The 89907-nt window shown below is 66.6% G+C and carries 82 protein-coding genes and 2 tRNA genes (1 of these 84 running past the window's edge); 39 read left to right on the top strand and 45 right to left on the bottom strand.

The features are described from left to right. Together AC07O3_RS12315 and galU are read left to right on the top strand one after the other, a co-directional pair. On the top strand, nt 1-816 hold the 3' portion of the coding sequence (locus tag AC07O3_RS12315) for a valine--tRNA ligase (protein ID WP_495339438.1). 2064 nt of this gene lie to the left of the window's left edge; 816 of the gene's 2880 nt are visible here — the last part of the coding sequence; the start codon falls outside the window, past its left edge; the stop codon is at nt 814-816. Between the two features lie 96 nt (nt 817-912). Next, entirely contained in the window at nt 913-1803 is an 891-nt protein-coding gene (galU, locus tag AC07O3_RS12320) for a UTP--glucose-1-phosphate uridylyltransferase GalU (RefSeq protein ID WP_093049016.1), read from the top strand. An 89-nt stretch (nt 1804-1892) separates the two neighbouring features. Here the strand turns inward: galU and AC07O3_RS12325 are convergent, their stop codons facing one another. The 3 genes from AC07O3_RS12325 to cysM all read right to left on the bottom strand — a co-directional run bounded on the left by AC07O3_RS12325 (nt 1893) and on the right by cysM (nt 3652). Further along, nucleotides 1893-2120, bottom strand: a complete 228-nt coding sequence (locus AC07O3_RS12325) for a sulfurtransferase TusA family protein (protein ID WP_093049013.1) — start codon at nt 2118-2120, stop codon at nt 1893-1895. Next, nucleotides 2110-2685, bottom strand: a complete 576-nt coding sequence (locus tag AC07O3_RS12330) for an NUDIX domain-containing protein (protein WP_093075741.1) — start codon at nt 2683-2685, stop codon at nt 2110-2112. The genes AC07O3_RS12325 and AC07O3_RS12330 overlap by 11 nt, the downstream gene beginning before the upstream one ends. 64 nt (nt 2686-2749) lie before the next feature. Then, nucleotides 2750-3652 (bottom strand): cysteine synthase CysM, encoded by a 903-nt coding sequence (gene cysM / locus AC07O3_RS12335; RefSeq protein WP_093049007.1) that lies wholly within the window; start codon nt 3650-3652, stop codon nt 2750-2752. A 42-nt stretch (nt 3653-3694) separates the two neighbouring features. Between cysM and AC07O3_RS12340 the strand changes: the two genes are divergently transcribed. Next, nucleotides 3695-3779: transfer RNA gene (locus tag AC07O3_RS12340), tRNA-Leu, on the top strand. A 124-nt stretch (nt 3780-3903) separates the two neighbouring features. Here the strand turns inward: AC07O3_RS12340 and AC07O3_RS12345 are convergent. Then, the gene (locus AC07O3_RS12345; protein ID WP_495339439.1) at nt 3904-4845 is read right to left on the bottom strand and encodes an NAD-dependent epimerase/dehydratase family protein; all 942 of its coding nucleotides are present in this window, start codon (nt 4843-4845) and stop codon (nt 3904-3906) included. Between the two features lie 79 nt (nt 4846-4924). Here AC07O3_RS12345 and AC07O3_RS12350 point away from each other — a divergent pair, with 79 nt between their 5' ends. Both AC07O3_RS12350 and AC07O3_RS12355 read left to right on the top strand, forming a co-directional pair. Continuing rightward, entirely contained in the window at nt 4925-5989 is a 1065-nt protein-coding gene (locus tag AC07O3_RS12350) for a CDP-6-deoxy-delta-3,4-glucoseen reductase (RefSeq protein WP_093049000.1), read from the top strand. 31 nt (nt 5990-6020) lie between these two features. Next, nucleotides 6021-6998: a Bug family tripartite tricarboxylate transporter substrate binding protein gene (locus AC07O3_RS12355; RefSeq protein WP_093048997.1), complete on the top strand. Its 978-nt coding sequence runs from the start codon at nt 6021-6023 to the stop codon at nt 6996-6998. A gap of 105 nt (nt 6999-7103) precedes the next feature. Here AC07O3_RS12355 and AC07O3_RS12360 read toward each other — a convergent pair whose 3' ends face one another. The 8 genes from AC07O3_RS12360 to AC07O3_RS12395 form a co-directional block, all read right to left on the bottom strand. Beyond that, nucleotides 7104-7871 carry an ABC transporter ATP-binding protein gene (locus AC07O3_RS12360; RefSeq protein WP_093050343.1) on the bottom strand — a complete coding sequence of 256 codons (768 nt, stop codon included), beginning with the start codon at nt 7869-7871 and terminating at the stop codon, nt 7104-7106. 16 nt (nt 7872-7887) lie between these two features. Continuing rightward, nucleotides 7888-8661 (bottom strand): ABC transporter ATP-binding protein, encoded by a 774-nt coding sequence (locus tag AC07O3_RS12365; RefSeq protein WP_093048994.1) that lies wholly within the window; start codon nt 8659-8661, stop codon nt 7888-7890. A 20-nt stretch (nt 8662-8681) separates the two neighbouring features. Continuing rightward, nucleotides 8682-9890, bottom strand: coding sequence for a branched-chain amino acid ABC transporter permease (locus AC07O3_RS12370; protein ID WP_093048991.1), 1209 nt, complete (start codon nt 9888-9890; stop codon nt 8682-8684). 10 nt (nt 9891-9900) lie between these two features. Next, on the bottom strand, nt 9901-10830 hold the full coding sequence (locus tag AC07O3_RS12375) for a branched-chain amino acid ABC transporter permease (protein WP_093048988.1): 930 nt from the start codon (nt 10828-10830) through the stop codon (nt 9901-9903). A gap of 265 nt (nt 10831-11095) precedes the next feature. Then, on the bottom strand, nt 11096-12388 hold the full coding sequence (locus AC07O3_RS12380) for a replication-associated recombination protein A (protein ID WP_093075747.1): 1293 nt from the start codon (nt 12386-12388) through the stop codon (nt 11096-11098). Nucleotides 12389-12397: 9 nt separating this feature from the next. Further along, the gene (lolA, locus tag AC07O3_RS12385; protein WP_495339440.1) at nt 12398-13030 is read right to left on the bottom strand and encodes an outer membrane lipoprotein periplasmic chaperone LolA; all 633 of its coding nucleotides are present in this window, start codon (nt 13028-13030) and stop codon (nt 12398-12400) included. A 156-nt stretch (nt 13031-13186) separates the two neighbouring features. After that, entirely contained in the window at nt 13187-15622 is a 2436-nt protein-coding gene (locus AC07O3_RS12390; protein WP_495339441.1) for a DNA translocase FtsK, read from the bottom strand. Between the two features lie 100 nt (nt 15623-15722). Beyond that, nucleotides 15723-16397, bottom strand: coding sequence for a Crp/Fnr family transcriptional regulator (locus tag AC07O3_RS12395; protein WP_093048975.1), 675 nt, complete (start codon nt 16395-16397; stop codon nt 15723-15725). A gap of 180 nt (nt 16398-16577) precedes the next feature. Here AC07O3_RS12395 and trxB point away from each other — a divergent pair, with 180 nt between their 5' ends. The 3 genes from trxB (at nt 16578) to rpmG (ending at nt 18128) form a co-directional block, all read left to right on the top strand. Continuing rightward, nucleotides 16578-17537, top strand: a complete 960-nt coding sequence (gene trxB / locus AC07O3_RS12400; protein WP_093075748.1) for a thioredoxin-disulfide reductase — start codon at nt 16578-16580, stop codon at nt 17535-17537. A gap of 172 nt (nt 17538-17709) precedes the next feature. Then, entirely contained in the window at nt 17710-17943 is a 234-nt protein-coding gene (gene rpmB / locus AC07O3_RS12405; protein ID WP_007830293.1) for a 50S ribosomal protein L28, read from the top strand. Between the two features lie 11 nt (nt 17944-17954). Next, nucleotides 17955-18128: a 50S ribosomal protein L33 gene (gene rpmG, locus AC07O3_RS12410; protein ID WP_007830291.1), complete on the top strand. Its 174-nt coding sequence runs from the start codon at nt 17955-17957 to the stop codon at nt 18126-18128. A gap of 135 nt (nt 18129-18263) precedes the next feature. On the opposite strand, the gene AC07O3_RS12415 is transcribed toward rpmG, so the two are convergent. The 3 genes from AC07O3_RS12415 to AC07O3_RS12425 all read right to left on the bottom strand — a co-directional run bounded on the left by AC07O3_RS12415 (nt 18264) and on the right by AC07O3_RS12425 (nt 22777). Continuing rightward, nucleotides 18264-19478, bottom strand: coding sequence for a DesA family fatty acid desaturase (locus tag AC07O3_RS12415; RefSeq protein ID WP_093048969.1), 1215 nt, complete (start codon nt 19476-19478; stop codon nt 18264-18266). Nucleotides 19479-19610: 132 nt separating this feature from the next. Beyond that, nucleotides 19611-20882 (bottom strand): RsmB/NOP family class I SAM-dependent RNA methyltransferase, encoded by a 1272-nt coding sequence (locus tag AC07O3_RS12420; RefSeq protein WP_307613705.1) that lies wholly within the window; start codon nt 20880-20882, stop codon nt 19611-19613. 41 nt (nt 20883-20923) lie between these two features. Further along, the gene (locus AC07O3_RS12425; RefSeq protein ID WP_495339442.1) at nt 20924-22777 is read right to left on the bottom strand and encodes a M48 family metallopeptidase; all 1854 of its coding nucleotides are present in this window, start codon (nt 22775-22777) and stop codon (nt 20924-20926) included. 50 nt (nt 22778-22827) lie between these two features. Here AC07O3_RS12425 and AC07O3_RS12430 point away from each other — a divergent pair, with 50 nt between their 5' ends. Further along, on the top strand, nt 22828-23061 hold the full coding sequence (locus tag AC07O3_RS12430; RefSeq protein WP_093048960.1) for a DUF1653 domain-containing protein: 234 nt from the start codon (nt 22828-22830) through the stop codon (nt 23059-23061). 69 nt (nt 23062-23130) lie between these two features. Here AC07O3_RS12430 and AC07O3_RS12435 read toward each other — a convergent pair whose 3' ends face one another. Together AC07O3_RS12435 and purN are read right to left on the bottom strand one after the other, a co-directional pair. Next, nucleotides 23131-23445 (bottom strand): I78 family peptidase inhibitor, encoded by a 315-nt coding sequence (locus AC07O3_RS12435; protein ID WP_093048957.1) that lies wholly within the window; start codon nt 23443-23445, stop codon nt 23131-23133. Nucleotides 23446-23482: 37 nt separating this feature from the next. After that, nucleotides 23483-24079: a phosphoribosylglycinamide formyltransferase gene (gene purN, locus AC07O3_RS12440; RefSeq protein WP_093048954.1), complete on the bottom strand. Its 597-nt coding sequence runs from the start codon at nt 24077-24079 to the stop codon at nt 23483-23485. 132 nt (nt 24080-24211) lie between these two features. Here purN and AC07O3_RS12445 point away from each other — a divergent pair, with 132 nt between their 5' ends. The 4 genes from AC07O3_RS12445 (at nt 24212) to AC07O3_RS12460 (ending at nt 28783) form a co-directional block, all read left to right on the top strand. Then, complete coding sequence (locus AC07O3_RS12445) at nt 24212-25393, top strand: acyl-CoA dehydrogenase family protein (RefSeq protein WP_495339443.1); 1182 nt, start codon at nt 24212-24214, stop codon at nt 25391-25393. 12 nt (nt 25394-25405) lie between these two features. Beyond that, nucleotides 25406-26521: an acyl-CoA dehydrogenase family protein gene (locus AC07O3_RS12450; protein WP_093048948.1), complete on the top strand. Its 1116-nt coding sequence runs from the start codon at nt 25406-25408 to the stop codon at nt 26519-26521. A 95-nt stretch (nt 26522-26616) separates the two neighbouring features. Then, nucleotides 26617-27981 carry an alpha/beta fold hydrolase gene (locus AC07O3_RS12455; protein ID WP_093075754.1) on the top strand — a complete coding sequence of 455 codons (1365 nt, stop codon included), beginning with the start codon at nt 26617-26619 and terminating at the stop codon, nt 27979-27981. Between the two features lie 13 nt (nt 27982-27994). Then, the gene (locus AC07O3_RS12460) at nt 27995-28783 is read left to right on the top strand and encodes an enoyl-CoA hydratase (RefSeq protein WP_489014145.1); all 789 of its coding nucleotides are present in this window, start codon (nt 27995-27997) and stop codon (nt 28781-28783) included. A 4-nt stretch (nt 28784-28787) separates the two neighbouring features. Here the strand turns inward: AC07O3_RS12460 and AC07O3_RS12465 are convergent, their stop codons facing one another. After that, nucleotides 28788-29348 (bottom strand): HNH endonuclease, encoded by a 561-nt coding sequence (locus tag AC07O3_RS12465; RefSeq protein WP_093048940.1) that lies wholly within the window; start codon nt 29346-29348, stop codon nt 28788-28790. Nucleotides 29349-29514: 166 nt separating this feature from the next. On the opposite strand from AC07O3_RS12465, the gene AC07O3_RS12470 reads away from it, so the two are divergent. The 10 genes from AC07O3_RS12470 (at nt 29515) to AC07O3_RS12515 (ending at nt 41570) form a co-directional block, all read left to right on the top strand. Then, nucleotides 29515-30552 (top strand): bifunctional riboflavin kinase/FAD synthetase, encoded by a 1038-nt coding sequence (locus tag AC07O3_RS12470; RefSeq protein ID WP_093048937.1) that lies wholly within the window; start codon nt 29515-29517, stop codon nt 30550-30552. A 122-nt stretch (nt 30553-30674) separates the two neighbouring features. Further along, nucleotides 30675-33524: an isoleucine--tRNA ligase gene (ileS, locus tag AC07O3_RS12475; RefSeq protein WP_093076069.1), complete on the top strand. Its 2850-nt coding sequence runs from the start codon at nt 30675-30677 to the stop codon at nt 33522-33524. After that, nucleotides 33524-34039 (top strand): signal peptidase II, encoded by a 516-nt coding sequence (lspA, locus tag AC07O3_RS12480; RefSeq protein ID WP_093048934.1) that lies wholly within the window; start codon nt 33524-33526, stop codon nt 34037-34039. Before ileS ends, lspA begins: the two co-directional genes overlap by 1 nt. Before the next feature lie 146 nt (nt 34040-34185). After that, a complete protein-coding gene (locus AC07O3_RS12485) occupies nt 34186-35208 on the top strand; it encodes a LacI family DNA-binding transcriptional regulator (protein WP_495339444.1) in 1023 nt (340 codons plus the stop codon). A 52-nt stretch (nt 35209-35260) separates the two neighbouring features. Next, on the top strand, nt 35261-36271 hold the full coding sequence (locus AC07O3_RS12490; RefSeq protein WP_495339445.1) for an ABC transporter substrate-binding protein: 1011 nt from the start codon (nt 35261-35263) through the stop codon (nt 36269-36271). Between the two features lie 16 nt (nt 36272-36287). Next, the gene (locus AC07O3_RS12495) at nt 36288-37127 is read left to right on the top strand and encodes an ABC transporter permease (RefSeq protein WP_093048924.1); all 840 of its coding nucleotides are present in this window, start codon (nt 36288-36290) and stop codon (nt 37125-37127) included. An 11-nt stretch (nt 37128-37138) separates the two neighbouring features. Then, complete coding sequence (locus AC07O3_RS12500; protein WP_093172355.1) at nt 37139-37939, top strand: ABC transporter permease; 801 nt, start codon at nt 37139-37141, stop codon at nt 37937-37939. Then, nucleotides 37929-38990, top strand: coding sequence for an ABC transporter ATP-binding protein (locus AC07O3_RS12505; RefSeq protein ID WP_495339446.1), 1062 nt, complete (start codon nt 37929-37931; stop codon nt 38988-38990). The genes AC07O3_RS12500 and AC07O3_RS12505 overlap by 11 nt, the downstream gene beginning before the upstream one ends. Continuing rightward, nucleotides 38987-39844: a phosphodiesterase gene (locus AC07O3_RS12510; protein ID WP_307613711.1), complete on the top strand. Its 858-nt coding sequence runs from the start codon at nt 38987-38989 to the stop codon at nt 39842-39844. The genes AC07O3_RS12505 and AC07O3_RS12510 overlap by 4 nt, the downstream gene beginning before the upstream one ends. Nucleotides 39845-39908: 64 nt before the next feature. Then, nucleotides 39909-41570 (top strand): Na/Pi cotransporter family protein, encoded by a 1662-nt coding sequence (locus AC07O3_RS12515; RefSeq protein ID WP_093172362.1) that lies wholly within the window; start codon nt 39909-39911, stop codon nt 41568-41570. Between the two features lie 4 nt (nt 41571-41574). Here the strand turns inward: AC07O3_RS12515 and AC07O3_RS12520 are convergent, their stop codons facing one another. From AC07O3_RS12520 to AC07O3_RS12530, 3 genes are all read right to left on the bottom strand, one after another. Continuing rightward, entirely contained in the window at nt 41575-42579 is a 1005-nt protein-coding gene (locus AC07O3_RS12520) for a bile acid:sodium symporter family protein (RefSeq protein ID WP_354337378.1), read from the bottom strand. A gap of 182 nt (nt 42580-42761) precedes the next feature. After that, on the bottom strand, nt 42762-43163 hold the full coding sequence (locus tag AC07O3_RS12525) for a response regulator (protein WP_093048906.1): 402 nt from the start codon (nt 43161-43163) through the stop codon (nt 42762-42764). 101 nt (nt 43164-43264) lie between these two features. Then, on the bottom strand, nt 43265-44248 hold the full coding sequence (locus tag AC07O3_RS12530) for a quinone oxidoreductase family protein (RefSeq protein WP_495339447.1): 984 nt from the start codon (nt 44246-44248) through the stop codon (nt 43265-43267). Between the two features lie 107 nt (nt 44249-44355). Here AC07O3_RS12530 and AC07O3_RS12535 point away from each other — a divergent pair, with 107 nt between their 5' ends. Beyond that, nucleotides 44356-45264 carry a DMT family transporter gene (locus tag AC07O3_RS12535; protein WP_495339448.1) on the top strand — a complete coding sequence of 303 codons (909 nt, stop codon included), beginning with the start codon at nt 44356-44358 and terminating at the stop codon, nt 45262-45264. Nucleotides 45265-45297: 33 nt separating this feature from the next. Here AC07O3_RS12535 and AC07O3_RS12540 read toward each other — a convergent pair whose 3' ends face one another. Genes AC07O3_RS12540 through AC07O3_RS12555 form a run of 4 tightly spaced genes read right to left on the bottom strand, consistent with a single transcriptional unit; the run spans nt 45298 to nt 49720 of the window. Further along, the gene (locus AC07O3_RS12540) at nt 45298-46089 is read right to left on the bottom strand and encodes an SDR family oxidoreductase (RefSeq protein WP_258350866.1); all 792 of its coding nucleotides are present in this window, start codon (nt 46087-46089) and stop codon (nt 45298-45300) included. Between the two features lie 39 nt (nt 46090-46128). Continuing rightward, the gene (locus AC07O3_RS12545; RefSeq protein WP_093075770.1) at nt 46129-47076 is read right to left on the bottom strand and encodes a DMT family transporter; all 948 of its coding nucleotides are present in this window, start codon (nt 47074-47076) and stop codon (nt 46129-46131) included. Between the two features lie 33 nt (nt 47077-47109). Then, nucleotides 47110-48723 (bottom strand): gamma-glutamyltransferase family protein, encoded by a 1614-nt coding sequence (locus AC07O3_RS12550; protein ID WP_495339449.1) that lies wholly within the window; start codon nt 48721-48723, stop codon nt 47110-47112. 25 nt (nt 48724-48748) lie between these two features. Continuing rightward, nucleotides 48749-49720, bottom strand: a complete 972-nt coding sequence (locus tag AC07O3_RS12555; protein WP_495339450.1) for a Bug family tripartite tricarboxylate transporter substrate binding protein — start codon at nt 49718-49720, stop codon at nt 48749-48751. Nucleotides 49721-49815: 95 nt separating this feature from the next. Between AC07O3_RS12555 and AC07O3_RS12560 the strand changes: the two genes are divergently transcribed. Together AC07O3_RS12560 and AC07O3_RS12565 are read left to right on the top strand one after the other, a co-directional pair. Next, the gene (locus AC07O3_RS12560) at nt 49816-50742 is read left to right on the top strand and encodes a LysR family transcriptional regulator (protein ID WP_093172375.1); all 927 of its coding nucleotides are present in this window, start codon (nt 49816-49818) and stop codon (nt 50740-50742) included. A 299-nt stretch (nt 50743-51041) separates the two neighbouring features. After that, complete coding sequence (locus AC07O3_RS12565; protein ID WP_495339451.1) at nt 51042-52274, top strand: lactonase family protein; 1233 nt, start codon at nt 51042-51044, stop codon at nt 52272-52274. On the opposite strand, the gene AC07O3_RS12570 is transcribed toward AC07O3_RS12565, so the two are convergent. Genes AC07O3_RS12570 through AC07O3_RS12610 form a run of 9 tightly spaced genes read right to left on the bottom strand, consistent with a single transcriptional unit; the run spans nt 52275 to nt 62639 of the window. Continuing rightward, nucleotides 52275-53750: an N-acyl-D-amino-acid deacylase family protein gene (locus AC07O3_RS12570; RefSeq protein WP_495339452.1), complete on the bottom strand. Its 1476-nt coding sequence runs from the start codon at nt 53748-53750 to the stop codon at nt 52275-52277. After that, nucleotides 53747-54661, bottom strand: coding sequence for a MurR/RpiR family transcriptional regulator (locus AC07O3_RS12575; RefSeq protein ID WP_093048748.1), 915 nt, complete (start codon nt 54659-54661; stop codon nt 53747-53749). Before AC07O3_RS12575 ends, AC07O3_RS12570 begins: the two co-directional genes overlap by 4 nt. Nucleotides 54662-54671: 10 nt before the next feature. Then, nucleotides 54672-55979: an amino acid deaminase gene (locus AC07O3_RS12580; protein ID WP_495339453.1), complete on the bottom strand. Its 1308-nt coding sequence runs from the start codon at nt 55977-55979 to the stop codon at nt 54672-54674. A 2-nt stretch (nt 55980-55981) separates the two neighbouring features. After that, nucleotides 55982-56965, bottom strand: coding sequence for an ABC transporter ATP-binding protein (locus tag AC07O3_RS12585; protein WP_495339454.1), 984 nt, complete (start codon nt 56963-56965; stop codon nt 55982-55984). Then, nucleotides 56962-57993, bottom strand: a complete 1032-nt coding sequence (locus AC07O3_RS12590) for an ABC transporter ATP-binding protein (protein ID WP_495339455.1) — start codon at nt 57991-57993, stop codon at nt 56962-56964. Before AC07O3_RS12590 ends, AC07O3_RS12585 begins: the two co-directional genes overlap by 4 nt. Then, nucleotides 57993-58832 carry an ABC transporter permease gene (locus AC07O3_RS12595; protein WP_495339456.1) on the bottom strand — a complete coding sequence of 280 codons (840 nt, stop codon included), beginning with the start codon at nt 58830-58832 and terminating at the stop codon, nt 57993-57995. Before AC07O3_RS12595 ends, AC07O3_RS12590 begins: the two co-directional genes overlap by 1 nt. A 3-nt stretch (nt 58833-58835) precedes the next feature. After that, nucleotides 58836-59777: an ABC transporter permease gene (locus tag AC07O3_RS12600; RefSeq protein WP_093050319.1), complete on the bottom strand. Its 942-nt coding sequence runs from the start codon at nt 59775-59777 to the stop codon at nt 58836-58838. Between the two features lie 11 nt (nt 59778-59788). Further along, on the bottom strand, nt 59789-61048 hold the full coding sequence (locus tag AC07O3_RS12605) for a lactonase family protein (RefSeq protein WP_495339457.1): 1260 nt from the start codon (nt 61046-61048) through the stop codon (nt 59789-59791). A 16-nt stretch (nt 61049-61064) separates the two neighbouring features. Beyond that, nucleotides 61065-62639, bottom strand: coding sequence for an ABC transporter substrate-binding protein (locus AC07O3_RS12610; protein ID WP_093050316.1), 1575 nt, complete (start codon nt 62637-62639; stop codon nt 61065-61067). 191 nt (nt 62640-62830) lie between these two features. Here AC07O3_RS12610 and AC07O3_RS12615 point away from each other — a divergent pair, with 191 nt between their 5' ends. Continuing rightward, nucleotides 62831-63220, top strand: a complete 390-nt coding sequence (locus AC07O3_RS12615; RefSeq protein WP_093048728.1) for a RidA family protein — start codon at nt 62831-62833, stop codon at nt 63218-63220. Here AC07O3_RS12615 and AC07O3_RS12620 read toward each other — a convergent pair whose 3' ends face one another. Further along, the gene (locus AC07O3_RS12620) at nt 63221-63835 is read right to left on the bottom strand and encodes an ATP-dependent Clp protease proteolytic subunit (RefSeq protein WP_371127339.1); all 615 of its coding nucleotides are present in this window, start codon (nt 63833-63835) and stop codon (nt 63221-63223) included. Nucleotides 63836-63916: 81 nt separating this feature from the next. Between AC07O3_RS12620 and AC07O3_RS12625 the strand changes: the two genes are divergently transcribed. Beyond that, the gene (locus AC07O3_RS12625) at nt 63917-64690 is read left to right on the top strand and encodes a sigma-70 family RNA polymerase sigma factor (protein WP_495339458.1); all 774 of its coding nucleotides are present in this window, start codon (nt 63917-63919) and stop codon (nt 64688-64690) included. Nucleotides 64691-64726: 36 nt separating this feature from the next. Then, nucleotides 64727-65248 carry a hypothetical protein gene (locus tag AC07O3_RS12630; RefSeq protein ID WP_495339459.1) on the top strand — a complete coding sequence of 174 codons (522 nt, stop codon included), beginning with the start codon at nt 64727-64729 and terminating at the stop codon, nt 65246-65248. Between the two features lie 4 nt (nt 65249-65252). Here the strand turns inward: AC07O3_RS12630 and lolD are convergent, their stop codons facing one another. Then, a complete protein-coding gene (gene lolD, locus AC07O3_RS12635) occupies nt 65253-65930 on the bottom strand; it encodes a lipoprotein-releasing ABC transporter ATP-binding protein LolD (protein WP_093048718.1) in 678 nt (225 codons plus the stop codon). Next, the gene (locus AC07O3_RS12640) at nt 65923-67179 is read right to left on the bottom strand and encodes a lipoprotein-releasing ABC transporter permease subunit (protein WP_093048715.1); all 1257 of its coding nucleotides are present in this window, start codon (nt 67177-67179) and stop codon (nt 65923-65925) included. The genes lolD and AC07O3_RS12640 overlap by 8 nt, the downstream gene beginning before the upstream one ends. 55 nt (nt 67180-67234) lie before the next feature. On the opposite strand from AC07O3_RS12640, the gene AC07O3_RS12645 reads away from it, so the two are divergent. The 9 genes from AC07O3_RS12645 (at nt 67235) to AC07O3_RS12685 (ending at nt 82641) form a co-directional block, all read left to right on the top strand. Further along, complete coding sequence (locus AC07O3_RS12645) at nt 67235-68197, top strand: hypothetical protein (protein ID WP_097199941.1); 963 nt, start codon at nt 67235-67237, stop codon at nt 68195-68197. Then, nucleotides 68194-69915: a single-stranded-DNA-specific exonuclease RecJ gene (recJ, locus tag AC07O3_RS12650; RefSeq protein ID WP_093075836.1), complete on the top strand. Its 1722-nt coding sequence runs from the start codon at nt 68194-68196 to the stop codon at nt 69913-69915. Before AC07O3_RS12645 ends, recJ begins: the two co-directional genes overlap by 4 nt. A gap of 9 nt (nt 69916-69924) precedes the next feature. After that, entirely contained in the window at nt 69925-71082 is a 1158-nt protein-coding gene (locus tag AC07O3_RS12655; protein ID WP_495339460.1) for a GGDEF domain-containing protein, read from the top strand. A 111-nt stretch (nt 71083-71193) separates the two neighbouring features. Continuing rightward, nucleotides 71194-75342, top strand: coding sequence for a WGR and DUF4132 domain-containing protein (locus AC07O3_RS12660; protein WP_495339461.1), 4149 nt, complete (start codon nt 71194-71196; stop codon nt 75340-75342). Further along, the gene (locus AC07O3_RS12665) at nt 75339-75758 is read left to right on the top strand and encodes a hypothetical protein (RefSeq protein WP_440533583.1); all 420 of its coding nucleotides are present in this window, start codon (nt 75339-75341) and stop codon (nt 75756-75758) included. The genes AC07O3_RS12660 and AC07O3_RS12665 overlap by 4 nt, the downstream gene beginning before the upstream one ends. Before the next feature lie 17 nt (nt 75759-75775). Further along, entirely contained in the window at nt 75776-76912 is a 1137-nt protein-coding gene (locus AC07O3_RS12670) for an ATP-binding protein (protein ID WP_495339462.1), read from the top strand. 10 nt (nt 76913-76922) lie between these two features. After that, entirely contained in the window at nt 76923-79367 is a 2445-nt protein-coding gene (locus AC07O3_RS12675) for a DUF5682 family protein (protein WP_495339463.1), read from the top strand. Further along, nucleotides 79364-80488, top strand: a complete 1125-nt coding sequence (locus AC07O3_RS12680; protein WP_093172457.1) for a VWA domain-containing protein — start codon at nt 79364-79366, stop codon at nt 80486-80488. Before AC07O3_RS12675 ends, AC07O3_RS12680 begins: the two co-directional genes overlap by 4 nt. Continuing rightward, entirely contained in the window at nt 80485-82641 is a 2157-nt protein-coding gene (locus tag AC07O3_RS12685) for a YehQ family protein (protein ID WP_495339464.1), read from the top strand. The genes AC07O3_RS12680 and AC07O3_RS12685 overlap by 4 nt, the downstream gene beginning before the upstream one ends. A 41-nt stretch (nt 82642-82682) precedes the next feature. Here AC07O3_RS12685 and AC07O3_RS12690 read toward each other — a convergent pair. From AC07O3_RS12690 to AC07O3_RS12725, 8 genes are all read right to left on the bottom strand, one after another. Further along, a tRNA-Thr gene (locus AC07O3_RS12690) sits at nt 82683-82758 on the bottom strand. A gap of 64 nt (nt 82759-82822) precedes the next feature. After that, nucleotides 82823-83398 (bottom strand): ClpXP protease specificity-enhancing factor, encoded by a 576-nt coding sequence (locus tag AC07O3_RS12695; protein WP_093172461.1) that lies wholly within the window; start codon nt 83396-83398, stop codon nt 82823-82825. 41 nt (nt 83399-83439) lie between these two features. Continuing rightward, nucleotides 83440-84051, bottom strand: coding sequence for a glutathione S-transferase N-terminal domain-containing protein (locus tag AC07O3_RS12700; protein ID WP_007835362.1), 612 nt, complete (start codon nt 84049-84051; stop codon nt 83440-83442). 96 nt (nt 84052-84147) lie between these two features. Then, the gene (locus AC07O3_RS12705) at nt 84148-84921 is read right to left on the bottom strand and encodes a cytochrome c1 (RefSeq protein ID WP_093048682.1); all 774 of its coding nucleotides are present in this window, start codon (nt 84919-84921) and stop codon (nt 84148-84150) included. Between the two features lie 34 nt (nt 84922-84955). Next, complete coding sequence (locus AC07O3_RS12710; RefSeq protein WP_093048679.1) at nt 84956-86392, bottom strand: cytochrome b; 1437 nt, start codon at nt 86390-86392, stop codon at nt 84956-84958. Between the two features lie 14 nt (nt 86393-86406). Continuing rightward, a complete protein-coding gene (gene petA, locus AC07O3_RS12715) occupies nt 86407-87024 on the bottom strand; it encodes a ubiquinol-cytochrome c reductase iron-sulfur subunit (RefSeq protein ID WP_093048676.1) in 618 nt (205 codons plus the stop codon). 168 nt (nt 87025-87192) lie between these two features. Then, the gene (locus AC07O3_RS12720; protein WP_495339465.1) at nt 87193-87981 is read right to left on the bottom strand and encodes a response regulator transcription factor; all 789 of its coding nucleotides are present in this window, start codon (nt 87979-87981) and stop codon (nt 87193-87195) included. Nucleotides 87982-88691: 710 nt separating this feature from the next. Further along, nucleotides 88692-89021 carry a hypothetical protein gene (locus AC07O3_RS12725; RefSeq protein WP_495339466.1) on the bottom strand — a complete coding sequence of 110 codons (330 nt, stop codon included), beginning with the start codon at nt 89019-89021 and terminating at the stop codon, nt 88692-88694. A gap of 1 nt (nt 89022) precedes the next feature. Here AC07O3_RS12725 and AC07O3_RS12730 point away from each other — a divergent pair. Further along, on the top strand, nt 89023-89907 hold an 885-nt coding region (locus AC07O3_RS12730), incomplete at its 3' end, for a beta strand repeat-containing protein (protein ID WP_495339467.1).

The following is an 89907-nucleotide window of genomic DNA, read 5'->3' on the forward strand; positions in this document are numbered from 1 at the left end:
CTGCAGCGCGTGGAGGCCGAAGTGGCCAAGGGCTTCGAGGAATACCGCCTCGACAACGTGGCCAATGCGATCTACCAGTTCGCCTGGGACGAGTTCTGCGACTGGTACCTGGAAATTGCCAAGGTGCAGATCCAGACCGGCGACGATTCGCAGAAGCGCGCCACGCGCCGCACGCTGATCCGCACGCTCGAAACGCTGCTGCGCCTGGCACACCCGGTGATTCCGTTCATCACGGAAGAGCTGTGGCAGAAGGTGTCGAAGGTTGCAGGACGTGAGGGCGAGTCGATCATGATCGCGGCCTATCCGAAGAGCCAGCCGGAGAAGATCGATGAAGCGGCCGAGGCGCATGTGGCGCGGCTGAAGGCGCTGGTCGATGCATGCCGCACGTTGCGCGGCGAGATGAATGTTTCGCCAGCCACGCGCCTGCCGCTCTACGCAGTGGCCGACGACGTCGAGGGCGCGGCCTTCCTGCGCGAATCGGCGCCGGTGCTGCAGGCGCTTGCCAAGCTGAAGGAAGTGAAGGTCTTCGACGACGAGGCCTCGTGGTCGGCCGCGGCCGAAGCGGCGCCGGTGGCGGTGGTGGGTGCAGCGCGCCTGTGCCTGCACATGGAGATCGACAAGGCTGCGGAGAAAGTTCGCATCGGCAAGGAAATCGCGCGCATCGAAGGCGAGATCGCCAAGGTGCACGGCAAGCTCGGCAACGAAGCCTTCGTCGCAAAGGCTCCACCGGCCGTGATCGAGCAAGAACGTAAACGTCTGACTGACTTCACGGCCACTCTGGAGCGTTTGCGCGACCAGCTTGTGCGCCTCGGCTGACAGACGCAGGGCTTTGAGGGCGTTTAGGATTCCAAGAGCGGCTGCGCGCCGCTGCGCCTCCTAACTCCCCTCTTCAAGAAAGACGCTGAGCTGCCCATGTCCACTTCCTCGACCCGCATCCGCAAGGCCGTATTCCCTGTTGCAGGCTTTGGTACTCGCTTCTTGCCAGCCACCAAGGCGCAGCCGAAGGAAATGCTGCCGGTGGTCGACAAGCCGCTGATCCAGTACGCCGTCGAAGAGGCGTACGCCGCGGGCATCCGCGACATGATCTTCGTGACCGGCCGCAACAAGCGCGCCATCGAGGATCACTACGACACCGCCTACGAGCTCGAAAGCCAGCTCGAGGCCAGCGGCAAGACCGCCCTGCTCAACATCGCGCGCTCGGTCATGCCCGACGACATGACCTGCTCCTACGTGCGCCAACCGCGCATGCTGGGCCTGGGCCATGCGGTGCTGTGCGCCGAACACCTGGTGGGCAACGAACCCTTCGCCGTGCTGCTGGCGGACGACCTGATGGTCGGCCCCGATGGCGGCGAGCCCGTGCTGGCGCAAATGACCGCAGCTTTCGCCCGCCTCGGCGGCTCGCTGCTGGCAGTGCAGGAAGTGCCGCTCGCGCACGTCAAGCGCTACGGCATCGTGGCCGGCGATGCGGTCGAAGACGGCCTGATAAAGGTCAACCGCATGGTCGAGAAGCCTAAGCCCGAAGACGCGCCCTCGCGCCTGGGCGTGGCGGGCCGCTACATCCTCACGCCGGGCGTGTTCGACGAAATTCGCAACCAGCCCAAGGGCGCTGGCGGCGAGATCCAGCTGACCGACGGCATCGCGGCGCTGATGAAGAAGGAATCGGTCTACGCCTATTCGTACAAGGGCATCCGCTACGACTGCGGCAGCAAGGAAGGCTTTCTGCAGGCATCGGTGGAACTGGCGCTGGCGCACCCCGAAGTGGGCGCGGAATTCCGCGAATACCTCAAGAGCCTGAAGCTGTAATTGCCTCGTCTCTGCTTCGAGGTGCCATCATGAACAAAGGGCCGCAGTAGCGGCCCTTTTCTTTTGTTTCTTTTGTTTCTTTTGCTTCGTCAGCGGCGCTTGAGCACGTGGATGAAGTCGCTGCCGACGGTTTCCTGCTCCATCAGTTCGTTGCCCGTCTGGCGCGCAAAGGCCTGAAAGTCGCGGATCGATCCCGGATCGGTCGACACCACCTTCAGCAATTGCCCGCTCAGCATCTCGTTAAGCGATTTCTTCGCCTTGAGAATGGGCAATGGGCAGTTCAGCCCGCGCGTGTCGAGCTCGCGGTCAACTTGCATTGCCCGGCTCCGGCGGCAGGTTCAGGCCACGGCGGCGCTCTTCGTTTTCCGCGGCGGTGAAGAACACGGGCTCGTGCCCGCGCGTGCGCAGCCAGTCGGCCAGCGCATAGCCGGTGCCGGCGGGCCAGCACCGGAGATCGGGCAGGTCGTAGAGGCGGTAGTCGACCAGTTCGGGCGAGAGCTTCACGTCGCCATCGGCCACCACGTGGTACGCGATGATGATCTGGTTCATTCGCTGGAAGTCGTACGCACCGACGAGCTTGGTGGCGCTGACGTCGAGGTTGGTTTCTTCTTTCACCTCGCGCGCAACGCCCTCTTCGGGCGTCTCCCCGGCTTCCATGAAGCCGGTGATCAGCGCGAACATCTTGCCCGGCCATGCCGCATTGCGCGCCAGCAGCACCTGGCCGCGGTACTCGACGATGGCCGCGAGCACGGGGGTCGGGTTGTTCCAGTGGGTGTGGCCACAGTTGGGGCAACGCAGGCGCTCCTTGGGGCCGCCGTCTTCCATCAACGCAATCCACTCGAGCGGCGTAGCGCAGACCTGGCAAAACTTGGGATGGGGCATGGGGTCTCTTTTCTTTTTTGTGGCTGCCTGAGCGCCTTGAGCGGGCGCTGCTGCCGGTCGTTGCTTATGCGGGAAAGACGCCCGTCGAAAGGTAGCGGTCGCCCCGGTCGCAGACAACGAACACGATGGTGGCGTTCTCCACCGTCTTCGCCACTTCGAGCGCGGCCCACAACGCACCTGCAGCCGAGATGCCGCCGAAGATGCCCTCTTCGCGCGCGAGGCGCCGGCACATTTCTTCTGCGTCGTCCTGGCTCACGCTGATTTCTTCGTCGACCCGGCTCGGGTCGAAGATCTTCGGCATGTACTCCGCAGGCCATTTGCGGATGCCCGGAATGCGCGAGCCTTCGGCCGGCTGCGCGCCGATGATGCGCACTGCCGGGTTCTTCTCTTTCAGGAAGCGCGAGACGCCGGTGATGGTGCCGGTGGTGCCCATGGCGCTCACGAAGTGCGTGACCTTGCCCTTGGTGTCGGCCCAGATCTCGGGGCCGGTGGTCTCGTAATGGATGCGCGGATTGTCGGGGTTGGCGAACTGGTCAAGCACCCGGCCCTTGCCCTGCGCAACCATCTGCTCGGCGAGGTCGCGCGCGTATTCCATGCCGCCGCTCTTGGGCGTGAGCACCAGCTCGGCGCCGAAGGCCTTCATGGTCTGCGCGCGCTCCACCGACAGGTCCTCCGGCATGATGAGCACCATGCGATAGCCCTTGATGGCCGCGGCCATGGCCAGGGCGATGCCGGTGTTGCCGGAGGTGGCTTCGATGAGGGTGTCGCCAGGCTTGATCTCGCCGCGCTCCTCGGCGCGCCGGATCATCGAGAGGGCCGGCCGGTCTTTGACCGAACCAGCCGGATTGTTGCCTTCGAGCTTGCCGAGAATCACGTTGCCGCGCTTGGCGTTTTCTGCGGCGTTGATGCGTTGCAGGGCGACCAGGGGGGTCTTGCCAATGGCGTCTTCGATCGTCGGATAATTCATGGCAGCCACTGTGCCATAATTTTGGGCTTCGTTCAGAACCCTGCCCGGGTGGTGAAATTGGTAGACGCAGGGGACTCAAAATCCCCCACCGAAAGGTGTGCCGGTTCGATTCCGGCCCCGGGCACCACACTTTGGCTCGCCCCCAGGCTACGCGCACTTCGTGTCGCTTCGCCTTCCCCCTACCGGGGGCGACACCGGTGGCCCGGCGAAGCCGGTTCCACGGTGTCCCTGGAATGGGCCCCTTCCCCCCTTTATCTTGGCTCGTTCTGTTCGCGCAGGCCTGTATGCACCGTCGGGTGCGAAAGCCGCACCCGCAGTTCGCGCTTGAGCCGCGTGTTGTCCAGCCGGCGCGATTCCCCCATGAAACTCAGCAGTTGCAGCGACAGTTGCCGCTCAGCCTCGCCACGGGCCACTCGCGGCGGGCGGGGCATGCCGTACATATCGGCGGCCAGGTCTACGTAGTCGCCCATGCGCAGTTCGGTGTCGTCCGAGGCATGCACGATGCGCTGTGGCTTGCCTCGAAACAACGCGGCGATACAGGCGCGCGCAAGGTCGTCTGCGTGGATGTGGCTGGTGTAGACGTCGTCTTCGTGCCTCAGCACGGGCGTGCCGCGCTGCAGGCGGCCGCGCGGGGTGCCGTTTTCGCGGTCGGGAGCGTAGATGCCCGGAATGCGCAGGATGCTGGCGCGCACGCCCGCGCTGCGGCCCAGCCAGCGCACGGCTCGTTCGGCGTCCACGCGGCGGTGGGAGCGTGGGGTGTCGGGGCGCACGATGCGGGTTTCGTTCACGCGGGCGCCGCCGCAGTCGCCGTATACGCCGCTGGTCGAGCCGTAGACGAAGGCGGAAGGCACCGACCGCAGCCGCAGTGCTCGCGCCAGTACGGTGGTGCGCTGGTCGCGCCACCAGGCGGCGCCACCGTCACGGGCGGGCGGTGCCAGGTGCAGCACCCGCGTTGCGATGCCCGCCAGGCGGCGCAGGGTGGCTGCGTCGTCCAGATTGCCCACCAGCGGGCGGATGCCGGCCGTGCGCAGGGCGCCCACGCGGTCGGCCGACGAAGTGAGCGCCACCAGTTGCATGCGGCCGCGCAGGTCGCGCGCCACGCGCTGGCCGACGTCGCCGCACCCGACGATCAGCAGGCGTTCGCGCCGGAAACGCGCTGGCAGAGCGCCGGAGGGGCTATTGATTGAAGGCAAAATCCTGTTCCTGTCCCAATTCAGTTGCTCACCGGGTCTTACGCACGGCCCGGGCAGAGTTCACCCTCGAAGAATACCGATGACTGCTACAGCGCCGCATGAAGCGGGCTTTTCCATCCACGTCGAACCCAGCGGACGCCATTTCGTGGTCCACGGCGACGAAACCATCCTGGCGGCCGGCATTCGCCAGGGCATCGGCCTTCCCTATGGCTGCAAGGACGGCGCCTGTGGCTCGTGCAAGTGCAAGAAGCTCTCGGGCGAGGTCACCCTCGGCCCGCACCAGAGCAAGGCCCTGAGCGCCGAGGAACAGCTCGCCGGCTACGTGCTGACCTGCTGCGCGCATGCCAGGAGCGACGTGGTGCTCGAATCGCGCCAGGTCACGGAGGCCGGAGCGCTGCCGATCCGCAAGATGCCGGTGCGGGTGCTGGCCCTCACGCGCCAGTCGCACGACGTGATGATGGTGCGCCTGCAGCTGCCGGCCGGCGAGCCGCTGCAGTTCTACGCTGGCCAGTATGTGGAATTCATCCTGCGCGACGGCGCGCGCCGCAGCTACTCGATGGCCAATGCGCCGCACACGCTGGGCGAGCCCGGCACGGGCATCGAACTGCATCTGCGGCACCTGCCCGGCGGCAAGTTCACCGACCATGTGTTCGGCACGATGAAGGAAAAGGAAATCCTGCGCATCGAAGGCCCCTTCGGCAGCTTCTTCCTGCGCGAGGACTCCGCCAAGCCGATGATCCTGCTGGCCTCGGGCACGGGCTTCGCGCCGATCAAGGCGCTGCTGGAGCACATGCAGTTCAAGGCCATCGACCGGCCCGCCACGCTCTACTGGGGCGGCCGCCGGCCGGAAGACCTGTACATGGACGCCTGGGTACGCGAGCAGATGACGCAGATGCCGAACCTGCGCTACGTGCCCGTCATCTCCAACGCCACGCCCGAAGACAACTGGACCGGCCGCACCGGCTTCGTTCACCAGGCCGTGCTCGAAGACTTCGCCGACCTGTCGGGCCACCAGGTCTATGCCTGCGGCGCACCCATCGTGGTCGACTCGGCCAAGCGCGACTACGTGGCGCTGGCGGGCCTGCCCGAGGAAGAATTTTTTGCCGACGCGTTCACCACAGAGGCTGATAAAGCCCTTCCCTGAGACAAAACCAAAAAGAGAATCCCAAGAAAAAATGAAAACGAGACACTTCCTCCTCACCCTGATCGCAAGCACCACCGCCCTGCTGGGTGCCGGCCACGCTATGGCGCAGCAACAGCGCCCCATCCGCCTCGTCGTTCCCTACGCCGCAGGCGGCCCGATCGACAACACGGCTCGCATCCTGGCCGAACGCGTCAAGGACACGCTGGGCCCGGTCATCATCGACAACAAGCCCGGTGCGGGCGGCAACATCGGCGCCGACATCGTGGCGAAGGCGCCCGCCGACGGCCTGACGATCGGCATCGCGGCCACCGCCACCAACGCGGTGAATCCGTGGCTCTACAACAAGATTCCGTTCAACGCCGCAACCGACTTCGCACCAATCACGCAGATGGTCCGCGTGCCCAACGTGCTGGTGATGAACGCCGACACGGCCAAGCGCCTGAACATCAACAGCGTGGCCGACCTGATCCGCTATGCCAAGGCCAACCCGGCCAAGCTCAACTACGGCAGCGGCGGCAACGGCAGCGCGGGGCACCTGGCGGGCGAGCTGTTCAAGAAGGAAGCAGGCATCTTCGCGCTGCACATTCCGTACAACGGCGGCAGCCCGGCGCAACTGGCGCTGATTTCGGGGCAGGTCGATTTCAACTTCGACAACCTCGCCACCGCCGCGCCGAACATCCGCTCGGGCAAGCTGAAGGCGATTGCGGTGACGACGCTGCAGCGCAGCGCCTCGCTGCCCGACGTGCCGCCCATCGCCGACACGCTCAAGGGCTTCTCGATCGACACCTGGTGGGGCCTGGTCGCGCCGGCGGGTACGCCGCACGACGTGGTCGTGAAGCTCAATCAGGCCTTCGTGGCGGCCCTGAACGCACCGGAAACGAAGACGCGCTTCGCCGGACTGCTGGCGGAGCCGGTGGCCGGCTCGCCGGAGCAGTTCGGCGCTTTCATGAAGAGCGAACTCTCCAAGTACGAAGCGGTGGTCAAGGCCACCGGCGCGAAAGTGGACTAACCCCGGGCTGCGCGCACTTCGTGTCGCTTCGCCCTCCCCCTTGCAGGGGGCAATACCGGCGGCCCGGCAAAGCCGGTTCCGCGGTATTTCTTGAAGAGACCGGGACTACTCGCCCAAGTAAGCAGCCCGCACGCGCGGGTCGCTCAGCAGTTCCTTGGCATCGCCGTTCATCGTGATGAGGCCGGACTCCATCACGTAGCCACGGTCGGCCAGCTGCAGCGCGCGGTTGGCGTTCTGCTCCACCAGCAGGATCGTGACGCCCTGCGAGGCCACGGTCTGCACCACCTCGAAGATCTTGTCGCACATGATCGGCGACAGGCCCATGGTGGGTTCGTCCAGCAGCAGCACCTTGGGGCGCGCCATCAGCGCGCGGCCCATGGCCAGCATCTGCTGTTCGCCGCCCGACATGGTGCCGGCCAGCTGGTCCTTGCGCTCGCGCAGGCGCGGGAAGGTGACGAACACGCGCTCCATGTCGCTCGCGATGGCGGCCTTGTCCTTGCGGATGTAGGCGCCGATCTGCAGGTTCTCGGTGATGGTCATGCGCGTGAACACGCCACGGCCTTCGGGCACCATCACGAGGCCCTCTTCCACCAGGTCCCAGGCGCCGCGGCCCTTGATGCTGCGGCCCAGGAACTCGATGTTGCCGGCTCCGGCCGGCAGCGTGCCGGTGATGGCCTTCATGGTGGTGGTCTTGCCGGCGCCGTTGGAGCCGATCAGCGACACCAGTTCGCCTTCGCGCACCTCGAAGTCCACGCCCTTGACGGCCTGGATGCCGCCGTAGCCGACCTTCAGGCCGGAGACCTTCAGCAGCGTCTTGCCGGTGGCCTTGGCTTGTGCGGCATTGGCCCGGGTTGCTTCTTCAGCGCTTGTCATGGTTGCGGTGCTCATTTCAGTGGCCTCCCGTGCCGAGGTAGGCCTCAATCACTTTTTCATTCTTCTGCACGTCGGCGGGCGTACCTTCGGCAATCTGCTTGCCGTAGTCCAGCACGGTGACGCGGTCGCACAGGCCCATGATGAGCTTGACGTCGTGTTCGATGATCAGGATGGTGCGGTCGTCCTTGCGGATGCGGTCGATCAGTTCGCGCAGCAGCACCTTCTCGGTGGAGTTCATGCCGGCGGCAGGCTCGTCGAGCGCGATGAGCTGCGGGTCGGTGGCCAGTGCGCGTGCAATTTCGAGACGGCGCTGGTCGCCGTACGACAGCGTGCGCGCCTTGTAGTCGGCGAACTTGCCGATGCCCACGTAGTCGAGCAGTTCCTGTGCGCGCTTCGCAATGGCCTTCTCTTCAGCCTTGAAACTGCCCGTGCGCAGCATGGCGCCGAAGATGCCCGACTGCGTGCGGATGTGGCGTCCGACCATCACGTTCTCGAGCGCCGTCATTTCGGCGAAGAGGCGGATGTTCTGGAAGGTGCGTGCAATGCCGGCCTTGGCCACTTCATGCACGGCAGTCGGCTGGTAGGGCTTGCCTGCGAGTTCGAAGGTGCCGCTGTCGGGCGTGTACAGCCCGGTGATCACGTTGAAGAAGGTGGTCTTGCCTGCGCCGTTGGGGCCGATCAGGCCGTAGACCTGGCCGCGCTTGATGGTGATGCCCACGTCGGACAGGGCTTGCAGCCCACCGAAGCGCTTGGAAATTCCACGAACGTCGAGGATGGTGTCTGTCGTCATGTTGATTTTTCCTTCGGCGTTCAGGGATTGATCGACATGGGACGCGAAGCCGCACCCGGCACTTCGTCGGCAGGCGTATCGATGCCCGGCGCGTGCGTTTGCAGCGATCCGGGGGCCACGGCCGCATGGGCCGGGTCGACGGGCACGCCGCCCTTCTTCGTCAGCGTCTTGCCGTGCTCCGGAGAGGGCCAGAGGCCGCGCGGACGCACCAGCATGATGATGATCATGGCGAGCGCAATGAAGAGCTGGCGCAGGATGGACGCATCGAGGCGGCCACCGGTCAGCGACTGCAGCGGGCCGGCAACGTAGCGCAGAACTTCGGGCAGCGCTGCGAGCAGCACGGCACCGAGAATGACGCCGGGCAGATGGCCGATGCCGCCGAGCACGACCATGGCCACGATCATCACCGACTCCATCAGGCTGAAGGACTCGGGCGACACGAAGCCCTGGAAGGCCGCGAACATCGCGCCCGACACGCCGCCGAAGCTCGCGCCCATGCCGAATGCCAGCAGCTTCATGTTGCGGGTGTTGATGCCCATCGCCTTGGCGGCGATTTCGTCTTCGCGGATGGCCATCCAGGCGCGGCCGATGCGCGAGACCTGCAGGCGGTGCGAAATGATCACAGTGGCGATCACCAGCGCAAGGAACAGGTAGTAGTACAGCGACACCGACGAGATCGAGAAGCCGTCGAACTTCCATGCCTTGCCGAGGTCCAGGCCCCAGAACTTGATGGAGTCGATGGCCGTGATGCCCTTCGGACCGTTGGTGATGTTGACCGGTTGGTCGAGGTTGTTCAGGAACACGCGGATGATTTCGCCGAAGCCCAGCGTGACGATGGCGAGGTAGTCGCCGCGCAGCTTGAGCGTGGGCGCGCCGAGCAGCACGCCGAGCACGGCGGCCACCACCAGCGCCAGCGGTATCACGATCAGCAGCGAGGTGTGCATGCCGTTCGGGAACATCTGGGCGAACCACGGGAAGGTCTCGGTCAGGTGCGACGAGCCCATGAGCGCGAAGAGGTAGGCCCCCACCGCGAAGAAGGCGACGTAGCCCAGGTCGAGCAGGCCGGCGTAGCCGACCACGATGTTCAGGCCCAGTGCCAGCAGCACGTAGAGCAGTGCGATGTCGGCGATGCGCACCCAGGCGTTGCCCTGCATCTGCAGCAGCAGAGGCAGCGCGAGCACCGCGATGATGCCGATGACGTAGAGGGCGAGGTTCTTGCTGTTCTTCATGTCTCGCTCCTTACGCACGGTCCGCCACGCGTTCGCCGAGCAGGCCGGACGGACGCAGCGTGAGCATGACGATCAGCACGATGAACGCGAAGATGTCGCTGTAGTTGCTGCCCAGCACGCCGCCCGTGATGGTGCCGATGTAGCCCGAGCCGATGGCCTCGATGAGACCGAGCAGGATGCCGCCGACCACCGCGCCGGCCAGGTTGCCGATGCCGCCGAACACGGCAGCCGTGAAGGCTTTCAGGCCGGGCAGGAAGCCCATCGCGTGCTGCGCGATGCCGTAGTTGGACGCGTACATCACGCCGGCGATGGCCGCGAGCACGGCGCCGATGATGAAGGTGGCCGAGATGACCATGTCGGGGCGGATGCCCATGAGCGCGGCGACGCGCGGGTTCTCCGCGGTGGCGCGCATTGCGCGGCCAAGCTTGGTGTAGTTGACCAGCCACATGAGCACCACGAGCGAGAACGCCGTGACGCTGAGGATCATCACCTGCGTGGGCGAGATCACCGCACCGCCCACGTGGATGGGGTCGGTCGACAGCAGGTTGGGATACGCCTTGTTGGTCGGCTTCCAGATGATCATTGCCAGCGTCTGCAGCAGGATCGACATGCCGATGGCGGTGATCAGCGGCGCGAGCTTGGGGCTGTTGCGCAGCGGCCGGTAGGCCACTTTCTCGATCACGAAGTTGAGGGTTGCCGCGACAACGCAGGCAATGATCAACGCGATGAGGAGGATCAGCCAGCCCGGTGTGTTGGGCATGCCGTCCTTCATGAGCCCGATGATGGTCCAGCTCGTGAGAGCCCCGACCATCAGCACTTCTCCGTGCGCAAAGTTGATCAGATTGATGATGCCGTACACCATGGTGTAGCCCAAGGCTATCAAGGCATACATGCTGCCGAGAACCAGACCGTTGATGATCTGCTGCAGCAAAATGTCCATATCGCGATTCCCTATGTGTTGCACCGTTGCGGGGTGCCATTCACCCACCAGGGCACCGGTTTGGCGCCCCTGAGCTGACAAGCAAAAAACCAGCCAACATGTGTCGCTGGCGGATTTGTGGGCGGGATTGTAAGCACGCACCAGCGCTGATTTGGTGCGCTTGGACCGGGGTTTACCCGCTCACGTCATGCTGTATGCGCGTGGGGTCATGCACGCTTTGCGCGCATGCTGCAAGACGGTATCGATGCGGGTATCGACGATCTTGTCAGCCGTTGCCTTCGGCGTTCCGGCGGCGCAGTTCGCGCAGCTTTTCCGCGATGCGGATCTCGAGTCCACGCTCTACAGGTTCGTAGAAAACCTGACCTTCCAGCCCGTCGGGAAGGTAGCGCTCGCCGGCGGCGAAACCGCCCTCCTCGTCGTGCGCATAGCGATAACCCTTGCCGTAGTCGAGCTCCTTCATGAGCTTGGTGGGTGCATTGCGCAGGTGCATGGGCACCGGGCGTGTGCTGTCCGTCTTCACGAGGGCACGCACCGCGTTGTAGGCCTTGTAGACGGCATTCGACTTGGGCGCGATCGCCAGGTAGACCACGCATTCGGCCAGCGCCAGTTCGCCCTCGGGGGTACCCAGGCGTTCGTACACCTCGGCCGCATCGAGCGCCAGGCGCAGCGCGCGCGGATCGGCCAGGCCGATGTCTTCGCTGGCCATGCGAACCAATCGGCGCGCCATGTAGCGCGGATCGGCACCGCCGTCGAGCATGCGCACGAACCAGTAGAGCGCGGCATCGGGGTCACTGCCGCGCACGGATTTGTGCAGCGCGCTGATGGTGTCGTAGAACTGTTCGCCGCCCTTGTCGTAACGCCGCATGCGTTCGCCGAGCACGCGCAGCAGCCACTCGTCGGTGATGTGGTCGAGCTTTTCGGCACGGGCCGCGACGGCGAGCGTTTCGAGCGTGTTGAGGAGCCGGCGCGCATCGCCGTCGGCATAGGCCACGAGGCGGTCGACCGCCGCGGCGTCGATGGCGGGCACGGCCTGGATGGCCTGCGCGCGCGCCACGATCTGCTTGAGGTCGTCTTCGCCCAGCGACTGCAGCACGTAGACGGCTGCACGCGAGAGCAAGGCCGAATTGACTTCGAACGAAGGGTTCTCGGTGGTCGCGCCGATGAAGGTGAAGAGGCCCGACTCCACGTGCGGCAGGAAGGCGTCCTGCTGGCTCTTGTTGAAGCGGTGCACCTCGTCCACGAAGATGATGGTGCGCCGCTGCTCCAGCCCGTCGCGCGCGGAGGTGGCACGGTCGACGGCTTCGCGGATGTCCTTCACGCCACCCAGCACCGCGCTGATGCTCAGGAACTGTGCGTCGAAGGCATCGGCCATGAGCCGCGCAATGGTGGTCTTGCCGGTGCCTGGCGGCCCCCAGAGGATGCAGGAATGCGGCTGGCCCGACTCAAAGGCGATGCGCAGCGGCATGCCCGGGCCGAGCAGGTGCTGCTGGCCGATCACCTCGCCCAGCGTCTTGGGACGCAGGCGCTCGGCAAGGGGTTGATGAGCAGTGTTGGCCAAGCCTGTGGCTTACTGCTTGACGACGTCCGCGCCGGCCGGCGGCTTGAAGTCGAACACGCCGGCCGGCAGCGAGGGGTTCACCTCGACCTTGCTGAACTTGAGCACCGAGCGCTGGCCGAAGCTGTCGAGGATTTCAAGCGCCGCCAGCGCATCGCCCTGGAAGCCGACCTGCACGCTCTGCAGTTGGCCGTCCTTGTTCTTCGGCGTTGCCTTGACCCACTGCAGGCCGTCGCGCTCCGGCGCGGCTTCGAGCGTGAAATCGGCCTGCAAGGCTCGCAGATCGGGCGCGGCGGCAATCAGCGCCGCGGGCGTGGAGCCCAGCGCCTGCGCCTGCGCGCGCTGCGTGACCTGGTTCAGGTCGGCGTCGTAGAGCCACAGCGTCTTACCGTCGGCCACGATGTTCTGCGCAAAGGGCTTCTGGTAGTCGAACTTGAATTTGCCGGGGCGCTGGAATTCGAAGGTGCCGGTCGATGTCTTGGTGCGGCCCGGTTGCCCTTCGCGTGCCGGGGCGGTCACGGTCTGGGTGAAATCGGCGCGGCCGGATTTGACCGTCTTCACGAAGGTTTCAAGGCTTTCGAGCCCGCCGGCCCAAGCGTTGGCGGAACTCAGGAGGGCGATCAATAGCCAATGACGCAATTTCAATTTGGATTCCTCTGAATAGCTGTGGCACTGGGCTTCGACCCTACCCGCCGCGAATTGCGGCAGGTGTAGGCCTTGATGAAGATTTGCAATGCTGAAAGGCGTTTTTGCAAATTGCCTTTCAGCACGTAACCTGAATTACGAAAGCCCTGCGGCGAATTACTCCGCTGCGCGTGCCGGCACCAGGATTTCTCGCTGGCCGCTGCCGCTCATGGCGCTGACGAGGCCGGCCTTCTCCATGTCTTCGACAAGGCGCGCGGCGCGGTTGTAGCCGATCTTCAGGTGGCGCTGCACCAGCGAGATGCTGGCCTTGCGGTTCTTGAGCACGACCTCGACCGCCTGGTCGTACATCGGGTCTTTCTCGCCATCGCTGCCACCCAGCAGGTCGCCTTCACCATCGCCATCGACCGTCCCGCCTTCGAGCACGCCCTCGATGTAGTCGGGCTCGCCCTGGCTCTTGAGGTAGGCCACCACGCGGTGCACTTCCTCGTCGCTCACGAAGGCGCCGTGCACGCGGATCGGCAGGCCCGTGCCGCTGGGCATGTAGAGCATGTCGCCCATGCCGAGCAGCGCTTCGGCGCCCATCTGGTCGAGGATGGTGCGGCTGTCGATCTTGCTCGACACCTGGAAGGCGATGCGGGTAGGGATGTTGGCCTTGATGAGGCCGGTGATCACGTCGACGCTCGGGCGCTGCGTGGCAAGAATGAGGTGAATGCCGGCGGCTCGCGCCTTCTGCGCGAGGCGGGCGATCAGCTCTTCGATCTTCTTGCCGACCACCATCATCAGGTCGGCCAGTTCGTCGATCACGACGACGATGTGCGGCTCGCGCTTGAGCGGCTCCGGATCGTCGGGCGTGAGGCTGAAGGGGTTGTAGATGAACTCCTCGCGCGCCTTGGCTTCGTCGATCTTGGTGTTGTAGCCGGCCAGGTTGCGCACGCCGAGCTTGCTCATGAGCTTGTAGCGGCGCTCCATCTCGGCCACGCACCAGTTCAGGCCATGGGCTGCCTGTCGCATGTCGGTGACCACGGGCGCCAGCAGGTGCGGGATGCCTTCGTAGACCGACATTTCGAGCATCTTCGGGTCGATCATGAGCAGGCGAACGTCGCGTGCCTCGGCCTTGTAGAGCAGCGAAAGAATCATCGCGTTGATACCGACCGACTTGCCCGACCCGGTGGTACCGGCCACCAGCACGTGCGGCATCTTCGCGAGGTCGGCCACCACAGGGTTGCCGATGATGTCCTTGCCGAGGCCCATGGTGAGCATCGACTTGCCTTCGTTGTAGATCTGCGAGCCCAGGATTTCGCTGAGCTTGATCGACTGGCGCTTGGCGTTCGGCAGTTCGAGCGCCATGTAGTTCTTGCCCGGAATGGTTTCGACCACGCGGATCGACACCAGCGAAAGCGAACGCGCCAGGTCCTTGGCCAGGCCAAGAATCTGCGAACCCTTGACGCCGGTGGCGGGCTCAATTTCGTAGCGAGTGATCACCGGGCCGGGCGAGGCCAGTACCACGCGCACCTCGACGCCGAAGTCCTTGAGCTTCTTCTCGATCATGCGCGAGGTCATCTCGAGCGTGTCGGCTGACACCGTTTCCTGGCGCGTCTGCGCGGCATCGAGCAGGTCGACCTGTGGCAGCTTGCTGTCGGGCAGTTCCTTGAAGAGCGGCTTCTGGCGCTCCTTGACGACGCGATCGCTCCTGGGCACCTCGGTCATCGCGGGCTCGATCTGCACAGGCGGCGAAGGGGGACGGCGCTTGGGGCGCGGCTCGATGCGGATTTCTTCTTCGTCGTCGTCGAAGCCGCCGGACGACGGTGCCAGCGAGGGCTCAGAGCGACCCTGATCGCCACCGCGCGTGAACGCCGGTTCGTCAGCCTCGGCACGCTCACGGGCGGCCTGCTTGCCCATGGCGATGTCGGCAGCCAGCTCACGCTTTTCGCGACGCGACTCGAACAGCGAGTAGGCGCGCGCGCCGATGCGCTCGGCGATCAGGCTCCACGAGAAGCGGAACACCAGCGCCGAGCCGATCACGCCGCCAGCGATGGCCACCAGTGCCGAACCGGTGAAGCCCATCCAGCGCACGCTGGCCGGACCCACGAGGTAGCCCAGTGCGCCGCCACCAGAGCCCGGCAGGTGGGCTTCAAGCCGGTACAGGCGCGACCATTCGAGCACGGTGCTCGCACACAGCAGCAGGATGAGGCCGAACCAGAAGGCGAGACGGCTGCGGTTGAAGCGACCGCGCGGCGCCGGTTGTTCGCCGGACGACGGCTCGCCGCCGCGCAGCCAGTTTGCCAGCGACGACAGCCAGGCGCGCAGCCCGGCGAATAGGCACCACCAGACGGAATAGCCTGCAACGTAGTAGCTGCCATCGGCCAGCCAGGCGCCAATGCGGCCGCCCCAGTTCTTGATTTCGCCCCCGGTGCCCGAAGTCGACCAGGCGGCATCGGAAGGCGTGAAGCTCAGCATTGCGAGCAGCCAGAACAACAGCGCTGCGAATCCTGCGATCAGCGTGATTTCGTGAGCGAAGCGCATCGCGCGCATGCGCACGGGTTGCCCCTCGGCAGCAGAAGAAGATTGAAGCGTATTGAGCGAATAGGTCATGAAAAACACGGCACCCGGCCCGGGAAATCAGGGGCCGGAGGCACGAACACTACAACAAAAGGCCGGGACCGCCGGTAACGGCGGGCCCGGCCCCGGAGGCTCAAGCCAGTGACAGGAGCCGTTCCTTGACGATCATCGATCCGTCATCCATGGTCTGCACGAAACCGCGCTCTTCGAGATCCTTCATCACGCGGCTCACCATTTCGCGTGAGGCACCGACCATCTTGGCCAAGTCCTGGCGGGAGATCTTGTCGCGCACCTTGAGATTGCCGGCACCGTCGTCGATTGCGAATTCGAGCAGCGAGCGGGCCACGCGTCCGTAGACATCCATCAACGCCAGCGACTCGATCTTGCGGTCGGCATGGCGCAGGCGCTGCACCAGGCCGCGCATGATGTTGTAGGCCATCGAGGAGTTCTCGGGCAGGCAACGCGCGAAGGCGTCGCGGCCCAGCATGAGCACATCGCACTGGATTTCGGTGCGCACGGTGGCCGAGTGCGGCTCGTCGTCGATCAGGCTCATTTCGCCCAGGTAGTCGCCGGGATGCAGCGTGGCAAGGATGACCTCGCGCCCACGGCTGTCGGCGCTGGTGACGCGTGCGCGCCCGGTCAGGATGATGTACAGCGCATCGGACTTCTTGCCCTGCTCCACGACGACTTCTGCGCGCTTGAAGCGCTTCTTGATGATCGCGTCCGCGATGCTGGCGGACTGCGTGGCCGTCAGCGACGCGAACAAAGGAACGCGCCGAAGCAATTCGAGGTTGGACAGCATCGACATTTATCAATCCCTGAGACAGCGCACGGAGCGACCCAGAGGGCAAGCCAATGGATTACTACAATCGCGCGCATTGAAAACACCGTTCACCCGGTGTTGAACCGGGCAGTGATACTCCATATATATCGCTACCACCCTGAAAATGTACACGCTGACGCAGCGCATATCCTAGGTTTTCTACCCATGTCCGCTTCCCAACACGCCAAGGTTTTGATTCTCGGCTCCGGTCCGGCCGGCTATACCGCCGCCGTCTACGCAGCCCGCGCAAACCTTCAGCCCCTGCTCATCACTGGCATCGCCCAGGGCGGGCAATTGATGACCACGACCGAGGTCGATAACTGGCCGGCCGACGTTCATGGCGTGCAGGGCCCTGACCTGATGCAGCGCTTCCTGGAGCACGCCGAACGCTTCAAGACGCAGATCGTGTTCGACCACATCAACAAGGTCGACCTGAGCAAGCGCCCCTTCACACTTACCGGCGACAGCGGCACCTACACCTGCGACTCGCTGATCATCGCCACGGGTGCTTCCGCGAAGTATCTGGGCCTCGATTCCGAACAGAAGTTCATGGGCCGCGGCGTCTCCGCATGCGCGACCTGCGACGGCTTCTTCTACCGCGAGCAGGAGGTCTGCGTGATCGGCGGCGGCAACACGGCCGTCGAAGAGGCACTCTATCTCGCCAACATCGCGAACAAGGTGACGCTGGTCCATCGCCGGGACAAGTTCCGCGCCGAACCCATCCTGATCGACAAGGTCAAGGAGAAAGTCGCCGAAGGCAAGATCGTGCTGAAGCTGCACAACGAACTCGACCAGGTGCTGGGCGACGACTCGGGCGTGACGGGCATCCGGATCAAGAACACGCAAACCGGCGCTACCGAGCAGATCGACCTCAAGGGCTGCTTCATCGCCATCGGGCACCACCCCAACACCGACATCTTCCAGGGCCAACTGGAGATGAAGGACAACTACATCCTGACCCGCTCGGGCCTGCAGGGTTTTGCCACGATGACCAGCATTCCGGGCGTCTTTGCCGCCGGCGACGTGCAGGACAACGTGTACCGCCAGGCCATCACGAGCGCTGGTACCGGCTGCATGGCGGCACTCGACGCCCAGCGCTTCCTGGAGCAGGACGGCACCCTGTAGCCAATGCGGCCCCCAAAAGGGCTATAATCCGAGGCTTTGCCGAAACAAGGCTCTCTCACGAGCCGCGGCAAAGTCGGGGTACCGCCACCCGTTTCTGGCGAGGTCAAGCTGCAAAACACCCTGCAATCGCCCTGATTGCGCCGGTGCCAGCTGTTCAAGAAAGAGTGTCCTCATGGCACGCGTATGCGACGTAACGGGCAAAGGCCCGATGGTCGGAAACAACGTTTCCCACGCCAACAACAAAACCAAGCGCCGGTTCCTGCCGAACCTGCAATACCGCCGTTTCTGGGTCGAGACTGAAAACCGCTGGGTTCGCCTGCGTGTTTCGAGCGCTGCACTGCGCCTGATCGACAAGAACGGCATCGACGCCGTGCTCGCAGACCTGCGCGCACGCGGCCAAGCTTAAGGAGCTGAAACATGGCAACGAGCAAAGGCGGACGCGAAAAGATCAAGCTGGAATCCACCGCGGGTACCGGCCACTTCTACACGACCAGCAAGAACAAGAAGACGATGCCTGAAAAGATGTCGATCATGAAGTTCGACCCGAAGGCGCGCAAGCACGTCGAATACAAGGAAATCAAGCTGAAGTAATTCGGCTCCGGTTTTCCCAATAAAAACCCGCTGCTAACCCAGCGGGTTTTTTGTTGCCCGTCGATTTGCAATGCAAGGACGGCGGACACAAAAAAGCCGACCCTGGGGTCGGCTTTTTCATTGAGCGCGGAACCGTCAGGCGCGGGCAGCGCGCAGGCGGGTCGAGAAGTCGCGCAGACCGGCAATGCCGCTGGCTTCCGCCCGATGGCACCAAGCCGCCAGATCGGCCGCCAGCTGCTCGCGCGATTGCGAGGTGTTCAGCCACAGCTGACGCAGCTCTTCACGCATCGTGACCATCTTGTCGAGCACCGGATGGGCAGCACGGGCCTGCACGACATGTGAGCGAGCCGAAGCAGGCACCTTGTCGTCGTCGCGGTGCAGCCAGCGCTTGGCGGCCTTGAGCACCGACAGGTCGGCACCCTTGGTCTTCAACGCATCCAGTTCCTGGCTGGTGGCGCGGCGCATTTCGCGCGCATAGCCGGCCATGACCTCATAGCGGTTGGCGATGACAGCCTCGAGCGTTTTCTCGTTGGCCACGGGCTGGATGTCGCCCATCAACATCTTCGGCGGCACCTTCTTGACCTTGGCCCAGCCGAGCTTCTGGAGCGCCTGGATGTAGATCCAGCCGATGTCGAACTCGTACTTCTTGACCGAGAACTTGGCCGAAGTCGGGTAGGTGTGGTGGTTGTTGTGCAGCTCTTCGCCGCCGATGATCAGGCCCCAGGGCATGATGTTGCGGCTGGCGTCGGGCGCCTCGAAGTTGCGATAGCCCCAGTAGTGACCAATGCCGTTGATAACGCCGGCAGCGGTGATGGGAATCCAGAGCATCTGCACAGCCCACACGGCCATGCCGAGCGTGCCGAACAGCGCCAGGTTGATCACCAGCATCAGGCCCACGCCTTGCCAGCTGTAGCGCGAATACAGGTTGCGCTCGATCCAGTCATCGGGCGTGCCGTGACCGTAGCGCTCCATCGTTTCCTTGTTCTTCGACTCGGCGCGATACAGCTCGGCGCCGCGCCAGAGCACTTCGTCGATGCCCTTGACCTGCGGGCTGTGCGGGTCGTCCTGGGTTTCGCACTTGGCGTGGTGCTTGCGGTGAATGGCGACCCATTCCTTCGTCACCATGCCGGTGCCAAGCCACAGCCAGAAGCGGAAGAAATGCGACGGGATCGGGCCCAGATCCATGGCCCGGTGCGTTTGCGTGCGGTGCAGGAAGATCGTGACCGCGGCAATCGTGATGTGCGTGGTGACGAGCGTGTACAGCACGACTTGCCACCATGCGATGTCCCACAGGCCGTGTCCGAGCCATTGGATGGCCGCGTTCAAAACGGCGGAGTCAGGAAGCAACATTGAGTCAGGTACTCCATGGCCACACGAAGGTGCAGCCTTCAGATAACCCGCGATTTTAAAGCGGCAGGCCTAAAACAAAGCCTTTAAACCTTCAAGAAAAGCGCAGATTAACCCTAGTTTGGAGTCCCGCCCCTATTTGCGGTTCCACACCGCGGCAAAGAAACCGTCGGTCGAATGGCGGTGCGGCCACAGGCGCAGGTAGCGCTTTGCGCCCTCCCCACCGGCGCAAAGCGCCTCGAAACCTTCGATTTTCAGGCCCTGCAGCAATTCCGCCACATCCACGGGCACGAAATCGGGATTGGCGGCGCTGAAAGCCTCCGCAATCGCCTCGTTTTCCTCCGGCAGCACGCTGCAAGTGGCGTAAACCAGACGACCACCCGATTTCACGAGCCGCGCCGCGCTTTGCAGGATGGCGGTCTGCTTGACCGTCAATTCCTCGACCGACTTGACCGATTGGCGCCATTTCAGGTCAGGATTGCGCCGCAGCGTGCCCAACCCCGAGCAGGGCGCATCGACCAGCACGCGGTCGATCTTGCCCGCCAGGCGCTTGATGCGGTCGTCGCGCTCATGGGCAATGGCGGCCGGATGAACGTTCGACAGCTTGCTGCGCGCCAGCCGCGGCTTGAGCGCGTCGAGCCGGTGCGCCGACGTGTCGAAGGCATACAGCCGGCCGGTATTGCGCATCGTCGCGCCAATGGCCAGCGTCTTGCCGCCCGCGCCAGCGCAAAAATCGACCACCATCTCGCCGCGCTTGGCATCCAGCAGCAGCGCCAGCAACTGCGAGCCCTCGTCCTGCACCTCGATGGCGCCACGGACAAAGGCATCCAGCTTGGTCAGCGCCGGCTTGCCGTCGATGCGCAAGCCCCAGGGCGAGAACGGTGTCGCTTCCGATTTGATAGCAGCTTTCGCAAGCTCAGCCTTCACATCCGCGCGCTTGTCGGTCAGCGCGTTGACGCGCAGATCGAGCGGCGCAGGCTGTTGCAGGGCTTCGACCAGCGGCCAGAAACCATCGCCCAATTGAGCCTTCAGCGGGGCCACCAGCCACTCGGGCAGGTTGTGGCGATGACGCTCCAGCAGATCGTCCGGCTTGACGGCGTCGCAGTTGTCGAGCCAGCGCTTTTCGGTGTCGTTGAGTGCGCTCTTCAAAAAGTCGCGCGGGCCGTGAAAGCCCAGGATCGCCATGCGGCGCTCCTTCGAGCCACTGCCCGAGGGCGAGAGGTGGTCGAACAGCAGCTTCTTGCGAAGCACGGTGTAGACGGTTTCGGCAAGCGTCGCGCGCTCGCGCGGACCGAACTCGCGGTGGTCGCGGAAGAACCGCGAAACGACCTGGTCGGCCGGGTGATCGAATTTCAGGACAAGGCCGACCAAATCGGCGGTGGCCTCCAACAGGGCTTTGGGGTGCATCCCCCGATTGTCTCAGCCGCCGCCCTGTCCGCCCCGAAGGGCTATGCGCCGCGCGTCCAGACCGCCCCGAAGGCTTCCCGTTCGATGTCTTCCAGCTTGGGCGAATGACCAGCCCACAGCACCAGCGCAGCGCCTGGCAGCGTGAGGGTCTGCTCCAGCTGACGGCACAGGTTCCAGCGGTCTTCGTCGTCGAGCCCCGGCAGTTCGACGAACACGATGTAGGCACGGCGCCACGGGAATTCGCGCAAGTTCTTGCGCACCAGCCAGGCCCGCGAGGCGGGCAGGCAACGCACGAGGTCAGCCCGCAGTTCGCCCAGTTCGTAGTCGTTGAGGTCGTGCCGCGAGATCTGGCTGAAAAACGGCGTGCCGGTGATCTCTTCCCAGGCGCGCTCCTCGGCCTCTTCTGCTTCCTTGAGGCGGCCGCGCCACAACTTCAGCGCCTCTTCATCGTGCGGGCCCGCGTCTGGATCTTCGAGCGAGGCCACGGCGCTCCTGGCCGCCCACCATCGGCTGGCCGCGCCGGAGCCATGCAAGCGCTCGAGCACGGCAAGGCGCGCCTCGCGATCGCTCGCGGGCAGCATCTGGGCCAGTCCCCGCAGCGCGCCGGGATGCTCCGGCGCGATCTGCAGGGCGCTCTCGTAGCGCAAGCGCACAGGAGCTGCCGGGTCAAGCCGCCGCTCGGAATCGGCCCATTCGACCATCTCGTCCGGCGTGTTGCGCTCGCCTCGCGCGGCCAGCACCGCGATGCGCTCGCGGATGCGCGCCCGGTGCGCGTGGTGCTGCTTCCAGTCGGCGGCATGGGCGCGGCGCCACTGGCTGTCGAAATACTCGATCCACTTCTTGCAGTCGGCCAGCAATTCGAGCGCCGGACGCATCGACCACTCGGGCATGGCCGCCTTCTGGCCGAGCGCCTCCAGACGGTCCCGCAAGACCGGGTGGGTGTCCTCCAGGTCGCTGACGCGGCGCATCGCCTCGCGCAATGCCTGGCGCGCGAAGTCGTCGCCGGGCGGCGTGCGCACGCGCTTGCGCAGGGCCGCGAACGGGCCCGGCGGCTGCGGCTCGTGCTCGGCGCGGGCCCAGTGCCACGGCCAGAATTCGTTGGCGTACCAATTGCCCTTGATCGCGATCTCGGTCAACGCGGCCGCCGCCACGGAACTGCCCAGCAGCCGGCCCGAGATGCGGTCGGCCTCGTACTCGTCCTGGCGGGCCAGCGCGAAAGTCTTGGCCGCGAAGCGCGGAAAGTACCAGCGGAAGAAGGCCTGCGAGAACAGCGCCATCACGCCTTCGTTGCGCTGCAGGTTGGCGTCGAGCTTGAGCCACGACAGCCGGGTGCGGTAGATCCAGGCACTCAGCTTGCCGTGATTGCCGCGGAGATGGCCGTACTCGTGCGCCAGCACCGACAGAAGCCGCCGCCGGTCGAGCATCATCAAGAGCGGCAGGCCGATGCTCAGCGAGTTGACCGCGCCGCCGAACAGCCCGAAGCGCGGCACCTGCCGGATGCTGGCGTTGAATTCGTCGTCGAGATAGACATGGTGGACCGGCGGCCCCTTGATCTTGCTGCGAATGCGGTCCAGCGCCTCGAAGAGTGCCGGCGCGTCTTCCCGATGGAGCTCGATGCCCTCAGGATCGTCGAAGCGCACCCAGAGCGCACGCAACGTGGCCCACAGCAGGCCCGCGGCGAACAGCAGCAGCCAGCCCCGTGTGAAGTTGAATCGCACCTCCCCGATCGAGGAGAGCACCCAGGCAATGAGGCCCACCGAGAGCCCGAGGCAGCCCAGCACCCACAGGTAGCCGAGCGCGGCAAAGGCCGCGACGCTGCGTCGATAGCGCGCACTGTCGTCCGCACTGGCATGCTCGCTCAGTCGAACCAGGTGAACAAAATCAGCGCGATCCATCCGACTCCCGTCAAATCAAGCCCCGACAGTTTTTGAAGAAAGAAGCCCCGTTGAACGACGAAGACCTCCCTCCCCTGATCGAAACGCCCCTCGGCCGCTACCGCCATTACAAGGGCGGCGAATACGAAGTGCTCGGCACCGTGCGCCACAGCGAGACGCTGGAGCCGATGACGCTGTACCGCGCCCTGTATGGCGCCCACGGCCTCTGGGTCCGGCCAGCCGCCATGTTCGGCGAAACCGTCGAGATTGACGGCGTGCCCCGGCGAAGATTTATTCCGATCTAGCCAGTCAAGCTGCGCACGCCCGCCCTGACTCAAAAGATTGCTACCTTTTCAGTAGCAATCCACATTCCTTCAACCGCAGCGGACGTCCGTTACGCGGCCGCGAGCGTCGACATCGAGATTGAGCCGTCCGCCATTGAGTTCCATCGTGGCCGCATCGCCAGGCTTCAGCACTCGCACGATTCCGGCGCCCGAGCGCACGCGGGCGGCGGCTTCAAGCTGGGGCGTCAGCGGCTGGCCTACGGCAAAGCGGGCGCCATCTGCGTTGCATTGGTAGACCGGTTCAGGCGGCGGCGCAGGTGCCGGGGCGGGCGCGGGCGCCGGAGCGGCGCAGCCCGCCATCAGGGCAGCGCCGGCAACGGCCAACAGCAACGATTTGGTTTTCACTTTCTGGACTCCCGAAAACCCGCGAATATAAACAACTTTAAGGTTTGTGACTCAATGTATCTGACAACCATCCGGCGATGGCACGCGGATACAACAGATGCTCCTGCGCCAGGACTCGCCCGGCCAGGGTGGCCGCGGTGTCATCGGGCAGCACCGGCACGACGGCCTGCGCCAGGATCGGCCCGTGGTCGAGTTCGGTGGTCACCTGGTGGACCGTCACGCCCGCCACCTTGCAGCCCGCCTCTATGGCGCGCTGGTGCGTGTGGAGCCCCGGGAACGCCGGCAGCAGCGAGGGATGGATGTTCACCAGCCGACCTGCATAGCGGCCGACGAAGCCCGGCGTCAGGATGCGCATGAAACCCGCCAGCACCACCAGCGCCGGTGCATAGCCGTCGATCACCTTCGCCAGCGCCTCGTCGAAGGCCTCGCGGGAGGCGAAATCCTTGTGCGGGACCACCGCGGTGTCGATGCCGTGGGCCTTGGCGATCGCCAGCCCGCCGGCCTCGGCCTTGTTGCTCACTACTGCGGCAATGCGAGCGCCGAACCGCTCGGCCCAGCGGTCGCGCTCGGCGGCGCGCACGATGGCCGCCATGTTGGAGCCGCCGCCGGAGATCAGGATCACGATGTTCTTCATGGGAGGCGGGATTATCCGTGGCGCGTGTCTTGTCGCCGCGCGGACACCGATTCACAGCACGACCGTGCTAAAACTCGCAGTTCCGGAGACACACCGCGTCTGCGGTGAACCGATCAACACAGCGAGGCACGCATGGATTTGAGCTTCACACCCGAAGAACAGAAGTTCCGCGAAGAGGTTCGCGCCTGGGTCAAAGAAAACCTCCCCAAGGAGATTTCGCACAAGGTGCACAACGCGCTCGAATTGACGCGCGACGATCTGCAAGGCTGGGCCAAGGTCCTCGGCAAGAAGGGCTGGCTGGGCTACGGCTGGCCCACCGAGTTCGGCGGCCCGGGCTGGACCGCCGTCCAGCGCCATCTGTTCGAGGAAGAAACCGCCCTCGCCGGCGCACCGCGCATCGTCCCGTTCGGCCCCGTGATGGTCGCACCGGTGATCATGGCCTTCGGCAATGCCGAGCAGCAGAAGCGCTTCCTCCCCGGCATCGCCAGCGGCGAAGTCTGGTGGAGCCAGGGCTACAGCGAACCCGGTTCGGGCTCCGACCTGGCGTCTGTCAAGACAAAGGCCGAGCGCAAAGGCGACAAATACATCGTCAACGGCCAGAAGACCTGGACCACGCTCGGGCAGTACGGCGACTGGATGTTCAACCTCGTGCGCACCAGCAACGAAGGCAAGCCCCAGACCGGCATCAGCTTCCTGCTGCTCGACATGAAGTCGCCCGGCGTCACCGTGCGCCCGATCAAGCTGCTCGACGGCGGCCATGAAGTGAACGAAGTGTTCTTCGACAACGTCGAAGTGCCCGCCGAGAACCTGATCGGCGAAGAGAACAAGGGCTGGACCTACGCCAAGCACCTGCTCTCGCACGAACGCACCAACATCGCCGACGTGAACCGCGCCAAGCGCGAGCTTGAGCGCTTGAAGCGCATCGCCAGGAGCGAAGGCGTCTACGAAGACCATCGCTTCCGCGACGAGATCGCCAAGCTAGAAGTCGACATCGTCGCACTCGAGATGATGGTGCTGCGCGTGCTCTCCGCCGCCACCTCGGGCAAGAACTCGCTCGACGTGGCTGGCCTGCTCAAGATCCGCGGCAGCGAGATCCAGCAGCGCTACAGCGAACTGATGATGCTGGCCGGCGGCCCCTATTCGCTGCCGCTGATCCGCGAAGCGATGGAAGCCGGCTGGCAAGGCAACTTCCCGGGCGGCAACCCGGCGCTCGCGCCGCTGACGTCGACCTTCTTCAACATGCGCAAGACCACCATCTACGGTGGCTCGAACGAAGTGCAACGCAACATCGTCGCGCAGACGGTTCTGGGCTGAGGAGACACGAACATGGATTTCAATTTTTCCGACGACCAGGAACAACTGCGCGACGCCGTTCGCAAGTGGGTCGACAAGGGCTATGACTTCGAGCGCCGCCGCGGCATCGAGGCCAAGGGCGGCTTCTCTCGCGAGGCCTGGGACGAACTGGCCGAGCTCGGCCTGGGCGGCCTCTACATCAGCGAGGACGACGGCGGCCTGGGCATGGGCCCGGTGGCCGGCATGGTCGTCATGGAAGAGCTGGGCCGCGGCATCGTGCTGGAGCCCTTCGCGCAGACGCTGATCGCCGGTGCCGTGCTCAGCGGCTATGCCGCTGCCGACACCAAGGACAGCTGGCTGCCGCGCATCGCGGGCGGCCAGGCCATCGTGGTGCTGGCGTACCAGGAACGCAAGGCACGCTACCGCCTCGACGTGTGCGACGCCCACGCAGCAAAGACCGGCACCGGCTGGTCGCTGAACGGCGCCAAGAGCGTGGTGCCCGTGGGCGACGAAGCCGACGCTTATCTCGTGCCCGCCAAGGTCGACGGCAAGATCGCCCTCTTCCTGGTCGAGCGCAGCGCCAGCGGTGTCGAAGCCCGCGGCTACGGCACGCAGGACGGCGCCCGTGCCGCCGAAGTGGTGTTCGACAAGGCCGACGCCACGCTGGTCACGCTCGACGGCCTGGCCGCGCTCGAGTACGCCGTGGACGTCGGCATTGCCGCCACCTGCGCCGAGGCGGTCGGCGTGATGGACAAGACCGTGGCCGTCACCATCGACTACATGAACCAGCGCAAGCAGTTCGGCGTGACCATCTCCACCTTCCAGGCGCTGCGCCACCGCGTCGCCGACATGAAGATGCAGCTCGAACTCGCGCGCTCGATGAGCTACTACGCGACGCTCAAGCTCAACGCCCCGGCCGACGAGCGCCGCCAGGCGCTGGCCCGCGCCAAGTACCAGCTCGGCGTGTCGATGCGCTATGTGGCCGCCAACTCGGTGCAGCTGCACGGCGGTATCGGTGTGACCGACGAATACATCGGCAGCCACTACTTCCGCAAGCTCACGCAGATGGAAATGACCTTCGGCGACACGCTGCACCATCTGGGTGAAGTGTCGGCCCGCATGCAGGACACGGCTGGCGTCTTCGCCTGACGGACTTTTTCCCCTAGCATCCAACGCCCGCCCGCCTTCGCGCCGGCGGGCGTTTTCACTTGGAACCCAGAACTCCAGGAACCCAGGAACGAAACATGCAATCCCGCCGCACCCTTCTTCTTGCCATGGCCGTCACAGGGACAGCCGCCACAGCCATGCTGACCGCCTGCGCCACCTCCCCTACGCCTTCGTACACCGAGCGCCCACCCATCGTGTTCATGCACGGCAACGGCGACTCGGCCGCGCTCTGGCAGACGACGATATGGCGCTTCGAGTCGAACGGCTGGCCGCGCGACCGGCTCTTCACGGTCGACCAACCCAATCCGGTCGCGCGCGACGACGACGCCGTGGCCCAGCCCGGGCGTAGTTCGACCGGCGAGTCGGCGGTGTTCCTCAAGGCTGAAGTCGACAAGGTGCTGAAGGTGACGGGCGCCAGCAAGGTCGTGCTGATCGGCAACTCGCGCGGCGGCAACACCATCCGGAACTACGTGCAGAACGGCGGCGGCGCGGCAGTCGTGAGCCACGTTGTGCTGGGCGGCAATCCGGCGCACGGCATCTGGGCGGTGAAGGGCTTCCGCGAGAACAACGAGTTCTCGGGGCTCTCAGGTTTCATGCAGCAGCTCAATGCGCCGAAAGGAGCGAACGGCGAAGAAGTCACGCCGGGCGTTAAATGGATGACCCTGCGTTCGGACAACAACGACAAATACGCGCAGCCCGACGGCGTGTGGATCGGCACGCCCGGCAAGCCGACGAACATCGGCTTCGACGGGCCGGCGCTCAAGGGTGCGACCAACATCGTGCTGCCGCGCGTCGACCACCGCGAGACTTCGTTCTCGCCCGCCGCATTCGCTGCGACGTGGCAATTCCTGACCGGGCAGGCGCCGCGCAGCACGGACGTCGCGGCGGAGACGGATGTGGTGCTCAACGGCCGTGCGATCGGCGCGGAAAACCTTTCGCTGAACGGCGCGAAGGTGACCGTCTATGCCGTCGACCCTGCCACCGGCGCGCGGCTCGGCGAAGCCGTCTTCACCAAGTCCGTCGGCGCCGACGGCCGCTGGGGGCCCTTCAAGGCGCGCGGCGACGCGGCCTACGAGTTCGTCCTGGCAACTCCCAGCTACGGCACCACGCATATCTACCGCAGCCCGTTCCCGCGCAGCAGCAGCGTCGTGAACCTGCGGCCGGAGCGCGTCATACCCGCCGACAACGGGGCCAGTGCCGTCGTCGTGTTCACGCGCCCACGCGGCTACTTCGACGCACAGCGCGACACCATGCGCTTCGATGGCAAGAGCCCGCCGGCCGGCGTGCCGCCGAAGGGGTCGGGCGTGTCGACATCGCGGCTGCGCATCGAGGGCGGCGGCGCCCCGCGCGCCGTGAGCGGCGAATTCAACGGCGAGCGCATCACGGGCCTCACCTGGCCGGCCGCGAGCGAACACACGACCGTGCTCGAGCTGACCTACTGAGGCACAGGCGGCCATGACCGACACGGACACCCCCTTCGTCCTGCAGGCGCGCGACGAGCGCGGCGTGGTCACACTGACGCTGAACCGGCCGGCCTCGTTCAACGCGCTCTCGGAAGGCATGCTGGGCGCGCTCGAACAGGCGCTCGGCGAGATCGCGGCCGACGAGACCGTGCGCGCCGTCGTCATCGCTGCGGCGGGCAAGGCTTTCTGCGCCGGCCATGACCTGAAGGAAATGCGCGCCGAGCCCTCGCTCGACTACTACCAGCAGCTGTTCGAACGCTGCGGCGCGATGATGCTGTCGATCCAGAAGCTGCCAGTGCCGGTGATCGCGCGCGTGCACGGCATCGCGACGGCGGCAGGCTGCCAGCTGGTCGCGGTCTGCGACCTGGCTGTGGCCTCGAGCGAGGCGCGCTTTGCGGTCAGCGGCGTGAACGTGGGGCTGTTCTGCGCCACGCCGAGCGTCACGCTCTCGCGCAATCTCGGCCGCAAGGAAGCCTTCGAGATGCTGGTGACGGGTGAATTCATCAGCGCACAGGAAGCGCGCGAGAAGGGGCTGGTCAACCGGGTGGCGCCGCCCGAAGAACTCGACGCGGCCGTCGAGACGCTGGTAGCCAGCATCGTTGCCAAGCCCCGCCAGGCGCTCGCTTTGGGCAAAGCCCTGTTCTACCGCCAACTGGAAACCGGCATCGAGGCCGCGCTGGCCGACGCCAGCCAGACCATGGCCTGCAACATGATGGACGAGAGCGCGCTGGAAGGCGTTCAGGCCTTCATCGAGAAGCGCCCGCCTGACTGGAGGCGCTGAGAAGCTAGGTGTCGTGCAGCCGCGAGCTTTGCGGCAGATGCGCCATCAGGAATTCCATCTGGTCGGCCAGGATGCGCCTGTTTCGCAGAATGAAATCTTCCCAGAGGCTGGGCACGTAGGGCGCGTACAGCAGCGGCATGTTCGCCTGTTCGGGCGTGCGGCTGCTCTTGCGGTGGTTGCACGGCTTGCAGGCCGTGACCACGTTCATCCAGGTGTCGATGCCCTTCTGGGCGAACGGAATGATGTGCTCGCGCGTGAGCTCGTCTTCGTGGAAATGCCCGCCGCAGTACGCGCAGATGTTGCGGTCGCGCGAAAACAACTTGCTGTTGGTGAGCCCGGGCCGCTGCGCGAAGGGGTTGATGCGTGGCACGCCCTTGGTGCCGATGATGCTGTTGATCGCAATCTGCGACTGCTCGCCCGTGATCGCGTTGTGGCCGCCACGGAACACCGCCACCTGCGCGCCCACTTCCCAGCGAACTTCGTCCGCCGCATAGTGGATCACCGCCTGTTCCAGCGAAATCCATGACTGGGGCAGCCCTTGGGCCGACAGCTTCAAGACCTTCACACACGCCTCCTCGAAAAGTGAGAGAACACGGAAAGACCAGGGACACGGAGCGCATTGAAGACCGACGCCAATCAACGCACTACGTCACAATATACCGGCTTTGTGACAAATCGGCCTGATTCGCCCATTTGACGGGCGAAAGGCGCTATCAAAAAGATACTCACCAATGCAGGTTTTTCGCGGCTTCCGGCACCCGGGCGTAGCTCCTGCCTGCGCCCTCACCATTGGCAATTTCGACGGCGTGCACCGTGGCCACCAGGCCATGCTCGCGCTCTTGCAGACCGAGGCCCGCCAGCGCGGGCTGCCGAGTTGCGTGCTCACCTTCGAGCCCCACCCGCGCGACTATTTCGCCGCCATCACCAAGAAACCCGACCTGGCGCCGGCGCGCATCGGCACGCTGCGAGACAAGCTCAGCGAACTGGCTGCCTGCGGCGTGGCGCAGACCATCGTGCTGCCGTTCGACGGCAGGCTGGCCTCCCGGTCGCCCGAGGAATTCATCCAGGAGGTGCTGATCGACGGCCTGGGCGCGCGCTACGTGCTGGTGGGCGACGACTTCCGCTTCGGCGCCAAGCGGGCCGGCGACTACGCCATGCTCGACGCAGCCGGCGATGCACGCGGCTTCGACGTGGCGCGCATGAACAGCTACGAAGTGCACGGCCTGCGGGTTTCGAGTTCCGCCGTGCGCGAAGCGCTGGCCGAAGGCCGCATGGCCGACGCCCAGACACTGCTCGGGCGGCCGTACACCATCTCCGGCCACGTGGTCCATGGCCGCAAGCTCGGCCGGGCGCTGGGCGCCTCGGCACCGGGCAAGGACGACGGTTTTCGCACCCTCAACCTGCGCTTCAAGCACTGGAAGCCGGCCGCCAGCGGCATCTTCGCGGTGCTGGTGCACGGCCTGGCTGACCAGCCGCTGCCGGGCGTAGCGAACCTCGGCGTGCGCCCCTCGCTGGACGCCAACGACGTCAACGCCGGGCGTGTTTTGCTGGAGACGCATTGCCTGGAGTGGCCCTCCCATCTGGGCGCCGAAGGGGCCTACGGTAAAATCGTCCGCGTGGAACTTCTGCACAAACTGCACGACGAATTGCGCTACACCAGCCTCGAGGCCCTCACTGCGGGCATCGCGAAGGATGGCCGCGACGCGCGCGCGTTCTTTGCATCGACCCACGCCGAAACCCACCGCCAGACCACGCGCGACCGAATTTAGCCCTGCACGCACCGTGCTGCCGCCCTTCGACAAGCTCAGGGCGAACGGCTTTACCTTCCGCACCGACACGCTTCATGCAGTTCGGGCTGAGCCTGTCGAAGCCCCCTGTTTCGCACCCCAACATGTCTGACGCTGCTTCCCCCAAAGATTACCGTTCCACGCTGAACCTGCCCGACACCCCCTTCCCGATGCGCGGCGACCTGCCCAAGCGCGAACCGGGCTGGGTGAAGGAATGGAACGACGAAGGCCGCTACCACCGCCTGCGCGACGCTCGCCACGGCGCGCCCAAGTTCATCCTGCACGACGGCCCGCCGTACGCCAACGGCCAGATCCACATGGGCCACGCGGTGAACAAGATCCTGAAGGACATGATCACCAAGGCGCGCCAGCTCGAAGGCTACGACGCGCTCTACGTGCCCGGCTGGGACTGCCATGGCCTGCCGATCGAGAACGCCATCGAAAAGCAGTACGGCCGCAACCTGAGCCGTGACGAGATGCAGGCCAAGAGCCGCGCCTTCGCCACCGAGCAGATCGCCCAGCAGATGGTCGACTTCCAGCGCCTGGGCGTGCTGGGCGAGTGGGACCATCCTTACAAGACGATGGACTTCGCCAATGAAGCCGGCGAGCTGCGCGCGTTCAAGCGCGTGATCGAGCGTGGTTTTGTCTACCGCGGCCTGAAGCCGGTGTACTGGTGCTTCGACTGCGGCTCCTCGCTGGCCGAGTTCGAAATCGAATACGCCGACAAGAAGAGCCAGACCGTCGACGTGGCCTTCAAGGCGCACGAGCGCGAGAAGGTGCTCAAGGCCTTCGGCACCGACCACACGATCCTCGGCGACGTCTTCGCCGTGATCTGGACCACCACCGCGTGGACCATCCCGGCCAACCAGGCGATCAACCTGAACCCCGACCTCGAGTACTCGCTGGTCGACACCGAGCGCGGCCTGCTGATCCTTGCCAACTCGCTGGTCGAGATGTGCATGACGCGCTATGCGCTCGACGGCAAGGTGCTGGCCACGGTCAAGGGCGAGAAGCTCGGCGGCCTCGAATTCGAGCACCCGCTGTACGACGTGGATGCCGGCTACAAGCGCCTGTCGCCCGTGTACCTGGCCGACTACGCCACCGCCACCGACGGCACGGGCCTGGTGCACTCCTCGCCCGCCTACGGCGTGGACGACTTCAACTCCTGCATCGCCCACGGAGTGGCGTACGACGACATCCTGAACCCGGTGCAAGGCAACGGCAGCTACGCGGCCGACTTCCCGCTGTTCGGCGGCCAGAACATCTGGAAGGCCGTGCCGGAAATCATCGCCGCGCTGCGCGACGCCAACCGTGTGCTGACAAGCGAGACCATCACCCACAGCTACCCGCACTGCTGGCGCCACAAGACGCCGGTGATCTACCGCGCCGCGGCGCAGTGGTTCATCCGCATGGACGAAGGCGAAGGCGTGTTCACCAAGGACAAGGCGCCCAAGACGCTGCGCCAGACCGCGCTCGACGCCATCGAGCAGACCAGCTTCTATCCGGAGAACGGCAAGGCGCGCCTGCACGACATGATCGCCGGGCGTCCCGACTGGTGCATCAGCCGCCAGCGCAGCTGGGGCGTGCCGATCCCGTTCTTCCTGCACAAGGATTCGGGCGAGCTGCATCCGCGCACGATGGAAATCATCGACCAGGCCGCCGACATCGTCGAAAAGGGCGGCATCGAGGCCTGGAGCCGCGCCACGGTCGAAGAGATCCTCGGCGCCGAAGACGCACCGCACTACACCAAGAGCACCGACATCCTCGAGGTGTGGTTCGACTCGGGCTCGACCTTCTCCCACGTGCTGCGCGGCACGCACCCCACCGTGCACCACGACACAGGGCCTGAAGCCGACCTGTACCTCGAAGGCCACGACCAGCATCGCGGGTGGTTCCACTCGTCGCTGCTGATCGCCTGCGCGCTGGAAGACCGCGCGCCGTACCGGGGCCTGCTGACGCACGGCTTCACGGTCGATGCCAAGGGCATCAAGATGAGCAAGTCGCTCAAGAACGGCATCGATCCGCAGGAAATCAGCAACAAGCTGGGTTCGGAAATCATCCGCCTGTGGGTGGCCGCGAGCGACTATTCGGGCGACATCGCTGGCGACGACAAGATCCTGGCGCGCGTGGTCGATGCGTACCGCCGCATCCGCAACACGCTGCGCTTCCTGCTCGCGAACACGAGCGACTTCGACGCCACCAAAGATGCGGTGCCGCTCGACCAGCTGTTCGAGATCGACCGCTATGCGCTATCGCGCGCGGCGCAGTTCCAGGCCGAGATCCTCGCGCACTACAAGGTGTACGAGTTCCACCCGGTGGTGGCCAAGCTGCAGATCTACTGCTCGGAAGACCTGGGCGGCTTCTACCTCGACATCCTGAAGGACCGGCTCTACACGACGGCCCCGGGCTCGCTGGCTCGCCGCAGCGCTCAAACGGCGCTGTGGCACATCTCGCAAGCCATGCTGCGCTGGATGGCGCCGTTCCTGAGCTTCACGGCCGAGGAAGCCTGGAAGTTCGTGAGCACCGGCAAGCCGGGCGAATCGATCTTCGCGCAAACCTACAGCCAGTTCGCCGCGCCCGACGAAGCCCTGCTCGCCAAGTGGAGCCGCATCCGCGAGATCCGCGATGCGGTGAACAAGGACATCGAAGCGGTGCGTGCCGAAGGCAAGGTCGGCTCGTCGCTGCAGGCCAATCTGCAGCTGACCGCGCCTGCCGACGACTTCGCGCTGCTGGGCTCGCTGGGCGACGACCTGAAGTTCGTCTTCATCACCTCGGCCATCGCGCTGGCCGCCGGTGAAACGCTGTCGACGGTGGTAACGCCAAGCGCCGCGCAGAAGTGCGAGCGCTGCTGGCACTACCGCGACGACGTGGGCCACGATGCGGCACACCCGACGATCTGCGGGCGCTGCACGAGCAACCTGTTCGGCGCCGGCGAATCGCGGAGCGTTGCCTGATGGCCGCCACCCGCTCCATGTCTTCTGCATCGCGTTCGCGCGGCGGCAGCATCTGGCCGTGGCTCGGGCTGGCGGTGATCATCGTGATCATCGACCAGTTCACCAAGACGCTGATCCTGGGCTACTACAAGCTCGGCGACGCGACCTATGTGACGAGCTTCTTCAACGTCGTGCGCGCGCACAACACAGGGGCCGCCTTTTCATTCCTCGCGGATCACTCGGGATGGCAGCGCTGGCTGTTCACGATCATCGGCGTGGCGGCTGCGGTGTTCATCGTGTGGATGCTGAAGTCGCACGCGGGGCAGAAGCTGTTTTCGTTCGCCATGGCCTGCATCCTGGGCGGGGCCATCGGGAACGTGGTCGACCGGATGATGCACGGCTATGTCGTCGACTTTCTGAGTTTCCACGCGGGGAACTGGTACTTCCCGGCCTTCAATGCTGCGGATAGTGCGATCACGCTTGGGGCGATCTGTCTGATCCTGGATGAGATCCGGCGGGTTCGTCGGGGCAAGTAAGTTTTCTCAGGGGCCCGATGGGCCCCTTCTTCTTTGGGTCCGCCCACCCTCACAAAGGCCCCTCGGGTTTCTCCCGCTTTCTCGCGATGTCATAACAAAGTCATACTGCGGCGGTCCAATGTAATCGATTACATGAACACCGCACAATGAGCATTCAAGCCGTTGCAGCCAAAGCCGGGGTCTCCGTGGCCACCGTCTCGCGCGCCTTCAATTTCCCCGACAAGGTGACGCCCGCCACGCGCGAGCTGGTGGAGCGTGTGGCGCACGAACTCAACTACGTGCCGAATGCCAGCGCGCGCACCTTGCGCACCCAGCGCAGCCGTGTGCTCGGCGTGGTGCTGCCCACGCTGCTGAACCCGACCTTCGCCGAGTGCCTGCAAGGCATTGCGCGCGCGGCCGTCGCGGGTGGCTACGCGATCATTCCCGTCACCACGGGCTACAAGCTCGACGAAGAAGAGCGTGCCGTTCATCTGCTGCTGGCCGGCAATGTCGACGGGCTGATCCTCGTGGTGTCGAACCCCTCCACTTCGGCCGCCCTGCCCCGCCTGCAGGCAGCCGGCGTGCCCTATGTGCTCGCCTACAACCGGCACCCGGACCACCCTTGCGTATCGGTCGACGGCGAAGGCGCGGTGGCCGACGCGGTCACGCGCCTCGTGCTGCTGGGCCACCGCCGCATCGCCATGGTCAGCGGCACGCTCGCCGCGTCGGACCGAGCGCAGCAGCGCTACCGCGGCTACCTGAAGGGCATGACCGAGGCCGGGCTCGCGGTGCCCGCGCTCATCGAAGTGCCCTTCGTCGAAACGGCCGTCGATGCGCTCTCCAGCCAGCTGCAGGCACGCAACCGCCCCACCGCGCTGATCTGCTCCAACGACCTGCTGGCCATTCGCAGCATCCGCGCCGCGCATCTCAGCGGCCTGTCGGTGCCCGGCGACCTCAGCGTCGTCGGCTTCGACGGCATTGCGCTCGGTGAAGACCTCACGCCCGCGCTTACCACCATCACCCAACCCAACAGCGACATCGGCCGCCACAGCGTAGAGCTGCTGATCCAGGCCATGGCCAGCGGCGCCACGCTGCAGGCCGATGCAAGCCTGCTGCTTCCCCATGCCTTCCGAGACGGCGAGTCGTGCGCTTCAGTGCACGAAGACGACAACAACGCCGCGATTTCCTGACCCCGACCCTCTCTCGTTCTTTGCCTACATCCATCCAAGGAGCTTCTTCATCATGTCCCTTCGCTTCCACCGCATGGCCCGCCTCGGCCTGCTCGCCGCCACGCTCGTCGCCGGCAGCGCCATGGCGCAGACCGCCATTTGCTACAACTGCCCGACCGAATGGGCCGACTGGGGCACACAGCTGAAGGCCATCAAGGCCAAGACCGGCGTCACCGTGCCGCCCGACAACAAGAACTCGGGCCAGTCGCTCGCCCAGATGGCGGCCGAGAAGGCCAGCCCCGTGGCCGACGTCACCTACCTCGGCGTGACCTTCGCGGTGCAGGCAGCCAAGGACGGCCTGGTCGAGCCCTACAAGCCGGCCGCATGGAAAGACATTCCCGACGGCCTGAAGGACCCGGCCGGCAACTGGTTCACCATCCACTCGGGCACGCTCGGCTTCATGGTCAACGTCGATGCGCTCAAGGGCAAGCCGATTCCGAAGTCGTGGGCCGACCTGCTCAAGCCCGAATACAAGGGCCTGATCGGCTACCTCGACCCGGCCTCGGCCTTCGTCGGTTACGTCGGCGCGGTCGCGGTGAACGAAGCGCGCGGCGGCACGCTCGACAACTTCAAGCCGGCCATCGACTACTTCAAGGCGCTGCAGAAGAACGAGCCCATCGTGCCGAAGCAGACCTCGTACGCGCGCGTGCTGTCGGGCGAAATCGCGATCCTGCTCGACTACGACTTCAACGCCTACCGCGCCAAGTACAAGGACAAGGCCAACGTCGCCTTCGTGATCCCGAGCGAAGGCACGCTGGCCGTGCCCTACGTGATGAGCCTGGTCGCCAAGGCCCCGCACGCGGCCGACGCGAAGAAGGTGCTCGACTTCACGCTTTCCGACGAAGGCCAGGCGATCTGGGCCAAGGCCTACCTGCGGCCGGTGCGCGCCAATGCGATGCCCAAGGAGATCGAGGCGCAGTTCCTGCCCGCGAGCGAATACGCCCGCGCCAAGAGCGTGGACTACGGCCGCATGGCCGCAGCGCAGCGCGCCTTCTCCGACGAGTACCTGAAGGAAGTCCGCTGAGCGGACGCCACGCGCGATGACGCAAGCCACCCTCTCCAACGCTTCCAACGCCTGGAACCCGCGCTGGCGCCTGCTGGCCTGCGTCGCGCCCGCGGCCGCCTTCTTCGCGGCCTTCTGGCTGCTGCCGGTGGTGCGCCTGCTCACGCTGCCTGCCGACAAAGGCTGGGCCACCTACTTCGCGGTGCTGACCGATGCGCGCTACCTCACGAGCATGGCCAACACGGTCGCGCTCTCCGTGGCCGTGACGCTGGCCACGCTGGTGCTGGGCGCGGCCGTCGGCATCTACCTGGCGCGCCATGCCTTTATCGGCAAGCGTGTGCTGCTGTCGCTGCTCACGCTGCCGCTGTCGTTTCCGGGCGTGATCATCGGCTTCTTCGTGATCCTTCTCGGCGGGCGGCAAGGCGTGGTGGCCGACATCGGCGACAGCCTGTTCGGCGAGCGCATCACCTTCGCCTACGGCCTGCTCGGGCTGTTCCTGGCGTACCTGTATTTCTCGCTGCCGCGCGCCATTGCCACTTATGCAGCGGCAGCCGAGTCGATGAACACGCAGCTCGAAGAAGCGGCGCGTTCGCTCGGCGCCTCGCGGCTGCGAGTGGCGCGCGACGTATGGATGCCCGAACTCGCGCCCACCACGCTGGCGTGCGGCGCCATCCTGTTCGCCACGTCGATGGGCGCCTTCGGCACGGCCTTCACGCTGGCCAGCAAGTTCGAGGTGATCCCGATCACCATCTACAACGAGTTCACCAACTACGCCAACTTCGCGCTCGCCGCGTCGCTGTCGATCTCGCTGGGCATCGTGACCTGGCTGGTGCTGTTCGTGGCGCGCCGCTTCGGCGCGAACCCCGTGGCACGCTGAGGCCCGCGCACATGCACAAGAACACACAACCGAAGGCCCCCTTCCTGCTCGCCGTCACGGTGATCGTGAGCCTCTTCATGATCGCGCCGATGTTGCTGTCGGTGATGGCGGGGCTCGTCAACAACTACAGCGCCGGGCTCAAGAGCGGCCTTACGCTGCGCTGGCTCGGCGAGGTGTGGGAGAACTACGGCGGCACCGTCGGCTGGTCGCTCGCGCTGGCCGTGGCCTGCGTCGTCGGCACCGTGCTGCTGGGCGTGCCCTGCGCCTATGCGCTGGCGCGCAGCCGCTCGCGCGCCGCGCGCATCTTCGAAGAGCTGCTGACACTGCCGGTCGCGGTGCCGGGCCTTGCGACGGCGCTGGCTTTGATCCTCGCCTACGGCCAGCTCACCGCCTTCCGCCAGAGCTTCGCCTTCATCCTCGTCGGCCACATGATCTTCACGCTACCCTTCATGGTGCGCACCGTGAGTTCGGCCTTCCAGCGCGACGACCTGCTCGCGCTCGAAGAGGCTGCACGCTCGCTGGGCGCCAACTTCCGCCAGCGCTTCATGGGCATCCTGGTGCCGGCCGTGTTCCCGGCCATCGTGGCCGGCAGCCTGATGGTGTTCACGCTGTCGGTGGGCGAGTTCAACCTCACGTGGATGCTGCACACCCCGCTCACCCGCACGCTGCCCGTGGGCCTGGCCGACAGCTATGCCTCGATGCGCATCGAGATCGGATCGGCCTACACGCTGGTCTTCTTCGCCGTCATTCTTCCGGTGCTGTGGGGCCTGCAGTACCTTGCCAACCTGATGCAGAAACGCCATGGAACTTGAACGCATCCCCGTCGACATTACGAACTGCGCAAAGACCTACGCAGACGGCACGCGCGGCCTGCAGCCCACCGACCTGAAGGTCGAGGCGGGCGAGGTGCTCGCGCTGCTGGGCCCTTCGGGCTGCGGCAAGACCACGCTGCTGCGGCTGATCGCGGGGCTCGAAGCACCCGACGCGGGCAGCCGCATCGTGTTCGGCGGCCAAGACGTCACGCAGCGCCCGGTCGAGCATCGCGGCGTGGGCATGGTGTTCCAGAGCTACGCGCTCTTTCCGCAGATGACGGTGGCGGCCAACATCGGCTACGGCCTGCGCATTCGCGGCGTCTCGCCCGATGAGGAAAAGCGCAGCGTCGGCGAGCTGGTCGACCTGGTGCGCCTGGGCGGCCTGGAGAACAAGCGCCCCACCGAACTCTCCGGCGGCCAGCGCCAGCGCGTGGCCCTGGCGCGCGCCGTGGCCGTGCGCCCGCGCGTGCTGCTGCTCGACGAGCCGCTGGCCGCGCTCGACGCCAAGCTCAAGGAATCGCTGCGCGACGAACTGGCCGAGCTGCTGCGTCGCCTGCACATCACGGCCATCCACGTCACGCATGACCAGCAGGAGGCGCTCGCCATCGCAGACCGGCTCGCGGTAATGCGCGCCGGCCGCATCGTGCAGGTGGGCCGTGGCGAAGACCTGTACCGTGCGCCCGCGCATCCTTTCGTGGCCGAGTTCCTGGGCCGGGTCAACCGCCTGGAGCGCGAGGCCGATGCCATCGCGCAAGGTGTTGTCCGACTCGGTGGATCAACCGTGCCCTGCCCGGGCGCGTGGCAAGGCCATGCGATGCTGCTAGTGCGGCCTGAAGACATCGAGGTCAACGCGCCGCAGCCCAACTGGGGCGCCGCCACCGTCGAGCGCCGCACCTTCCTCGGCGACCGCGTGCAGTTGCACCTGCGCCTGCGAGACCAGCCCGTGCTGGTGGCCGATGTAGGGCGCGACAATCCCTTCGGGCCGGGCGACGCGGTGGGTCTTCGCATCCACCCCGACCGGCTGATGACGTCGCAGGAGACAAGCGCATGACGACAACTCAGAGCAAGAACACCGTCCTGGTCCAGCTGACCGACCTGCACATCCGCGAGCCGGGCCGGCTGGCCTACGGCCGCATCGACACCGCGCCGTACCTCGAACGCGCCGTGCAGTCGGTGCTCGCCTTGCGCCAGCAACCCGACGCAGTGGTCGTCACCGGCGACCTGACCGATTTCGGCCGCACCGCCGAGTACGAACACCTCGCCCGCCTGCTGGCTCCGCTGACCATGCCGGTCTACCTGATGCCCGGCAACCACGACGACCGCGACCAACTGCGCCGCAGCTTCCCCGGCCATGCCTACATGGGCACGGGCGCCGATACAGACGGCTTCATCCAGTACTCGGTGCGCGTCGGCGACCTGCGCCTGCTCACGCTCGACACCTGCGTGCCCGGTGCCAGCCACGGCTCGCTGTGCGAGAAGCGGCTGGCTTGGCTCGAAGCACAGCTCGACGCCTGCCGCGACGAGCCCGTCGTCGTCGCCATGCATCACCCGCCCTTCGAAACGCTGATTGGCCACATGGACGAGATCGGCCTGCTGCAAGGCGCCGATGCGCTGGAAGCCCTGCTCTCGCGCTACAGCAACGTCGAGCGTGTTATCTGCGGCCACCTGCACCGTGCCATCGACGTGCGTTTCGGCGGCACCATCGCCTCGACCTCGCCGGCGCAGGCCCATCAGGTCTGCCTCGATCTGGCTCCGGACGCGGACTCAGCCTGGACACTGGAGCCGCCTTCATTCCGGGTGCACGCGTGGTCAGCGCGCGGACGCCGGCTCGTCACCCATCTCGCGGCATCAGGCAGCTTCGAAGGCCCCTATCCTTTCCACGACAACGGAGCACTGATCGACTGAAGCGCTCACTTGTGGAAAATGGGGTCGAAACGAACCAGAACGAAAAGGATAGAACCCGACCCCCATGAAGCATCTCCTGAATCTGCTGGCGGCCGTGGCCCTGCTGGTATGGGGCACGCACCTGGTCCGCACCGGCGTGCTGCGTGTGTTCGGCGCCAACCTGCGCAAGATCCTCGTGCAGAGCATGCGCAACCGTTTCACTGCCGCCCTCTCGGGCATCGGCGTGACGGCCCTGGTGCAGTCGAGCACCGCCACCTCGCTCATGACCTCGTCCTTCGTCGGGCAAGGCCTGGTTACGCTGCCGGCGGCGCTGGCGGTGATGCGGGGCGCAGACGTGGGCACTGCGCTGATCTCGGTGCTGTTCTCGGCAGACCTGTCGTGGCTTTCGCCAATGTTCATCTTCGTGGGCGTGGTGCTGTTCATCACGCGCTCGGCCACCGTGGCGGGGCGCGTCGGCCGGGTGCTGATCGGGCTCGGGCTGATGCTGCTGGCGCTGCAGCTGGTGGTGGAGGCGACCGAGCCGCTGTTCTCCTCGCCGGCCGTGCGCGCGCTGCTCGCATCGATCAGCAGCGACGTGCTGCTTGAAATCACCATCGGCTCGGTGCTGGCCATCGTGGCCTATTCGAGCCTCGCAGTGGTGCTGCTGGTCGCGGCCATGGCCACGTCGAACGTGGTGCCGCTGGACGTGGCGCTCGGCCTGGTGCTCGGCGCCAACCTGGGCAGCGGCCTGCTCGCAGTGCTGACCACGGCCAAGTCGGCGGTGGCCGTGCGGCAGGTGACTGTGGGCAACCTGCTCTTCAAGGCACTGGGCGTGGCCGTCGTCGCCCCCTTCATCGGCCTGTGGATCCGCTACGTGCAGCCGCAGCTGCCCAACCAGACACACGGCGTAGTGCTGTTCCACCTGGCGTTCAACATCGTGATCAGCGTGGGGTTCATCGGCCTCACGCAGTGGGTCGCCAAGCTGGTAACGCGCATGCTGCCGGTGCCGCAGCAGCCGGCCGGCACCTCACGGCCGCATCACCTCGATCCGTCGGCGCTGTCGACGCCCTCGCTCGCCATTTCGAACGCCGCGCGCGAAGCGCTGCACCAGGCCGACATCGTGGAGACCATGCTGATCGGCACGCTCGACGTGATCCGCCACAACGACCTGCGGCTCGCGCAGGAACTGAGGCAGCTCGACGACACGGTGGACGAGCTGTACTCGGCCATCAAGTACTACATGACCCGCATCTCGCGCGAGGCGCTGGGCGAAGAGGAAAGCCGGCGCTGGACCGACATCATCAGCTTCACGATCAACATGGAGCAGATCGGCGACATCATCGAGCGCGTGATCATCGACGTGGAAGACAAGAAGATCAAACCGCAGCGCAACTTCTCTGAAGCGGGCATGGCGGAAATCGTCGAGCTGCATGGGCGGCTGGTGGCCAACCTGCGGCTGAGCATGAGCGTGTTCCTGAACGGCAACGTGCGCGATGCGCAGAAGCTGCTCGAAGAGAAGGTGCGCTTCCGGAACCTGGAGCGGGCCTACGCCACGACCCACCTGGACCGGCTGTCGGACCGCACGACGCTGAGCATCGAGACCAGCTCGCTGCACATCGACCTGATCAGCGACCTGAAGCGGATCAACTCGCACATCTGCTCGATTGCGTATCCGATCCTGGAGTCGGCCGGAGCCTTGGCGCCCAGCCGGCTGAGAGAGTCTCGACTGGGAAAGATCGAGGGCTGACCGACTAGTCGGCCTGCTCGGCCGTCTTCAGCACGGAAGCCTCGCGCCCCCGCCGCGCATAGCGTTGCGCCAGCACGGCGCACACCATCAGCTGCATCTGATGGAACAGCATCAGCGGCAGCACGATCGCGCCCACCGCGTGCGAAGCGAACAGCACCTTCGCCATCGGTATGCCGCTGGCCAGGCTCTTCTTGGAGCCACAAAACACGATCGTGATCTCGTCCTCGGTATCGAAGCCCAGCTTGCGCGCCAGCAGGGTCGTGAGGCTCAGCGCCAGCCCCAGCACCACCGCGCACACCACCAGCAACCCGACCAGCGCATGCGCGGGCACCTGCTTCCACAACCCCTCGATCACGGCCGCGCTGAATGCCGTGTAGACGACCAGCAGGATCGAGCCCTGGTCCACGAATTTCAGTACTGCAGCGCGGCGCTGTATCCACTTGCCGATCAACGGCCGCAGCAGATGCCCCGCCACGAACGGCACCATCAACTGCAGCAGGATGCGTCCGATCGAGTCCAGCGACGAACTTGCGTGGCCGCCGTTCGGCAGCACCACCAGATTGACCAGAATCGGCGTGATGAACACACCCAGCAGCGTGGAGGCCGATGCACTGCAGATCGCGGCAGGCATGTTGCCCCGAGCCATCGCCGTGAAGGCGATAGCCGACTGCACCGTGGCAGGCAGCACGCACAGATAGAGCACGCCGGTGTAGAGCTCTGGTGTCACCAGCGGCAGGAGCAGTGGCTTGAGCGCCAGCCCGAGCATGGGAAACAGCACGAAGGTGCTGCCGAACACCAGCAGGTGCAGCCGCCAGTGCGTGAGCCCGTTCAAGATCGCCTCGCGCGACAGCTTGGCGCCATGCAGGAAGAACAGCAGCCCGATGGCGGCGGTCGTGAGCAGCTCGAAGAAATGCGCCACCTTGCCGCTTGCAGGCAGCAGGCTGGCAAAGGTCACGACCGAGAGAAGCGCGAAGGTGAAGTTGTCGGGAAGAAAGCGGGGGCGGGACATGTTGCAACTTGGGGCGCTGCGCGTTGCAGGCGCGCAGGCCGACTCAGCAGGGGAATGTGTGATTTCCGCGCATGAATCTCGTCGCCAATTTGCGGAGCCCGGCGCGTGCTCCTCGCGCCTTTGGGGATGCATTTTCGGCGAAGTCCGGCTCGGTTGCCGGTCGGCGAAAAATTGCCCCTGCCTCAGTGTGCGGCGGGCGAACTGAACTGCGCCTGACGGTGGCGCAGGCAGTAGTCGATCAGGTCGTCGATTTCGGTGGCCTTGTCGAACACGGCATCGGCACCGAGGTGCACGCACTTGCGCCGCATGTCGGGCGTGGCGTAGTTGCTGAGCACCACCATCTTCTGCGACGGCCCGCGGTGGCGACAGGCTTCGAGCACGCGAAAACCGGTGCCGTCCTTCAGGAACAGGTCGACGATGGCCAGGTCCCATTGCGACAGGTTGTCCGACAGCCAGCGCGAGCCCTCCTCCTCCGACTCGGCCTCGCCGACCGGATCGACCCGTGCCACCTCGCGCAGCGTACCCACAAGGCTCTTGCGGATGGTCGGGTTGTCTTCGACGATGAAAGTGCGAACTGTGGTCATGGGCTGGCTCGTCTCTACGCTGTGTTCACAGGCTACAAAGTGCACCCGGCACAAGTCGAAGGCATGACACCCCACCGCCGGTAGGACAAGACTGTCGACGCTCAGAGCGTCAGGATCGTGCAGCCCGTGGTCTTGCGCGCCTCCAGGTCGCGGTGCGCCTGCTGCACGTCGGCCAGTGCATAGCGCTGGTCGATCGGGATCTTCACCGCGCCGCTTTGCACCACCGCGAACAGGTCGTCGGCCATCGCCTGCGTGCTTTCGCGCGTGGCCATGTGCGTGAACAACGTCGGCCGCGTCACATAGAGCGAGCCCTTGGACGCCAGCAAGCCGAGGTTGACCGGCGGCACCGGGCCCGAGCCGTTGCCGAAGATGGCAAGCAGGCCGAAGGGGCGCAGGCAGTCGATCGAGCCTTCGAAGGTGTCCTTGCCCACCGAGTCGTACACCACCTTCACGCCCTTGCCGCCGGTAATTTCCTTCACGCGGGCCGCGAAGTTCTCGGTGCTGTAGTTGATGGCGTGCGCCGCGTCGTGCGCCAGCGCGAGCTTGCACTTGGCATCGCTGCCGGCCGTGCCGATCAGCTGCAGGCCCAGCGCCTTGGCCCACTGGCAGGCGATCAGGCCAACACCGCCGGCCGCAGCGTGGAACAGGATGAAGTCGCCGGCCTGCAGGCCTTCGGCCGGCAGCGTCTTCTTCAGCAGGTACTGGGTGGTCAGGCCCTTGAGCATCATGGCCGCGCCAGTCTCGAAGGAGATGTCGTCGGGCAGCTTGCACACGCACTTGGCCGGCATCACGCGCAGTTCGCAGTAGGCGCCCGGCGGCGGGCTGGCATAGGCGGCGCGGTCGCCGGGCTTCAGGTGCGTCACGCCCTCGCCCACCGCCTCGACGATGCCCGAGGCCTCCATGCCCAACTGCAGCGGCATCGCGAACGGGTAGAGCCCGCTGCGCTGATAGGTGTCGATGAAATTCAGGCCCACGGCCTTGTGGCGGATGCGGATCTCGCCGGGGCCGGGCTCGCCGACTTCCACGTCGACGATCTTCAGTTCTTCGGGGCCGCCATGGCGGTCGATACGGACGGCTTTGCTCATCATCGTTGCAGTCTCCACACACAGGAAAAGAAGAGGGATGGGCATCCTGCCACGTCTGGGTTTCCCGTGGCGGCGCGGGGCATCATTGCCCGGTAGAGTCGGCGGCCATGCAGACACAGCCGCAGCGCCTCGCTCCCCTCACCGTTCTCCTGCTCGTCGTTCCGCCGCTGCTCTGGGCCAGCAATGCCGTGGTCGGCCGGCTGGTGCGCGACATGGTGTCGCCGCTCACGCTGAACTTCGTGCGCTGGGTCATCGCGTTCGCACTGCTGCTGCCGCTGGCCGCGCCGGTGCTGCGCCGCAACAGCCCGCTGTGGGAGCACTGGAAACGCTACGCGGTACTCGGGCTACTGGGCATCGGCCTGTACAACGCGTTCCAGTACCTGGCGCTGCAGACCTCCACGCCCATCAACGTGACGCTGGTCGGCTCCAGCCTCCCGCTGTGGATGCTCGCGACCGGGGCGCTGTTCTTCAGCGCACGCATCAGTGCCCGCGAAATCGGTGGCGCGCTGCTGTCGATGGTGGGCGTGCTGCTGGTGCTCAGCCGCGGCGAATGGCAGCAACTGCTTGGGCTGCGGCTGGTGCCGGGCGACCTCTACATGATTTTGGGCACCATCGCCTGGGCCTTCTACAGCTGGCTGCTGGCGCGCACGCACGAACCCAAGGCCGTGCGGCAGGACTGGGCCGCGTTCCTGATGTCGCAATTGGTGTTCGGTGTCGCATGGTCGGGCGCGCTGGCCGCCGGTGAATGGACGCTGACACCCGCCCACATCGACCTGGGCTGGCCGCTCATCGCCGCGATGCTGTTCATCGGCATCGGGCCCGCGGTAGTGGCGTATCGCTGCTGGGGCACCGGCGTGCAGCGCGCGGGCCCGCAGGCGGCAAGCATCTTCATGAACCTCACACCGCTGTTCGCGGCGGTGCTGTCGGCGGCCTTCCTGCGGGAGCCGCCGCATTGGTACCACGGCGCGGCGTTTCTGCTTATCGTGGGCGGGATCGTGGTGGCGTCCCGGCGCTGAAAACACCGGGCCTCGCGCAGCCTGGGGGCGAGCTCAGTACGTGCCCGGGTAGGCCCCGCCGTCGGCGAGCACGTTCTGGCCGGTCATGTAGCCGGCCTGCATGCTGCAGAGAAACGCGCAGATGGCGCCGAACTCGGCCGGCGTGCCGAAGCGCTTCGCAGGAATGTTCTTCTTGCGGGCTTCCCACACGGTATCGAAGTCCTGGCCCGACTTCTGCGCCGCGCCGGCCATCGTGCCCTTGAGGCGGTCGGTGTCGAAGGAACCCGGCAGCAGGTTGTTGATGGTCACGCCCTGCGCCGCGATGGGCGTGCGCGCCACGCCGGCCACGAAGCCCGTCAGGCCGCTTCGCGCACCGTTCGACAGGCCCAGGATGTCGATGGGCGACTTCACCGAGCTCGACGTGATGTTCACGATGCGGCCGAAGCCGCGCTTGGCCATGCCGTCGACCGTGGCCTTGATCAGCTCGATGGGCGTGAGCATGTTGGCATCGACCGCCTTGATCCACGCCTCGCGGTCCCAGTTGCGGAAGTCGCCGGGCGGCGGGCCGCCCGCGTTGGTGACGACGATGTCGAAGTCATGGCCCAGCGCGAACACTGCGGCGCGGCCGGCTTCGGTCGTGATGTCGGCGGCCACATGCTTGACGAACGGGCCCGATGCACCGGCCGCCTCGTTCAGCTTCTTCGCAGCCGCTTCCAGTGCCTCGGCGCCGCGCGCCACGATCACCACGTTCACGCCTTCGCGCACCAGCGCCTCGGCGCAGCCGTAGCCCAGCCCCTTGCTCGCGCCGCACACCAGCGCTGTCTTGCCTGCAATACCCAGATCCATGTTGTTGCTCCTGTGAGTCAGTCAGTACGGCAAGGGGCTTCAGCGCCCCTTGCGTGTGAAAACGAAAATGCCCGCGATGACGAGCACGGTGCCGGCCGCGATCCACGGCGTGAACGGCTCGCCCAGTATGACCACCCCCATGAGGATGGTCGACAACGGCCCGATCATGCCGGTTTGCGCGGCCACGGCGGGGCCGATGCGTTCGATGGCCATCATCACCATCAGCACGGGCACTGCCGTGCAAAGCGTGGCGTTGAGCACCGACAGCCAGATCACCTCGGGCGCCACCTGCATCGCCACGCTCATCGGCCGCGTCAGCACGAACTGCAGGATGCACAGCACGCAGGCCACGGTGGTAGCCAGGCCCACGAGCCGCAGCGACCCGAGGCGCTTGACGAACTCGCCGCTGTAGACAAGGTAGCCCGCATAGCTCACTGCGCTCAGGAACACCAGGAACGCGCCCCACGCCGCCGCCCCGCCGCCCTTGCCGCCGCCCCCGGTCCACAGTTCGTGGCCGAACACCAGCAGCACGCCGGCATAGCTCACGACCATGCCCAGCACCTGCTGGCGCGTGGCGCGCCGCCGGTACATCAGCCAGCCGAACAGCAGCACCAGCGTGGGGTTGAGATACAGGATCAGCCGCTCGAAGCTGGCCGAGATGTACGCGAGCCCCGCAAAGTCGAGAAAGCTCGCAAGGTAGTAGCCCGAGAAGCCGAGCCCGATCACGCCGATCCAGTCGCGGCCGGTGAGCGCGGGCTTGCCGCGCCCCGCCCACAATGCCATCACGGCAAAGAGCGGCAGCGCGAACAGCATGCGCAGCATGATGAGCGTGATGGCGTCCACGCCGTAGCGGTACGCCAGCTTGACGATGATGGCCTTGCCGCTGAACGCGATGGCGCCCAGCGTGGCGAGTATCAGACCGGACGCATAGCCTTTTCTTGCGCCGTCGTGAGTTGGGATGCCGAGCGATGCGGCTGTCTTGTTCATCCCCCGATCATCGCGGGAACCTCGAGACCTTGCTCAATACCCCGCCGCCACACCGTCGCGGCGCGGGTCGCTGGCAGCCACATAGCCTTCGACCGAAGGCTCGCCCGCGCGCCAGATGAACTGGCCGGCGCCGAAGTCCTGGTACGAGTCGTTGATCACTTCCAGGTGGTGGCCCAGGTCGCGCAGGCCCTGCACCGTGGCCGGGTTCATCGCAGCCTCGACGTTGATCTCGAGCCCCGCGTTGAAGCGCCAGCGCGGCGCGTCGCAGGCGGCCTGCGGGTTCTGCTTGTAGTCGAGCATGCGCACCAGCGTCTGCATGTGGCCCTGCGGCTGCATGTTGCCGCCCATCACGCCGAAGCTCATCACCGGCTGGCCGTCCTTGGTGAGGAAGGCCGGAATGATGGTGTGGAACGGGCGCTTGCCCGGCGCCACCACGTTCGGGCTCTCGGCCTTCAGGCTGAAGCCGTGACCACGGTTCTGCAGGCTGATGCCGAATTCGGGCTCCACGCAGCCCGAGCCGAAGCCCATGTAGTTGCTCTGGATGAAGCTCACCATCATGCCGCTCTCGTCGGCAGCCGTGAGGTAGATGGTGCCGCCCTTCACGGGGTTGCCGGCCTTGAAGTCTTGCGCCTTCTTCACATCGATGAGGCGGGCGCGCGAGGCGAGGTACGCATCGTCGAGCATCTGCTCGGTCGTGACTTCCATCGTCTTGCGTTCCGACACGTAGCGGTACACGTCGGCAAAGGCCAGCTTCATCGCTTCGATCTGCAGATGCTGCGATTGCACCGAGTCGACCGGCAGCGAGGCGATGTCGAACTTTTCGAGAATGCCGAGCGCGATGAGCGCGGCAATGCCCTGGCCGTTAGGCGGAATCTCGTGCAGCGTGTGGCCGCGGTAGTCGCGCGATATCGGCTTGACCCACTCGGGCTGGTAGGCCGCGAGGTCGGCCACCGTGAGCGCACCGCCCTGCTCGGCCGAGAACTTCGCCAGCGCCTCGGCGATCTCGCCGTTGTAGTAGGCCTCGCCCTTGGTGCGTGCAATGGCCTTGAGCGCACGCGCGGCGGCCGTGAAGCGGAACAGCTCGCCCACCTCGGGCGCGCGGCCCCACGGCAGGAAGGTCTGCGCAAAGCCCGGTTGCGAGCCCAGCAGCGGCGTGGCCGCAGCCCACTTGCCCTGCACCACCGGCGGCACCAGATAGCCGCGCTCGGCGATGTCGATGGCCGGCACCAGCAGGTCGGCGAACGGCAGCTTGCCGAAGCGCTCGCTCATGGCGACCCATCCGCGCACCGCGCCCGGCACCGTGACCGAGTCGATGCCGCGCATGGGCGGATTGGCCGCGTCGGCACCGTACTTGGCCTTGAAGTACTCGGGCGTCCATGCCTTGGGCGCCGGGCCCGAGGCATTGAGGCCGTGCAGCTCCTTGCCGTCCCACAGGATGCAGAAGGCATCGCTGCCCAGGCCGTTGCTCACCGGCTCGACCAGCGTCATCACGGCGGCAGTGGCAATGGCCGCATCGACCGCGTTGCCGCCCTGATGCAGGATGCGCAGGCCGGCCTGCGAGGCCAGCGGGTGCGAGGTCGACACCACGTTGCGCGCGAAGATCGGGATGCGCGTCGAGAGGTAGGGGTTGTTGAAATCGAAGTTCATTTAGGCGTGCTCTTCTTTCTCTGCTTCATTCGTTGGTGATCTTGCGGTCGACGACGATCTTTTTCCACTTGGCAGCGTCGGCGGCGACCATCTTCGCGAACTGGTCGGGCGTGCCCGGAGTCGCGGTCTCGATGCCCAGGCGGGCGAGTTTCTCTTTCACTTCAGGATCGGCCAGCGCTTCGTTGGCCGCCTTGTTGATCTTCGCGACGATGTCGGCCGGCAGGCCCTTCGGGCCGTAGAAGCCGAACCATGTGTTCGATTCGTAACCCGGCAGCGTGTCGGCAATGGGCGGCAGTTCGGGCGCCAGCGGGCTGCGCTTGAGCGAGGTAACGCCCAGTGCGCGCAGGCGGCCGTCACGCACGTGCGGCATGCCGGTGGGCAGCGAGTCGAACAGCACGTCGATCTTGCCGCTGATCAGGTCGGGAATGGCCAGCGCCGTGCCCTTGTAGGGAATGTGCGTGACGAACACGCCGGCCTGCGCCTTGAACAGCTCGGCCGTGAGCTGCACGATGGTGCCGTTGCCGCTCGATGCGTAGTTGAGCTTGCCGGGGTTCTTCTTCGCGTAGTCGATCCACTCGCGCACCGTCTTGGCGGGCGAATTGACCGGCACCAGCATGATGCTGGCCGCGTCGCCTACATGCGCGATGGGCGTGAAGTCGCGCACCGTGTCGTAGGGCAGCTTGCTGACGGCCGGGCCGATCGAATGCGTGCTGGTGGTGGCCAGCAGGATCGTGTAGCCGTCGGCCGGGGCCTTGGCAGCCTGGTCGGAGCCGATGGCGCCGCCGGCGCCGGGCTTGTTGTCGACCACCAGTGTGGTGCCGAGCTTCTCGCCCATCTTCTGCCCCAGCGTGCGGGCGAAGAGGTCGGTGGCGCCGGCCGCCGGGAACGGCACGATCAGGCGGATCGGCTTGTTCGGGTAGCCCTGGGCCAGGCTGGCGGACGAAGCGGCCATGCCGAGCGCAACGGCGAGCACCTGGAGGAACTGGAGGCGTTTCATATACGGAATTCTTGCCTGTGAACGAAAAAAGGATGCTATGCAGCGGCAGCGCATCAAGCCAGATAATTCTGCTTATTCAACTATCAAAGCTGTTTATGGCAAGGAACACCGCTGAAGAGATCTCGCTGCAGCAGTTGCGGGCGCTGACGGCGGTGGCCGAAACGGGCAGCTTCACACTGGCGGCCGAGGCATTGCAGCTTACGCAGCCGGCCATCAGCCATCTGGTCAAGCGCCTGGAAGAAGAGCTGGCGCAGCCACTGGTGGTGCGCGGCCGCCGCATCCGCATGACCAATGCGGGCCAGATGATGGTCGACACGGCCGTGCGTGCGCTGCGGCTGATCGATGAATCCGTCGATGCCTGCCGCTCGCAGTCGCAGCTGCGCGAAGGCCGCATCGTGCTGGCGGTGGGCCACCTGACCGCCGGCGCCCTGCTGCCGCCGCTACTCGGCCGCTTTTCGCAGAAGCACCCGACGCTTGCGACCACGCTGCTCGACAGCACCGCGGATCAGATGATCTCGCGCATCCTCTCGCAGGAGGCCGACCTGGGCTTCGGCTCCGACATCGGCCAGAAGCACTCGGAGCTGGCGACGGAGCCGCTGTTCTCCGACCGCATGGCCCTCTTCGTGCGGGACGACCATGCGCTGGCGCAGCACGCCGTGGTCGAGGCCCGGCACCTGGAGGCGCTGCCCTTCATCCACGTCAACCCCGACGCCAATGTGTGGCGTGCCGTGAGCCGCCAACTGTCGAGCATGGCCAACGTGTACCCGCGCGTGGTGCATCACGTGTCGATGCTGTCGACAGCCTTCGGCCTCATCCAGGCGGGTGCAGGGGTAGCGCTGCTGCCGCGCTATGTGGAAGTGCTGATGCCGGCCAACCTGCGGGCGTTGGGCGTGGTGCGGCCCACGCTGGAGTACCCGGTGGTCGCCATCCGGCTGGCCAAGCACCCGCTCAACCCGGCTGCCATGGCTTTTCTGGCGATGGCTCGGCAGCATATGAAGCCGCCGCGGGCCGGCAAGTCCTAGTTTTTTCGGCTCAGGGGTGCGATCACGCCGACGGGGTACCTTGCTCCGCGAATGTCCCCCGGCCTTCGGCCTCCTCCTTTATTTCGCTGCGCAAGGCACCCCATCGACGTGATCGTTCAGAGCACTGGTTGATCGGCCAGCACAACAGCCGCGTCCATGTGCGAATGGCATCGGGTGCTCCCCGCAGCGAAATAAAGGAGGAGGCCGAAGGCCGGGGGACATTCGCGGAGGGGAGTACCCGGTGTCATTCGTACACGCCCTGAACAAAAACCATCGAGCCTAATCACGAGAGGAACCCCATGACCCAACGCCGCACAGTCATGCAATGGATCGGCAGCACCTCCGCCCTCGGTGCGTTGACGCCGTGGCTACCCGCAAACGCACAAACCCCGGACACGGCAAACGCAGCCACCAGTCGCAGCACACCCGCACCGCGCTTTGCCTATGTCGGCACCTACACCAGTGACGCCCCGGGCGGCACCGCTGGCGGGCCAGCGTCGAAGGGCATCTACGTGCTCGCCATCCAGGACGGCGCCTGGACACAGGTGCAAGCAGTCACCAGCGCGAACCCTTCGTTTCTAGCGGTGCACCCCAGCCAGCGCTTCCTGTACGCGATCAACGAGATCGACACCTACCAGGGCCTGCCCACCGGAACGGCCGAAGCCTATGCCATCGATGAGCGCAGTGGCCGCCTGACGCTGATCAACCGCCAGCCGCTGTCGCTGTCAGGCGTGATCCCGGCGCACTTGGCAGTGTCGCCCGACGGGCGCGCCCTGGTCGTGGCCCTGTATGGCGGCGGCGCCTACAACGTGCTGCCGATCGGTGCGGACGGCAAGCTCGGCAAGGTATCGAGCATTGAGAAGGAAACCGGCTCCGGCCCCGACACAGAACGACAGGAGTCGCCACACCCGCACATGGTGCAGTTCGACGCCTCGGGCCAGCGCGTGCTCGCCACCGACCTCGGCAGCGACCGCATCAACGTCTTCACGCTCACCGACGGCAAGCTGGCACTGGTCGGCCGCACTGCCACGCAGCCCGGCAGCGGCCCGCGCCACCTGGCGCTGCATCCGTCGCAACGCTTCCTGTACCTGGTGAACGAACTCGATGCCACGGTCGCCTGCTTCGGCTACGACGCGGCCAGCGGCCTGATAGACGGACAACGCCAGCGGATCTCGACAGTGCCGCAAGACTTCACCGGCCAGAAAAACTCGGCGGCGCTGGTGATGCATCCCTCGGGGCAGTTTCTCTACGCGAGCAACCGCCGGCTGAAGTCGGAACACCCGCTGGCCGACAGCATTGCAGCGTTCCGCGTCGATGCAACCAGCGGCACGCTGACACCGCTGCAGCACTGGAGCGAAGGCCTGCGCTTCCCGCGCGCGCTCGCGATGGCGCCCAGTGGCAGTCACCTCTACGCGCTCAGCCAGAAAGGCGACGCCATCCTGCGCCTGCGCATCGACCCCGCGAACGGCAAGCTGGACCAGCCGGTGCAGGTGGCACAAGTGCCGACGCCGGCCTGCCTGGTGTTCGCCTGATCAGCTCCCGCGCGTGAGCATCCGCCCCGCGCGCGCCAGCACCCGTGCTTCGGCCTCGCCGCCGCGGTAGGCCAGCACGCCGTTCACGAACACGCGCTCCACACCGAGGCTCACGCCGTGCGGCTGGTCGTAGGTCGCGGTGTCGGCGATGGTCTCGGGGTCGAACACCACCACATCGGCCATCGCGCCGGTGCGCAGCAGGCCGCGGTCGGCGATGCGCAGGTTGCGCGCGGTCATGCCGGTCATCTTGTGCACGGCCTGCTCCAGCGTGAACAGCCTGCGCTGGCGCCAGTAGCGCGCAAACACGCGAGGGAAAGCCCCCCACAGGCGCGGATGCGGATGCCGGTCGTGCGGCAGGCCGTCGCTGCCGATCATGGTGAGCGGATGCGCGATGACGCGCTCCACGTCTTCCTCCTGCATCTGGAAGTAGCAGGCGCCGCCCGGCTTCAGGCGCAGGCAGGCCTCCTGCTCGGTGACGCCCCACTCGCGCGCGATGTCGGAGACAAGGCGCCCCGTCATCTCCGGATGCGGGTCGGACCAAGTGAGCAGCACGTCGATCACGCCATCGACAAGATCCTCGCGTAGCACGGTCGAGCCGGCCACGTAGGGGTACACGTCCATCGCGATCTTCTGGCGCTGCGCCAGCGACTCGATCAGCGGCAGGGTCTCTTTCGTGCGGCCCCAGTTGGCGGGGCCGGCGCACTTGTGGTGCGAAATGACGAGCGGCACGCCGGCATTGAAAGCCGAGTCGCCGGCCTCGTGCAGCGCCTCGATGATCTGCTGCATCTCGCTGCGCAGGTGCGTGGCGTACACGCCGCCATGACGTGCCACGACGCGCGCCAGCGCCGTCACTTCTTCGGCGGGCGCAGCAAAGGCCTCTTCGTAGAACAGGCCCGACGACATGCCGTGCGCACCGTCGGCCATGCAGCTGTCGAGCAGCGCTTCCATGCGCGCCATCTCATCGGCGCTGGCGGGGCGGTCCAGAGCTTCCATGGTGGCGAAGCGCAGTGTGGTGTGGCCGACCAGCGCTGCCACGTTGAGCGCGGGCCGCGTCGCATCGACCGCCGCGCGGTACTCGGCCATGGTCGCGTGCTTGAACGAATCGGCGCCCAGCAGCGTGAGCGGCGGCAGCGACTGCGGCGTGCGGTAGGGCGCGAGCGAGATGCCGCAGTTGCCCGTCACCACCGTGGTGATGCCCTGCGACACCTTGGGCAGGCACAGCGGGTCGCGCAGCACGATGGCGTCGTCGTGCGTGTGCGCGTCGATGAAGCCAGGGGCGACGACCTTGGCGCGGCAGTCGACGATCTCGACGTCGGCCAGCGCGAGGCCATCGGGCAGCCGCTCGCGCAGGCCTTCGCCGAGCGCGACGATGCGGTCGCCCTGCAGCAGTACGTCGCCGGGCCACGAAGGGCCGCCCGAGCCGTCGACCACCAGGCCAGCTTCGAGCAGGATGGCCTTGCCTGTCGTCGCACTCACGATGCGGCTCCCTTGTTGCTGTTGATGCCGCCGCCGTCCCAGCTTTGCAGCGGGTGCGTGGTGGCATCGATGCCGTGGCGCTGGAAGGCTTCGCGTGCACGCTGAAGGCGCTGCACGGCGGGCTCGCCGCGGCGCTGGGCCACGAGCACGGTAAGGATCTCGATGGCAGTGAGGTGCGTCAGGTAGGCATCGATGCCCACGTGCATCACCGCGTCATCGGGCACCGACAGGCCGAGCAGAAAGTCGGCCTTGGCCGCGAGTGCCGTGCCAGGCCGCGTCAGCGCAACCACCTTGGCGCCCTGCCCGCGCGCGATGTCCACCGCGTCGAGCAGCGAGGGCATGCCGCCCACGTGCGAGATGGCGATGACCACGCCGCCCGGCCGCTGCGCCGCGCCGGCCACCTGCTGCAGGTGGTAGTCGGCCCAGGCATTGGCCGACAGGCCGAGCCTGAAGAGCCGCGCCTGCAGGTCGTTGGCCATGAACCACGAGGTCGCGCCCGCGCCGTACAAGTCCACGTGCGGCGCCGCCGCAATCGCCGCCACGGCGCCGTCGAGCACCTGCATATCGAGTTGGCCGCGCACGCCCGAGACCGATGCCGCCGCGCTGCGCGCGATCTTGCCGACCACTTCGTCGGCCGCGTCCTCGATGTTCACGCGGCGGTGCAGCGGCGAGCCACCGAGCGCCAGCTCCTGCGCGAGCGCGAGCTTGAATTCGCGCAGACCGGCAAAGCCGAGATCGCGGCAAGTGCGCATGATGGTAGGCACCGAGCTGCGCGAGCGCTCGGCCAGCTGCTCGAAGCTCTCTTCGAGCACGCGGTCGGGGTCTTCGAGGATCAGGTCGAGAATCGCGCGCCGCGTCGCCGGGGCGTCGCTGCGGATCTGCGCGATTTTCTGAAGCAGGGAGGGTGTCATCGCAGCGTGCTCAGAAGTGCATGGCGACGGCGTCGCTCACGCGGTAGTCGTTCTCGACCACGGGCATCCAGTGCCATTTGTCGAAGGTGGTGCAGGGGTGCGAAATGCCGAGGCCGACCCGGTCGCCGACCTTGGGCGCTTCGGCTTCCTCGCTCGCGTCCCAGCGCAGGTAGGCGTGCTGGTCGTTGAGCGCGGTGATCTTCCAGCCCGCGGGCACGGCCTGCGGCTGCAGCACGCCCCGTGCAGCACGTGCGATGGGCACGGGCAGCGAGAGATCGAAGGAAATGTCGCGCTTGCCGACCGCAAGAATCGCCAGGCCCGGCTCGGGGCGCGATTGCACCGTAGCCCAGACTTCCATCGCCGGCACCAGGCTCTCGCCACAGCCGCAGCCCAGGCGCTCATCGACCGCGCTCACCATGCGCTTGTAGAAGCCATGGTCGTGCGTGACGTAGCAGCCCGAGCGCAGCAGGCCGCGCACCGGCGCGCCGAGCGCGGGCTTCAGGCGCCCGGCCACGAGGTCGAAGATGGCCGAGCCACCGGCCGAAACCAGCACCTCGTCGGTCTCGAACAGCTTTTCGCTATCGCAATGGCGTGCCACGGCTTCCACGCGGTCCATCAGCGTCTTCGCGTAGGCCGCATCGGGCTCGCTCTGGCCGGTGGCGCCCTGCCCTTCATAGCACTCGATGCCCACGAGCTTGACCGCATCGCTCGCGCGCAGCCGTGTGGCCAGCTCCACGGCTTGCTCGTGCGTACGGCAGCCGGTGCGCGCGCCATCGACGCCGATCTCGATCATCACCTCGAAGGGCACGCTCGCGGGGTGGCGCTTCGCCCAGTCCTCTATCAGCGCGAGCTGCGCCAGCGAATCGACCAGGAACACGATGCGCAGGTCGACATGCTCGCTCAGCAGCATCTGGATGCCCGCGAGGTCTTCGTCGCTCACTACCTGGTTGGCGATGACCGTACGGCGCGCGCCGGCCGCCACTCCCACGGCCAGCTGCGTGACGGTGGCGAAGGTCAGGCCCCAGGCGCCGGCGTCGAGCTGGCGCTGGAAGAGCTGCGGCGACATGGTGGTCTTGCCATGCGGCGCGAGGTCGATGCCCCATTCGCGCACGCGCGACTGCATCCAGGCGAGGTTGTGTTCGAGCGCCTCGCGCTTGAGCACGGCCAGCGGCAGCGGCAGGTCACCGGCGAGCACGTTCCATCCGGCAGCGCCGATCTCGCTGCGGCGGCGCGGCGCCTGGGTGCGCGGGTAGCCCTTGAAGTTGCTGCCCAGCAGCGGGTCGTTGAAATCGTTGGCGGCGACGGCTTTGTCGGTCATGGTCATGCGGCAATGTTGGATAGCAGTTCTTTGCGGATGCAGGCGCTGTAGTGTCCTGCCGAAATTTCTTCGAGCGGCGGCACAGTCTGCGCGCAGGCCTCGATGGCATGCGGGCAGCGCGTGCGAAACACGCAGCCCGAGGGTGGCGAGATGGGGCTCGGGATGTCGCCCTTCAGCGCAATGCGCTCGGTCGCCACCTCCGGGTCGGGCTTCGGGCTCGCGGCCAGCAGCGCCTGTGTGTAGGGATGCGAGGGCCGCGCGAACAGCTCTTCGGTGGTGGCAACTTCCATCACCTTGCCCAGGTACAGCACCACCACGCGGTCGCACAGGTACTCGACCACGTCGAGGTCGTGCGAGATGAAGAGCATCGTCAGGCCCAGCCGCTCGCGCAGGTCGGCCAGCAAATTGATGACCTGCGACTGAATGGACACGTCGAGCGCCGACAGCGGCTCGTCGGCCACGATGAATTCGGGCTCCACGGCCAGCGCGCGCGCCACGCCGATGCGCTGGCGCTGCCCGCCCGAGAACTCGTGAGGAAAGCGGCTCGCATGCTCGGCGCGCAGGCCCACGGTCTCGAGCAGCTCGGCAATGCGCTTGTCGCGCGCCGCCGCGCCCTTGTGCAGGCCGTGCGTGGACAGCGCCTCGCCGAGGATCGCGCTGATGCGCATCTTGGGGTTCAGGCTGGCGTACGGGTCCTGGAAGATGATCTGCAGCTTGCTGCGCAGCTTGCGCATGCGCTCGCCCGACAGCGTGCCGATGTCGTCGCCGCGGTACAGCACTTGCCCGCTGGTGCGTTCGAGCAGGCGCAGCACGGTGCGGCCGATGGTGCTCTTGCCCGAACCCGATTCGCCGACCAGGCCCAGCGTTTCGCCGGGCTGGATCGCGAACGACACGTCGTCGACCGCGCGCACCGGGCGGTCGCTGCTGCCGAAGTATTTCTTGAGTCCGCGGACTTCGATGAGTGGAGAAGAAGAAACAGCGGTCATGCGACCCTCACGAGTGGTTGCGCCGGCTGCACGCGGATGCAGCGCGCCTGGCGGCCGTGGTGCGTTTCGATCAGCGGCGGCATCCCGGCGGTGCAGCCGGCCAGCGCGAGATCGCAGCGCGGCTCGAAAGCGCAGCCCGGCGGCGGTGCCAGCGGGCTCGACACCTGGCCGCGAATGGCGAACAGGCGCTTGGGCTTGGGCTGGCCGGGCAGGCGCGCCTTGCCCGGCAGGCAGGCCAGCAAGCCCTGCGTGTACGGATGCTCGGGCTGCGCGAACAGCGGCCGCACTGGCGCGCTTTCGACCACGCGGCCCGCGTAGAGCACCACCACGTCGTCCGCATGGTGCGCGACCACGCCGAGGTTGTGGGTGATGAAGAGAATGCTCATGCCCGTCTCGGCCTGCAGCCGGCGCATGAGCTCGAGGATCTGCGCCTGGATGGTCACGTCGAGCGCGGTGGTGGGCTCGTCGGCAATCAGCAGCGTCGGGTCGCAGGCCATGGCCAGCGCGATCATCACGCGCTGGCGCATGCCGCCCGAGAGCTGGTGCGGGTACTCGTGAATGCGCTGCGCGGCGGCCGGTATCTCGACCAGCTCCAGCATGCGCAGCGCATGGGCCAGCGCCGCCTTGCGGTCGAGGCCCTTGTGCAGGCGCACGCTTTCCGCGATCTGCTCGCCGATGGTGAACACCGGGTTCAGGCTGGTCATCGGCTCCTGGAAGATCATCGACAGCTGGTTGCCGCGCAGCGAGCGCATCTCGCGTTCGCCGATCTGCAGCAGGTCGAGCGTCTTGCCTTCGCGCGTCACGAACGAGGCGCTGCCGCTGACCTGCGCGTTCGCGGTCTTGGGCAGCAGGCGCATCAGCGTGAGGCTGGTGACCGACTTGCCCGAACCCGATTCGCCGACCAGCGCGGTCGTCTTGCCGGGCTGTATGGAGAAGCTCACGTCAGCCACCGAACGCACGAGGCCGTCTTCGGTGGGGAAGCTGGTGCTCAGGTTGCTGACCGTGAGGCGTGGGGTTGTGTTCGTCATCACGAGGTCTTCTTCAGCTTGGGGTCGAGCAAATCTCGCACGCCATCGCCCAGCAGTTGCAGCGACAGCGCCGTGAAGATGATCGCGAGCCCCGGGAACAGCACTACCCAGAAGGCCTGGTGCGCGTACTGCTGGCTGCCCGCGACCATGGTGCCCCAGGTCGGGATCTCGGGCGGCACGCCGACGCCGAGGAACGAGAGGCCCGCCTCCGCCAGGATCGCGTACGCGAAGATGAACGACACCTGCACGAGGATCGGCGACATCAGGTTCGGCAAGATGTGCCGCCACAGGATGCGCGAGGTGCGCACGCCCAGCGCGCGCACGGCCTCGACGAACAGCAGCTCGCGCACCACCAGCGTCGAGGCCCGCACCACCCGCGCCACGCGCGGCGTGTAGACCAGCACCAGCGCCAGCACGGTGTTCATCAGCGAGGGCCCGAGGATGGCCACCAGCGCGATGGCCAGCAGGATGTCGGGGAAGGACATCATCGCGTCGACCACGCGCATCAGCGGCGCGTCGAGCCGGCGGAAGAAGCCGGCCATCAGGCCCAGCACCGTGCCGGCGATGACCGCGCCCAGCGCCGTAAGCGCAGCGATGGCCAGCGAGTAGCGCGCGCCGTGCACGATGCGCGAATACAGGTCGCGGCCCAGTTCATCGGTGCCGAGCAGGTGCTCGGCGCTCGGCGCCTTCAGGCGATCCAGCACGGCCGTGTCGTTGGGGTCGATGGAGGCGAACAGCGGCGCGCCGATCGCGAGCACCGCGATCACCAGCAGCACCAGGGCGGAAACCATCACGATGCGGCGATGCATCAGCTGACGGAGCATTCGGGGCATACGCATCGCTCAGACCTTCACGCGCGGATCGACCACCGCGTACAGCAGGTCGATCGAGAAATTGATGAGCACATAGATCGCGGCGATCACGAGCAGCGCACCTTGAATGACGGGGTAGTCGCGCCGCAGCACGGCACTGACCACGAGGTTGCCCACGCCGGGCAGGCCGAACACGGTCTCGGTGATGACGGCGCCGCCGATCATCAGCGCGACCGTGAGGCCGATCACCGTGACGATGGGCACCAGCGCGTTGCGCAGCGCGTGCTTGAGCACCACCGTGCTTTCGCTCAGGCCCTTGGAACGCGCGGTACGCACATAGTCTTCGCCGAGCACGTCGAGCATGGAGGCGCGCGTGAAGCGGATGATGAGCGCGGAGTTCAGCAGGCCCAGCACCGTGGCCGGCAGCACCAGCGAATGCAGCCGCTCGGCCAGCGCCGCATCGGGCGCGCCATAGCCCGACACCGGGAACCAGCCGAAGGACACGGCAAAGATCTGGATCAGCACGATGCCGAGCCAGAAGCTCGGAATGCTCGCGCCCAGCATCGCGATGCCGGTGAACAGCTGGTCGACCGCGCGCCCGCGGAACACGGCGGAGACGATGCCGCACGGCACGCCGATCAGCGCCGCGATGGCCACCGCCATCAGCGCGAGCAGCGTGGTGGGTTCGGAGCGCTCCCACAGCGCCTGTGTCACGGGGCGCTGCAGGAAGATCGAAGTGCCCAGGTTGCCCTGCAGCACCTCGCGCAGCCAGTAGCCGAACTGCACGGGCAGCGGCTTGTCGAGGCCGTACTCCTTCTGCACGCGGGCGATGTCGGCCGCGGTGGCCTGGTCGCCCAGCAGCACCGAAACCGGATCGCCCGAGGCCGCACGCGTGAGCACGAAGACGAGCACCGCCACGATGGCGAGCACGACGAGCATGCCCGCGGCGCGGGAGGCGATGTAGCGGAACATCGATTTCTTCATCACGCGGAAAACTCGATGGCCGCCGCGCTGCCCACTGCAACGTACTGACCGGTGAACTTGATGTCGCCACCCTGCACGCGGAAGACGCTGACGTTGTCGCCCTGCTTGTTGTGGCACACGTAGAGGAACCTGCCGCTCGGGTCGAGCGTGCAGCTGCGCGGGTAGTTGCCGCGCGACCATTCCTCGCGCACCAGCGTGGGCGCGCCGGTGCGTGCGTCGATCTTGAAGAGCGAGATCGAGTCGTGCAGGCGGTTGAGCGACACGAAGTGCTGGCCATCCGGCAGCATGCGGATGCCCGATGCGTAGCTGGTGCCCTTGAAGCCCTTGGGCAGCGCCGAGGTCTCGCTCACCAGCGTAAGCACGCCGGTGGCGTTGTCGTAGCGCATGAATGCGATGGTCGATGCTTCTTCGTTCACCAGGTAGAGCCACTTGCCGTTCGGGTGGAACACGAAGTGGCGCGCGCCCGAGCTTTCCGACACGGCCACCGTGCTCGGCTGGCTCAGCACGCCGGTGATGCGGTCGAAGCGGTAGGAGATGACGCGGTCCAGCCCGAGGTCGGCCACCAGCACGAAATTGCCCTTCGGGTCGGCGTGCACCATGTGCGCGTGCGGGCCGTCGTGGTCGCTGGTGGCAAAGCCTTCGTACGAGCGCGCGGCTGCCGGCACCACGTCGGCGCCGGGCTTGCAGGGCGTGGATGCGCCGCAGGCCTCGACGTCCTTGTAGACGACTGCGGGGGTGCCGGCATCGGGCGTGCCGTCGGCGCGCAGCGCGATCACGCTGACGTCGCCGCTGGCGTAGTTGGCCGTGAACAGGAAGCGGCCGTCGGGGTGCACGCTGATGTAGGCCGGGTCCTTGCCGCCGCAGGCCGTCTCGGAGACGAACGACAGCGCGCCATCTGCACCGATGCGGAAGGCCGAGACCGAGCCGGCCTCGAACTCGTTGGCCGCATAGAGCATCGGCAGCTTCGGGTGGCGCGCGAGCGACGCGGGGTTGCGCAGCTTCGCGCCCTCGCCTGCACTGGTCACGGCCGGCGGCGCGCCGGGGATGGGCTTGAGCGCGCCGGTGGCGCTGTCGAGTACGAACTGGTGCACACCCAGTCCGCGCCCGCCGCGCCACGGCTTGCCGCCGTCGCTGTAGGTGCCGACGTAGGCGTAGACCGGGCCGGAGGTTGCGGCTTGAACGGTGGAGGCCGTGAGGCCGAGGGCTCCGAGGCCGGAGGCCAGTGCGCTGGCTTGCAGAAGTTGGCGACGCGATGGCATGGCTGGTATCCCTGCCTTACTTGATCTTCGCGTTCCAGAAGAACGGCCAGGTCGCGGGCGTGTAGTTGTCCAGCGCCGGGCTCTTGGCCGAGAGGCCGTTGAACTTGCCGACGTTGATGTACGGCACTTCGTCATAGACGACCTGCTGCACCTTGCCCCACAGCGCGCCGCGCTTGGCCGGGTCGCTCTCTACGTTGAAGGCCTGCAGCGCCGACTTCTTCGCGGGCGTGTCCCACCAGCCGGGCGCGCCGTCGCCGAGTTGCGGCGGCGAGAGCATCGGCTCGGGGAACTGGCCCGAATGCGTGACGTAGATGTCCCACAGCTTGGCGTCGTTGCGGCGCTGCACCAGCGTGGCCCAGTCGACCACGTTGAGGTCGACCTTGAAGCCGGCGCGCTTGAGCTGCTCGGCCATCAGCAGCGCCATGTTGTAGTGGAAGTCGTACTGGCGGCTGGTGAGCACGCGGATCGGCTCGCCCTTGTAGCCGGCCTTGGCCGCGGCTTCCTTGGCCTTGGCGGCGTTGCGCTGGTTGTACTGGTCGGTGCCGGCCGTCGAATAGAACGGCGAGCCCTTGGGGAAGTGGTTGCCCTCGGCCACGAAGAAGCGCGTGTCGCCGAAGCCGGCCGCGAGCATTTCGCCTTCGCCCAGCGCGGTCTGGATCGCCTGGCGCACCGGCTGGCTGGCGGCCACGCCTTCCTTGGTGTTGAGCACGAGGTACGGGAAGCCGAACGAGGGCGTCATGATCGGCACCGTCTTGCCGCCGGACTTCTCCAGGCGCGGCAGTGCTTCCACCGGCAGCAGGTCGGCAAAGTCGTACTGGCCGGCCAGCGCGCCTTCGACGCGCGTGCTGGCGTTGGGCACGGGCACGAAGCGCAGCTCCTCGATGGCCGCTTCGCGCTTGCCGCCGTAGCCGCTCGCGGGCTCCTTGCGCGCCGTGTATTTGTCGAAGCGCGTGAGCAGCACGAACTGGTCGGGGCGGCGCTCCTTGAACTTGTAGGGGCCGGTGCCGACGAAATCCTTCAGCGGCGAGGCGATGGAGTCCTTGGCCATGATGGCAGCCATGCCGCTGGGCAGCGCGAGTTGCGAGAGCAGCGGTGCATAGGGCTCCTTCAGCACCACCTCGACCGCCAGCGGGCCCTTGGCCTTGAGGCTGTCGATTTCCTTGCCCACGGCCTTGCCGCGCGGCGACTGTTCCATCCAGCGCTGCAGGCTGGCCACCACATCGTCAGCCGTGAGTTCGCGGCCGTTGTGCAGCATGACGCCCTTGCGCAGGGTGATGGCGTAGGTCTTGCCGTCGGCCGAGATCTTCGGCATGCCTTCGGCCAGCATCGGCACCACGTTCCACTTGGCGTCGAAGGTGTAGAGCGTCTCGTACACGTGCTGCATGATGGTTCCGACCAGGTCGGCAGTCGAGGCCATCGGGTCGAGCGTCTGCGGCTCGGCCACCATCGCCAGCGTGGCGAAGTTGCGCGGGCCCTGGGCCTGGGCGCTCTGGTAGGGCAGCGCGGCGCACAGCATCGCGAGCAGGGAAGCGCCCAGCAGGCTGCGCTTCGACAGCATAGGCAGGCGCTGGACAAGACCGACGTGGGGCATGGGGAACTCCTTCATGGGGCGGGCGAGTTTGTGAAAGAAAATTTCTCTTCGGCCCGGACTTTGAAGCAGTATTCATGCCAAATCATCCGTGTTAACCCTCGATAAAGGGTTTTTCTGAAATAGATTTTCAGATTGGATGGATACTCGCCAATCCCCCTTCCATCGTTCACTTCAACCCCAGGAGTCCTCCCATGCCTCTCGAATACCTCGGCGCCCCGCCCCTTGCCTCCGACCGCCAGGTTCGCCCCTTCTCCCCGGCCGTGCGAGCCGGCGACTTCGTCTATGTGTCGGGCCAGGTGCCCGCCAACAAGGACGGCGAGATCGTGGTGGGCGGCATCGAGGCGCAGACGCGCCAGGTGATGGAAAACCTCAAGACCGTGCTCGCGCTGGCCGGCGCCACGCTCGACGACGTGTGCAAGAGCACCGTCTGGCTGCAGGACGCGCGCGACTTTGGTGCCTTCAACCGCATCTACATGAGCTACTTCGGTGAAAACAAGCCGGCGCGCTCGACGACCGAGGCGCGGCTGATGGTCGACGCCAAGGTAGAGATCGACGTGGTCGCCTACAAGCCCAAGGCCTGATCAGGCCTGCAGTTCGGTCTTGCGCTGGATGATGCGCGAGACCAATCCATATTCGACGGCCTCCGTGGCCGAGAGCCATCGGTCACGCTCGATGTCGGCCAGCACCACGTCGATGGGCTTGCCGGTCTCGCGCGCGATCTCGTGCGCGATGCGCTGGCGGGCCTTGATGATTTCCTGCGCCTGGATGGCGATGTCGGTCGCCTGCCCGCCCGCGCCGCCGCTGGGCTGGTGGATCAGGAAGCGCGTGTTCGGCAGGCACACGCGGCGCTCGCGCGGCGCCGCCAGGAACAGGTGCGTGGCCGCACTGCCGACCCAGCCAGTGCCGATCATGTTCACCGGCGCGCTGATGAAACGCACGATGTCGTGGATGGCATCGCCCGACTCCAGATGCCCGCCCGGCGAACTCACGAGGATGTCGATGGGCTTATCGGGGCTGTCGGCGTCAAGTGCGATGAGCCTGCGCGTCACATCGGCCGCCACTGAGTCGCTGATGGTGCCGAAGATCAGCAGCGTGCGCGACTTGAACGCCTTCTCCTCCAGGTAGGAGTTGCGCGGCTCGGCGGTGGCGGCGGGCTTGGTGTCGTCGTCGGATTCCATTGAAAACATGGGCTGCATGGAGAAAGCTCCTGTGGTTGAACTGTCTTGACGAACAAGCCCACAGTTTCGTGACATTGCGCGCTATGGCAAGCTGCGGCGATGCTCGATGAACGCTATCTCTCGCAATTCCCGGCGCTGCGAAGCCGGCTGGTTCGCGCGGCGGCGCGAATGCTGGGTGGCCCGGCGGATGCCGAAGACGTGGTGCAGGAAAGCTACCTGCGCGCGCTCGAGGCTGGCGGCATGCTTGAGCCCGACTCGGTGCAGGCCTGGCTGACGACGGTGATGCAGAACCTTGCCATCGACAAGTTGCGGCGGGAGAACTGGATGCAGCGGTGGTTGCGGGATGCCGAAGGGCTTGCGCCCGAGGCACCTTCGGCGGAAGTGGATGCGGCGCAGGCCGAGGAAGCCAATCACGCGTTGCGCCTGCTGGCCGACCGCCTCAATCCGACCGACGGCGCCGCGGTGCTGCTTCGCGAAGTCTTCGAACTGAGCTACAGCGAGATCGCCGAGGCCACCGGAAAGACCGAAGCCAGTTGCCGGCAGCAATTGCATCGCGCCCTCATGCGCTTGCGCAGCGGCGAAGCACCGTCATCGGAGCATGCGCGGGACGAAGCTGAGACGGAGGCGGCGCTTCACCTCTATCGCCAATCGCTGCAGAATCGCAACGCGAAGGTACTGCTCGCCATGCTGCGCCAGCCCAGGACGCGCGCTGTCGTGCGTTCAGCAGCAGCAGGAGCGACAACGGCACCAAATATCGTCTGCCAGGTCACTCACGTTGGCGGGCAGCTTGGCCTCTTGCTGACGCTGGGCAACCAGTTCGTCTGCGTGCTGCCGTTGGGCACGCGGAATGTGCACGAGGAATCGCCGGCCTGACAATCGAGCGAAACGGTCCGGCGGCAAAATCCGGCAATGAACAAAAGCTTGTGGGGGATGACGGGAGCGCTCTTCGGCGGACTCTGGATCGCCGTGTTTTTTGCCGCATTCAGCACATTGGCACTCGTCCGCGAGGCGAAGAAAGAAGATCTCTTGCTCACTTCGGGGCTCTTCATGGGCGTCGAACCCGGAAGAGGACGGGCGCGATCCATCAACTACGCGGTCATCGAATCCGATGGTCGCTCCCTGCGATTCTCCATCCACACATGCGAACAACAGATCGCCCGAATGGCGAGGGGCACCACGGTTTCCGTACTGCACGATGATTCCAAGCTCTTTGAGCTGACTGCCGATGGCCAGACGCAATGCACCTATGCATCCACTGCCCAGGCCTTGGCACAAGCGCGGAGCAACAACCTGCGCTGGACACTCTCGGGCGCGACGGGTGGCGCCCTGTTGGTGCTGCTGGCAATCTGGTCACGCTGGCGGACCAGCCGCCGCTTGACGCAGCTCCGAGCCGTCATGCAGCGCCGCGAAACCGGTGGCGCAGACCGATAGCGACTCAGCCCGCCAGCCGCCCCGCCACCAACTGCAACACCCGATCGCACCGCTTCGCCAGATCCTGGTCATGCGTGACCATCACGAACGCAGTGCCATGCCGGTGCGCAAGTTCGAGCATCAGCTCGAACACCGTGTCCGCCGTGCTGCGGTCGAGGTTGCCAGTGGGCTCGTCTGCCAGCACGCAGGCCGGTTTCGTGACCAGTGCGCGCGCGATCGCAACCCGCTGGCGCTCGCCGCCCGACAGCTCGGCCGGCCGGTGATGCAGGCGCTGGCCCAGCCCCACGCTTTCGAGGATCTTCGTGGCCGACTGCGCGGCCGCATGGGGCTCCACGCGCCGGATCTTCAGCGGCATGGCCACGTTGTCTAGCGCGCTGAACTCGGGCAGCAGGTGATGGAACTGGTAGACGAAGCCCAGGTGCTGGTTGCGCAGCCGCCCCTGCTCCGCCGCATCGGCGTGCGCGATGTCCTTGCCCAGCAGTTCGACCTTGCCGGCCGTGGGCTCGTCGAGCCCGCCCATCAAATGCAACAGCGTGCTCTTGCCGGAGCCCGAGGCGCCGACGATGGCCAGCGTTTCGCCGGCATGCACGTCGAGGTCCACGCCGTGCAGCACGGTCAGGTCGAGCCGGCCTTCGTGGAAGCGCTTGGTCAGGCCTCGGGCCTTCAATACGACTTCACTCATAGCGCAGAGCCTCAGCCGGGTTCACGCGGCTGGCGCGCCAGCTCGGGTACAGCGTGGCCAGGAAGGCCAGCACGAGGGAGATGATTGCAATGGGCATGATGTCGCTGCGCTGCGGATCGCTCGGCATCTTGCTGATCAGGTAGATGTCCTTGGGCAGGAAGCTCGCGTGGAACAGCTGCTCCAGGAAGGGCACGATCACGTCGATGTTGTAGGCAATGCCAAGCCCCAGCAGCAGCCCGGCCACGGTGCCGATCACGCCCACCATCGCGCCCTGCACCACGAAGATGCCCATGATGCTGCGCGGCGAGCTGCCCAGCGTGCGCAGGATGGCGATGTCGGCGCGCTTGTCGGTCACGGTCATCACCAGCGTGGAGACGAGGTTGAAGGCCGCCACCGCCACGATCAGCGTGAGGATGATGAACATCATGCGTTTCTCGACCTGCACGGCCGCGAACCATGTCTTGTTCTGGCGCGTCCAGTCGCGGATGAGGAACTCGCCCGGCAGGGTCACTGCCAGCTGGTCAGCCACGTCGCGTGCCTCGTTGAGGTTCTTGAGCTTCAGGCGAATGCCGGTCGGCCCTTCGAGGCGGAACACCTTGGCCGCGTCCTGCTCGTGGACCATGGCCAGCGCCGAATCGTATTCGTAGTGGCCCGAGTCGAAGGTGCCGACCACGGTGAACTGCTTGAGCCGCGGCACCACGCCCGCCGGCGTGACCTGCCCGCCCGGCGCCACCAGCGTGACCTGGTCGCCCGGCTGCACGAAGAGCGAGCGCGCCAGCTCGGCGCCGAGCACGATGCCGAATTCGCCCGGCACCAGCTTGTCGAAGGTGCCCTTCGAGGCGATGCCGTTGATGTCGGTGACCTCGGGTTCGAGCTTGGGATCGATGCCGCGCACGATCGTGCCCTTCATGTCCTCGCCGCGCGCAATGAGCGCCTGCGTATTGATGAAGGGCGCCGCACCGACCACTTCGGGGTGCTTGCGCGCCGCGGCCATGATCTGGTCGAGGCTTTGCAGCGCCTGCCCGTCGCGCGAGAAGATCTCGATGTGCGACACCACGCCGAGCATGCGGTCGCGCACCTCCTTCTGGAAGCCGTTCATCACACTGAGCACAATGATCAGCGCCGCCACGCCCAGCGCGATGCCGAGCATCGAGACACCGGAGATGAAGGAGATGAAGCCGTTGCGCCGCGTCGCCCGGCCTGCGCGCGTGTAGCGCCAGCCAAGCTGCAGTTCATAAGGAAGTCGCATAGGGGCGGAATTGTGGCATTCCGGATGACCTTGAGGCTTCCCGGACAATACGGGAATGGCCGAAACCTCCCCACGTCACTTGTTGATCCCCTTTGCCGGCCGCGGTTCCCCGGCATGCCGCGCGGCGCTGCCGACGCTTCGGCTCCCCAATCTCGAAACCCTGCTGCAGCGGCTCACCCTCGCGGACACCGACACGCAGGACGAAAGCACGCGCTCGCCTCCGCATGAACGCGCGCTGGCGCAGGCGCTGGGCATCTCCGCTGCCGACGGCTGCATCCCCTGGGGCGCGCTCGATGCGCGGCGGCTGGGCATCGCCACGCCCGGCGATACCGAAGGCTGGGGCGTCGTCATGCTGTGCAACTGGCAGGTCGGCATCGACGACGTGGTGCTGGGCGACCCCGCCGCCATCGAAATCGACGCCGACGAATCGACCGCCCTGCTGGAAGCCGCGCGTCCCTTCTTCGAGGAAGACGGCATCGTGCTGCACCCCTCCCCCGTGCCCGGCCGATGGCTGGCACGCGCGCGCATCTTCGACGGCCTGGCCACCGCCTCCATCGACCGCGCCGTGGGCTATCCGATCTCGCAGTGGTCGCCGTTGGCCGATGCCGCGCGGCCGCTGCGCCGGCTGCAGAACGAAATGCAGATGCTGCTGTACACGCAGCGCGTGAACGACGACCGCGCCGCGCGCGGCGTGCCGCCCATCAATTCGTTCTGGCTCAGCGGCACCGGCGCGCTGAACAAGGAAGCCGCACCTGCCGCGGCACCGACAGTGAGCGACGCCCTGCGCATCGCCGCCTTGCGCGACGACGGCATGGCCTGGGCCGCCGCCTGGCAAGAGCTCGACGCGGGCCCCGTCGCCGCGCTTCTGGCCGACTACACGCGCGGGGACGCCGTGTCGCTCACGCTGTGCGGCGACCGTGCCGCCCAGCGCTACACCGTTCAGCCACGCGGCCTGGCCGGTTGGGCCAGGAGCCTGTTCGACCGCAAGCGGGCCGCCACAGTGCTGGAGGCGCTATGAAGATCATCGCCAGGGAGATTCCCCCGCGCACCGTCTGGGCGCTGGAGCAGGCCGGCGTGCATCCGCTGCTGGCAAGGCTCTTCGCCGCCCGCGGTGTGCGCGCCAAGGAAGAACTCGACGACGGCCTCGCACGCCTGCTGCTCCCCGACACGCTGCGCGGCACGCACGAGGCCGCAGTGCTGCTGGCCGACGCCATTGCGCAGGACAAGCGCCTGTGCATCGTCGCCGACTACGACTGCGACGGCGCCACCGCCTGCGCAGTCGGCGTGCGCGGCCTGCGTCTGCTGGGCGCCAGGCACGTGAGCTACCTCGTGCCCGATCGCGTGGTCGACGGCTACGGCCTCACGCCACCCATCGCCGAGCGCGTGGCCGACAGCGGCGCCGACATGCTGATCACCGTCGACAACGGCATCGCCAGCGTCGAAGGCGTGGCGGCCGCCAAGGTGCGCGGCCTGCAGGTGCTGGTGACCGACCACCACCTGCCCGGCCCTGAGCTGCCCACGGCCGACGTGCTGGTCAACCCGAACCAGCCCGGCTGCGAGTTCGAGAGCAAGAGCATCGCCGGTGTCGGTGTGATGTTCTACGTGCTGCTCGCACTGCGCTCCGAGTTGCGCAAGCGCGGCGTGTACGACACGGCCACGCAGCCCAAGCTCGATGTGCTGCTGCCGCTTGTGGCGCTCGGCACCGTGGCCGACGTGGTGAAGCTCGACGCAAACAACCGCCGGCTGGTGGCGCAGGGCCTGCGCCGCATCCGTGCCGGCACGATGCCCGCCGGCGTGGCGGCGCTCTTCAAGGCCGCGGGCCGCAATGCCTCGGCCGCCACAACATTCGACTTCGGCTTTGCACTCGGCCCGCGCATCAACGCCGCCGGCCGGCTGGCCGACATGACGCTGGGCATCGAATGCCTGCTGACCGACGACGCAGGCCGCGCCGAAGAACTTGCGCGCATGCTCGACGGCATCAACCGCGAGCGGCGCGACATCGAGGGCGGCATGCGCGACCAGGCGCTGCTGCTGGCCGAATCGCTGTTCGCCACCGATGGCGAAGGCATCGAAGCCCCGCCGCCGGCCATCAGCGTGTTCGACGCGGGCTTTCATGAAGGCGTGGTGGGCATCGTGGCCTCGCGCATCAAGGACCGCTTTCACCGCCCCACTTTCGTCTTCGCTGCGAGCGGCGCGCCGGGCAAGGAGCAGGAGCTGAAAGGCTCGGGCCGCTCGATTCCCGGCTTCCATCTGCGCGACGCGCTCGACCTCGTGGCCAAGCGCCATCCGGGCGTGCTGCTGCGCTTCGGCGGCCACGCGATGGCGGCCGGCTGCACGGTCGCGCGCGAGCACTTCGAGACTTTCGAAAAAGGCTTCGCGCAGGTAGCCGGCGAATGGCTGGCCGAGGCCGAGCTCACGCGGCAGATCGAGACCGACGGGCCGATAGCTCGCGAGTACATGCGCATCGACCTCGTCGACACGCTGCACCGCGAGGTGTGGGGCCAGGGCTTTGCGCCGCCCACCTTCAGCGAAGAGGTGGAAGTGGTGTCGCAGCGGCTGGTGGGCGAGAAGCACCTGTCGCTCAAGCTCAGGCACCAGGGTCAGCCTATCGACGCGATCTGGTTCAGCCACACCGAGCCGCTGCCGCCGAAGGTCAAGCTGGCGTTCCGGCTCGATGCCGATGAATGGCAGGGCGTGCGCAGGCTGCGCTTCCTGGTCGAAGGCGCTGAGTTCTAAGAGGCCTCGATGTTCGACGGCGTGAGCTACGGCCTGCTGGCTGGCCTGACGACCTGCGGCCTGGTGCTGCTGCTGGTGTTCGGCACGAAGATCCACGGCTGGTACGCGTTGAGCTGCGCGTGCGCGCTGGCGGCCTTCGCCGGGTTGAACAGCCTCGCGCCTTCCACGCAATTCGCGCAATGGCCCGCGGCGGCGCTGGTGTTGTGGACGGCCTGCCGGCTGCAGTTCGTGCGGCAATTGCTGCGGCTGGAAGATTTCTCGCCCCGGCTCGACCGGGTCGCGCGGGCAACCCTGGTCATCTTCGCGATCGCCACGCTCTATGCCACGCTCGAGACGCAGCGCCTGTGGACGCTGCGCATGGTGCAGGCGCTGGCGGTGGCTTCCACCGTGATCCTCGCGGCAGGCGCTGTGAAGGTGCTGCGCCGCCAGCCGTGGCCGGCGGCGCTCTTCCTGGCCGGCGCGGCACTGCTGCTCGGCGGCCTCTCGACCGCGCGGATGTCGGCCTGGATCGGGCCGGCGTGGGCGCCGCCCCAGCCGAACCTGGTGCAGGCCACGGTGATCGCCGAACTGGTGGTCTTCATCTTCGCGCTCGGCATGCGCCTGCGGGGCGATGGCGCTGGCGAGGCACGCACGCAGCAGAAGGCGGGAGACTCGGGCACCGACGCTCTCACCAGCGCCGCCAGCCGCGCCGGCTTCGAGAGCCGCGCCGAAGAATGGCTGCGCGACGGCCGGCCTTTCTCGCTGATGCTGATCGACCTGAACGGCTTCAAGGCCGTGAACGAGCGGCATGGCCGCGCGGGCGGCGACGCGGTGCTGGCCGCCATCGCCCAGCGCCTGCGCGAGCAGGTGCGCGCCGACGACATGGTCGCCCGGCTCGGCAGCGACGAGTTCGCGATTCTTCTGGTCGGCAGCCCGCCGCGGCAAAAGCTCGCGGAGATGGCCATCCGCATCGAGACCGCAGGCGCCAGGCCGGTGGCCTACGAAGGCCGGCTGCTCGCAGGGGGCGAGCTCAGCATGGGCATTGCCTGCCACCCCGCCGACGGCGACACGCTGGCCGGCCTGCTCGAATCGGCCGGCCGCGCGCTTCAGCATTGCAAGCGGCAGCGCATGGGGCCGGCCTATGCCTTCGCGGGGGAACATGCGGGCGGCGCGGTGGCACGTGAATGATTTCTTCGTAAGCGTTGTCGCGCGGAGCGAAATCTTCTTGCTGCAGAGGGGCCGAGCTTTCACGCAGGCCCTTTATCCTCTGCGGCGAACTCACAGGAGGATGTTTTTTCCATGCGCCGCTTTGAACTCATCGAGGGAACCGCCAGCAAATTCTGGGAAATCGAGCAGGCAGACACCGAGCTCAACATTCGCTGGGGCCGCATCGGCACCGCGGGCCAGAGCCAGACCAAGTCGTTCGACGACGCCACCAAGGCTGCCACCGCGCTGACCAAGCTGGTGGCCGAGAAGACCGGCAAGGGTTACTCCGAAGTGGGCGTGGCCGCCAGCGCGGCCATCGGCAAGACCGAGGCGAAGCCGAAGGTGGAGAAGCCAGAGCCAGCGGAAAAGCCCCCTACGCCGACGGCCGTCGCCGCCAGCACCACGGCCGCGGATGCGGCGCCCACCGAAGGCATCGACAGCCAGGCCGACCGCGTGTTCGAAACCGTGCGCGCGCAGATCGAAGCCGGTACTCTGACCTCCAGCGACACGCTCTCGGCCGGCACTCTCAAGCGCCAGCACGGCGTGAGCGAGCAAGGCGCGGCGCTTGCCTTCAAGCGCCTCAAGAACGAGGGCCTGCTGTCAGGCTGGGGCACCAGTTGCACGCCAGCCAAGGACGCCCAGGCCATCGCGAAAGCACTGGGCGCCGCAGCGCCAGGCGCATCGCACGCAGTTCCCCCCGCGACCAGCGTCGAAATACCCGCAAGCGCCGACACCCCGCCCTGGCTCGCCGCCGGCACGCCCATACGGCTCTCGCCCGACATGCAGCGCGAAGCCTTCCCGTCGCGCCGCTTTCCGCCAAAGCCCTTCGACGAAGCGGTGAGCGTGGCCGCAGCCTGGCTGCCGGTGCGCCGCAAGCTCGAGCTCAACGTCAACATGACCGGCACTGACGCGGCCCTACGGGCGGCCACGCAGCGCATGGTCGACCGCAGCACGCAGCCCGACCCCGCGGCCGACGCCGAGGCCGACACCGTGCTGCTGGCACTCGCGCTGGGCACCGGGGGCCGCTACAACGTGCACGAGATAGGCAACGTGCTGGTGAACTACCTCGTGAAGCAGTACGGGCTGCCAGCCACCGTCGACATGGCGCTGGCCGCGCAGCAGATCGATGTGCAGACCGCCTACGACCGCGCAACCCAGAAGCACCAGAGCAGCTTCGGCACCGCCGTCGCCCGCCAGATGGGCGACTCTTACTACGGCCCGCTGGGGCAATGCGAACAGACGCTGCGCGCGCACCTGGCGTTGGCCACCCCCGATGTCTGGCAGGACTGCCGCGACCGCATCGAAGCCGGCCTGCCCAAGGTGCACCCCAGCCGTCAGCCCGCGCTGGCAATGCTGCTGCCCGATGCGCCCGAGATCTCGAACACGCTCGTGCACACGCTCGCGGCCGACAAGACCACGCCCGAAACCATGCACTGGCTGCTGCTGACAGCCACCGACCCCGACGCCATCGCGCTGGCCGCGAAGGTCCGCCTGAGCTATTCGACCGGCTTCTGGGGCAGCGGCCCCATGACGAGCACGCTGGTGCAGGAGCGCGGCCTTGACGCGGTGCCGGTGCTGGAGCGCGGCGCCGCCACTGACGATGCGGGCGATGCGCTGGCTTGCATCGGCACGCCCGAAGCCGTGCAGGCGCTGGCCCGCGTGGCGAGCAATTCGAAGGGTGCGCTGGCGCGGCTGGCGCTGGCCGTCGACCGCTGGCCGATGGCGGCCATTCCCGCGCTGTCGAGGCTGGTCGCGGCGGGAGGGAAAGACGCCAACCTCGTCACGCCCAGCCTCACGCGCCTGCTGCGCGCGCACAGCGCGTCCCTGCCGGCCTTGCGGCCCTGGCTCGATGCCGGCGCGCAGGCGGTGATCGACCGGCAACTGGCGCTGCTGGCCGGCCCCACCGAAGTGGCCGACGCGAGCGAGCTGCCCGGCGTGCTGGCAGCGCCGCCGTGGCTCGCCAAGGTGCAGAAGAAGGCGGCCGGCGCGCTCGTGCTGGAGCCGCTGGCGCTGGCGCCGGTGGAGCAGTGGGGCGAAGGCGAGCGCGAGAAGGCGCTGCGCCTGAACTCGTGGCAAACCGGTCGCTACGACGCCGCGCGCAAGAACACGGAGGCACTGCTCGACTCGCTGGGCTTCGACAAGGGCAGGATCAGCCTGGCGCCCTTCGCCAAGACCGCCGCGGCGGCCATCGCGGCCGGCGACGCCGACGGCCTGACCGCCAGCTGGCGCGCGATGGTGGCCGAGCGCAAGAAAGACCGCTACTACTGGTTCACCTTCAATGCAAGCTTCTCGGCGCTGCTGCCGACGGCAATCGGCGTGCCGTTCTGGAATGCGGTCGCAGGCGAAGCCGAGAGCGACAGCATCGGCATGATCCTGGCCACGCACGGCCTCGCCGTGCTGCCGGGGCTGGTGGCCATGGTGCGCTCCAAGCCCACCGACAACCTCTCGTACGCCCTGAACTACGGCGCCGCCGAACTGGCCATGCCGGCCGCGCGCGCCTTCGCCAAGCTCAAGACGCTGCGCGCCGAAGGCCGCGAATGGCTGCTGAAATATCCAGAGCACGCCGCCGCCGGCCTGATTGCGCCCGCGCTCGGCAAGGCCGGCGAAGCACGTGACTGCGCGGGTTCGGCGCTGCGCCTGCTGCAGGCCAACGGCCACGAAGCGCTGCTGCTCGACGTGGCCGGCCGCTACGGCAAGCCCGAAGTTGTTGAGGCGCTGCGCGCCGTGCTCGACGAAAGCCCGCTCGACCGCTTTCCCACCAGGCGCGCGAAGCTGCCCGAGTTCTGGCAGCCGCGCGGCTGGCGCCGACCCACGCTGAAGAACGGCAAGGCCCTGCCCGACGACGTGCTCGACAACCTCGGCCAAATGCTGACCTTTCCGACCAACGAGGAAATCTACGGCGGCATCGCCGTGGCCAAGGAGGCTTGCGACGCCGACTCGCTTGCCGAGTTCGCCTGGGACGCCTTCACCGCCTGGCTCGAAGCCGGCGGCCCGAGCAAGGAAGGCTGGGCGCTCACCGCACTCGGCTTCTTCGGCAACGACGACACCGCACGCAAGCTCACGCCCTTCATCCGCGCCTGGCCCGGTGAGGCCGCACACGCGCGCGCCGTGACCGGGCTCGACGTGCTCGCCACCATCGGCAGCGACGTCGCGCTGATGCTGCTCAACGGCATTGCGCAGAAGGTCAAGTTCAAGGGCCTGCAGGACAAGGCGCGCGAGAAGATCGATGCCATCGCCGAAGCACGCGGCCTCAGCACCGAGGAACTCGAAGACCGGCTCGCGCCCGACCTCGGCCTCGACGAGCAGGGCACGATGCGGCTCGACTTCGGCCCACGCGCATTCAAGGTCGGCTTCGACGAAACGCTCAAGCCCTACGTGCGCGAGACCGGCGCCGACGGTGTCGACGGCGCGCGCCTGCCCGACCTGCCCAAGCCCAAGAAGACCGACGACGCCGAACTGAGCAAGGAAGCGGTCGAACGCTTCAAGCTGCTGAAGAAGGACGTGCGCACCATCGCCAGCCAGCAGCTGCTGCGCCTCGAAGTGGCAATGTGCGCGCGCCGCCGCTGGACGCCCGAGGTGTTCCGCATGTTCCTGGTCGAGCACCCGCTGGTGCGCCACATCGTGCAGCGGCTGATCTGGGGCGTGTACGCGGTGCAGGGCAGTGCCAGCTACGGCGGCACGCTGCAGGCCTGCTTCCGCGTGGCGGAAGACGGCAGCTACACCACGGCGGAAGATGATCCGTTCGAACTGCCCGAGGGCGAGAACATCCGCATCGGCGTGCCGCATGCGCTGGAGCTGCCAGCCGCCGACGCAGCGGCCTTCGGCCAGGTGTTCGCCGACTACGAACTGCTGCAGCCCTTCGCGCAGATCGGCCGCGACATCTACACGCTGACCGACGAAGAGAAGAAGAGCCTGAAGCTGGAGCGCTGGAAAGACGCCAAAGTGCCCACCGGCCGCGTGCTGGGGCTGGCCAACAAGGGCTGGCGCCGCGGTCAGGCGCAGGACGGCGGCTGCATCTGGTACTTCAGCAAGCCGCTGGGCACGGACCGCGTGATCGAGCTGAGCCTGGACCCCGGCATCATCGTCGGCATGGTGGACGAATACCCCGAGCAGACTCTCGGCCAGGTGCAGGTGGGCAAGCCCTCGGGCTGGGGCGATATGCGCGATGCCGAGGCGCTGCACCAGCTCGATCCGATTTCCGCCAGCGAACTCATCCGTGACATGGAAGGCCTCAGGGCATGAGGCTGCGCTGCTGGATGTTGGCCACAGGGCTCGCTCTGGCTGTGACCACGGCCGCAGCCCAGGGCATGGCGCCCGAGGTGCCGACGCAGGTCCGCACGGTGGCAACAGGCGGCGAATGGCTCTCGCCGAAAGGCGGCGGCGTGCTCCGCGTCGTGATTGCCGACGAGGGCTTCGAGCATGTGCACTCGCGCCTCTGGATCGAATGGCTGACCATTGGCGAGCGCGGTACGCCACGGCGAACGGCCCGAGTGCTCGTGAAGGAACTGTCTAACGGCATGGCTGTGCTCAGGCTGGACGACCGGGGCGAGGCTTTCCAGGGCAGCAAGATCCGGCTGAGGTCCACCCACACCTATTCTCAAGACACCACGGACATCACGATCGAGACCGGCAAGCCCGGTCACTACAGGATCCTCTAGCTTCACCCCCACCCATCATGGCCACTTCCAGCAAGTCCTCCCCAGACACCGGCGCATCGAACCTGCAGCGCCCGCCAGCCGAGATCCTGTACGCCGCACAGCTCGCCCGCCTGCAGGCGCAGGACAAAGATCCGCGCCCGCCCGGCTGGGTGCTCGGCCTGAAGGCCGCCCGCTCGTTCATCCTCGGCGACGCGGCGCTCGACATCGCACCGAAGATCGTCGCGCCCGTGGCCAGCATCGAGCGCATGCTCGTCACGCTGGCCACCGGCCGCGGGCTGATGCTGGTGGGCGAGCCGGGCACGGCGAAGTCGATGCTGTCGGAGCTGCTGGCCACGGCCATCTCTGGCATCTCGACGCTCACCATCCAAGGCGGCGCATCGATCACCGAAGACCAGATCAAGTACGGCTGGAACTACGCGCTGCTCATCAACGAAGGGCCGAGCCCGCGCGCGATGGTGCCGGCGCCGCTGTTCCTGGGTATGCAGAAGGGCCAGGTGGTGCGCTTCGAAGAAATCACGCGCGCACCGCTCGAAGTGCAAGACTGCCTGCTCGGCATGCTGTCGGACCGCGTGATGGCGGTGCCCGAGCTGTCGGGCGAGCACGGCATGCTCTACGCGCGCGAGGGCTTCAACATCATCGCCACCGCCAACACGCGCGACCGCGGCGTGAACGAAATGAGCGCGGCGCTGAAGCGGCGCTTCGACTTCGAGACGGTGTTTCCCATTCTCGACTTCGACCGCGAACTGGCGCTGGTGCAGGAATCGTCGACGCGGCTGCTTGCGCAGAGCGGCATTCCGAAGACGGTGCCCGCGCCGGTGCTGGAGCTGCTGGTGTCGACCTTCCGTGACCTGCGCGGTGCGCCCGCGAAGGGCGACAACGGCAATTCGGGCAGCGATGCGGCCATGGACCGGCTCACCGCCGTGATGTCCACCGCCGAAGCCGTGAACGTGGCGCATGCAGTCGGCGTGCGCGCATGGTTCCTCGAACAGCGCGAAGGCTCGCCGGCCGACCTGGTCGACTGCATCGCCGGCACGGTGGTGAAGGACAACGCGGACGACCGCGCAAAGCTGCGCCGCTACTTCGAGCAGAAGGCCGCCAAGCGCAACGGTGCCCACTGGCGCGCGTACTACGAAGCACGCCACCGCCTGCCCTGAACACGCGCCGATGCAGCAACCCCACATCGTCGGTGTGCGCCACCACAGCCCGGCCTGCGCGCGGCTGGTGGCCGAGCGCATCCGCACGCTGCGCCCGGCGTACGTGCTGATCGAAGGCCCAGCCGACTTCAACGAACGGCTCGACGAACTGTACCTGCCGCACCAGTTGCCGGTGGCGATCTACAGCTATCTCTCGGGCGACCAGACGCACCGCGGTTCGTGGTCGCCCTTTGCCGAACATTCGCCCGAGTGGCAGGCGCTGCAGGTGGCGCGCGAGGTCGGTGCCGCCGTGCGCTTCATCGATCTGCCAGCCTGGCACGACGCCTTCTCGCGCATGGAGAACCGCTACGCCGACGTGGCCGACCACGAGCACGAGGAGCGCGCCGAAGCCTACGAGCGCGCGCTGACCGAAAAGCTCTCGGTGCAGGGCCGCGATGCGCTGTGGGACCACCTGTTCGAGGACGGCTGCGATGCGGCCGAACTGGCGCAGCGCCTCTCGACCTATTTCGACAACCTGCGCGGCGAGGACCGGGGCTCGCAAGGCAACCAGGCACGCGAGCAGATGATGGCGCGCTGGATCGCCTGGGCGATGGCGCAGCCGAGCCAACCGGGCCGGGCGCAGGCGCTGGTAGTGTGCGGCGGCTATCACGCGCCCGCGCTGGCGCGGTTGTGGCAAGGCCTGCCGGCTGAACTGCCCGCCACGCCACAACCTTCGCTCGAATCCTCAGACAACGAAGAAGCACCGGGGACGCCCGACCCCGAGGCCACGCTGCGCTTCGGCTCCTACCTCGTGCCCTACACCTTCAAGCGCCTCGACGCCTTCGCGGGCTATGCCTCGGGCATGCCCTCCCCCGCCTACTACCAGTGGGTCTGGGACCACGGCCCCGAGGGCGCCGCACACCGCGCGCTGCAACACGTGATGCAGCGCCTGCGCGAGAAGAAACTGCCCGCCTCCACCGCCGACCTGATGGCTGTGCACCTGCGCGCACAAGGGCTCGCGCGGCTGCGCGGGCACGAGAAGCCGCTGCGCTCCGACTGGCTCGACGCACTGGCCGGCGCGCTCGTGAAAGACGCGCTCGATGCGCCCCTGCCCTGGACCTATCGCGGCGCGATCCGCCCCGGCACCGATCCCGTGTTGGTGCAGGCCATGGACGTGCTGGCCGGCGACACCGTCGGCCGCCTCGCGCCCGGCACGCCGCAGCCGCCGCTGGTGGCCGCTGTGCAGGCCGAACTCGCGGCGCATGGCATCGTGCTGCGCGGCCAGCTCAAGCTCGACCTGCTGCTCGATGCCGACCGCGCGAAGAGCCGCGTGCTGCACCGGCTGTCGATCCTGCGGCTGCCCGGCGTACGCCGCACGCAAGGGCCGAAGCTCGCGATGTCGGGCGAACGCACCGAACTGTGGTCGCTGAGCGAGCCGCTGGAGCAGCAGGCCGCGCTGATCGAGGCCGGCGCCTGGGGCGCGAGCCTGCACGACGCGGCGCGCGCCCGGCTCGAAGACGATCTGCGCCAGGCCCACGGCCGCATCGGCCCGCTGGCCGACGGACTCAACCAGGCCGCGTGGGCGGGGCTGTCGGCGCTCAGCGATGCGCTGCTGCGCGAGTTGCGCGGCGCGATTGCCGGCGAGCCGCGCTTCGAGGCACTGGGCCCTGCGCTGTCGGTGCTGCACACGCTGCTGCGCCACGGCCAGATGCTGGGCATGGCCGATGCGCCGGTGCTGCGCGTGGTGATCGAATCGGGCTTCGACCGTGCGCTGTGGCTGCTGGAGCCGCCCGCCGCCATCACGCCGGCAGACATGCAGGCGCATCTCGAAGGCCACCTCGCGCTGCGCCGGATCGTGGCCGACGTGCTGGCCCATGCGCAGGACAACGCACACGATGCGCACGCACCATCGCTGCTCGACGTGGAGCCGGCCCGTGCGCTCGCCGTATGGCAGCGCAAGGCCGCCGACACCAGCGCCGCGCCCGTGAGCCGCGGCGCGGCGCTCGGCGCAACGCTGAGCCTGGCTGGCCGGATTGCCGATGCCCAACCGCACAGCGATCACGGCGTGAGCGAAGCCATGCAGCTGCTGCACTCGCTGCCCGCGCCGGTGCTCGGCGATGCCCTCACCGGGCTGCTGGCGCTGGCACGCGAAACGCTGTCGTCCGAGCCCGCTTTCGTCGCCGGCATGGACCGCACCGTGCAGGCGCTGGACAACGCCGACTTCGTGCGCGCCATGCCCAGCCTGCGCGCCGCCTTCGCCTGGCTGCCGCCGCAGGAGCGCGGGCTGCTGGCCGACCAGGTGCTGGCGCTGCACGACGCCACGCACCTGTCGCGCCGCGCGCTCACGGCCCACCGCGCCGGCGAGGCTGCGCCCGAGCAGCTGGCCGAAGCACGCCGCGTGGAAGACGCCGTGCTCGCGCGCCTCGCAGCCTGGGGCGTGACGCTGGAAGATGCGCAAGGAAGGCCTCACCCATGAGCCTCGACATTCCCGATCCGCTGCAGCGCTGGCGCCTGTTGCTGGGCGACCCCGCCGAATCGGCCTGCGGCAGCCTGAGCGCCGAGGCGCAGGCCGCCGATGCCGCGCTCGACTGGCTCTACGGCCGCGACGGCGACCGTGCGACCCGCGGCGAACGCAGCGCGGGCCTGGGCCCCTCGGCGCTGAGCACGCCGGACTGGATCAACGCCATCCACACGCTCTTTCCGAAGGAAGTGATCGAGCGGCTGGAGCAGGACGCAGTCGAGCGCTACGGCATCGACGAGGTGGTGACGAATCTCGAAGTGCTGGAGCGCATCGAGCCTTCGGAATCGCTGCTGCGCGCGGTGCTGCACACCAAGCACCTGATGAACCCGCAGGTGCTGGCGGCCGCGCGCAAGCTGGTGGCCGAGGTGGTGCGGCGCATCATGGAAAAGCTCGCCACCGAAGTGCGCCAGGCCTTCAGCGGCAGCCGCGACCGGCGGCGCCGCTCGCGCATGAAGGTGGCGCGCAACTTCGATTTCAAGCAGACGCTGGCGGCCAACCTGCACCGCTACGACCCGGAGCGCCGCAAGCTCTATGTGGAACGGCCGGTGTTCATCAGCCGCACCAAGCGGCATGCCGAGCCGTGGGACATCATTTTGCTGATCGACCAGAGCGGCTCGATGGTCGACTCGGTGATCCACAGCGCGGTGATGGCCGCCTGCCTGTGGCAGTTGCCCGGCATGCGAACGCGGCTCGTGGCCTTCGACACCGCGGTGGTCGACCTGACTGCCGACGTGTCGGACCCGGTCGAGCTGCTGATGAAGGTGCAGCTGGGCGGGGGCACCGACATCGCGAAGGCTGTGGCCTATGCGCAGTCGCTCGTCGCCAATCCGCGCAAGAGCATCGTGGTGCTGGTGAGCGATTTCTACGAAGGCGGCAGCGAGCACGAACTGGTGCGCCGCGTGAAGGCGCTGGTCGAGTCCGGCGCGAAGGTGCTGGGGCTGGCCGCGCTCGATTCGAAGGCCGAGCCCAACTACGACCGCGAGATGGCCGCGCGGCTGGTGCGCGAAGGCGCGCAGATCGGCGCGATGACGCCGGGCCAGCTCGCGGGCTGGCTGGCCGAGAAGGTGCAGGGATGAGCGGCTCCACGACAACATGGCGCGCCGACCTGCTCGAGCTGACGCCAGAGGCACTGACGGCGCTGGCCAATGCGGGCTTCGTCAAGCGCGCGCAGAAGGACGTGGCGGCCGGCCTGCTGCCGAAGATGGAGACAGGCGCGGACGGCGTGGTGCAGGCGCATTTCGACGACGGCGTGCGCACCAGCCTGCCGCCGGGACGCACGCTGCGCGACGCGCAATGCAGTTGCCCGGCAAGCGGCATGTGCCGGCATCGGGTGATGCTGGTGCTGGCGTACCAGGCGCAGGCTGCGTCGGCAAAGGCCGATGCGCCGGACACGCCCGATGAGGCTTCGGCAGAGCCGGACGGCGCATGGAGCCCCGCGCAGTTCGACGATGCCGCGCTGGCCGCGAGCCTCGCGCCCTCGGTGCTCGAACAGGCGAACAAGCTCGCCGCCGCGCGCCCGGTGGTTGGCGTGCAGGCCTGGCGCAACGCCGGCGCGCCGCCCGTGGCGCGGCTGCCGATGTGCAGCGTGCGCTTCTTCTCGCGCAGCTCGCTGGTTCATGCGCGCTGCGACTGCAAGCAAGGCAGCGGCTGCGCACACGTGGTGATCGCGGTGTGGGCCTTCCGGCAAGCCGGCTTGCTGGCGCCCGGTTCGGCGGAGGTGATGGTCGAGGTGCAGCCGTCCGCATCGGCGGGCATGGATGCTGCGGACCCCACACCGCAGCCCGCAGCAATGCAAGGTGAAGCCGCGCTAGCCCTGCGCACGCAGATCGACGCCCTGCTGCTGTCGCTCTGGCTCGACGGTTCCAGCCAGCCGCTGATGGCGCTCGCGGCCCGCTTCCAGGCCGTGCGCAGCCAGGTGCGCGCGCTGGGCTGGAACTGGATCGACGACGCGCTCGACGAACTCTGGCAACTGCTGCAGGCCCAGCAGGCGCGCAGCAGCCGATTCGAGCCGCTGAGGCTGGTGCGCGTGCTGACCGAGCTGTGGGCGCGGCTGCAGGCAGCGGCGCATGCCGGGCGGCCGCAGGATGGCTCTGCACGGCCCGCGCTGCCGGCCAGCCAGATCCTTGGCATCGGCGTGAAGGGCGAGGTCGCGCTCGATCATCTGCGGCTGGTGTCGCTCGGCGCGGAGCTCTGGTCCGACGAGACGGCCGAGGGCGCGAACATTCTCTTTGCCGACCCCGACACGCAGAACGTGACCGTGCTGGAGCGCCAGTGGTCGCGCGAGGCCGATGCGGCAGCCGGCGGCGCCGCGCCCAACCTGCTGAACCGACGTGTCGCGGGCTTTCCGCTGCGGCAACTGGCGAGCGGACAGGTCATCACAAAGACCGCGACGCGGCGCGCCAACGGGCTGGTCGACATCACGGCGGGCGCGCGGCAAACGGGCGTGCTGCCGCTGTCGCCGAAATCGTGGGACGACCTGGTCGCACCGCTGCGGCAGGACAGCGTGGCGGGGCTGGCGGCGCATCTGAAAGAGGCTCAGCCCGATTTCGTCCGGCCGCGGCAGGCTGCGAGCGGCGCATCGGCTGGTGCCTCAGGGCAGCTGCATGTGGTGGCGTTCGAACGCATGGAGGTGGCGTCTTGTCACTGGGATGCGGCGGCGCAGGTGCTGCATGCGCGGCTTGGACAGGCGGCGGCGGACGAAGCGAACGAAGCCAAGGCCGAAGACGCATGGCTGCACCTGGCGTTGCCGCATCGCGCGGCCACGCCTGGCGCGGTCGATGCGCTGGCACGCACGCTCGCCGGCGAATACGGCGCGCTGCGTGCCGTGGCGGGCACTGTGCATCTGCAGGGCAGCCAGGCAGTCATGCAGCCTCTGAGCCTGCTGACGGCGCAGCGTGCCGTGGTACTGCAAGTCGAAGCGGTCGCGCCGAAGCCGCTGGATCTGGAAAGCGACGCCGAAGAAGTACCGGCGTTGAACGCGCTGGCCGGCGACACGCTGGAACTGCTGGCACTGTGGCTGCGCCAAGGCCTGCGCCATCAGGGCGGCGGCGCAATGTCGAAAGCGCAAGCGCAGGTGCTGCAGTTGAAGCAGGCCGGGCTGGGGCGAGGCGCAACGCTGCTGGAGGCCGTGCTCGAGAACCTGCGGTCGGCGCAAAGGCCGGCGCTGGTGGAGCAACTGGCAATGCTCGGCTTGCTGATGCAGGGCGTGGCGCAATCGGCCTCGGGATGAAAAAACCCCTGAGCCGGTTCAGGACTCAGGGGTTCTTTGCATGGTGCCGCTTGTCGGAATCGAACTGACGACCTTCCGCTTACAAGGCGGGTGCTCTACCAATTGAGCTAAAGCGGCGAAATTCCAGTGCGTGATTCTAGTAGCGCCAGCCGGCATGCCCGGCTGCTCGCTCCTGCCACTGCTACTTGATGCGCTTGAGCGAGGGCCTGGCGCCGCCACCGGCCGGCGGGCGCGGCGGCTCGTCGACCGGATCGGCGGGCGAGCCCGCATCGACCGTTTCGTCGCCGTCCTCGCCCGTCACCAGGTGAACGATCTTGCCGGCATCGCCTTCGGTGCCGCGCGAGGCGTCACGCAAGGGCATGCGGGCAGGGCCCTGGGGCGAAGGCGCGGAGACCGGGCCATCGCTGCCATCGTGCTCCGCAGGAACCGACGGTGCCGGCGCGGGAAACGCCATGCCCTGTCCGTTTTCGCGTGCGTAGATGGCAATCACGCGCCCAACCGGCACGCTGATTTCACGCGCCGTGCCCGCAAAACGAGCCTTGAACTCGATGAAGTCGTTGCCGAGCTTGAGCGAGCTGGTCGCGTCGAAGCTGATGTTGAGCACGATCTCGCCGTTCTTCACGTACTCGCGCGGCACCTGGACGGTGTCGTCGACCTGCACCGCGACATAGGGCGTGAACCCGTTATCGGTACACCATTCGTACAGCGCCCGGATGAGGTACGGGCGGGTGGAAGACGACTCGAGCGCGTTGATCATGAAAAGCGACGGAAAACGATGGAAGCAGGCACGAAGCTTACTTACTTTCGCATGACCTTTTCAGAAGGCGTGAGTGCTTCGATGTAGGCCGGGCGCGAGAAGATGCGCTCGGCGTACTTCAAGAGCGGTGCCGCGTTCTTGCTTAGGTCGATGCCGTAGTAGTCCAGGCGCCACAGCAGCGGCGCGATGGCCACGTCGAGCATCGAGAAGTTGTCGCCCAGCATGTACTTGTTCTTGAGGAACACGGGTGCCAGCTGCGTGAGGCGGTCGCGGATGTGCGAGCGGGCCTTTTCCAGCGCCTTCTCGTTGCCCTTGGTGGTGCGGTTCTCGAGCGTCGAGACGTGCACGAAGAGTTCCTTCTCGAAGTTGAGCAGGAACAGGCGCACGCGGGCGCGGTCGACCGGGTCGCCGGGCATCAGCTGGGGATGCGGGAAGCGCTCGTCGATGTACTCGTTGATGATGTTCGACTCGTACAGGATCAGGTCGCGCTCGACCAGGATCGGCACCTGGCCGTACGGGTTCATCACGCTGATGTCTTCGGGCTTGTTGTAGAGATCGACGTCGCGGATCTCGAAGTCCATGCCCTTTTCGAACAACACGAAGCGGCAGCGGTGGGAAAAGGGGCAGGTCGTTCCTGAATACAAGACCATCATGGCGAGAGACTCCTAAAAATCAAAAAGAGTGGGTCGCGTTGGCAACCCACTCTGTGGGACCGGATGCCCGAGGGTATCCGGTCGGCGTGGACGGAACTACTTGACGTCTTTCCAGTACGAGGCGTTCAGTCGCCACACGAATACCACCGACATGGCCAGGAACAGCAGCACCCACACGCCGATGCGGATGCGGGTGTTCTGTGCCGGTTCGGCCATCCATTGCAGGTAACTCACCAGGTCGCCGACCGCATTGTCGTACTGCACGGGCGTCAGGGTGCCGGGAGTGACTTGCTCCCAGCCCTTGAACACTTCGGTTTCGTGGCCGTGCTGTTCGACCTTGGTGTAGACCGGGCGGCGTTCGCCTTGCAGTTCCCACAGGGGGTTCGGCATGGCGACGCTCGGGAACACGAGGTTGTTCCAGCCGGTGGCCTTGGTGTCGTCGCGGTAGTAGGTGCGAAGGTACGTGTAGAGGTAGTCGGCGCCGGTGCCGCCGTGGCCGGCGCGCGAGCGGGCGACCAGCGTCAGGTCGGGCGGCGTGGTGCCGAACCATTCCTTGGCCTGGCGCGCATCGATGTTGGCCTTCATGGTTTCGCCGACCTTGTCGGTCGCGAACAGAAGGTTGTCCTTGATCTGCTGCTCGGTGATGCCGATGTCCTGCAGGCGGTTGTAGCGCATGAAGGCTGCCGAGTGGCAGTTCAGGCAGTAGTTGACGAACAGCTTGGCGCCGTTCTGCAAGGCGGCCACGTCGGTCGTCTTGTTGGGCGCCTTGTCCCACGCGATGCCTTCGGACTCGGCCGATGCCGCCGCGGAAAAGGTCAGGCCCAGTGCGAGACCCAGGACCGCGAGCCAGCCGGAAATGCTTTTCTTCATCGTGTTTCTCTCAGCTCTCTTGCGCTTCTGGTTCTCAATGAGCGGCGAAGACCACGCGCTCGGGCACGGTCTTGAACTCGCCCTTGCGGCTCCACCACGGCATCAGCAGGAAGAAGCCGAAGTAGAAGAGCGTGCCGATCTGCGAAATGGTCTGCGCGATGTCGAGGGCGAAAGAGCCGATGACCAGGTTGCCCCAGACGCCGGGCGCCTGGATGCCCAGGTAGCCCAGGATCAGGAAGAAGAACACGAACACGCCGTACACATACTTGTGCCAGCCCGGACGGTAGCGGATCGACTTGACTTCGCTGTGGTCGAGCCACGGCAGGAAGAACAGGATGATGACCGAGCCGCCCATGATGACCACGCCCCAGAACTTGGCGTCGAAGTTCTTGAGCAGGAAGATCACGACAGCCGCCACGACGACGCCGGCAATCTTCAGGCCCATGCCCGACTTGCCCTTGACGAGGTTCCAGATGGCGGCCGCGGCAACGATGAGCGCGAACACGTTGACCATGTCGTCGGTGGTCGCACGCAGCATCGAATAGAAGGGCGTGAAGTACCAGACCGGAGCGATGTGGTTCGGCGTCTTCAGCGAATCGGCCGGAATGAAGTTGTTGTATTCGAGGAAGTACCCGCCGGCTTCAGGGGCGAAGAAGATCACCGCCGAGAAGATCGTGAGGAACACCACCACGCCGAAGATGTCGTGCACCGTGTAGTACGGATGCGACGGAATGCCGTCCAGCGGATGGCCGTCGGGGCCGCGCTTGGCCTTGATCTCGATGCCGTCGGGATTGTTCGAACCCACTTCGTGCAGCGCGATCAGGTGGGCCACCACCAGGCCGAGCAGCACCAGCGGCACGGCGATCACGTGGAAGCTGAAGAAGCGGTTCAGCGTGGCGTCGCTCACCACGTAGTCGCCGCGGATCAGCAGGGCCAGGTCGGGGCCGACGAAGGGAATGGCGGCGAACAGGTTCACGATGACCTGGGCGCCCCAGTAGGACATCTGGCCCCAGGGCAGCAGGTAGCCCATGAAGGCTTCGGCCATCAGGCACAGGAAGATCGCGCAGCCGAATACCCAGATCAGCTCGCGCGGCTTGCGGTAGCTGCCGTACATGAGGCCGCGGAACATGTGCAGGTACACCACGATGAAGAACGCCGAGGCGCCCGTCGAGTGGATGTAGCGGATGAGCCAGCCCCACGGCACGTCGCGCATGATGTACTCGACCGATGCGAACGCCTGGTTCGCGTCGGGCTTGTAGTGCATGACGAGGAAGATGCCGGTGACGATCTGGATCACCAGCACCAGCATGGCCAGCGAGCCGAAGATGTACCAGAAGTTGAAGTTCTTCGGCGCGTAGTACTTGCCCCACTGGTCGTTCCAGAGCTTGCTGAGCGGGAAGCGGTTGTCGACCCAGTTCAGCAGCTTCTCGCTGGCAGGAGCGTTGGGGGAAATCTCGTGGAATTCAGCCATGTTCTTCTTCCGCCTCAGGCCTTCTTGGAGTCTTCACCGATCAGGAGCTTGGTGTCCGACAGGTACATGTGCGGCGGCACCGGCAGGTTGTCGGGCGCGGGCTTGTTCTTGAAGACCCGGCCAGCCAGGTCGAAAGTGGAACCGTGGCAGGGGCAGAGGAAGCCGCCTTCCCAGTCGTTCGGCAGCGAAGGCTGCGGACCGGCCTGGAAGCGGTCGGTCGGCGAGCAGCCCAGGTGGGTGCAGATGCCGACCACGACCAGCACGTCGGGCTTGATCGAGCGGTGCTCGTTCTGCGCGTACTTGGGGGTGAATTCGTCGGGATGACGCTTGGAGAGGGGGTCGGCCAGCTGGCCGTCCAGCTTGGGAAGTTCGGCGATCTGCGCGGGGGTGCGCTTGAGGATCCAGACCGGCTTGCCGCGCCATTCGACGGTGATTTTCTCGCCGACCTTGAGGCCCGAGATATCGACCTCGACCGCGGCGCCCGCGGCCTTGGCCTTCTCGGAAGGCTGGAAAGTGCTCACAAAGGGAACGGCGGTTGCCACGCCGCCCACCACGCCGGCGCAGCTGGATGCAATCAACCACGTCCGCTTGCTGGTGTCGATCCGGGGCGAGCCGGAGGTCATGTCACTCATGGGGATCCTCTTGTCTTCTTCGCTGGAGCAGGAGTCAACCCGCGATTGTAGCGGGGCGCTCAAGGGATATTCAATGGCCGCCATGCGCGTGGCCGGCGAACGACGGCAAGGCGCGCCGCATTCGCGGGGCGCCCGCCGGGGGCGACAAGGGCTGTCGCCGCGGGGACTTCAGTTCAGAAGACCGTGCTGCATCGCCTCGTGGACCGCCTGGGTCCGCGACTTGACGGAGAGCTTGCGATAGATGCTCTTCGCATGAAACTCGATGGTGTTGACCGACAGATAGACCGCGTCCGCGATCTGTCGGTTGCTCCAGCCCTGTGCGATGAGGCGCAGCACCTTGAGTTCCCGTGGCGACAGCAGGCCCTGCGGCAGCCTGGCGGCAGAAGCCTGCTCCGACGACGACGACGACGACGGCGCCGACACCGGGGCCTGGACGCGGATGGGTTCGATCGTGCGCGCCTTCGCGTAGGCGGCAATCGAACCGAGGATGCGCCGCGCGATGCGCGAATCCATCGGCGAGCCGCCGCGCTCGATGGAGCGCAGCAGATAGGCGAGTTCGGCGTCGTCGGCTTCGGTCAGCAGATAGCCGATGGCGCCGGCAGCGATTGCTGCGTTCACGAGTTCCTGGTCGTCGGTTGCCGACATGCCGATGCTCTCGATGCGCGGATAAGCCTGGCGCACATGATGAAGCAGCGCAGCGCCGTCATTGCCCGGCAGCCTCATGTCGACCAGCACGAGGTCATAGGGCAATGCCGCCAGCAGGTTGAGCGCCTCGGCCCGGCCCGACGCGATCACCACGCGGCGATGCGGCGCGAGTTCGGCGAGGATGCGCCGCATGCGGTCGGCGGCGATGGAATCGTCCGCGACGATCAACGCTGCGTGAAAAACGCCGCCATACAACTGCGCGGCCGATGGCACATGCCGCACGGCGGCGGCGTATTGCATGTTCATTTCCATGACCGCTCTCCTGCCGGCACGCAGCGGACTTCGCCCGCGCTGCATGCGTTTTCAATGCCCAAGAAAAAATTGATCACGCGACGTCCTCTGGCTCTGTGGCTACCCGCAGGTAGCGACGAAATGTTGACTTTCGTTTCAGATACCGCAGGAACGATGCCCGCGCGGAGGAACACCGGGGCGCACGGCGCGCCAGCGCGTGTAGTACTTTGATTTCATTGAAGAAATTGCCTCGAACGACCCGAAAAACGAGGGCTTGAGGAGGCCTTGAAAAGGCCGTTTTTTCGCCGTTGTTACGTGCGGGTTACTGCGTGTGTTACGTAGCACCGCGCCACACGAAACGCGCTTCGGAACGCGTATCGAAACGTCGCCACGCGATTCGCGCGATGTCTGCGAAGCCGCATGGGCGTTGGCTTTGCGAGCACCTCGTTGATTTGCCGATGCGTCGTCAAGCTGCGTGCATACATCCAGAACTACGGATCTCGGTGATGTTCATCGAAGACCTCGATTCCTAGCATCAGTTGCATTGGGTAACGCAATGAAACCCAACCCTGCTTCCACGCGACGAGGGCGCTTGGAAGACCAGAAATGGCAACTGATTCTTCAAGGAAAAAAGTCCAAATGACTACATCCAAGCGCTCCAGCGTTCGCTCGTTCATCGTTCATCGCCCAGGCGTCAGCCGCCTTCTCGCTTCGGTGCTCGTGGGCGCCGGCTATGTGATGACGTTGCCGGTGGCATATGCCCAGGTCCAGGTGGGCGGAAACAACGTCAATGTGGTGGGGGGGCCGAACAACGGGGTCCTGACCTCCGCAGACGGAATATCTACGCCCACGCTGACCGCAACGAGCGTCAGTGCGGGCAGCGTGACTGCCAACAGCGGCACCATCAATACGTTGAGTTCGGGCAGCATCACGGCCGGCACAGTCGCCGCAGGCAGCATCACCGCAACCCGGGTGACCACAACCAGCCTGAGCGCAACATCGGCAACGGCCACCAACCTGACCTCGACCAGCATCAGCACCGGCACGATCACCGCAGGCACCGTGTCCGCAGGCAACGTCAGTGCCGCGACCGTCACGGCCGGCACCGGCACGATCACCAACCTGACATCCACCAGCATCAGCACGGGCACCCTCACCGCAGGCACTGTGTCTGCAGGCAACGTCAGCGCCGCGACCGTCACGGCCGGCACCGGCACGGTCACCAACCTGACATCCACCAGCATCAGCACGGCCACTCTCACCGCAGGCACCGTGTCTGCCGGCAGCGTCAGCGCCACCAACGTCTCGGCCGCCAACGGCACGATCAACAACCTGGCCACGACCAGCATCTCGGCAGCCAACGGCACGATCAACACGCTGAGCGCGAGCAACGTGACCACGGGCAACCTGTCGTCGGGCAACGGCACTATCCAGTCGCTGACCTCGACCAACATCCTGACGACCGGCATCACCGCGACCAACGTGCAGGCAACCAATGTCGATGCCACCAGCGTCGTCACGACCAACCTGACGTCGAACACCGGCAGCATCTCGACGCTCACGTCCACCAATGTCAGCACCACCAACGTGACGGCGTCGAACGGCACGATCAACACACTGAGCGCAACCAACGTCAGCACCACGGACCTGACTGCTGCAAACGGCACCATCAACACGCTGAGCGCGACCAATGTCAGCACCACAGATCTGACGGCCAACAACGGCACCATCAACACGTTGAGCGCAACGAACGTCAGCACGACGGATCTGACTGCCAGCAATGGCACCATCAACACGCTGAGTGCCACCAACGTCAGCACCACGGACCTGACTGCCAACAACGGCACCATCAATACGTTGAGCTCGACCAATGTCAGCACGACGAACCTGACAGCCAGCAACGGCACGATCAACACGCTGAGTGCTACCAACGTCAGCACGACGGAT

This window comes from Variovorax sp. GW821-FHT09D05 (genome assembly GCF_059416325.1).

Coding starts and splice junctions, on each gene's coding strand:
- galU (WP_093049016.1), top strand. CDS start 913: ATGTCCACTTCCTCGACCCGCATCCGCAAGGCCGTATTCCCTGTTGCA.
- AC07O3_RS12325 (WP_093049013.1), bottom strand. CDS start 2,120: ATGCAAGTTGACCGCGAGCTCGACACGCGCGGGCTGAACTGCCCATTG.
- AC07O3_RS12330 (WP_093075741.1), bottom strand. CDS start 2,685: ATGCCCCATCCCAAGTTTTGCCAGGTCTGCGCTACGCCGCTCGAGTGG.
- cysM (WP_093049007.1), bottom strand. CDS start 3,652: ATGAATTATCCGACGATCGAAGACGCCATTGGCAAGACCCCCCTGGTC.
- AC07O3_RS12350 (WP_093049000.1), top strand. CDS start 4,925: ATGACTGCTACAGCGCCGCATGAAGCGGGCTTTTCCATCCACGTCGAA.
- AC07O3_RS12355 (WP_093048997.1), top strand. CDS start 6,021: ATGAAAACGAGACACTTCCTCCTCACCCTGATCGCAAGCACCACCGCC.
- AC07O3_RS12360 (WP_093050343.1), bottom strand. CDS start 7,871: ATGACAAGCGCTGAAGAAGCAACCCGGGCCAATGCCGCACAAGCCAAG.
- AC07O3_RS12365 (WP_093048994.1), bottom strand. CDS start 8,661: ATGACGACAGACACCATCCTCGACGTTCGTGGAATTTCCAAGCGCTTC.
- AC07O3_RS12370 (WP_093048991.1), bottom strand. CDS start 9,890: ATGAAGAACAGCAAGAACCTCGCCCTCTACGTCATCGGCATCATCGCG.
- AC07O3_RS12375 (WP_093048988.1), bottom strand. CDS start 10,830: ATGGACATTTTGCTGCAGCAGATCATCAACGGTCTGGTTCTCGGCAGC.
- AC07O3_RS12390 (WP_495339441.1), bottom strand. CDS start 15,622: ATGACCTATTCGCTCAATACGCTTCAATCTTCTTCTGCTGCCGAGGGG.
- AC07O3_RS12395 (WP_093048975.1), bottom strand. CDS start 16,397: ATGTCGATGCTGTCCAACCTCGAATTGCTTCGGCGCGTTCCTTTGTTC.
- trxB (WP_093075748.1), top strand. CDS start 16,578: ATGTCCGCTTCCCAACACGCCAAGGTTTTGATTCTCGGCTCCGGTCCG.
- rpmB (WP_007830293.1), top strand. CDS start 17,710: ATGGCACGCGTATGCGACGTAACGGGCAAAGGCCCGATGGTCGGAAAC.
- rpmG (WP_007830291.1), top strand. CDS start 17,955: ATGGCAACGAGCAAAGGCGGACGCGAAAAGATCAAGCTGGAATCCACC.
- AC07O3_RS12415 (WP_093048969.1), bottom strand. CDS start 19,478: ATGTTGCTTCCTGACTCCGCCGTTTTGAACGCGGCCATCCAATGGCTC.
- AC07O3_RS12420 (WP_307613705.1), bottom strand. CDS start 20,882: ATGCACCCCAAAGCCCTGTTGGAGGCCACCGCCGATTTGGTCGGCCTT.
- AC07O3_RS12425 (WP_495339442.1), bottom strand. CDS start 22,777: ATGGATCGCGCTGATTTTGTTCACCTGGTTCGACTGAGCGAGCATGCC.
- purN (WP_093048954.1), bottom strand. CDS start 24,079: ATGAAGAACATCGTGATCCTGATCTCCGGCGGCGGCTCCAACATGGCG.
- AC07O3_RS12445 (WP_495339443.1), top strand. CDS start 24,212: ATGGATTTGAGCTTCACACCCGAAGAACAGAAGTTCCGCGAAGAGGTT.
- AC07O3_RS12450 (WP_093048948.1), top strand. CDS start 25,406: ATGGATTTCAATTTTTCCGACGACCAGGAACAACTGCGCGACGCCGTT.
- AC07O3_RS12455 (WP_093075754.1), top strand. CDS start 26,617: ATGCAATCCCGCCGCACCCTTCTTCTTGCCATGGCCGTCACAGGGACA.
- AC07O3_RS12460 (WP_489014145.1), top strand. CDS start 27,995: ATGACCGACACGGACACCCCCTTCGTCCTGCAGGCGCGCGACGAGCGC.
- AC07O3_RS12470 (WP_093048937.1), top strand. CDS start 29,515: ATGCAGGTTTTTCGCGGCTTCCGGCACCCGGGCGTAGCTCCTGCCTGC.
- ileS (WP_093076069.1), top strand. CDS start 30,675: ATGTCTGACGCTGCTTCCCCCAAAGATTACCGTTCCACGCTGAACCTG.
- lspA (WP_093048934.1), top strand. CDS start 33,524: ATGGCCGCCACCCGCTCCATGTCTTCTGCATCGCGTTCGCGCGGCGGC.
- AC07O3_RS12485 (WP_495339444.1), top strand. CDS start 34,186: ATGAGCATTCAAGCCGTTGCAGCCAAAGCCGGGGTCTCCGTGGCCACC.
- AC07O3_RS12490 (WP_495339445.1), top strand. CDS start 35,261: ATGTCCCTTCGCTTCCACCGCATGGCCCGCCTCGGCCTGCTCGCCGCC.
- AC07O3_RS12495 (WP_093048924.1), top strand. CDS start 36,288: ATGACGCAAGCCACCCTCTCCAACGCTTCCAACGCCTGGAACCCGCGC.
- AC07O3_RS12500 (WP_093172355.1), top strand. CDS start 37,139: ATGCACAAGAACACACAACCGAAGGCCCCCTTCCTGCTCGCCGTCACG.
- AC07O3_RS12505 (WP_495339446.1), top strand. CDS start 37,929: ATGGAACTTGAACGCATCCCCGTCGACATTACGAACTGCGCAAAGACC.
- AC07O3_RS12510 (WP_307613711.1), top strand. CDS start 38,987: ATGACGACAACTCAGAGCAAGAACACCGTCCTGGTCCAGCTGACCGAC.
- AC07O3_RS12515 (WP_093172362.1), top strand. CDS start 39,909: ATGAAGCATCTCCTGAATCTGCTGGCGGCCGTGGCCCTGCTGGTATGG.
- AC07O3_RS12520 (WP_354337378.1), bottom strand. CDS start 42,579: ATGTCCCGCCCCCGCTTTCTTCCCGACAACTTCACCTTCGCGCTTCTC.
- AC07O3_RS12525 (WP_093048906.1), bottom strand. CDS start 43,163: ATGACCACAGTTCGCACTTTCATCGTCGAAGACAACCCGACCATCCGC.
- AC07O3_RS12530 (WP_495339447.1), bottom strand. CDS start 44,248: ATGAGCAAAGCCGTCCGTATCGACCGCCATGGCGGCCCCGAAGAACTG.
- AC07O3_RS12535 (WP_495339448.1), top strand. CDS start 44,356: ATGCAGACACAGCCGCAGCGCCTCGCTCCCCTCACCGTTCTCCTGCTC.
- AC07O3_RS12540 (WP_258350866.1), bottom strand. CDS start 46,089: ATGGATCTGGGTATTGCAGGCAAGACAGCGCTGGTGTGCGGCGCGAGC.
- AC07O3_RS12545 (WP_093075770.1), bottom strand. CDS start 47,076: ATGAACAAGACAGCCGCATCGCTCGGCATCCCAACTCACGACGGCGCA.
- AC07O3_RS12550 (WP_495339449.1), bottom strand. CDS start 48,723: ATGAACTTCGATTTCAACAACCCCTACCTCTCGACGCGCATCCCGATC.
- AC07O3_RS12555 (WP_495339450.1), bottom strand. CDS start 49,720: ATGAAACGCCTCCAGTTCCTCCAGGTGCTCGCCGTTGCGCTCGGCATG.
- AC07O3_RS12560 (WP_093172375.1), top strand. CDS start 49,816: ATGGCAAGGAACACCGCTGAAGAGATCTCGCTGCAGCAGTTGCGGGCG.
- AC07O3_RS12565 (WP_495339451.1), top strand. CDS start 51,042: ATGACCCAACGCCGCACAGTCATGCAATGGATCGGCAGCACCTCCGCC.
- AC07O3_RS12575 (WP_093048748.1), bottom strand. CDS start 54,661: ATGACACCCTCCCTGCTTCAGAAAATCGCGCAGATCCGCAGCGACGCC.
- AC07O3_RS12580 (WP_495339453.1), bottom strand. CDS start 55,979: ATGACCGACAAAGCCGTCGCCGCCAACGATTTCAACGACCCGCTGCTG.
- AC07O3_RS12585 (WP_495339454.1), bottom strand. CDS start 56,965: ATGACCGCTGTTTCTTCTTCTCCACTCATCGAAGTCCGCGGACTCAAG.
- AC07O3_RS12590 (WP_495339455.1), bottom strand. CDS start 57,993: ATGACGAACACAACCCCACGCCTCACGGTCAGCAACCTGAGCACCAGC.
- AC07O3_RS12595 (WP_495339456.1), bottom strand. CDS start 58,832: ATGCGTATGCCCCGAATGCTCCGTCAGCTGATGCATCGCCGCATCGTG.
- AC07O3_RS12600 (WP_093050319.1), bottom strand. CDS start 59,777: ATGTTCCGCTACATCGCCTCCCGCGCCGCGGGCATGCTCGTCGTGCTC.
- AC07O3_RS12605 (WP_495339457.1), bottom strand. CDS start 61,048: ATGCCATCGCGTCGCCAACTTCTGCAAGCCAGCGCACTGGCCTCCGGC.
- AC07O3_RS12610 (WP_093050316.1), bottom strand. CDS start 62,639: ATGCCCCACGTCGGTCTTGTCCAGCGCCTGCCTATGCTGTCGAAGCGC.
- AC07O3_RS12615 (WP_093048728.1), top strand. CDS start 62,831: ATGCCTCTCGAATACCTCGGCGCCCCGCCCCTTGCCTCCGACCGCCAG.
- AC07O3_RS12620 (WP_371127339.1), bottom strand. CDS start 63,835: ATGCAGCCCATGTTTTCAATGGAATCCGACGACGACACCAAGCCCGCC.
- AC07O3_RS12625 (WP_495339458.1), top strand. CDS start 63,917: ATGCTCGATGAACGCTATCTCTCGCAATTCCCGGCGCTGCGAAGCCGG.
- AC07O3_RS12630 (WP_495339459.1), top strand. CDS start 64,727: ATGAACAAAAGCTTGTGGGGGATGACGGGAGCGCTCTTCGGCGGACTC.
- lolD (WP_093048718.1), bottom strand. CDS start 65,930: ATGAGTGAAGTCGTATTGAAGGCCCGAGGCCTGACCAAGCGCTTCCAC.
- AC07O3_RS12640 (WP_093048715.1), bottom strand. CDS start 67,179: ATGCGACTTCCTTATGAACTGCAGCTTGGCTGGCGCTACACGCGCGCA.
- AC07O3_RS12645 (WP_097199941.1), top strand. CDS start 67,235: ATGGCCGAAACCTCCCCACGTCACTTGTTGATCCCCTTTGCCGGCCGC.
- recJ (WP_093075836.1), top strand. CDS start 68,194: ATGAAGATCATCGCCAGGGAGATTCCCCCGCGCACCGTCTGGGCGCTG.
- AC07O3_RS12655 (WP_495339460.1), top strand. CDS start 69,925: ATGTTCGACGGCGTGAGCTACGGCCTGCTGGCTGGCCTGACGACCTGC.
- AC07O3_RS12660 (WP_495339461.1), top strand. CDS start 71,194: ATGCGCCGCTTTGAACTCATCGAGGGAACCGCCAGCAAATTCTGGGAA.
- AC07O3_RS12665 (WP_440533583.1), top strand. CDS start 75,339: ATGAGGCTGCGCTGCTGGATGTTGGCCACAGGGCTCGCTCTGGCTGTG.
- AC07O3_RS12670 (WP_495339462.1), top strand. CDS start 75,776: ATGGCCACTTCCAGCAAGTCCTCCCCAGACACCGGCGCATCGAACCTG.
- AC07O3_RS12675 (WP_495339463.1), top strand. CDS start 76,923: ATGCAGCAACCCCACATCGTCGGTGTGCGCCACCACAGCCCGGCCTGC.
- AC07O3_RS12680 (WP_093172457.1), top strand. CDS start 79,364: ATGAGCCTCGACATTCCCGATCCGCTGCAGCGCTGGCGCCTGTTGCTG.
- AC07O3_RS12685 (WP_495339464.1), top strand. CDS start 80,485: ATGAGCGGCTCCACGACAACATGGCGCGCCGACCTGCTCGAGCTGACG.
- AC07O3_RS12695 (WP_093172461.1), bottom strand. CDS start 83,398: ATGATCAACGCGCTCGAGTCGTCTTCCACCCGCCCGTACCTCATCCGG.
- AC07O3_RS12700 (WP_007835362.1), bottom strand. CDS start 84,051: ATGATGGTCTTGTATTCAGGAACGACCTGCCCCTTTTCCCACCGCTGC.
- AC07O3_RS12705 (WP_093048682.1), bottom strand. CDS start 84,921: ATGAAGAAAAGCATTTCCGGCTGGCTCGCGGTCCTGGGTCTCGCACTG.
- AC07O3_RS12710 (WP_093048679.1), bottom strand. CDS start 86,392: ATGGCTGAATTCCACGAGATTTCCCCCAACGCTCCTGCCAGCGAGAAG.
- petA (WP_093048676.1), bottom strand. CDS start 87,024: ATGAGTGACATGACCTCCGGCTCGCCCCGGATCGACACCAGCAAGCGG.
- AC07O3_RS12720 (WP_495339465.1), bottom strand. CDS start 87,981: ATGGAAATGAACATGCAATACGCCGCCGCCGTGCGGCATGTGCCATCG.